At 66.7% G+C, this 114142-nt stretch carries 103 protein-coding genes (2 of these 103 cut by a window edge); 64 read left to right on the forward strand and 39 right to left on the reverse strand.

Translation table 11 applies throughout. The features are described from left to right. From LDO22_RS15485 to LDO22_RS15505, 5 genes are all read left to right on the forward strand, one after another. On the forward strand, positions 1-1027 hold the final stretch of the coding sequence (locus LDO22_RS15485) for a dipeptide/oligopeptide/nickel ABC transporter permease/ATP-binding protein (protein ID WP_224024357.1). It extends 1088 nt beyond the left edge of the window; 1027 of the gene's 2115 nt are visible here — the last part of the coding sequence; its start codon lies off the left edge, out of view; its stop codon occupies positions 1025-1027. Beyond that, a complete protein-coding gene (locus LDO22_RS15490; RefSeq protein WP_224024359.1) occupies positions 1024-2031 on the forward strand; it encodes an ABC transporter ATP-binding protein in 1008 nt (335 codons plus the stop codon). The genes LDO22_RS15485 and LDO22_RS15490 overlap by 4 nt, the downstream gene beginning before the upstream one ends. Before the next feature lie 34 nt (positions 2032-2065). Then, entirely contained in the window at positions 2066-4342 is a 2277-nt protein-coding gene (locus tag LDO22_RS15495) for a family 78 glycoside hydrolase catalytic domain (protein WP_224024361.1), read from the forward strand. 80 nt (positions 4343-4422) lie between these two features. Further along, positions 4423-4887: a phage tail protein gene (locus LDO22_RS15500; protein ID WP_224024363.1), complete on the forward strand. Its 465-nt coding sequence runs from the start codon at positions 4423-4425 to the stop codon at positions 4885-4887. A gap of 90 nt (positions 4888-4977) precedes the next feature. Continuing rightward, positions 4978-6465, forward strand: a complete 1488-nt coding sequence (locus LDO22_RS15505) for a glycoside hydrolase family 43 protein (RefSeq protein WP_224024365.1) — start codon at positions 4978-4980, stop codon at positions 6463-6465. Positions 6466-6469: 4 nt separating this feature from the next. Here the strand turns inward: LDO22_RS15505 and LDO22_RS15510 are convergent, their stop codons facing one another. Beyond that, a complete protein-coding gene (locus LDO22_RS15510; RefSeq protein ID WP_224024367.1) occupies positions 6470-6853 on the reverse strand; it encodes a hypothetical protein in 384 nt (127 codons plus the stop codon). 101 nt (positions 6854-6954) lie between these two features. On the opposite strand from LDO22_RS15510, the gene LDO22_RS15515 reads away from it, so the two are divergent. Continuing rightward, the gene (locus LDO22_RS15515; protein ID WP_224024369.1) at positions 6955-7878 is read left to right on the forward strand and encodes a LysR family transcriptional regulator; all 924 of its coding nucleotides are present in this window, start codon (positions 6955-6957) and stop codon (positions 7876-7878) included. 142 nt (positions 7879-8020) lie between these two features. Further along, complete coding sequence (locus LDO22_RS15520; protein ID WP_159634090.1) at positions 8021-9169, forward strand: cation:proton antiporter; 1149 nt, start codon at positions 8021-8023, stop codon at positions 9167-9169. Between the two features lie 6 nt (positions 9170-9175). On the opposite strand, the gene LDO22_RS15525 is transcribed toward LDO22_RS15520, so the two are convergent. Then, entirely contained in the window at positions 9176-10006 is an 831-nt protein-coding gene (locus LDO22_RS15525) for an IclR family transcriptional regulator (RefSeq protein ID WP_159634087.1), read from the reverse strand. A gap of 160 nt (positions 10007-10166) precedes the next feature. On the opposite strand from LDO22_RS15525, the gene LDO22_RS15530 reads away from it, so the two are divergent. From LDO22_RS15530 to LDO22_RS15540, 3 genes are read left to right on the forward strand one after another with little or no spacing between them, the layout of a single operon-like run. Beyond that, positions 10167-12911, forward strand: coding sequence for an alpha-L-rhamnosidase (locus LDO22_RS15530; protein ID WP_224024370.1), 2745 nt, complete (start codon positions 10167-10169; stop codon positions 12909-12911). Further along, a complete protein-coding gene (locus tag LDO22_RS15535) occupies positions 12908-13897 on the forward strand; it encodes an alpha/beta hydrolase (RefSeq protein ID WP_224024372.1) in 990 nt (329 codons plus the stop codon). Before LDO22_RS15530 ends, LDO22_RS15535 begins: the two co-directional genes overlap by 4 nt. After that, on the forward strand, positions 13894-14859 hold the full coding sequence (locus LDO22_RS15540) for an alpha/beta hydrolase (protein WP_224024374.1): 966 nt from the start codon (positions 13894-13896) through the stop codon (positions 14857-14859). Before LDO22_RS15535 ends, LDO22_RS15540 begins: the two co-directional genes overlap by 4 nt. A 13-nt stretch (positions 14860-14872) precedes the next feature. Here LDO22_RS15540 and LDO22_RS15545 read toward each other — a convergent pair whose 3' ends face one another. Further along, positions 14873-15622, reverse strand: coding sequence for an FCD domain-containing protein (locus LDO22_RS15545; RefSeq protein ID WP_159634075.1), 750 nt, complete (start codon positions 15620-15622; stop codon positions 14873-14875). A 137-nt stretch (positions 15623-15759) separates the two neighbouring features. Here LDO22_RS15545 and LDO22_RS15550 point away from each other — a divergent pair, with 137 nt between their 5' ends. The 7 genes from LDO22_RS15550 to manD all read left to right on the forward strand — a co-directional run bounded on the left by LDO22_RS15550 (position 15760) and on the right by manD (position 23072). Further along, positions 15760-17058 carry a sugar ABC transporter substrate-binding protein gene (locus tag LDO22_RS15550; protein WP_159634072.1) on the forward strand — a complete coding sequence of 433 codons (1299 nt, stop codon included), beginning with the start codon at positions 15760-15762 and terminating at the stop codon, positions 17056-17058. 106 nt (positions 17059-17164) lie between these two features. Next, on the forward strand, positions 17165-18109 hold the full coding sequence (locus tag LDO22_RS15555) for a sugar ABC transporter permease (protein WP_224024376.1): 945 nt from the start codon (positions 17165-17167) through the stop codon (positions 18107-18109). Beyond that, entirely contained in the window at positions 18106-18981 is an 876-nt protein-coding gene (locus LDO22_RS15560) for a carbohydrate ABC transporter permease (protein WP_224024378.1), read from the forward strand. The genes LDO22_RS15555 and LDO22_RS15560 overlap by 4 nt, the downstream gene beginning before the upstream one ends. 10 nt (positions 18982-18991) lie before the next feature. Then, on the forward strand, positions 18992-20140 hold the full coding sequence (dgoD, locus tag LDO22_RS15565; protein ID WP_159634063.1) for a galactonate dehydratase: 1149 nt from the start codon (positions 18992-18994) through the stop codon (positions 20138-20140). Between the two features lie 5 nt (positions 20141-20145). Then, complete coding sequence (locus LDO22_RS15570; RefSeq protein ID WP_224024381.1) at positions 20146-20823, forward strand: bifunctional 4-hydroxy-2-oxoglutarate aldolase/2-dehydro-3-deoxy-phosphogluconate aldolase; 678 nt, start codon at positions 20146-20148, stop codon at positions 20821-20823. Next, positions 20820-21791: a sugar kinase gene (locus LDO22_RS15575; protein ID WP_224024383.1), complete on the forward strand. Its 972-nt coding sequence runs from the start codon at positions 20820-20822 to the stop codon at positions 21789-21791. Before LDO22_RS15570 ends, LDO22_RS15575 begins: the two co-directional genes overlap by 4 nt. Positions 21792-21842: 51 nt before the next feature. Next, a complete protein-coding gene (gene manD, locus LDO22_RS15580; protein WP_159633002.1) occupies positions 21843-23072 on the forward strand; it encodes a D-mannonate dehydratase ManD in 1230 nt (409 codons plus the stop codon). A gap of 44 nt (positions 23073-23116) precedes the next feature. Here the strand turns inward: manD and LDO22_RS15585 are convergent, their stop codons facing one another. After that, positions 23117-24052, reverse strand: coding sequence for a PaaX family transcriptional regulator C-terminal domain-containing protein (locus LDO22_RS15585; RefSeq protein ID WP_224024385.1), 936 nt, complete (start codon positions 24050-24052; stop codon positions 23117-23119). Positions 24053-24222: 170 nt separating this feature from the next. Between LDO22_RS15585 and LDO22_RS15590 the strand changes: the two genes are divergently transcribed. The 4 genes from LDO22_RS15590 (at position 24223) to LDO22_RS15605 (ending at position 28830) form a co-directional block, all read left to right on the forward strand. Then, positions 24223-25590 carry an MFS transporter gene (locus tag LDO22_RS15590; RefSeq protein WP_224024387.1) on the forward strand — a complete coding sequence of 456 codons (1368 nt, stop codon included), beginning with the start codon at positions 24223-24225 and terminating at the stop codon, positions 25588-25590. Positions 25591-25628: 38 nt separating this feature from the next. Next, complete coding sequence (locus LDO22_RS15595; protein ID WP_224024389.1) at positions 25629-27374, forward strand: CocE/NonD family hydrolase; 1746 nt, start codon at positions 25629-25631, stop codon at positions 27372-27374. Beyond that, complete coding sequence (locus tag LDO22_RS15600) at positions 27371-27838, forward strand: DUF3237 domain-containing protein (RefSeq protein ID WP_224024391.1); 468 nt, start codon at positions 27371-27373, stop codon at positions 27836-27838. Before LDO22_RS15595 ends, LDO22_RS15600 begins: the two co-directional genes overlap by 4 nt. Positions 27839-28008: 170 nt before the next feature. Continuing rightward, positions 28009-28830, forward strand: a complete 822-nt coding sequence (locus LDO22_RS15605; RefSeq protein ID WP_224024393.1) for a class I SAM-dependent methyltransferase — start codon at positions 28009-28011, stop codon at positions 28828-28830. A 221-nt stretch (positions 28831-29051) separates the two neighbouring features. On the opposite strand, the gene LDO22_RS15610 is transcribed toward LDO22_RS15605, so the two are convergent. Continuing rightward, on the reverse strand, positions 29052-29615 hold the full coding sequence (locus tag LDO22_RS15610) for a hypothetical protein (protein WP_224024395.1): 564 nt from the start codon (positions 29613-29615) through the stop codon (positions 29052-29054). A gap of 489 nt (positions 29616-30104) precedes the next feature. On the opposite strand from LDO22_RS15610, the gene LDO22_RS15615 reads away from it, so the two are divergent. Next, positions 30105-30338 carry a hypothetical protein gene (locus tag LDO22_RS15615; protein ID WP_224024397.1) on the forward strand — a complete coding sequence of 78 codons (234 nt, stop codon included), beginning with the start codon at positions 30105-30107 and terminating at the stop codon, positions 30336-30338. A 2062-nt stretch (positions 30339-32400) separates the two neighbouring features. On the opposite strand, the gene LDO22_RS15625 is transcribed toward LDO22_RS15615, so the two are convergent. Next, entirely contained in the window at positions 32401-32868 is a 468-nt protein-coding gene (locus LDO22_RS15625; protein ID WP_224027260.1) for a MarR family winged helix-turn-helix transcriptional regulator, read from the reverse strand. A 130-nt stretch (positions 32869-32998) separates the two neighbouring features. Between LDO22_RS15625 and LDO22_RS15630 the strand changes: the two genes are divergently transcribed. The 6 genes from LDO22_RS15630 (at position 32999) to menE (ending at position 39575) form a co-directional block, all read left to right on the forward strand. Beyond that, the gene (locus LDO22_RS15630; RefSeq protein WP_224024400.1) at positions 32999-33940 is read left to right on the forward strand and encodes an SDR family NAD(P)-dependent oxidoreductase; all 942 of its coding nucleotides are present in this window, start codon (positions 32999-33001) and stop codon (positions 33938-33940) included. Between the two features lie 2 nt (positions 33941-33942). Continuing rightward, the gene (locus LDO22_RS15635; protein ID WP_224024402.1) at positions 33943-34833 is read left to right on the forward strand and encodes an amidohydrolase family protein; all 891 of its coding nucleotides are present in this window, start codon (positions 33943-33945) and stop codon (positions 34831-34833) included. A gap of 1 nt (position 34834) precedes the next feature. Beyond that, a complete protein-coding gene (locus LDO22_RS15640; protein ID WP_224024404.1) occupies positions 34835-36064 on the forward strand; it encodes an acyl-CoA dehydrogenase family protein in 1230 nt (409 codons plus the stop codon). A gap of 52 nt (positions 36065-36116) precedes the next feature. Continuing rightward, positions 36117-36572, forward strand: a complete 456-nt coding sequence (locus LDO22_RS15645) for a MaoC family dehydratase (RefSeq protein ID WP_224024406.1) — start codon at positions 36117-36119, stop codon at positions 36570-36572. 107 nt (positions 36573-36679) lie between these two features. Beyond that, a complete protein-coding gene (locus LDO22_RS15650) occupies positions 36680-38005 on the forward strand; it encodes an MFS transporter (RefSeq protein WP_224024408.1) in 1326 nt (441 codons plus the stop codon). Positions 38006-38012: 7 nt separating this feature from the next. Then, positions 38013-39575: an o-succinylbenzoate--CoA ligase gene (gene menE, locus LDO22_RS15655; RefSeq protein ID WP_224024410.1), complete on the forward strand. Its 1563-nt coding sequence runs from the start codon at positions 38013-38015 to the stop codon at positions 39573-39575. 224 nt (positions 39576-39799) lie between these two features. On the opposite strand, the gene LDO22_RS15660 is transcribed toward menE, so the two are convergent. After that, the gene (locus LDO22_RS15660) at positions 39800-40825 is read right to left on the reverse strand and encodes a LacI family DNA-binding transcriptional regulator (RefSeq protein ID WP_224024412.1); all 1026 of its coding nucleotides are present in this window, start codon (positions 40823-40825) and stop codon (positions 39800-39802) included. A gap of 166 nt (positions 40826-40991) precedes the next feature. Here LDO22_RS15660 and LDO22_RS15665 point away from each other — a divergent pair, with 166 nt between their 5' ends. The 5 genes from LDO22_RS15665 to LDO22_RS15685 all read left to right on the forward strand — a co-directional run bounded on the left by LDO22_RS15665 (position 40992) and on the right by LDO22_RS15685 (position 47737). Further along, positions 40992-41927, forward strand: coding sequence for a dihydrodipicolinate synthase family protein (locus LDO22_RS15665; protein ID WP_159634005.1), 936 nt, complete (start codon positions 40992-40994; stop codon positions 41925-41927). Positions 41928-42043: 116 nt separating this feature from the next. Next, positions 42044-43441 (forward strand): MFS transporter, encoded by a 1398-nt coding sequence (locus tag LDO22_RS15670; protein ID WP_224024414.1) that lies wholly within the window; start codon positions 42044-42046, stop codon positions 43439-43441. Positions 43442-43698: 257 nt separating this feature from the next. After that, positions 43699-44697, forward strand: coding sequence for a bile acid:sodium symporter family protein (locus LDO22_RS15675; protein WP_224024416.1), 999 nt, complete (start codon positions 43699-43701; stop codon positions 44695-44697). Between the two features lie 95 nt (positions 44698-44792). Beyond that, the gene (locus LDO22_RS15680) at positions 44793-47258 is read left to right on the forward strand and encodes a nitrate reductase (protein ID WP_224024418.1); all 2466 of its coding nucleotides are present in this window, start codon (positions 44793-44795) and stop codon (positions 47256-47258) included. After that, positions 47255-47737 carry a hypothetical protein gene (locus tag LDO22_RS15685; RefSeq protein ID WP_224024420.1) on the forward strand — a complete coding sequence of 161 codons (483 nt, stop codon included), beginning with the start codon at positions 47255-47257 and terminating at the stop codon, positions 47735-47737. Before LDO22_RS15680 ends, LDO22_RS15685 begins: the two co-directional genes overlap by 4 nt. A gap of 21 nt (positions 47738-47758) precedes the next feature. Here the strand turns inward: LDO22_RS15685 and LDO22_RS15690 are convergent, their stop codons facing one another. Beyond that, entirely contained in the window at positions 47759-48514 is a 756-nt protein-coding gene (locus tag LDO22_RS15690) for a MerR family transcriptional regulator (RefSeq protein ID WP_224024422.1), read from the reverse strand. A gap of 244 nt (positions 48515-48758) precedes the next feature. Here LDO22_RS15690 and LDO22_RS15695 point away from each other — a divergent pair, with 244 nt between their 5' ends. The 4 genes from LDO22_RS15695 to LDO22_RS15710 are packed head-to-tail and all read left to right on the forward strand — an operon-like array spanning position 48759 to position 53547. After that, positions 48759-49628: an alpha/beta hydrolase gene (locus LDO22_RS15695; RefSeq protein ID WP_224024425.1), complete on the forward strand. Its 870-nt coding sequence runs from the start codon at positions 48759-48761 to the stop codon at positions 49626-49628. A 58-nt stretch (positions 49629-49686) separates the two neighbouring features. After that, positions 49687-50568: a fumarylacetoacetate hydrolase family protein gene (locus LDO22_RS15700; RefSeq protein ID WP_224024427.1), complete on the forward strand. Its 882-nt coding sequence runs from the start codon at positions 49687-49689 to the stop codon at positions 50566-50568. Then, positions 50568-52334, forward strand: a complete 1767-nt coding sequence (locus tag LDO22_RS15705) for an FAD-dependent monooxygenase (protein ID WP_224024429.1) — start codon at positions 50568-50570, stop codon at positions 52332-52334. The genes LDO22_RS15700 and LDO22_RS15705 overlap by 1 nt, the downstream gene beginning before the upstream one ends. After that, positions 52312-53547, forward strand: a complete 1236-nt coding sequence (locus tag LDO22_RS15710) for a DUF3500 domain-containing protein (RefSeq protein ID WP_224024431.1) — start codon at positions 52312-52314, stop codon at positions 53545-53547. Before LDO22_RS15705 ends, LDO22_RS15710 begins: the two co-directional genes overlap by 23 nt. 155 nt (positions 53548-53702) lie before the next feature. Here the strand turns inward: LDO22_RS15710 and LDO22_RS15715 are convergent, their stop codons facing one another. From LDO22_RS15715 to LDO22_RS15730, 4 genes are all read right to left on the reverse strand, one after another. After that, entirely contained in the window at positions 53703-54773 is a 1071-nt protein-coding gene (locus tag LDO22_RS15715; protein ID WP_224024433.1) for a quercetin 2,3-dioxygenase, read from the reverse strand. A gap of 127 nt (positions 54774-54900) precedes the next feature. Beyond that, positions 54901-55200, reverse strand: coding sequence for a DUF4193 domain-containing protein (locus tag LDO22_RS15720; protein ID WP_018772148.1), 300 nt, complete (start codon positions 55198-55200; stop codon positions 54901-54903). Between the two features lie 238 nt (positions 55201-55438). Then, positions 55439-56818: an MFS transporter gene (locus LDO22_RS15725; RefSeq protein ID WP_159633976.1), complete on the reverse strand. Its 1380-nt coding sequence runs from the start codon at positions 56816-56818 to the stop codon at positions 55439-55441. 244 nt (positions 56819-57062) lie between these two features. Continuing rightward, the gene (locus LDO22_RS15730; protein WP_224024435.1) at positions 57063-57626 is read right to left on the reverse strand and encodes a hypothetical protein; all 564 of its coding nucleotides are present in this window, start codon (positions 57624-57626) and stop codon (positions 57063-57065) included. Positions 57627-57953: 327 nt separating this feature from the next. Between LDO22_RS15730 and LDO22_RS15735 the strand changes: the two genes are divergently transcribed. After that, positions 57954-59162, forward strand: a complete 1209-nt coding sequence (locus tag LDO22_RS15735; protein WP_224024437.1) for an aspartate transaminase — start codon at positions 57954-57956, stop codon at positions 59160-59162. A gap of 46 nt (positions 59163-59208) precedes the next feature. Then, a complete protein-coding gene (locus LDO22_RS15740; protein ID WP_224024439.1) occupies positions 59209-59904 on the forward strand; it encodes a 4-carboxy-4-hydroxy-2-oxoadipate aldolase/oxaloacetate decarboxylase in 696 nt (231 codons plus the stop codon). A gap of 150 nt (positions 59905-60054) precedes the next feature. On the opposite strand, the gene LDO22_RS15745 is transcribed toward LDO22_RS15740, so the two are convergent. Together LDO22_RS15745 and nac are read right to left on the reverse strand one after the other, a co-directional pair. Beyond that, positions 60055-60297 carry a hypothetical protein gene (locus LDO22_RS15745; protein ID WP_159633967.1) on the reverse strand — a complete coding sequence of 81 codons (243 nt, stop codon included), beginning with the start codon at positions 60295-60297 and terminating at the stop codon, positions 60055-60057. A gap of 122 nt (positions 60298-60419) precedes the next feature. Beyond that, entirely contained in the window at positions 60420-61370 is a 951-nt protein-coding gene (gene nac / locus LDO22_RS15750; RefSeq protein WP_224024440.1) for a nitrogen assimilation transcriptional regulator NAC, read from the reverse strand. 392 nt (positions 61371-61762) lie between these two features. Here nac and LDO22_RS15755 point away from each other — a divergent pair, with 392 nt between their 5' ends. The 10 genes from LDO22_RS15755 to LDO22_RS15800 all read left to right on the forward strand — a co-directional run bounded on the left by LDO22_RS15755 (position 61763) and on the right by LDO22_RS15800 (position 70387). Further along, complete coding sequence (locus LDO22_RS15755; RefSeq protein ID WP_224024442.1) at positions 61763-62548, forward strand: 5-oxoprolinase subunit PxpA; 786 nt, start codon at positions 61763-61765, stop codon at positions 62546-62548. A gap of 2 nt (positions 62549-62550) precedes the next feature. Next, complete coding sequence (locus tag LDO22_RS15760) at positions 62551-63282, forward strand: carboxyltransferase domain-containing protein (protein WP_224024444.1); 732 nt, start codon at positions 62551-62553, stop codon at positions 63280-63282. Next, positions 63279-64292: a biotin-dependent carboxyltransferase family protein gene (locus LDO22_RS15765; RefSeq protein WP_224024446.1), complete on the forward strand. Its 1014-nt coding sequence runs from the start codon at positions 63279-63281 to the stop codon at positions 64290-64292. The genes LDO22_RS15760 and LDO22_RS15765 overlap by 4 nt, the downstream gene beginning before the upstream one ends. Positions 64293-64435: 143 nt before the next feature. Continuing rightward, positions 64436-65197: an SDR family oxidoreductase gene (locus LDO22_RS15770; protein ID WP_159633952.1), complete on the forward strand. Its 762-nt coding sequence runs from the start codon at positions 64436-64438 to the stop codon at positions 65195-65197. A gap of 45 nt (positions 65198-65242) precedes the next feature. Continuing rightward, positions 65243-66184, forward strand: a complete 942-nt coding sequence (locus LDO22_RS15775; protein WP_224024448.1) for a 2-hydroxyacid dehydrogenase — start codon at positions 65243-65245, stop codon at positions 66182-66184. Continuing rightward, positions 66181-66951, forward strand: a complete 771-nt coding sequence (locus LDO22_RS15780) for an SDR family oxidoreductase (protein WP_224024450.1) — start codon at positions 66181-66183, stop codon at positions 66949-66951. The genes LDO22_RS15775 and LDO22_RS15780 overlap by 4 nt, the downstream gene beginning before the upstream one ends. Further along, a complete protein-coding gene (locus LDO22_RS15785; RefSeq protein WP_224024452.1) occupies positions 66951-68027 on the forward strand; it encodes an L-idonate 5-dehydrogenase in 1077 nt (358 codons plus the stop codon). The genes LDO22_RS15780 and LDO22_RS15785 overlap by 1 nt, the downstream gene beginning before the upstream one ends. Continuing rightward, positions 68024-68638, forward strand: a complete 615-nt coding sequence (locus tag LDO22_RS15790; RefSeq protein WP_224024454.1) for a gluconokinase — start codon at positions 68024-68026, stop codon at positions 68636-68638. The genes LDO22_RS15785 and LDO22_RS15790 overlap by 4 nt, the downstream gene beginning before the upstream one ends. A 64-nt stretch (positions 68639-68702) precedes the next feature. Further along, positions 68703-69314, forward strand: coding sequence for a TetR/AcrR family transcriptional regulator (locus LDO22_RS15795; protein ID WP_224024457.1), 612 nt, complete (start codon positions 68703-68705; stop codon positions 69312-69314). Between the two features lie 41 nt (positions 69315-69355). Beyond that, positions 69356-70387: a DMT family transporter gene (locus LDO22_RS15800; RefSeq protein ID WP_224027261.1), complete on the forward strand. Its 1032-nt coding sequence runs from the start codon at positions 69356-69358 to the stop codon at positions 70385-70387. Here the strand turns inward: LDO22_RS15800 and LDO22_RS15805 are convergent. From LDO22_RS15805 to LDO22_RS15815, 3 genes are all read right to left on the reverse strand, one after another. Further along, positions 70307-70603, reverse strand: coding sequence for a DUF3040 domain-containing protein (locus LDO22_RS15805; protein ID WP_224024459.1), 297 nt, complete (start codon positions 70601-70603; stop codon positions 70307-70309). The two genes, LDO22_RS15800 and LDO22_RS15805, sit on opposite strands and share 81 nt — an antisense overlap. Before the next feature lie 94 nt (positions 70604-70697). Then, the gene (locus tag LDO22_RS15810; RefSeq protein WP_224024461.1) at positions 70698-71222 is read right to left on the reverse strand and encodes a DUF488 domain-containing protein; all 525 of its coding nucleotides are present in this window, start codon (positions 71220-71222) and stop codon (positions 70698-70700) included. A gap of 45 nt (positions 71223-71267) precedes the next feature. Then, a complete protein-coding gene (locus tag LDO22_RS15815) occupies positions 71268-72314 on the reverse strand; it encodes an aldo/keto reductase (protein WP_224024463.1) in 1047 nt (348 codons plus the stop codon). A 178-nt stretch (positions 72315-72492) separates the two neighbouring features. On the opposite strand from LDO22_RS15815, the gene LDO22_RS15820 reads away from it, so the two are divergent. Beyond that, positions 72493-73227 carry a GAF and ANTAR domain-containing protein gene (locus LDO22_RS15820; protein WP_159633931.1) on the forward strand — a complete coding sequence of 245 codons (735 nt, stop codon included), beginning with the start codon at positions 72493-72495 and terminating at the stop codon, positions 73225-73227. Between the two features lie 171 nt (positions 73228-73398). Then, positions 73399-75621 carry a 4-alpha-glucanotransferase gene (gene malQ / locus LDO22_RS15825; protein ID WP_224024465.1) on the forward strand — a complete coding sequence of 741 codons (2223 nt, stop codon included), beginning with the start codon at positions 73399-73401 and terminating at the stop codon, positions 75619-75621. A gap of 69 nt (positions 75622-75690) precedes the next feature. Here the strand turns inward: malQ and LDO22_RS15830 are convergent, their stop codons facing one another. Together LDO22_RS15830 and LDO22_RS15835 are read right to left on the reverse strand one after the other, a co-directional pair. After that, positions 75691-78852, reverse strand: a complete 3162-nt coding sequence (locus LDO22_RS15830; protein WP_224024467.1) for an alpha-amylase family glycosyl hydrolase — start codon at positions 78850-78852, stop codon at positions 75691-75693. Between the two features lie 187 nt (positions 78853-79039). After that, positions 79040-80101 (reverse strand): beta-propeller fold lactonase family protein, encoded by a 1062-nt coding sequence (locus tag LDO22_RS15835; protein ID WP_224024469.1) that lies wholly within the window; start codon positions 80099-80101, stop codon positions 79040-79042. 210 nt (positions 80102-80311) lie between these two features. Between LDO22_RS15835 and LDO22_RS15840 the strand changes: the two genes are divergently transcribed. Together LDO22_RS15840 and LDO22_RS15845 are read left to right on the forward strand one after the other, a co-directional pair. Continuing rightward, positions 80312-81169: a putative protein N(5)-glutamine methyltransferase gene (locus tag LDO22_RS15840; protein WP_224024471.1), complete on the forward strand. Its 858-nt coding sequence runs from the start codon at positions 80312-80314 to the stop codon at positions 81167-81169. A gap of 387 nt (positions 81170-81556) precedes the next feature. Further along, positions 81557-82957 (forward strand): recombinase family protein, encoded by a 1401-nt coding sequence (locus LDO22_RS15845; RefSeq protein ID WP_224024473.1) that lies wholly within the window; start codon positions 81557-81559, stop codon positions 82955-82957. A gap of 164 nt (positions 82958-83121) precedes the next feature. Here LDO22_RS15845 and LDO22_RS15850 read toward each other — a convergent pair whose 3' ends face one another. From LDO22_RS15850 to LDO22_RS15910, 14 genes are all read right to left on the reverse strand, one after another. After that, entirely contained in the window at positions 83122-84021 is a 900-nt protein-coding gene (locus tag LDO22_RS15850; RefSeq protein ID WP_224024475.1) for a hypothetical protein, read from the reverse strand. Between the two features lie 324 nt (positions 84022-84345). Further along, positions 84346-85143: a hypothetical protein gene (locus tag LDO22_RS15855; RefSeq protein ID WP_224024477.1), complete on the reverse strand. Its 798-nt coding sequence runs from the start codon at positions 85141-85143 to the stop codon at positions 84346-84348. 122 nt (positions 85144-85265) lie between these two features. Continuing rightward, positions 85266-85553 (reverse strand): DUF222 domain-containing protein, encoded by a 288-nt coding sequence (locus LDO22_RS21790; protein WP_263422184.1) that lies wholly within the window; start codon positions 85551-85553, stop codon positions 85266-85268. After that, positions 85550-86773 (reverse strand): 13E12 repeat family protein, encoded by a 1224-nt coding sequence (locus LDO22_RS15860; protein ID WP_263422185.1) that lies wholly within the window; start codon positions 86771-86773, stop codon positions 85550-85552. The genes LDO22_RS21790 and LDO22_RS15860 overlap by 4 nt, the downstream gene beginning before the upstream one ends. 217 nt (positions 86774-86990) lie before the next feature. Further along, positions 86991-87413 (reverse strand): YtxH domain-containing protein, encoded by a 423-nt coding sequence (locus LDO22_RS15865; protein WP_224024478.1) that lies wholly within the window; start codon positions 87411-87413, stop codon positions 86991-86993. 126 nt (positions 87414-87539) lie between these two features. Further along, positions 87540-87806, reverse strand: coding sequence for a GlsB/YeaQ/YmgE family stress response membrane protein (locus tag LDO22_RS15870; RefSeq protein ID WP_043451908.1), 267 nt, complete (start codon positions 87804-87806; stop codon positions 87540-87542). 132 nt (positions 87807-87938) lie between these two features. After that, positions 87939-88772: an aldo/keto reductase gene (locus LDO22_RS15875; protein ID WP_224024480.1), complete on the reverse strand. Its 834-nt coding sequence runs from the start codon at positions 88770-88772 to the stop codon at positions 87939-87941. 80 nt (positions 88773-88852) lie between these two features. Continuing rightward, complete coding sequence (locus LDO22_RS15880; protein WP_224024481.1) at positions 88853-90409, reverse strand: long-chain fatty acid--CoA ligase; 1557 nt, start codon at positions 90407-90409, stop codon at positions 88853-88855. Between the two features lie 24 nt (positions 90410-90433). Continuing rightward, on the reverse strand, positions 90434-91630 hold the full coding sequence (locus LDO22_RS15885; RefSeq protein WP_224024483.1) for an acetyl-CoA C-acetyltransferase: 1197 nt from the start codon (positions 91628-91630) through the stop codon (positions 90434-90436). Between the two features lie 49 nt (positions 91631-91679). Continuing rightward, positions 91680-92936: an acyl-CoA dehydrogenase family protein gene (locus LDO22_RS15890; protein WP_224024485.1), complete on the reverse strand. Its 1257-nt coding sequence runs from the start codon at positions 92934-92936 to the stop codon at positions 91680-91682. Between the two features lie 135 nt (positions 92937-93071). Continuing rightward, positions 93072-93809, reverse strand: a complete 738-nt coding sequence (locus tag LDO22_RS15895; RefSeq protein WP_224024487.1) for a TetR/AcrR family transcriptional regulator — start codon at positions 93807-93809, stop codon at positions 93072-93074. A 76-nt stretch (positions 93810-93885) separates the two neighbouring features. Next, a complete protein-coding gene (locus LDO22_RS15900; protein WP_224024489.1) occupies positions 93886-94908 on the reverse strand; it encodes an NAD-dependent epimerase/dehydratase family protein in 1023 nt (340 codons plus the stop codon). Continuing rightward, positions 94902-95873 carry an aldo/keto reductase gene (locus LDO22_RS15905; protein WP_224024491.1) on the reverse strand — a complete coding sequence of 324 codons (972 nt, stop codon included), beginning with the start codon at positions 95871-95873 and terminating at the stop codon, positions 94902-94904. The genes LDO22_RS15900 and LDO22_RS15905 overlap by 7 nt, the downstream gene beginning before the upstream one ends. Positions 95874-95927: 54 nt before the next feature. Next, complete coding sequence (locus LDO22_RS15910; protein ID WP_224024493.1) at positions 95928-96749, reverse strand: aldo/keto reductase; 822 nt, start codon at positions 96747-96749, stop codon at positions 95928-95930. 214 nt (positions 96750-96963) lie between these two features. On the opposite strand from LDO22_RS15910, the gene LDO22_RS15915 reads away from it, so the two are divergent. Both LDO22_RS15915 and LDO22_RS15920 read left to right on the forward strand, forming a co-directional pair. Then, positions 96964-97863, forward strand: coding sequence for a helix-turn-helix transcriptional regulator (locus LDO22_RS15915; protein WP_224024495.1), 900 nt, complete (start codon positions 96964-96966; stop codon positions 97861-97863). A gap of 152 nt (positions 97864-98015) precedes the next feature. After that, positions 98016-98222, forward strand: a complete 207-nt coding sequence (locus tag LDO22_RS15920) for a hypothetical protein (RefSeq protein WP_159633882.1) — start codon at positions 98016-98018, stop codon at positions 98220-98222. A gap of 76 nt (positions 98223-98298) precedes the next feature. On the opposite strand, the gene LDO22_RS15925 is transcribed toward LDO22_RS15920, so the two are convergent. Beyond that, positions 98299-98511 carry a dodecin gene (locus tag LDO22_RS15925; RefSeq protein ID WP_159633879.1) on the reverse strand — a complete coding sequence of 71 codons (213 nt, stop codon included), beginning with the start codon at positions 98509-98511 and terminating at the stop codon, positions 98299-98301. Positions 98512-98624: 113 nt separating this feature from the next. Next, entirely contained in the window at positions 98625-99329 is a 705-nt protein-coding gene (locus tag LDO22_RS15930) for a FadR/GntR family transcriptional regulator (protein ID WP_159633876.1), read from the reverse strand. Positions 99330-99502: 173 nt separating this feature from the next. Here LDO22_RS15930 and LDO22_RS15935 point away from each other — a divergent pair, with 173 nt between their 5' ends. The 7 genes from LDO22_RS15935 (at position 99503) to LDO22_RS15965 (ending at position 106770) form a co-directional block, all read left to right on the forward strand. Beyond that, a complete protein-coding gene (locus LDO22_RS15935; RefSeq protein ID WP_224024497.1) occupies positions 99503-100999 on the forward strand; it encodes a four-carbon acid sugar kinase family protein in 1497 nt (498 codons plus the stop codon). 80 nt (positions 101000-101079) lie between these two features. After that, on the forward strand, positions 101080-101979 hold the full coding sequence (locus LDO22_RS15940; RefSeq protein ID WP_224024499.1) for an NAD(P)-dependent oxidoreductase: 900 nt from the start codon (positions 101080-101082) through the stop codon (positions 101977-101979). A 170-nt stretch (positions 101980-102149) separates the two neighbouring features. Beyond that, positions 102150-103616 carry a GntP family transporter gene (locus tag LDO22_RS15945; protein ID WP_224024501.1) on the forward strand — a complete coding sequence of 489 codons (1467 nt, stop codon included), beginning with the start codon at positions 102150-102152 and terminating at the stop codon, positions 103614-103616. Further along, the gene (locus tag LDO22_RS15950; RefSeq protein WP_224024503.1) at positions 103616-104491 is read left to right on the forward strand and encodes a class II fructose-bisphosphate aldolase; all 876 of its coding nucleotides are present in this window, start codon (positions 103616-103618) and stop codon (positions 104489-104491) included. Before LDO22_RS15945 ends, LDO22_RS15950 begins: the two co-directional genes overlap by 1 nt. Before the next feature lie 123 nt (positions 104492-104614). After that, on the forward strand, positions 104615-105019 hold the full coding sequence (locus tag LDO22_RS15955) for a DUF1304 domain-containing protein (protein ID WP_224024505.1): 405 nt from the start codon (positions 104615-104617) through the stop codon (positions 105017-105019). A gap of 86 nt (positions 105020-105105) precedes the next feature. Next, a complete protein-coding gene (locus LDO22_RS15960; protein ID WP_224024507.1) occupies positions 105106-106425 on the forward strand; it encodes an acyltransferase in 1320 nt (439 codons plus the stop codon). A gap of 15 nt (positions 106426-106440) precedes the next feature. Then, positions 106441-106770, forward strand: a complete 330-nt coding sequence (locus tag LDO22_RS15965; RefSeq protein ID WP_159633855.1) for a GNAT family N-acetyltransferase — start codon at positions 106441-106443, stop codon at positions 106768-106770. Positions 106771-106803: 33 nt separating this feature from the next. On the opposite strand, the gene LDO22_RS15970 is transcribed toward LDO22_RS15965, so the two are convergent. Then, positions 106804-107127: a hypothetical protein gene (locus LDO22_RS15970; RefSeq protein WP_224024509.1), complete on the reverse strand. Its 324-nt coding sequence runs from the start codon at positions 107125-107127 to the stop codon at positions 106804-106806. Positions 107128-107317: 190 nt separating this feature from the next. On the opposite strand from LDO22_RS15970, the gene LDO22_RS15975 reads away from it, so the two are divergent. Further along, a complete protein-coding gene (locus LDO22_RS15975) occupies positions 107318-108091 on the forward strand; it encodes an SDR family oxidoreductase (RefSeq protein WP_224024511.1) in 774 nt (257 codons plus the stop codon). Here the strand turns inward: LDO22_RS15975 and LDO22_RS15980 are convergent. Further along, positions 108059-109195: an FUSC family protein gene (locus LDO22_RS15980; RefSeq protein ID WP_224024513.1), complete on the reverse strand. Its 1137-nt coding sequence runs from the start codon at positions 109193-109195 to the stop codon at positions 108059-108061. The two genes, LDO22_RS15975 and LDO22_RS15980, sit on opposite strands and share 33 nt — an antisense overlap. A 205-nt stretch (positions 109196-109400) precedes the next feature. Then, the gene (locus LDO22_RS15985) at positions 109401-110990 is read right to left on the reverse strand and encodes an MFS transporter (RefSeq protein ID WP_224024515.1); all 1590 of its coding nucleotides are present in this window, start codon (positions 110988-110990) and stop codon (positions 109401-109403) included. 431 nt (positions 110991-111421) lie between these two features. Here LDO22_RS15985 and LDO22_RS15990 point away from each other — a divergent pair, with 431 nt between their 5' ends. Continuing rightward, positions 111422-111679, forward strand: a complete 258-nt coding sequence (locus LDO22_RS15990) for a hypothetical protein (protein WP_224024517.1) — start codon at positions 111422-111424, stop codon at positions 111677-111679. A 163-nt stretch (positions 111680-111842) separates the two neighbouring features. Here LDO22_RS15990 and LDO22_RS15995 read toward each other — a convergent pair whose 3' ends face one another. Beyond that, positions 111843-114142, reverse strand: the 3' portion of a protein-coding gene (locus LDO22_RS15995) for an ATP-dependent DNA ligase (protein ID WP_224024519.1). It continues 205 nt past the right edge of the window; the window shows 2300 of its 2505 coding nt (coding positions 206-2505); its start codon lies off the right edge, out of view; its stop codon occupies positions 111843-111845.

A 114142-nucleotide genomic window follows, 5' to 3' on the forward strand; every position in this document is an offset into this window, starting at 1 on the left:
CGTCCGGCTGGTCACCGACGTCTCCTTCGACGTCGAACAGGGCACCGTCCTGGGACTGGTGGGCGAATCCGGCTGCGGCAAGACCATGACGGCGCTGTCCCTCCTGGGCTTGCTCCCGTCCGGCGTCTCGGTAACCGGGGGCCAGATCCTCTGGAACGGGAAGAACCTTGCGGCCGCCACGGACAAGGAGATGGAAGGCATCCGGGGCCGTGACATCGCCCTGATCAGCCAGGAGCCCATGCGGGCACTGGATCCGATGTTCACGGTGGGCTACCAGCTCACGGCAACCATCCGGCGGCTCCGCGGCCTGGGCAAGGCCGAAGCCCGGAAGGAGGCCCTGGCCCTGCTGGAGAAGGTGGGCATCGTGGATGCCGCCCGGATCCTGAAGACCTATCCGCACCAGATCAGCGGTGGCATGGCCCAGCGCGTGGCCATCGCCCTGGCCCTTTCCGGCCAGCCCAAACTGCTGGTGGCGGACGAGCCCACCACAGCCCTGGATGTTACGGTCCAGGCCGAGATCCTGTCCCTGCTGCGGGCCCTGGTGAAGGACACCGGCATGTCCGTGGTGATGGTCACCCACGACCTCGGCGTGGTGGCGGACATCTGCGACCAGGTGGCCGTCATGTACGCCGGGCAGGTGGTGGAGAACGGAAAGACCCAGGCCATCCTGGACAACCCGCGCCACCCCTACACCCTGGCCCTGCTCGCCGCCGACCCGCACGCCAACCACGGGGACGCCATGCCGGAGCGGCTTGCCACGATTCAAGGCCAGGTGCCGCAGCCCAAGGACTGGCCCTCCGGCTGCCGCTTCGCCGCCCGCTGCCAGTTCGCCGGCTCCGCGTGCACGGAACCGGTCCCGCTGCTGGCGTCCGGCACCGGCGACGGCCTGGTCCGTTGCGTCAAGGCGGACCAGCTGGCTGTTGAGGGCATGGACTGGCTGGCCACGGACGTCCCCGCTGCCCGGCTCCTTCCGGTCACCCCGGTCAGCCCAACGAACACCACCATCGTCGAAAAGGACCTGGCATGAGCACCGCAGTCACGGAACGCCGCGATTCACCAGCACCTGCAGCCGGCACCCCCGTCCTGGAGGTCAAGGACCTGGTGGTCCGCTACGGCCGCGGGCGCAAGGCAGCCGCCGCACCCGCCGCCGTCGACCACGTCAGCTTTTCGATTGCGCCCGGCGAGACCGTGGGCCTGGTGGGGGAGTCCGGCTCCGGGAAGTCCACCATCGGCAAGGCCATCCTGGGCCTGCAGAAGGTCTCCGGCGGCTCCATCAGCTACCAGGGCAGGGACATCACGTCCGCCAATGCCGCACAGCGGCGGGCACTGGGCGGGGAACTGCGCGCCGTCTTCCAGGACCCCAACTCCTCGCTGAACCCGCGCAACACCATCGGCACCTCCCTTGCCGAACCGCTCCGGCTGCGCGGCGTTTCACCCACTGAAGCCAGGGCTAAAGCGGAGGACATGCTGGAACGCGTCGGGTTGCCGCGGGAGGCCGTGGACCGGTACCCCAGCCAGTTCTCCGGCGGGCAGCGGCAGCGGATCTCCGTGGCCCGCGCCCTGATCTGCGACGCCCAGCTGGTGGTCTGCGATGAGGCCGTCAGCGCCCTGGATCTATCCACCCAGGCGCAGGTCCTCAACCTGCTGGCCGATCTCCGCGACGAACGCGGCCTGAGCTACCTGTTCATTGCGCACGACATCGCCGTGGTCCAGTTCCTGGCCGAACGGGTGGTGGTGCTCTACCGCGGCCAGGTGATGGAAACCGGGCCGGCCGCCGCCGTCACGGAAAACCCGAAACACCCCTTCACCCAGGCCCTGGTGGCCGCGTCCCCGGTGCCCCGGCCTGCCGAGCAGGCCGCCCGGCGGGAAGCCCGCGAATCGCTGGGTGTCCGCACCGGCGCCGCCGCCGTTCCCGGGCCCGGCGGCTGCCCGTTCCGGCTCCGCTGCCCGCTCGCCACCGAGCTGTGTGCCACGGAACGGCCGGCCCTGCGCCGCGTGGGTGCCGCCGACGTCGCCTGCCACTACGCCTGAATTTGCTGCCCTACTTCAGAACGGACCATCCCGCATGACATCCATCTGGCACGCCGCCATGATCACCCCCGAGCAGGATTTCGACGGCGCCCCGCGCCTCCGCAAGGCGTTCCGGCTCGACGAGGGCCACGGCGGCGTGGTGAAGGCAACGCTGCGGGCCACCGCCCTGGGCGTCTATGAGGCGTTCATCAACGGCACCCCGGTGGGTGACGACGTGCTGAGCCCGGGCTGGAGCTCCTATGAGTGGCGCGTGCGCTACCGCACCTATGACGTCACCGCGCTGGTTGGCCCGTCCACCGTGCTCGGCATCGAGCTGGGCAACGGCTGGTACCGTGGCCGGCTGGCCTGGCACGGCCTGTCCAACCTGTATGGCAGCGAGCTGGGCTTCGCTGGGCAGCTGGACATCGAGTTCGCGGACGGTCATGTGCAGTCGGTCGCCTCGGACACTTCCTGGCAGGCCGGACCTTCCGCCACCACCTTCAACGACCTCTACGACGGGCAGACCATCGACGCCAGACGCGCCCAGCCGGGCTGGGCGGAGCCCGGCTTCGCGCCCGGGACTGACTGGACGGGCGTGCGGGAGCTGGAGTTCGATGCCGGCCGGCTGGCTGAGCCGGTGGGCCCGCCCGTGGTGCGTGCCGGCGTCGTCCGTCCCGTGGAAATCCTCGCCTCACCCGCAGGGAAGACCCTGGTGGACTTCGGCCAGAACCTGGTGGGATGGCTACGTTTCAGCCTGCAGGGGGAGGCCGGACACGTGATCACCGTCCGGCACGCGGAAGTGCTGGAAAACGGGGAACTGGGCGTCCGGCCGCTGCGCTCTGCAAAGGCCGAGGATATGTTCATCCTCTCCGGCGGCAAGGACCTTTTCGAGCCCACCAAGACCTTCCACGGCTTCCGGTATGCCGAGGTCACCGGCTGGCCCGGAACCCTCACCGCAGATGATCTCGAGGCCGTGGTGGTCCACTCCGACCTGGAGCGGACCGGCACCTTCGAGTGCTCCAACGACCTCGTCAACCAGCTGCACCGCAACGTCGTCTGGGGCCTGCGCGGCAACTTCCTGGACCTTCCCACCGACTGCCCGCAGCGCGACGAACGGCTCGGCTGGACCGGCGACATCGCCGTCTTCGCACCCACCGCCGCCTACCTGTACGACGTCAAGGGCTTCCTGCAGGACTGGCTGCTGGACCTCGCCGTGGAGCAGAAGGCACAGGACGGCCTGGTCCCCATCGTGGTCCCGGATGTCCTGAAGTACTGCCCGCAGCCGCCGGAATTCCCGTCGCCCGAGTCCTCCGCGCTGTGGAGCGAAGCCTCGGTGTGGGTGCCTTGGGCGCTGTGGGAGGCGTACGGTGACCTCGGCGTGCTGCGGAACCAGTACGAATCCATGGCTGCGCACACCCGCCGCGTGGAGGGCCTGCTCTCGCCGTCCGGGCTGTGGGATTCCGGCTTCCAGTTCGGCGACTGGCTGGACCCTGATGCCGCGCCGGACCAGCCGTGGGCAGCCAAGGCGGACACCGCCGTCGTGGCCACCGCCTGCATGTACCGCACCGCCCGGCTCACCGCCCAGGCCGCCGGGCTGCTGGGAAAGCACGACGACGAGGCCCACTTCAACGCGCTCGCGGACCGGGTGCGGAACGCCTTCGCCGAGCACTACGTGGCGCCCGGCGGCACCATCCGCAGCGACTGCACCACGGTCTACGCGCTGGCCATCGCCTTCGACATCCTGGCCACCCCCGAGCTGCGGGAGTTTGCCGGGAACCGCCTGGCCGAGCTGGTCCGGGACAATGGCTACCGGGTGTCCACCGGGTTCGCGGGAACGCCGTTCATCACCCACGCCCTCACGGACACCGGCCACGTGGATGAGGCCTACCGGCTCCTGCTGGAAGAAGGCTGCCCGTCCTGGCTGTACCCGGTCACCATGGATGCCACCACCGTCTGGGAACGCTGGGACTCCATGCTCCCGGACGGCACCATCAACCCCGGGCAGATGACCAGCTTCAACCACTACGCCCTGGGCGCCGTGGCGGACTGGATGCACAAGGCCATCGGCGGCATCCGCCCGCAGGAGCCCGGTTACGCGCGCGTCCTCATCCAGCCGCAGCCGGGGGAGGGGATCAGTTGGGCCAGGACGTCCCTGAAGACCCCGCACGGTGAGGTCCGCGTGGCATGGACGTCCGACGACGGGGAGTTCCGGCTCGAGGCGACCGTTCCCGCCGGGGTGGCGGCCGACGTCGTCCTTCCGGACGGCGCCCGGCACACGGTTGAGGGCGGGGAGTACTCCTTCGCGGCAGGGCTGGGCCTGGCGGTGCGGTAGCCGGGGGAAAAGCCGGGGAGTAGTGCAGGCACGGCGCTGATCTGCAACGATGTGCCACAGGACCAAACCCAGGAGGACTCATGCCGTACACCGTGGATTTCAAGAACGTCTCCACCACCGGCCTGGAATCGTCACCGGTGGCGGAGGCGCTGGCGGGGCTGCGCGCGAACGAGGCGCGCTATTACAAGAACAAATACGACCACGACTTCACCGTCACCCCGGCCGAAGACGACCCGGAGACGCTGCAGTACATCACCAACATCCTGTCCACGGAGCGGAACCTGGTGATCGCGTCCAAGCCCCTTGAGGTGTCCTCCTTTGAGGTGGACGGGCTGCGGATGGCGTACGTGTTCTACGAGTCCGGGCTGTCCATCAACGTCATGTACAGCCTTGAAGAGGGCGGCAAGCGGGCCGTGGGCTTCAAGCTGTCCGACGGCATGGAGGTCCCGGAGGAACTGGCATCCAGCTTCAAGTTCGCCCGGCAGAAGTCCAAGCTCGCGGGCACCATCCGCGGCTCCTACTTTGTGATCAAGGGCCAGTACTAGGGTCAGCACAAGGCCGCAGGGCCGAAGAATGCCTTCCAACGATTGGAACCGGGCCCTGCCTGGGGCGCCGCTGGGCGGCACGATAGCGGGATGACCTCCAATCCCATCCTTGCCGGCTTCAACCCCGACCCGAGCATCGCCAGCGCCCCGGACGGTTTCTACCTGGTCACGTCGTCCTTCGAATACCTGCCGGGCCTGCCGGTCTACCACAGCGAGGACCTGGAACGCTGGGAACTGGTAGGCCATGTGGCTACAAGGGAGGAGCAGGTCCGGATTGCCCAGGTCCCCACGCCGGGCGGCGTCTGGGCGCCCACCCTGCGCTACCGGGACGGTGTGTTCTACCTGATCGTCTCCGTGTTCCTCGGTGGCCGCGGTTGCGTCCTGTTCACGGCCGCCGATCCCGCGGGCCCATGGAGCGACGGGACGGTCATCGAGGCGGTGGACGGCATCGACCCGGACCTCGCCTGGGACGACGACGGAGCTGCGTTCGTGACGTTTGCCCGCCACCCCGACGCCCTCCAGCAGGTGCGGGTGGACCTCGCAACCGGGGAAGCCCTCGAGAAGCCGCGACCGCTGTGGTCCGGCAGCGGGCTGTATTCGCCGGAAGGCCCGCACCTTTACCGGCGCGGTGACTGGTGGTACCTGCTGGCGGCCGAGGGCGGCACGGACAGGGGCCATGCTGTGACCGTGGCACGGTCGCGGCGGCCGGACGGGCCGTTCGAATCCGCTCCGCACAATCCCCTCCTCACCGCCGCGGGAACCGGCTCGCCCGTCCAGAACACCGGGCACGCAGACCTCGTTGAGCTTCCCGACGGCGGAACAGCCATGGTCCTTCTGGGTGTCCGCCCGGTGGGGCTGGCGAAGTCGTTCTCACCGCTGGGCCGTGAGACGTTCCTGACCACCGTGGACTGGATTGACGGCTGGCCGCACGCCCGGATGCCGCAGCCCGGCGTGACGCCGCCGGAGCAGCTTGAGTACGACTTCAGCAACGGTGCCGGACTGGAGGATCCGCGATGGATCGGTGTCCGCAGGACGCCCGCTGAGTTCTCGGCACCCACGTCCAAAGGGCTTCTGCTCAGGGGCGAAGGCAGCACCATGGGGTCGCCCAGGCCTTGTTTCGTCGCCCAACGCCAGCGACACCTCGCGATGGAATTCAGGGCCGTGCTGGACGTCGGCTCCGGCGCGGGCGGCATCGCCGTGCGGAACGCCGAGGACAACTGGTTCGGCATCGAGGCCCGCCAGGACGGCGACGCCGTCAGGATCACGGCGCGTGCCGTTGTCGCGGGCTTTGACCGCATCTGGGAAGCAACTGTTCCGTCCGGGGATGTTGAGCTGGCAGTCGAGGCCAGCCCGCCGCCGTCGGACTTCCGCGCCGGCGCCGTGGGCGGCGACAGGATCCGCCTGCTGGTCCGTGACGCCGGGGCGGGCGGCAGCGCTGAAGGCGAGCTGCTCACCGAACTGGACGGACGACACTGGGCCTTCGAAACTGCCAAGGCCTTCACCGGCAGGGCTTTTGGCGTCTTCGCGGTGGACGGCGAGGTCCTGGTCCGCCGGCTGTCCTACCGCGGCGGGGACTGACCCGCTAAGCCACCACCGCTCCGGGCCGTGCGGCGGGTCCGGCCGGCGCCGTGCATGCGGCCCTCGCCGGATCTACCACGGCAAGCTGGCCGGTCGTGTCCGGGACGCCGGGAAGGTGTATGGCAGGGGCCTCGGCGCCGGCCTCCGTACCGCGGGCGCCGCGCAGGCGGAGGAGCGAAACGGCGGAAATGAGGAGCCACGCGGCGTTGGTGGCTACTGAGGGCCACGCCTCGTGGAAGGCGCCGTTGAGGATAAAGGCAGCGGCGCCGAGGAGGTTGGCGCCTTGGAACGCCCGGCCGGCCTTCACCCACCCCATGGAGACCGACAGAAACGCGGTCAGAATCAAGGCGGCGCCGGCCCAACCGGAAATTTCCCAAACGAGTTCCATTGGTGTCCTTTCGTAAATCGTTACCTAATGGCAATTCTGGGGGCCCGTAGACGTGTAGTTCAATTGCATTCTTCTGCACTCCTGGTTTAGAAATGCTTAACATGGACATGGATCCCCGCCGGCTGCTCGTGCTGCTGGCTGTCGCCCGGACCGGCGGCGTGCTCGCAGCCGCCGATGAACTGCACCTCACGCCCTCCGCGGTGTCCCAGCAAATCACCAAGCTGGAGCGGGAAACCGGGCATGCGCTGATGGTCCGCACCCCGAAGGGGTCTGTGCTGACTCCTGCGGGCCTTGCCATGGCTGAAGCCGGCGAGGAGATTGAACGCGCCCTCAGTGTTGCCCGGATCCGGATGGAGAGCGGGGCCAACATTTCAGGTGTGGTGCGGCTGGGCGGCTTCACCAGTTTCATCCGCACCGTGGTGATCCCCCGGCTGCCTGAGTGGCGGAGCAAATATCCGCAGCTCCAGATCCGCATCGTGGAGGACGATTTTCCAGCCCTGCTGCGGCTTCTCCGGCAACGCCAGCTCGACGCCGTGGTGGTGGAACACGACTCCACCACCGCCGGCCAGCTTTCACTCGGGGCAGGAATGATCGAGGAACCTCTGCTGGATGAACCGTGGAGGCTGGCGGTGCCCACCGGAGCGCTGCTTAGCACTGAAAGCGTGGACCTTGCCCGGCTGCCGCTTCCCTGGCTCGGGGTGGATTCCGCAGCCGCGAACTCCGCAGTATTGGGGCGGCTGCGCCATTCAACGGGCGCCAGTATGGAGACTTCGCACCAGTACCAGGAGACGCTGACGGCGCTGGCACTGGTCGCTGCCGGCGAAGGGGTTGCCATCGTGCCCACGCTGGCCCTGGCTGGCGTGGCCCATGAAGGGGTGGACATCCTTGACGTTCCCGGGCTGGGGACACGGCGCATCGTCCTGCGGCGGTTCGACGGGCGCCGGCGTTCCAGCACCCCGGTGGACACCGTGGCGCGGCTCCTGCGCGAATCAGCGGCGGCGTTCGATACGCGGTCGGCGTCCTGACCGGCCCTGATGTGCAGTCCGCGGTGCCGTTGACCCCCTGCAGGGGCATGGGTACTGTGGGCGCACAATCCGTCCGCGGCGCCGGCAGGCTGCGGATGCCTGCGGCGGGTAACGGTCCGGGCGCGCCGGCAAAAGGAGGCAGGTGTCGTTCTTCCAGCTTTCGCTGATCGCCGCCGTCGCGCTCCTCGGACCCTTGCTGGCATTTCCCCGGACATGGCACCTTCCCATGGTGCTCGGGCAACTGCTGGCCGGAATCGCCATCGGACGCACCGGACTGGGGCTCGTGGATTCCACAGATCCGACGTTCACGTTCGTTGCCGATGTGGGATTCGCCCTCATCATGTTCGTCGCCGGAACGCACGTGCCGGTACGGGACCAGGCCATCCGTCCCGCCCTGGGCGGCGGCGCGCTGCGGGCTGCCATCGCTGCGGCCCTCGCGGCTGCCGTAGGAACCGTCATTGCGTTCGCCTTCGGCACCGGACATGCGCCGCTCTACATCGTGCTGCTCGCTTCCTCGTCAGCCGCCCTTGTGCTGCCCATTGTCGATTCCCTGCGGCTGGCGGGACCGAAGGTCCTGACGACGACGGCGCAGGTGGCGGTGGCGGATATCGCCTGCATTGTGGCGCTTCCGCTGGCCGTCGATCCGCCCAACGCGCCGAGGGCAGCCATCGGGGCGACCGCCGTCGCGGCGTGTTCGGTGGTGTTGTTCTTCGTGCTTCGCTGGCTGGAGCTCAGCGGCACCCGCGGTCGGGTGCATGACGTGTCCGAGGAACGGAAGTTCGCCCTGGAACTGCGGATCCAGCTTGCCTTGCTCTTCGCGCTGTCCGGGCTTGCCGTGGCGGGCCACGTGTCCGTCATGCTCGCCGGATTCTCCTTCGGACTGGTGGTGGCGGCAGTGGGTGAACCCCGCCGGCTGGCGCACCAGCTCTTCGCAGTCAGCGACGGCTTCCTGGGGCCGGTGTTCTTCGTCTGGCTGGGCGCGTCGCTGGACCTGCGCGCGCTCGCCGGCACCCCGGCCATGGTTCTCCTCGGGGTCTGCCTTGGAGCGGGGACCCTCCTGGTGCACGGCAGCCTGCGCCTGCTGGGCCAGCCGCTGCCGCTCGCCGTCCTGTCGGCATCCCAGCTGGGCGTGCCGGTTGCCGCGGCCACCATCGGCTCCCAGCTGTCCCTGCTGGAACCGGGGGAAGCCTCGGCGTTGATCCTGGGCGCCCTCATCACCATCGGGGCCAGCGCCGCGGCGGGTTCACGGGCTGCCCGCACCTTCGCACGGAACGCCGAGGCGCCGGCGTAGCCGGCGCTACCCCCGGGAGTGGGTCCACACCCCGGTGCTCGCCTGCGCCTGGAAGCCCAGGTTGCGGGACACGGCGCGGGCGGCGGCGCGGACCGCCGGGGCAAGGACGTTGGGCGGCGTGGCACCGTCCGGAACCACGATGGACAGCGACGCCACCACGGCGCCCTGCGCATCGAAGATGGGGGAGGCCACGGATACGGTGCGGGACGGGACGGTCCGCCGGATCATCGCGATACCGGTCCGCCGCACGTCGGACAGGGTCCTGCGCAGCTGGCCTTCGGGCATTTCGGGCACGCCGGGTTCGTTTTCCGGCGGGCGCTTCAGGATGGTCTCCTGGAACTGCTGGTCCGCCCCGGCCAGCAACACCAGGCCGATGGCGGTGGACCTCAGCGGCGCACGGCCGCCCACCCGGTAGGCCACCTCTGTGGCGTCCTTCCCGGACAGGCGTTCGATCAGAACCGCCTCCTCGTTGTCCCGGACCGCCAGCAGCACGTGGTGCCGGGTGACCTCAAACAGGTCCTCAAGGTAGGGGAGTGCGATTTCCCGCACGCCGTGCCCGCGCGGAGAGAGGGATGCCACTTCCCACAGCCGGACCCCCACCACGTACCGGCCGTCGTCGAGCCTCTCCAGGGCACCCCACGCCACCAGCCGGGCGATCAGCCGCAGCGCCGTGGGGGCAGGCATATCCGCGTGGCGGGCCAGTTCGGACAGTGTCAGCGCGCGGCGCCGGTCGGAGAAGACGGCGAGCAGGCTCAGTGCCCGGTCGATGACGGGTTCGCCCTGTTTGGGCCGCTTTCCGCGCGCAGGCGGGGTGTCCGTTTCCGGAGTGGCAGTCATGGCAGTGGTTCCTAGCGCCGTTGGCAGTTCCTGTGGCCCACGGGGAAGGCAGTGAGCTGAACCACAATACTATTCCAACCATTGAAAGCTCCCTGTGGAGGGGAAGTCACGGAACGCAAAGCTGGAACTCCCAGCAACCGCACTACAGGAGTCCCGCCGCATGACCGCCCCCACCCGGCTTCGGGCCGAACACCTGCCTGCGGCGCTGGGCCTGACCGTCACCACGCCCCGGCTGGGCTGGACGCCGCCCGCCGGCACCAGCAGCCAGACGGCGTACCGGATCACCGCCAGCAACGGCTGGGACACGGGCCGGCAGGAATCAGCCGCGTGCAGCGGCATCCCGTACACCGGCCCCGCGCTGGACTCCCGCAGCCGGTTCGTGTGGCGCGTCCGCACCTGGAACTCCGGCGAAGACGGCACCGAAACACCAACCGGCTGGTCCCAGCCGATGACGGTGGAACTGGGCCTCCTGCATGACACCGACTGGACAGCGCAGTGGATCGGCGCCGACGAGCCGGAGATCCCGGCGGCGGGGGAACGCCCCGGCTACGCCTTCACCAAAACCTTCACGCTCGACGCAGCCCCGCACAAGGCCCGCGCGTACGCCACCGCCCACGGCATCTACGAACTCTTCATCAACGGCCGCCGCGTGGGCGACCAGCAGCTCGCACCCGGCTCCACCAGCTACAACACCACGCTCCAGGTCCAGGCCTACGACGTCATGGACCTGCTCGTCGAAGGTTCCAACACAGTCCGCGCCGTCCTCACCGACGGCTGGTACCGCGGCACCTTCGGGTACACGCGCGACGCCGGCATGTACGGCACGCGAACAGCTTTCCTTGCGCAGCTCGAGGTGGAGTCCTCGGCCGGCCGGCAGACCATCGGCACCGACGGCTCCTGGCTGGTGTCCGCAACGGAGATCACCAGCGCCGACCTCATGGCGGGCCAGCGGGTTGACTTCCTGATGCACGACGGCGGGAGCACGCCGTCCGCAGGCACGGCACCCGGGGCACGTCCCGCCGTCGTCCGTCCCGGCGGCTTTACGGCACTCACCGGACCCCTCGCCCCTCCCACCCGCGTGACCCGGGAACTGGTGCCGGTGTCCATCACGCGGCTGCCCAACGGCCACCAGGTGGTGGACTTCGGCCAGAACATCCACGGCTGGGTCCGGCTGTCCCAGCTGGGTGCCCCGGGAGAAACCGTCACGCTGGAATACGGCGAGGCGCTTGGGCCGGACGGTGACGTCACCCGGGACCACCTGCGGCCGCACAATTTCCGCGCACCGGGGGCCTTCCTTGATGCCGGCCAGGTGGACACCGTCACCGCCTCCGGCGCCCCGGGCGAGGTCTTCGAGCCCCGGCACACCACGCACGGGTTCCAGTACGTCTCGGTCCAGGGCCTCGCCACGGACCTGCAGCCGGCGGACATCTCCGCCTGCCTGGTCCGGACAGACCTGGAACGGATTGGCACCTTCAGCTGCAGCGACGCCCGGCTGGACAAGCTCCATGACATCGTCGAATGGAGCTTCCTGGACAACTCCTGCGAGGTCCCCACCGACTGTCCGCAGCGCGAGAAGGCCGGCTGGACCGGGGACTGGCAGCTGTTCATCCCCACCGCCGCGTACCTGTTCGACGTCACCGGATTCTCCCGGAAATGGCTCCGCGACGTCCGGGCCGACCAGTGGGAGAACGGCGTCATCGCCAACATTTCGCCCTCGCCCGGACCCGCTGCCACCTCTGCGGAGTTCATGGCATTCACCAATGGGTCCGCCGGCTGGGGCGACGCGATCGTCATGGTGCCGTGGGAGGCCTACCGGGCCACCGGGGACGCATCAATCCTCGCCGAAAACTGGGACGCGATGCAGCGCTGGCTGGGCTTCGTCCGGACCACCGCCGAAACCCAGCGGCACGCAGCCCGCGCAGCCCAGGCGCCCCTCCCGGCCGCCCACGAGCAGTACCTGTGGGACACCGGCTTCCACTTCGGCGAATGGATGGAGCCGGACGGCCCCGAACCTGACCTGTTTGCCGCCCGCACCGCGGACAACGGCATCGTGGCCACGGCCTACTACCGGCACACCACGGACCTGATGGCCCGCATCGCCAGGGTGCTGGGGTTCGCCGGGGAAGCCGCCGCACTGGCGGAACTCTCGGCGAACATCCGGAACGCCTGGGAAACGGAATACCTGGACGCCGCCGGGCAGGTGACCCGACCCAGCCAGGCCAACTGCGTCCGCGCCCTGGCGTTTGACCTGGTCAGCCCGGAACGCCGCGCCACCGTCACCGCGCAGCTCGCAGGACTGATCCGGGACGCCGGCACGCACCTGGGCACGGGCTTCCTGTCCACGCCCTACCTGCTGCCCGTCCTGGCGGACAACGGCGAACTGGACCTCGCCTACGAACTCCTCATGCAGGACACCGAACCGTCCTGGCTCGCCATGGTGGACCGCGGCGCCACCACCGTGTGGGAACTGTGGAACGGCATCGACGCCCGCGGCGCCGCCCGCCAGTCGCTCAACCACTACAGCAAGGGCGCGGTGGTGTCCTTCCTGCACCGGTATACCGCCGGGCTGCGGCAGGCCCACGGCAGTGCGGGCTGGGAACGGCTCGTCATCGAGCTGCGGCCCGGGGCCGGCATCACCTCCGCCACCACTTCCCACCAGGGGCCGCGCGGCCTGATCGAGGTGGCGTGGACCATTTCGGCGGGGACTGCACCGGAAGCGGCAGCGTCTGAAAGCGCACCGGACGACGGCGTGCTGACGCTCACCGCCACAATCCCCTCCGGCACCACTGCCGAGGTGCTGCTGCCCGGCCTGCCGGCCGCCGTCGTCGGCCCCGGACACCATACTTTCCTTGCCGCACCCGGCGGGGACAGCACCCAACCTGAGCTGATGAGGAGCACACTATGACAGTGGACCGCGCTACCGACGTACTTGACGCTTCCCGCGATGCTTCCCGGCCCGGAGGCCGCACCATTCCGCCGTTCCCGGTCTACGACGCCCCCGGCACACCGGAGCAGGCAGGCGGGGTTTCGGTGGTGCACCGCGAAGTGACGTACGCCCGGGCCATCGGTTTCCGGCCGTTGAAAATGGACATCTGGCTGCCCCGCGAGGCCGCCGGACCCACGCCGCTGGTGCTGTGGGTGCACGGCGGTGCGTTCCAGCTGGGCGACCGCCGGGAGCTGCCGCCCACCTTCGCGCCGGACTCCGTGTTCCGGCTGCTCAACCAGGCAGGCATCGCCTGCGCCACGGCGGACTACCGGCACGCCCTGGAAGCCCCCTTCCCGGCGCAACTCCACGATCTCAAAGCCGCCGTCCGGTACCTCCGCGAATTCGCCGCGGAGCTGAACATCGATCCGGAACGGTTCGGCGCCTGGGGCGAATCCGCCGGCGGGCACCTCGTCGCGCTCCTGGGACTCACCGGAAACCGCCAGGACCTGGAGGGCGGCCTCGGCGCGCAGGGGCACCCAAGCAGCGTCAGCGCCGTCGTCGACTTTTACGGTGTCTCCTCCCTGGCGGACATCCCGCCCATGCAGCGGCCGGCCGGGCTGTTCCCCGCCGCACTGACCGCTGCCGTGCCGCCAGGCATGTCCCTGCAGCCGGAATACATGCTGGTGGGCGGCTCGGATGACCGCGACCTGCTCGCCGCGGCCAGCCCCGTCAGCTACGTGACCCCCGGCGCCGCACCGTTCCTGCTGGTCCACGGCGACAGCGACGGCCTGGTCCCGCACTCGCAGACCGAACTCCTGGCCGCCGCCCTCGCCGAAGCCGGCGTCGAGCACGACGTGGTGACCATCGAGGGCGGGGACCACTGTTTCTTCGGCGCGGAGGACCGGATGGAGGCCATCCTGGCAGCCGCCGTCGGCTACTTCTCACGGAAGCTGGGCGCAGCATGACACCCACCAAACCTGCCGCGTCAGCGCCGGCGGCCGGCCCCGGGAACGACGCCCAGGCGCCCGACGCAGGGTTCGCGGAGTACCTGGCCAGGCCGGAAGGCCCGCAGTTCCTCAACCCGGACGCCGTGCGGTCGCCCGGGCCCGACGTCCCCATCCGAACCGTGACGGCGGACGGCCGGCACGGGCCGGTGGCCATCCGGATCTACGGTGAGGCGGCCGCTGCCGGCAGCCCCGCCCTGGTGTGGCTGCACGGCGGCGGCTTCGTCAGCGGGAGCGTTGACATCCCCGAATCGGACTACCTGGCACGGGTGCTCGCGGCCCAGGGGACGCCGGTGCTGTCCGTAGACTACCGCCTGGCGCGCAACGGCGTGTCCTTTCCCGTCCCGCATGATGACGCCCTGGCCGGATGGTTCTGGGCGCGGAAGAACGCCGCATCCCTGGGCCTGGATCCGGACCTGCTCTGCCTGGGCGGGGCCGGTGCCGGCGGCAACCTCGCCGTGGGCGCCGCGCTCTACCTGATCGACGCCGGCAAGCCACTGCCCGCAAAACTGCTGCTGGCCTATCCCTTCCTGGACGCCGAACTCCCGCCGCCGGCCGGAGGGCTGGACGATTCGGTCATGGCCGGACTGCCGCGGCACCTGCGGTTCACGCTGGAGGACTGCATCCGGACGGCGGAGAACTACGTGGGGGGTCCGGTCAGCATGGCACCGTCCTACGCCATGCCCGGCTACGCGGACCCTGCCGGACTTCCGCCCACCGCTTTGCTTGCCTGCGAGTACGACGACGCCCGCGGCTCAACCGAGCAGTTTGCCTCGGCATTGGAGCGGGCGGGGGTTCCGGTGTCCTACTTCCTGGCCGAGGGCGCAGTGCACGGCCATCTCAACCACACCGCAGGGCTGCCGGAGGGGCAGGCGGCACTGGACTTCCTGGCGGGCCAGCTGGCGGCGGCGCGGAGGCCTTAAGCGCGGAGACGGGTCAGGGCTGCCCTGGCGTTTCTTCGGCCGCGTGGCTGCTGGACCAGATGTCCCCCATTTCCTCGGTGGACTGCTCCACGATCCTGCTCATGGCGGCGTGCGCGGCAGCGGCCTCCCCGCGCTGGATCGCGCTGGCCACATCAACATGCAGCTGCAGCGCCTCGTGGTCCGGAAGATGCGGCATCAGGCCGTGCTGGGTCCGCCCGGCCAGCACCTCCGCCACCAGGTTGTGCAGCTGGGAAAACATCAGGTTGCCGGAGGCATTGAGGACTGCGGCGTGGAAGTCGATATCGAGCCGCAGGAATTCCCCCTGGTCCCCGCGCTGCCCCGCGGCCCACAGCCGGGCTGCCATCGAGACAAGGTCGCTGGCCTCATCCAGGGATGCGCGTTCAGCGGCCAGGCGCGCGGCCTGCGGCTCAATGGCGCCACGCAGTTCGTTCAAGGCCCGCAGCTGCTCCAGCCGCTTGGCCGATGCCAGCCGCCACCGGATCACCTGCGGATCGTAGAGGTTCCAGCTCGCCTCGGGCTGGACCACCGTGCCCAGGCGGCGGCGGGACTCGAGCATCCCCATGGACGACAGGACGCGGGTGGCCTCCCGGATCACGGACCGGGACACCTTGTGCTGCGCCTCCAGCTCATCCAGCCGCAGGATGGAGTTCGGTGCCAGCGTTCCCTCGGCAATGGCGAGCCCCAGGTTCTCGACCAGCGATGAATGCAGGTCAGGGGACAACGCCGCCTTTGGGATGGTCATGAATAAATCATATGGGGGCATAGCAAGGTCTTGTATATGTCTGCCTTATTTGTCTATGCTCGCTGAACAGAGCAGACGTAACGAGGCGTTTGTAACCAGCCCGCGCTGATGCGGGCCCAAAGGCAAAGGGAGTCGTAATGAAGCGGCGTTCAATTGTGAAGTACGCGGCCGTGGCCGCGGCGATGTCGCTGGGGCTCACCGCCTGCAGCGGCGGCGGAGGCGGCAGCGACCAGGCGAAGGAGTCCGGCACCGTCCGCGTCACCCTCGCCAACCACGTGTGGACCGAAGGCATCAAGGCCGCCATTCCGGAGTTCGAGAAGTCCAGCGGCCTGAAGGTCGAACTCACCCAGCTGGGCGAAGACCAGCTCTCGGACCAGTACAACGTCAAGCTCAACGCAGGCAGCGACGAAATCGACGTCATGATGTACCGCCCGCTGCAGGAGGGCAAGGCCTTCGCCAAGAACGGCTACCTGGCGGACCTGACCAAGAACGTCTCCTCCGACTCCAACTGGGACTGGAAGGACTACCAGGAGGGCCCGGTCAAGGCCACCACCGTTGACGGCAAGGTGGTCGGCGTGCCGATCATCACCGAGCGCGAGGTCCTGTACTACCGCAAGGACCTGCTGCAGGCCGCGGGACTCCAGGTGCCCAAGACCATGGACGAGCTGGAAGCGGCCGCCAAGGCCATCAAGGCTTCCTCCCCGGAGACCGCAGGGTTCGTGGCCCGCACCGGCAAGTCCGCCGCCGTCACCCAGTTCTCCAGCTTCCTGTACAGCTTCGGCGGCGACTTCATGGACTCCAGCGGCAAGGCCTCGGTCAACACCGATGCAGCCAAGAAGGCCTACGCCTACTACGGCGGCCTGATCAAGAACTACGGCCCCGCCAACGTCAGCACGGACATGAGCTGGCCCGAGGCCATGGCCATCTTCACCCAGGGCGGCGCCGCCTTCTACACCGAGGCTGACTCGCTCTACAAGAACGCCACGGACCCCGCCAAGTCCAAGGTGGCGGACAAGGTCGGGTTCGCACCGCTGCCCGCCGGCCCCGCCGGTTCCAAGCCGTACAACATCCCCTCCTGGGCCCTGGGCGTGAACCAGAACTCCAGCAACCAGGAAAACGCCTGGAAGTTCATCCAGTGGGCCACCAGCAAGGAGCGCACCCTGGCCGCCCAGAAGGCCGGCGTCCCGGGCCCGCGTACCTCCGTCTGGTCCAACCCCGACGGGACCTCCACCTACCCCAAGGACCTGGCTGAGGCGATCTCCGCCAGCGCCAAGAACGGCGTGGGCCACGACCGGCCCGAGGTTGTCACGGTAGGCAAGGCCCGCGAAATCGTGGGCGCCCCGATCGTTGCCACCATCACCGGCGCGGACTCCGCCGCCGCGGCAAACGACGCCCAGACCGCTTTCCAGACCTTCCTGGACAGCGAAAAGAAGTAGGACGCCGGGCGCGGATGCGCCGCACCAGCCCGCCGGGACGGCCCCCAATGCCGTCCCGGCGCGGCCCACTTCACCCCCAAAACTCCTTAGGTGAACCATGTCTGTAATGAACCCACCCCGCAGCGCCCGCACCCGCCGGGCCGGTGGCCCCGCCCGTGCCGGGGGGAGCTTTTCCGCCTGGGCCAACCGGCACCGGAAGTGGCTTTTCGCGGCGCCCGCCATGATCTTCGTCGGCGTCCTGATCATCTTCCCCCTGGCCTGGACCCTGTACCTCAGCCTCACCGACTCCCAGGGCTCCGTCCGGGCCGCCACGGAATTCATCGGGCTGCAGAACTACCTCACGGTCCTCAGTGATTTCGAGCGTTTCTGGCCTGCCGTGGGACGCACGCTTGCCTTCACCGGCGTCGCGCTGGCCTTCGAAGTGGTCCTCGGAATGGGCGTGGCCCTGCTCCTGTGGCGGCCCTTCCGCGGGGAAAAGTGGGTCCGCGTGGCCATCCTGCTGCCGCTGGTGGCCACCCCCGTGGCCGTCGGCATGATGTGGCGGCTGATCTTCGATCCCAACATCGGCTTCGTCAACCAGCTCCTGGGCATGGTGGGCATCCCGCCGCAGCCGTGGCTGTCCGGACAGAACACCGCACTGGGCACCACCATCTTCATGGACGTCTGGCAGTGGACCCCCATGGTGGTCCTGATCCTGCTGGCCGGCCTGACCTCCCTGTCCGATGAACCGGACGAGGCCGCCCGCGTGGACGGCGCCAACGCCTTCCAGCGGTTCTTCTACATCACCCTGCCCCTCATGATGCCCACCGTGATCGTGGCCATCCTGCTGCGCGGCATCGATGCCCTGAAGACCTTCGACATCCTCTACGCCACCAAGGGCAAAGGCGGCGGCTCGTTCCACGAAGTGGAGACGCTGAACGTCTACGCCTACGGGCTGAGCTTCGACTACAACCAGTACGGGCTCTCCTCGGCGGTGCTGATCCTGTTCTTCATGATCATCATCGGCTCCATGTGGCTGCTCACCATGCGCAAGAAAGCGGTAAGCAAATGACCGTCATGACAGATTCCGCCGCCACCGCCACCAACCGGGCCCCGCGCCGGCGCAAGCCGCTGGGCACCCGTGCCTACAAGGTGTTCCGGGTGGTGGCCCTGATTGTGGTGGTGCTGTTCCTGCTGGCACCGCTGTTCTGGATGCTCCTGGCGTCGCTGAAGACCAACGTTGACATCTACGACACCGGCAAGGCGTTCCTGTTCTCGCCCACGTTCGAGAACTACGCCAACGTGCTGCAGCGCAACAACTACTTCGTGTTCATCGTCAACAGCTTCTGGGTGGCCTTCGTCTCCACCGCGCTCTCGATCGTCCTGGGCGTCCCCGCTGCCTACGCCATGAGCCGGTTCAGCATGCACCGTTCCGCACTGGTGGTCCTGATGGCCCGCGTCATCCCGGGCGTTTCCCTGCTGGTGCCCTGGTATTACGTCTTCTCCAACCTGCGCATGGTGGGCAAGTTCGAGGTGCTGATCCTCAGCCACATGTTCGTTGCGCTCCCGCTGATCGTCTACATCATGATGAGCTACTTCGATTCGCTGCCCCTCGAACTGGAGGAATCGGCCGAGGTGGACGGGCTCACGCCGATCGGGGCGTTCCGGCTGATCACGCTTCCGCTGGCGGTGTCCGGTATTGCCACCGCCGGCATCCTGTCCTTCATCTTCTCGTGGAACAACTTCATGTTCGCCCTGGTGCTCTCCGGCGCCAAGACCAAGACCCTGCCTGTGGCGATCTTCGACTTCGTCTCCTACGCCAGCATCGACTGGGGCGGGCTGATGGCCGCGGCCACCGTTGTGACCATCCCCATCATGATCATTGCGCTCTTCACGCAGAAGTACATCGTCTCCGGCCTGACCGCCGGCGCCACCAAGGGTTAGGAACCGCCGCGTGACCGTCATCAGCCGGATCGAAACATTCCTCGTTGCCCCCCGCTGGCTCTTTGTCCGGATCGAAACCGACAGCGGCATTGTGGGGTGGGGCGAGGCCACCTGCGAGGGCCGCAGCGAAACGGTGCGTGCCGCCGTCGGGCAACTCTCGGAGCTGCTCATCGGCAGGGACGCCCTCCGGATCGAAGACCACTGGCAGGTGATGACCAAAGGGTCCTTCTACCGCGGCGGCCCCATCCTGGCCAGCGCCGTGTCCGGTCTGGACCAGGCGCTGTGGGACATCGCCGGCAAGCACTTCAACACTCCAGTGCACCAGCTGCTGGGCGGCCACGTCCGCGACCGGATCCGGATGTACGGCTGGGTGGGAGGCGACGAACCCAACGAGGTGGCTGACCAGATCAGCGCCCAGCTGGAGGTAGGCCTCACCGCCGTCAAAATGAACGCCAGTGGCCGGATGAGCCCGGTGGCGTCAGTCGCCGAGATCGACGGCGTCATCCGCCGTGTCGCGGCGGCCCGTCAGGTGCTGGGCGACCACCGGGACGTCGCCGTCGATTTCCACGGCCGCTTCAGCCTGGCCAACGCCAGGCGGGTGGCGCCCCTGCTGGAGCCGTTCCGGCCCTTCTTCCTCGAGGAGCCGGTGGTCCCGGAAAACACCCACCTGCTGCGCGAATTCACCTCCTCCACCACCACCCCGGTGTCCACGGGGGAGCGGCTCTACAGCCGGCAGGAATTCCTGCCCGCGCTGCAGGCGGGCATCGCGGTGGCGCAGCCGGACCTGTCGCACGCCGGCGGGATCACGGAGGTCCGCAAGATCGCCGCGCTGGCCGAGGTGTACGAGGTCCAGCTGGCGCCGCACTGCCCGCTGGGCCCCCTGGCGCTCGCTGCCTGCCTGCAGGTGGGCTTCGCCACGCCCAACTTCCTCATCCAGGAACAGAGCATCGGGATCCACTACAACCAGGGCGCCGAAGTCCTGGACTACGTGGTGGACAAGACGCCGTTCAAGTTCGTCGATGGCCACATCGAGCGGCTCACCGGGCCCGGACTGGGCGTCGAAATTGATGAGGCCGTGGTGCGGGCAGCGGACAAGCGCGGCCACGCCTGGCGCGGACCGGTGTGGCGCCACCCCGACGGATCCTTCGCAGAATGGTGAACCCCATGACATCGCAAAATGCAGCTGTTACGCCAGCCGAATTGTTGGCCGGCATCCGGCAGGCGCGCCTCGTCGGCATCGTCCGCGGGAACGACGGCGGTGCTGCCGCCAAGGCCGCGCTGGCCGCCATGGAGGAGGGATTCCAGTACGTGGAGATCGCCCTCACCACGCCCAACGCGCTGGAGGCCATCCGGGAAGTCCGCGCGGCTGCCCCGGCCGGCTGCCTGGTGGGCGCCGGCACCGTCCTCAGCCAGGCCGACGTCGAACACGTCACCGCAGCGGGCGGCCAGTTCATCGTCACCCCCTCCCTGGCCCCCTCGATCAGCGAGGCCGCCAACGCCGGCATCCCCGTCCTTGCCGGGGCGCTGACGCCCAGCGAGGCCTATGAGGCGATGGAACGCGGCGCCACCGCCATCAAACTGTTCCCCGCCTCCATCGGCGGTCCCGGCTACCTGAAGGCCGTCCGCGATCCCTTCCCGGACATCCCCTTCATCGCCGTCGGCGGCGTGGGCCTGGACGAAGCCGCCGGGTACTGGGAAGCCGGGGCCATCGCCGTCGGCCTCGGTGGTCCGCTCTTTGGCACGGCGGCCTCGGGCGGCGACCTTTCGGACATGCGGGACCGCGCCCGCCGTTTCCTGGGCCTCGCTTCCGAATTCGCGGCCCGTACCGGGACTCCTTCGTGACGGTGGACCTGCTGACCTTCGGCGAGTCCATGGTCTCGCTCCGGTCCACCGGCCCGCTGGCCTCCGGCGGGACCCTGAACATGCAGGTGGCCGGGGCGGAATCGAACGTCGCCATCGGCGTTGCCCGCCTTGGCCACACGGCGGCCTGGGCCGGGTCCGTGGGGGCGGACCCGCACGGCGAGTTCATCCTGAAGCAGCTCCGGGGCGAGGGTATCCAGTTGCACCACAGCGTCCACCCGGAGCGGAGCACTGGGGTGATGTTCCTGGAGCAGCGCACCGCAGACCTCAGCCGGGCCTTCTACTACCGCGCAGGGTCCGCGGGGTCCACCATCTCGCGTGCGCACGTGTCCGCCGCGCTGGATGGCGGCGCCCGGATCCTGCACCTGACCGGCATCACCGCAGCGCTCAGCACGGAAGCCCGGGACGCCGTGGAATACGCCGCGGAACGGGCGGCCGGTGATGGTGTAGTGGTCAGCCTCGACGTGAACTACCGCAGCAAGCTTTGGTCCCGGGACCAGGCGAGGGCGGTGCTCGGCCCCTTGGCGCGGCACGCCACCATTGTCATCGCGTCCGACGACGAACTGGACCTGATTGCCCCACCCCAAGCGGGGAGCGGGGCGGCAGGGACTGCTACGGACGAAGCTTCCGAGGCGGCCCGGCTGCTCGACGCCGGAGTCAGCGAAGTGGTGGTGAAGCGCGGCGCAGCAGGCGCCGCCGTCTATACCGCTGAAGGACGCCTGGAAGCACCGGCCCTCGCCGTGACCTGCGTGGACACTGTTGGGGCCGGAGACGCCTTCACCGCCGGCTACCTATCCGCGCGGCTCGACGGCGTCGATACCGCCGGCCGCCTGCACCACGGCATCCTGGCAGGCGCCTTCGCCGTCAGCACGCGAGGCGACTGGGAAGGGCTGCCCCGTCGCGAGGAGCTTGCCCTGCTTGATGCCGCCCGGGGCAGCACCGTGCGCTGACTCCAGCCCTTGACATTCCAGACCTTCAGAAACCCGACCCGAAAGCCAGCCATGAAAATCGTTGCCGCCGATGTGTTCGTTACCAGCCCTTCCCGGAACTTTGTGACCCTCCGGATCACCACCGAGGATGGTGTGACAGGTATTGGCGATGCCACGCTGAACGGCCGCGAGCTCGCGGTCGCCGCGTATCTGAAGGAGCACGTCGCGCAGCTGCTGATCGGCAAGGACCCGCACCGGATCGAGGACACCTGGCAGTTCCTGTACCGGTCTTCGTACTGGCGGCGCGGCCCCGTGACCATGGCTGCCATCGCTGCCGTGGACATGGCGTTGTGGGATATCAAGGGCAAGCTCGCCGGGATGCCGGTCTACCAGCTCCTCGGTGGTGCGTCCCGGAACGGGCTGCGGGCGTACGGGCACGCCTCGGGGTCCGATATCGAGTCCCTGTTCGACTCGGTCCGCGAACACCTCGAGCTCGGGTACAAGTCGATCCGCATCCAGACCGCAGTGCCGGGCATCAAGGCAGTTTATGGTGTTGCCGCGCAGGCGCAGGCGTCGGGGGAGCGGTATGACTACGAACCGGCCGGGCGGGGTGCGTTCCCGGTGGAGGAGGACTGGGACACCCGCGCGTACTTACGGCACCTGCCCACCGTCTTTGAAGCGGTGCGGAACGAGTTTGGTCCGGAGATCCCGCTGCTGCATGACGGGCATCACCGGATGACGCCGATCCAGGCCGCGAAGCTGGGCAAGGCGCTGGAGCCGTATGACTTGTTCTGGTTGGAGGACTGCACCCCGGCGGAGAACCAGGAGGGGTTGCGCCTGGTGCGGCAGCACACCACCACGCCGTTGGCGATCGGGGAGATTTTCAATACCGTGTGGGATTACCAGACGCTGATCAAGGAACAGCTGATCGACTACGTCCGGGCCGCGTCCACGCACTTCGGCGGAATATCGCCGCTGAAGAAGGTGATGGATTTCGCCGCGCAGTACCAGATCAAGTCCGGGTTCCACGGACCGACGGACATTTCCCCGGTGGGGTTCGCGGCACAGCTGCACGTGGGCCTGGCGATCCATAACTACGGGATCCAGGAGTACATGCAGCACTCGGATAAGACCAACGAGGTCTTCGAGCAGTCCATGACCTTCGTGGATGGCTACCTGCACCCGGGCGACAAGCCGGGCATCGGCGTCGAATTCAACGAAGAAGCCGCCGCAGCCTACCCCTACCAGCAGGCCTACCTGCCCTACAACCGCCTGGTCGACGGCACTGTCCACGACTGGTAATACCGGTCGTGCCGCGGCGGGTCAGGGGCTCCGGGCCCGGTGTCCTAAGCCTTGACCCGGAACGCCCGGATTTCGCCGGCGAGATCAGGCGCGAGCCGGACGGCGGTTTCCTCCACATACGCGGCGGCAGCGTCCGCCAGTGAGTTGTAGAGGGTGACAAAGATCCGTCGGGCCTCGAACAGCGGAAATTCACGGGGCAGGAGTTCCGGCGGCAATCCGGGGTCCTCCCACGGGAACGCCCGCCAAGCATCGATGACCTCGGTCCGCAGCTTGAACGCCTCGGCGCCGCTCAGCCGTTGCGGGTCGAGGGTCCGGGCCTTCCGGCCGTACCTGTCGATGAACGGCGTGTACTGCCGCCGCAAGTCCTCCAGGTCCCACGCCTCAATCAAAGGCCGGCCGCGCAATTCCGCCTCGGGCGTGCGGAAGATGGCGTAGTTTTCCACTCCCAGGTGCCGGCAGGAGTCCTCCAATTCGTCAGCCGTGTCCCATGCCGAAACCCACACGGCTCCATACAGGGGAGCGAAGCCCAGCCACTTGAGCCGGCTGCGCAGCAGGTCGCGCATTTCCCGGGAGCTCTCCGGAACGGTGAACGCCACCACGGTCCACATCCCGTCCCACCGGCGCTCCTGGGAACCGAAGCCGCCGATTTGGCCCACGCCGATGTCCAGGCGGGCCTTCGCTTCCGGTGTGAACCGGTAGCGGGACGTACGCCCGGCATTCGACTGTTCAAGAACGTCGCGCCCGGCCAGGCGGCTCAACGCAGTTGAGGCTGCAGAGGAACTGAGGCCAAGGGAGCCAGCCAGCGCCACAATCAGCCGGGACGGCAGCCACGCGGCGGAGCCCCGCCAGTAGTCCGCAAGCATTGTCACCACGAGGTGCTGGGACGCGGACCCCTTCAGGGGCCGGGGGAAATTGACCTGTTCGGCGGCAATCCGGGCGTTGGCGGGATGGCCGGGGGAGGTATGGGGCTCTGAGGTCACGGTCCATCTTCTCAGGCCTGCTGCGCAGGACACAGAATGTTTTGCAGTTTTATTGACGGTCGTCTCAAAGTACGCATAGCATTGAATTAGTGATCCGGCCCACAACAGTGCGCCGGCACGACAGTCCCCCAGCAGGCGCCTGCTAACCCATCATTTCCAGGAGATCCGCAATGACCGCAGGTCCCAGTCCGGTGACGCCGTTGTCCCCGGACGCCATATCAGTTCCCGTATCCACCGAACAGGGCACGCAGAATGCCCGCCGGGCAGCAGTCGCCAGCTTCATCGGCAGCACCCTCGAGTACTACGACTTCTTCATCTACGGCTCAGCCTCGGCACTGATCTTCAACAAGATCTTCTTCCCGGGCATCGACCCCGCCCTCGGCATGGTCCTTTCCATGGCCACCATTGGTATCGGCTACGTGGTGCGGCCCCTGGCTGCCGGCGTGATTGGCCACTTCGGCGACCGGATCGGGCGCCGGCAGATGCTGGTCCTGACGCTGGTCCTCATGGGAGTGGCCACGTTCCTGATCGGCTGCCTTCCTCCGGTGTCCGCCATCGGTGCCGCCGCGCCGGTCCTGCTGGTCCTCCTGCGCGCGCTGCAGGGAGCCTCGGCCGCCGGCGAATCAGTCGGTGCCGTCACCATGACCATGGAACACGCCCCCACCCACAAGCGGGCCTTCTACGCCAGCTGGGTCAACACCGGAGCGGTGGCAGGCATCATGCTGGCGTCGCTGGCATTCCTTGGTGTTTCGCTCCTGCCGCAGGACGACCTGCTCGCGTGGGGATGGCGCCTGCCGTTCCTTGCCAGCATCCTGGTGGTCGCGGTGGGTCTGTACATCCGTCTCCGCCTCCCGGAATCGGAAGTGTTCGAGGCCGCCAAGGAGGAGGACCACAAGCACGAACTGCCCATCAAGGTGGTCCTGCGCGACCACTGGGCCACGATCCTGAAGGTGATCCTCTTCGGCCTGTGGAGCGTGGTTTCCTCGGTGTTCGCGGCCTTCGGGCTGGCCTACGCCGGCAAGCTCGGGGTTCCCGCGGCCATCATGCTCACGGTCACCATCGTCACCGCGGCCCTGGGCATCATCGTCCAGCCGTACGCCGGCATCCTGGCGGACCGGATCGGACGCAAGCCGGTGTTCATTACCGGCAACATCGTCTGCGCAGGGGCAGTCTTTGCCTTCTTCTGGTCGATCAGCGCGGGCTCCATCCCGCTGATCTTCGCCACGGCCATCCTCTTCATGACCGTCGGCTACGGCATGGTCAACCCGCTCGGCCCTTCCATGACCGCGGAAATGTTCGAGACCAGGATCCGCTACACCGGAGCAGCCACTGCCTCCCAGCTGGGGCTCGTCGTCACCGGTTTCGCCCCCGCCATTGCCGCCGCCATCGTCCAGCCCGGCCCTGACGGCTGGTTGCCCGTTGCCGTCTTCACGGCCGCCTGCTGCCTGGTCTCCGCCGTCGTGACCGCCGTGTGGGTCAAGGAGACCTACCGGACCAGGACCGAAGACCTCGGCAAGCGGCCCGTCCAGGCCGCCTGAGCGACAACCCAGCCCATACCCAAACGAAAGGCACGCACGTGCGCTACCCGGTCGTCGTCGACGGCGATGTTGAAGCAACCATGACCGACGGAACCATCCTCCGGTCCACCGTTTACCGGCCGGACGCGCCGGGCAGCACCTTCCCGGTGCTGCTCACGCGCACTCCCTATGGGCGGGACCTGGCGGTCAACTCGGCGTACTTCAATCCTGTGACCGTTGCGGCGGCCGGGTATGTGGTGGTGATGCAGGACTGCCGCGGCAGGTTCGGCTCCGATGGCAGGTTTGAGCCTTCGGTCAATGAAGCGTCCGACGGCGCCGCGACAGTGGAGTGGGCCGCCCGCCTTCCATGGTCCAACGGCCGCGTGGGCATGTGGGGCCGGTCCTACTTCGCGGAAACCCAGTGGCGTGCCGCCCGGTACGCCCCGGCCGGGCTGCAGGCCCTGGCTCCGGGTGTCTCGGCGGGCGGCAATGCCAACAACGGCGCCCTGTACCGGGGCGGTGCCCACGAGCTGGGCAGCCGCCTTGCCTGGGGTCACGGCTCGATTTCCCTGAATGAGCTCATGCGTGAACACCGTGACGATCCCGAGCGGCGCGCCAAGGAGCTCCAGGAATGGCTGGCCCTGGACGCCGGCTTTGCCGACGGCTCCTGCTACCGCGTCCTGCCGCTGCGGGACCTGGAACCCCGGCTCGGCACTTTCGTGCGCAACGAGGTGGCGCCGTCCGCGGGCGAGGGCCCCGGAAGTGAGTTCTGCCGGCTGTGGGATTCCGCCTCCGACGTTGCCGTGCCGCTGCCAACCCTGCACATCGGCGGCTGGTTCGACATCTTCGCCCCCAACACCCTGGACCAGTACCGCCGCCAGGCGGCCCTCAGCCGTACCCGCCGCGGCATCGAGCCGCGCCTCATCCTGGGGCCCTGGACGCACACCAACCTCTCCGGCGGCTACGCGGACATCCACTTCGGGGCGGCCGCTTCCGCCGGCATCGTCGATGGCCGCGGAGATCTGTCGTCCCTCCACACCGCGTGGTTCGACGAGGTCCTTAAGGGGGACGGAGAGGCCATTGCCGCGGTCCCCAAGGTGCTGCTGTACTTCCTGGGCGAGAACCGGTGGCGTGGCTTCGATGACCTGCCGGCCCCTTCGCGGCAGAGGTCGTGGTTCCTTGCCGCTGAGGGGGATTTGCTGGACCAGGCGGGCGCGGACGGAACCGTGGGGTACGCCTACGATCCGCTTGATCCGGTACCCACCACCGGCGGTGCCACCATGCTGGCCGGCGCGTTCCCCGCGGGCCCGGCACGGCAGGACGCCGTGGAGGCGCGGGCCGACGTCGCCGTCTTCACCACCGGGCCCTTCACCGAGGCCACGACCATTTTCGGCGCTGTCACCGGCACCCTGTTCGCCTCATCCAGCGCCGTGGACACGGACTGGGTGGTCCGGCTCTGCAGGGTGTCGGCGGACGGGGTCTCTCTGGGCATTGCCGACGGGATTGTCCGGGCGTCCTGGCGCGACGCCTATGCGGAAACCGGGCTGTTCAAGGAGGGGTGCCCGCCGTCCCCCATCGAGCCGGACCGGGTCTACGAGTACACCATCTCCCTCTGGGAGACGGCGCTGACCTTTGCGCCGGGGGAGCGGCTGCGCGTGCAGGTCACCTCCAGCTGCCATCCGCGCTGGGACCGGAACCTCAATACCGGCATGCTGGCCTATGACTCGGGGGCGGCTGTCACCGCCAACCAGCGGATCCACGTGGGCGCCGCCTTCCCCAGCCGCCTGACGGTGGGGATCCTGTGAGGACGCCCGCCCCGCCGCCGCTGGAGTTCCTCGCCCAGCTCAGCGTCAACGTGCAGGCGCCCATCGACGCCGGGCCCGCCCCCACCGGCCACCGCAGGATTGTGCCGATCACCGGGGGTACCGTAACCGGGCCCTCGCTCACCGGCACAGTGCTGCCCGGCGGTGCCGACTTCCAGCTCCTGCACAGCCCGGAACTGACCGAGCTCGACGCCCGCTATATGCTCGAAACCAGTGACGGGGCATTGATCCACGTGCACAACAGCGCCTTGCGGCATGGCTCGGCGGCGGACATCGCCAGGCTCAACCGTGGCGAAGCGGTGGATCCGGCCGCCATCTACTTCCGGTGTTCACTCCGGTTCTCCACGGCGTCCGAAGAATGGTCGTGGCTCAACCACGTGGTTGCCGTCGGTACCGGCGAGCGGTACCAGGACGCAGTGAGGATCGCCGTCTTCATCGTCCGCTGACGCCGTTACGGAAGGGTTGTCGTCCCCGGGCTCCATTCCTGCTCCGCGCCCCACAGCGGTTTCCCGAATGCACCCCGGCGGGGATGGCAGGCAGATGCGTGTGGACTAAACACGCCACCTGGCAACGGCTTCCCGTTGACCCCGCCGTCACCCGGTGTGAGGATGGCGCCATGAATGAGGTTTCGGCCTTTTATACCGGCCCCGGTCAGCTTTTGGCGGCCATCAGTTCTGCCCTGGATGCGGCCGGCGTGGACCGTACGGCGCTGCGGCCGGCCGACCTCGCTGCTGTCGACGAATTCCATATCCGTGGACGCAGGGCGACGCTGGAAATCATCGAAGCGCTCGGCCTTACTGCAGATTCCCAAGTGCTCGATCTCGGCAGCGGATTGGGCGGCCCCGCCCGGACGCTCGCCGAGATGACGGGGTGCACGGTGACCGGGGTGGACCTGACACCCGAGTTCTGCCAGGTAGCGACGGCGCTTTCGGAGTGGACAGGCTTGTCCGGCCGCACCCGCTTCCACGTTGGGGACGCCACAGCCACCGGCCTTCCGGACGAGTCTGTGGATGCCGCAATGACCGTGCATGTGGCGATGAACATCCCGGACAAGCACGCGCTGTATGCCGAGGCCTTCCGGGTCCTGCGGCCCGGCGGCAGGTTCGTGGTTTACGACGTGCTGCAGGGTGAAGGCGGCGAGGTTCACTACCCGGTGCCATGGGCCGCCGACCCCTCAACGAGCTTTCCCGCGACCCTGGAGGACATGCGCCGGCTCCTCCCTGCGGCAGGTTTCGACGTTATCTCTGAGCTCGACTCCTCGGACGAAAGCCTTTTCTGGTTCCAGCACATGCGTGCCAAAATCCAGCGGGAAGGGCCACCACCGGTGACCTTCGCGACCTTCCTTGGCGACAGCTTCGCGCAGATGACAGCAAACCAGGTGACCAACCTCGCCGAGCGGCGCATCCGGACGGTCATGTTCGTGTGCTCGCGGCCGTGATTAAGGGGCCAAGCCCCGCCACCCAGTTGCACAGCTTCCGCCGGCCTTCAGCCTTTACTCGCAGCCGTGTGCTGCGGGGCTCCAGCCTTTGTGCGGTGTCTCAAAACCCTAGGGTTTTGAGGCGCTTGGGTTATGAGACACATGTAGGGCTGCTGTCCTGTAAGGGGATCTCTCATCGGGCGCATCCGACTGCCTCTCACCGCCAACAGAACAACACCAAGTCAGTAATCGGGGCGGATCCAATCCGTAATCGGCAGGAACTCGGGCTTGATCCCTGGATCCAGCTGCACTCCAGTCTTCACTTCAGTCAGAATGGTAATGTCTCCCAGCACGGCCAGTTTCTCGATGATTCCTGTGGACCGATTAACTACAGCCGTGGCCCGAAAAGCTGGGTCTTCAACATGCTCAAATGTGATCAGCAGCGACCGCCGGCCGACCTCCTGAAGGAGCATCGGGTAGAAGCTCTCACTGCGCCGACCCCACATAAGCAGCGATTCCGGATAAAGCATCTGGACCGGCTTCGGCATACCGCGGGGAAATGCAATTTCCATCGACGCCTCCCCATCCTGTAAGAGCCAGGTGCCCGCTGCCGATGACCGCCTGCCGCGGTCGTCAATCAGATGCCACTCTTGCGCATTCGCATCAAGCTCGGCGACAAACTGATAGTTGCTCTGCCCGGACTGCCTGACACCTTGTGCCCGCGCGGACCTGTGCGTTCTCAAGGCCACGATTTCATCGAGCACACTGGGACTATCGCTCCGGCCAAGGACCTTATCAAGGTTCATATCCCATCCTGATCACAGAACAACAGCGAAGAGAAGTACTGACCGACCACGTCGGCAGGCGAACTGTCTGTGACCACTCGATCTAAACGTTCCAGGCATCCGGAAAAGAGACGGCTCGTGGGCGATGCCAGGTACGGTTAGGAATGCCCAATCGCCGTTGCCCAGGGAAGAAAAACGCCGGGCGCTGCCCAACCTTTGGTTACGGTTGTCCACGTTCTGCGCGGCGTCAGAACCAGTGCCAGACGTCCCTCATAAGCCAGACCAAGAACATGGCGAAAAGAGACGGCGGAATCAGGTAGAGCACCCAGTTGTCGTGCCATTTTCGTTTCGCCATTGTTCTTCCTCCCTTCGATGCCACTCTATGAGTGGTCGACATCCTCCGGTAGGTAGAAGGCACCGTGCACGATGACCGATCCCCAACTGGACACCTCTGGGGCATCGCCAACGGGGAAGCTGTGCGCACGACTTCGTCGGTGCAATACTGCGTTGATGAACATCCTGGAGTGGTGGCCTCTAGTCGATGCGGAAACACGCGACTGGCTCATCGAGCACAACGGCGAGCCGTTGCCGCCGAATGTAATTGCCAACATCATGGCGGTTACGGGTGGCACGACCGATTCTGAGTGGTGGGCTGGCGAAGCAGCAGACGGTCCCCAGCTTTCCGACGAGGCTGTGGATTGGATCGAGGCTGTCGCCAACGACGAGGAGCCGACTACCGGCTGAAATCTTCTGCCCCGTCCCGGTGAGGGATCGACCTACGGGACAAGCGTCAGGGTCACGGGGGACGCCGCAAGCGACTCGCGCCCAATATGGTGCATTGCCGTTTAGGCTGCGGGTATGAAACCCCGCGGAATTCTCATTGCTGCTCTCGTCCTGGTAGTAGTCGTGGTTGCCATAATTGTGGCTTGGGCAAGTTTCGGTGGCCGCCCAACACTCATGAGCTCCACGGCGTTCACCACTGCCCGGTGACCGAGACTTCACTGAACGGCTATAGGGACTCCCAGAAAAATCGGGATGTTCAACAATCTAGGTTGAAGCTAGGCTTCAGCAGATGAACGAGCACGCGGTTCCTAGTCCTGCCGACGGGTACTTGTTTGAGTTCAAAGGAAAGCACCCTCTTCGTGAGACAGCCCGCTGGGTATCTGGCGTCGGTTTGGTTTGCGCGGGAGTGGCCATCGCAATCATAGGGACCGCCTTCCATTCCTACTTGTCCATGCCGCTTGGGATTGCCGTAGCGGTTCTCGGTGCCATCATGCTTGTCTTGTACGCGCTGACAAAGGGCCGAACGAAGGCTGCGACTGCTGCTTCTGACCGGGCTGGCAAGCGCCATGTGAAGAATGGAAGCACCGGACCGCACTCCGTCGCAGCGGATCTTGCCCTTCTCGCAGAGCTCTATTCGAGGGGCGCCCTAAGCGCCGAGGAATTTTCCGCAGCCAAACGTCGCATACTCGAAAGCTAAGCATCCACGCTAAAGCCGTCCGGTAGAGGATCCTTCAGTGGAATGCTGACGCACGTTCAGTCCGGAACGCCGGCTGATTCACAGTCGCCTGCCACGACGATCCCACTCTGCTCGCCGCCTTTCTTCATCGTCCCAGAAAATGGCATCGTTCCGACGGACTCGGAGAAGGTAAAGGAAATAGGTCGCGTTGACCAGGACGACTGCAGAGTAGATCCATAGTGCCGCGATGTCCCTATTAGCGGCAGTGGACCTCCAGATTGCCAGGACGGAGAAGCAAAGAACCATCAGGCCTGCTGACCACGCAGAGAGACGCCAACTGCCACGCGTCATTCTCGGCTGAAGACGCTTACCCTCCGGCTCGGACATGGCCGCAGCCTACAGCAGTAACTAGTAACCCGATAGGCCGCCCAATTCACGGCATTCCTCTGGACACAAGCGCCGTCCGTAAGCCGATCCTCTAGCGGGCAGCAGGTCGGTCTCATAAAGCACAAGCACACCAGGGGTCGGCCAGTACTTATCGACCCGGCGAGGATCACAATGGATCTATGGATTTAGCTGGGCACATCGTTCGGGAAATTGATCGCTACTGGGCGAATGAGGTGAATCTTCTCGGTTACTGGGAGGACGGGCCGGCCACAGTCTGCGTTGTGTATCGCCGAACTATTGACCCCGTGGTGGTGCTGGGACGTCGGCTCGCATTTAACTCAAAAGCCGCGGATGGCACTATAGAGGGTTTCGCCCGTGATGTGGCCATAAACATGGCGGAGCCAATTGGTCGTGCCACCAGCCGTCCTGATCAACACGGGGTCGTTTGGGTGGGCGTTCCCATGGACCGCCGGATCCCTGAGCCTCCTAACGAGGTCTTGCAATTTCTGAGGAACGAGGAGCCCAGCTAACTTCCGATTTCTAACGTCCGAGATTTCGAGAGGCTAGTACCTGCATCGGAGCGCTGTCCTCGTGCGTCCACCCTGCCCGTAAGCCGGTCGTTTACCGCGCAGCTGGGCAAGCGTTCTTCTTTCACAACCGCTGCTGGCCCCCATGCACGTTTACCCCGCACGATGAAATGCACGGTCAAGGTGCCTTAACCGCAACGCTCCGGATTGTCTCGTAAGGCTTGAGATGCGAGACGTCTCACCGGCCCCGAATGGGTTTGCGGAGTTGCCCAAGCTCGTGCAGCCAAATGATTCTCGTAACTATGTCGCATAACTACTTGCTTAGCCCGCTGTACGCACCATTAGTTATGAGACAACCTCCGAGCAGCCAATGACGGTCCCCGTCTGGGCCGCCGCACGTCCATTCCCTGGAAACTGAAATCCAGGCCGCCGCCTACTCCGCCGCGCCCCACAGTGCCTTGCGGAGCAGCCGCTTCAATTCCTGCGACTCCTCCCCGGACAGCACGGCCAGCTGGTTCAGCTCGGCGGCGTCCATGGCGGTGCGGGCCTTCGCGTGCATCTTCCGCCCCTCGGCAGTGGAGACGATGATCTTGGCGCGCCGGTCCTGCTTTCCCTGCGCCCGTTCCACCAGGCCGCGACGTTCCAGGTCGTCCACAAGGGTGACCACCTGGCTGGGGTCCAGACTGAGGAAGTCCGCCAGTTCCCGCTGCGTGGGCTCGAGCCCGCTGCACGCCAGCGTCAGGATGGAGAAGGAGCGTTCCCGCAGGCCGAAGTCAGCCAACGCCTTGTTGTTCAGCACCGAGCCGGCGGCGTGCAGCTTGGCGAGCAGCAGGCCCACATCGCTGCCGATCCTGGCCGCCGCAAGGCGGGGTGTCTGAACTTCGGTGCCCAAGGTGGCCATCACAACTCCGGTGTAAAAAACAATCGTTGACTTTTTCAATGATCCGTAATTTCATTGATTTCAACAAGGATCTCACACCGCAGTGGGACCACCCCAACGGCTTCGGCCGGCGCATGCGAAGGAGCAGGCCATGAGCTTGAACGGCAAGGTTGCAATCGTCACCGGCAGCGGGCAGGGCCTCGGCCTTGCCTACGCAAGGGAACTCGCCCGCCAGGGTGCCGCCGTCGTCATCAATGACGTGAACGCCGACACGGCCGCGCAGGCCGTCGCCCAGATCGAGGCCGACGGCGGCCGCGCCACCGCAGTGGTGGTTCCGGTGGGCACCACCGATGCAGCCAAGGCCCTGGTGGCCGGCGCCGTGGACGCCTTCGGCGGCCTGGACATCCTGGTCACCAACGCCGGGATCCTCCGCGACAAGTCCCTGCTGAAAATGACGGACGAGGACTTCGACCTGGTGATCAACGTCCACCTCAAGGGCACGTTCACCTGCGTCCGCGAGGCCTACGCCTACTTCAAGGAACACAACGTCCGGGGCCGCATCATCACCATCGGTTCACCCACCGGCCAGCGCGGCAACTTCGGCCAGACCAACTACGCCGCCGCCAAGGCCGGCATCGTGGGCATGGTCCGCACCTGGGCGCTGGAAATGAAGAAGGCCGGCGTCACGGTCAACAGCGTCATCCCCGTGGCCGCCACTGCCATGACCAAGACCGTGCCCTACTTCCAGAAGGCCGTGGAAGCGGACGAGCGCGGCGACGTCATGCCGTCCTTCTTCCGGCACGACCTTGGCTTTGGAACGGCCGACGACGTCTCCGGACTGGTTGCCTTCCTCGCCTCCGACGAGGCAGCCAACATCACCGGCCAGGCCATCGGCGCCGGCGGTGACCGGCTGCAGGTCTGGACCCACCCGGAAGCGGCCACCACCGAGTACCGCGAAGGCGGCTGGAGCTACGAGGCGCTGCAGGAAAACGCCGGCCACCTGTTCACCGCCGAAACGCTCCAGAGCTACGGCGAGGAATTCCTCCCGCTGCCGGAGGACCTGAAGCCCGCACAGCCCGCCGAGGCCCGCTGACCATGGCCGACCGCTACGAACTGGGCATCGACCCGGCAAAGCTCTATGCCATCGACATGCACGTCCACCTCGAGGTGGACAGCTGCGGCCACGGCTCCCTGCCGGAGGAACTGACCGAAGCCTCGGCCAAGTACTTCAAGGCCGAGGACCGCACCCCGTCCCTGGACCGCATCGCCGAGGTGTACCGCGAACTGAACATGGCCGCCGTCGTCTTCACCGTGGACGCCCGCACCCAGCTCAAGCACGAGCCCAACAGCATCCCCGAACTCATCGCCGGCGCCGCCCGGAACAATGACGTCCTGATCCCGTTCGGCAGCGTGGACCCGCGAACCGGCGAGGACGCCATCGCCGGGGCCAAGCACCAGGCCATCGAACTCGGCGCCCGCGGCTTCAAGTTCCACCCCTCCCTTCAGGGCTTCGACCCCTCCAGCGAGCGGTTCTACCCGCTCTGGGAAACCCTCCAGGAACTGGGCCTGCCCGCCATCTTCCACACCGGACAAAACGGGATGGGCGCGGGCCTTCCCGGCGGCTTCGGCATCAAGCTGGCCTACTCCAACCCCCTGCTGCTGGACGCTGTGGCCGCGGACTTCCCGGGCCTGCAGATCATCATGGCCCACCCGTCCGTGCCCTGGCAGGACGAGGCCAACTCCATCGCCACCCACAAGGCCAACGTGTTCATCGACCTCTCCGGCTGGTCGCCCAAGTACTTCCCGGAATCGCTGGTGAAGGCCTCCAACTCCTACCTCCAGGACAAGGTGCTGTTCGGCACCGACTTCCCGCTGATCACCCCGCAGAAGTGGCTGGGCGCCTTCGCGGACCTCCCGCTGAAGGACGAGGTACGGCCCAAGATCCTCAAGGACAACGCGGTCCGCCTGCTCGGGCTGGGGGCCTGAAATGGACACGCTGACGACGGCGGATGCCGCCTTGGGTGCCCGGCTTTATGAAACAGCGGATTGGTACGACGCCGAGTCCCTCCTCACACCCGAAGAGCGCCAGGTCCTGTCCCGGCTGCGGACTTTCCTCGATTCTGAAGCCAGGCCACTCCTGGCCGAGTACTGGGAACGCGGCGAGTTTCCGGATCAACTTGCCCGGCCGCTGATCGACCTGGACCTCATGGAACCAGCCGAACTCACCGGCGCCGCGGGTGCAGAACACAGCCCGGCCCGCGGCATCTACCAGGGCTTCCGGATCTTCGAACTGGCCCGCACGGACGCGTCCCTGGCCACCTGGTACACCGCCCAGGCCGGCCTGTTCCGCACCGCCATCCGCGTGGGTGCCTCGCCGGAACAGCAGGCCGAATGGATGCCCAAGGTCATCGACTTCTCGCTCAAAGGCGTGTTCTCGCTGACCGAACCAGAGTCCGGGTCGGACATCGCCGGCGGACTCTCCACCACCGCCCGGCGGCAGGCCGACGGCAGCTGGATCCTTGACGGCGCCAAGCGCTGGATCGGCGGCGCAGCCACCGCGGACGTCCTCGCAGTATTCGCCCGGGACACCGCGGACGGGCAGGTCAAGGCCTTCCTCGTGGACCGCACAGCCGGCGGCGTCACCCTGGAGAAAATCCAGGGCAAGACCTCGCTGCGGATGATGCAGAACGCCCACATCACCCTCACCGGTGTCCGCGTCCCCGATGCCATGCGGCTGCACAACGTGAACTCCTTCAAGGACGTAGCCGCGATGCTCCGGGCCATGCGCTCGGACGTCGCCTGGATCGCCACCGGCATCGCCGCCGGCGCCTTCGAAGCCGCCCTCGCCTACGTCAACGAACGCCGTCAGTTCGGACGCACCCTGGGTTCCTTCCAGCTGGTCCAGGAAAAACTGGCCCGCATGCTCGGCAACATCACCGCGAGCCTGTCCCTGGTGGTCAGGCTTACGGAACAGCAGGCCAAAGGCATCTACCGCGACCAGGACTCCGCCCTGGCCAAGATGCAGACGTCCCTGTTCATGCGCGACACCGTAGCCCTGGCCCGCGAAGTGGTGGGCGGCAACGGCATCACCCTGGCAACCGACGTCGCGCGTTTCCACGCCGACGCCGAAGCCGTCTACTCCTACGAAGGCACCCACGAGATCAACGCCCTCATCATCGGCCGCGCCCTCACCGGCGAGAGCGCCTTCACCCGCTAAAGCCCCTTCATCCCCAAATCTCAAAACCCACACACCAGCCCAGGAGGCAACGATGCCCAATCTCGTCGTCGATTTCGACACCCTGCTCACCCTGTCCGGCAAGGACCTCGGCACCACCGACTACCGCCAGATCACCCAGGACCAGATCAACCAGTTCGCGGACGCCACCGACGACCAGCAGTGGATCCACACGGACCCCGAGCGCGCCAAGGACGGCCCGTTCGGCGCCCCGATCGCCCACGGCTTCCTCACGCTGTCCCTGATCATCCCGTTCTGGGGCGAGCTGTTCGACGTCGAAGGCGTCACCACCAAGGTGAACTACGGCCTGGACAAGGTCCGTTTCACCTCTCCCGTGAAGGTGGGCTCCAAGGTCCGCATGCAGGCCACCATCGCCGACGTGGCCGAGGTCAAGGGCGGCGCCCAGATCAAGGTCAACGCCACCATCGAGATCGAAGGCCAGGAACGCCCGGCCGTCGTCGCCGAATTCCTGGCCCGCTTCTACAAGTAGCCCGCTCCTAAAAGGAACAACAGTTCCCACCCCAGGCGGTACGCTCCGGCGCCGCCGCCTCAGGCAACCCCAAAAACCCCCACATTCCTCCGTCATTAGGAACAGCCATGTCCGGACACACCACGCTCGCACCCGCGGGCACGGCCGCCAAGCGCAAGGAAGCGCGTACGGTCATCCTGTCCAGCTATCTGGGCAGCACCATCGAGTTCTACGACTTCCTGCTCTACGCCACAGCGGCAGCAGTGGCCTTCCCCAAGGTCTTCTTCGCCGGCACGGACGAATGGGTGGGCGTCGTCGCCGCCTACGCCACCTTCGCCGCCGGATACGTGGCCAGGCCGCTGGGTGGAGTGATCTTCGGCCACTTCGGTGACAAGGTGGGCCGCAAGGGGATGCTCATCATCTCCATGGCCATGATGGGCATTGCCTCCACCCTCATCGGCGTGATTCCGGGCGCCGGCGTGATCGGACCGTGGGGCGCGGTCATCCTGGTGCTGCTGCGGGTCTGCCAGGGCATCGCCGTCGGCGGTGAGTGGGGCGGCGCCGCGCTCATGGCGCTGGAGCACTCGGACCCGAAACGGCGCGGCTTCGCGGCGTCGTTCGTCAACGCCGGCGCCCCCACCGGCGCCGTGCTGGGCACCCTGGTGATGGGCGCCTTCTCGGCCCTGCCGCAGGACGCCTTCCTGGCCTGGGGCTGGCGCGTGCCGTTCCTGCTGTCTTTCGTGCTCCTGATCGTTGGCATGTTCGTCCGCCTCCGGGTCTCCGAAAGCCCCATCTTCGCCGAGGCCGTGGCCAAGGAAGAAGCACAGGGCGCCAAGCGCATGATCCCGCTGCTGGACGTGCTCCGCCGGCCCAAGGCGCTGATCATGATCATGTTCGCCGGCGCTGCAGGGTTCGGCCTGCAGGTGGTGCTGCCCACGTTCTCGGTCACATACGCCGTGTCCAAGGGCGCACCGCAGCAGGGCGTGCTCTACGCCTTCGCCGGCGCCTCGGCCATCTCCATCGTCTTCGTCCTCCTGGGCGGCCGCCTGTCGGACCGGTTCGGCCGCCGCCCCGTAATGATCGCCGGCCTGGCCCTGTTCATCGCCTACCTCTTCCCGATGTTCGGGATGCTCGGCTCGGGCAATGTGGGCCTGGTGTTCGTGGCCTTCACGGTGGCGCTGATCCTCCACTCCTCCCTCTACGGGCCGCTGGCGGCATTCGTGTCCGAACAGTTCGGCACCACGTCCCGCTACACCGGCGCCGCGGTGGGCTACCAGCTGGCCACGCTCATCGGCGCCGGCTTCACCCCGGGCATCATCGCCGGACTCTACAAGGACTCCGGCCAGAACATCCTCCCGGTAGTGGTGTTCCTGTCCGTCATGGCGCTGGTCTCGATTGTCTTCATCGCCCTGACGCGGGAATCTAAGAACAACGACCTCACCACGGTCCGTTAGGAGAACCATGGACAACAACGGAGTTGGCTCCTGGCTGCAGCGCCGCCGCCGCAAGTCGGGCACCAAGACGGCCCTGCTGTCAGCAGCGGGCACCCTGAGCTACGAGGAGCTTGCCGAGCGGACCGACCGCCTGGCCAACGCGCTCCGGGTCAGGGGAGTGGGCAAAGGGGACCGGGTGGCCTACCTGGGCGATAACCACCCCTCCTTCGTGGAATCCTTCTTCGCCTGCGGCCTCCTCGGTGCCATCTTCGTGCCGCTCAACACCCGGCTCGCACCGCCCGAGCTGCAGTTCCAGCTCCAGGATTCTGGAGCCCGGCTCCTGGTCAGCGCCGACGCCCTGGAGGCGTCTGCATCGGCCGCGGTGGAAAGGACGGCGGTGACCCACCGCCTGGTCGTCGCGGCCGACGGCGGGACGGAACCTTCCGCCGCCACGTCACCCGCCGCCGTCGGACACTCCGTCACGGTAGAACAGTACGGGGAGGCGCTGCAGGCAGCTGCCCCTGAACACCCCGACGTGCCCGTGGGCCATGACGACGGCGCCATGATCCTGTACACCTCCGGGACCACGGGCAAGCCCAAGGGTGCCCTGCTGACGCACGGGAACATCACCTGGAACTGCATCAACACCATCGTGGACATGGACCTGAACCGCAACGACGTGGCGCTGATGATCTCGCCGCTGTTCCACGTGGCGTCCCTGGACATGGGGCTGCTGCCGATGCTCCTCAAGGGTGCCACCGTGGTCCTTGAGGCCAAGTTCGATCCCGCCAGGGTCCTGGACCTGGTCCGGAAGCACAAGGTGACCACCCTCAACGGGGTGCCCACCACGTTCCAGCTGCTCTGCGAAGATCCCGGATGGGCAACTGCGGACCTCAGCTCCCTGGACAAGCTGACCTGCGGCGGCTCCGCCATTCCGCGCCGGGTCCTGGACGCGTACGAGAACCGGGGCATCGGTTTCACCAGCTGCTACGGCATGACCGAAACCGCCCCCGGCGTCACCATGCTGCCCGTCGACCGGTCCAGGGAGAAAGCCGGTTCAGCTGGCCTGCCGCACTTCTTTACCGACCTGCGGATCGCCGATCCCATGGGCGGCACGGTGGCCCCTGGCGAGGTGGGGGAAATCCAGATCTCCGGCCCCAACGTGATCAAGGAGTACTGGAACCGGCCGGAGGCCACCGCCGCCAGCTACGCGGACGGGGCCTGGTTCCGCTCGGGGGACATGGGCTACCGGGACCAGGAAGGCTTCCTGTTCGTCTCGGACCGGCTCAAGGACATGATCATCTCCGGCGGGGAGAACATCTACCCGGCGGAGGTGGAGGCGGTCATTTCCGAGCACGGTGCCGTGGGCAGCGTGGCCGTCATCGGCGTCCCGGATGACAAATGGGGCGAGGTCCCGCAGGCGATCGTGACCCTGCGCGAAGGGGAATCGCTGACCGCGGAGCAGCTGCGCAGCTTCCTCGACGGCAGGCTCGCCCGCTACAAGATCCCCAAGTCATTGGTGGTGGTGGAGGACATGCCGCGCACCGCCAGCGGCAAGATCCGCAAGATGGAGCTCCGCAAGCAGTTCTGACGTCAGGGACATACAGCTGCCCGCCTCGGTTTCCGGGGCGGGCGATTGTCTTAAGAGGCGATGAGCCCTGTCAGGCGGCACGTCCACGGGCGCCCGTTTGGACAGTGACACCGAGACTGCGGTGGAAGGAAGCGCGCCACCTCGATTTCGACAACAGCGGAGCTTCCGTGGATGTCAACGACTTCGCAATCCAGGCAACCCCAGGGGCGGCATAGGGTGCTGTTTCACGTACCGGTGCGCTGGGGCGCTCCGCTGGATTGGCGTGGGATGAGAGTGGGCATGGACCGGCGGATGAGTGGTTCGATGCCTGGGTTGACGATGAGGTCGATGGCGGTGGCTGCTATCTGGTCCAGGGGAACGTGCACCGAGCTTAGGGGCGTCGGCAGCCGGGCGGACAGTGGCGTGTCGTTGTATCCGACCAATGCCAGATGGTCGGGGATGCTGATCCCGTTGCGGTGGGCTGCGGCCATGACACCCATGGCGATGTTGTCATTGGCGGCGAAGATGGCTGTCGGGCGGGATTGCGGTGTTCCTGCGAGGAGCGTTTCGCCGGCCGTGTAGCCATTCTCGATGCCGTACCCGGCAGCGATAAGCCATTCTTCGCGCGGCTGGATGCCTGCCTCATTCAGTGCTCTGCGTGCTCCCGCCAAGCGTGCGGTTCCGGTGGAGGTGAAAGCGGGGCCGGTAACGACAGCAATGTTGCGATGGCCCAGGTCGATAAGGTGACGTGTGGCGAGGTAGCCGCCGACCTCGTCGTCTCCGAGCGCAGAGGGACTGATGCCGTCAGTTCGGAGCACCAGCGCATGCGCTACACGGCGCTCACGCAGCAGTCGGGGGAGCTCGTCATCGAGCCGCGCCGTGGCGAGAATCAACCCATCGACGTTTCTATCGAGGAGTGTTTCGGCCGCGCTGCGTTCATCCACGGGGTCATCTCCGCTGGTGGCGACCATCGCAAAGTAGCCCCGGGATGACGCTGCCTTTTCGAGTTCTTCGAACATCAGTGCCATAACCGTGTCGCTCAAACGCGGGACAAGGACACCAAGGGTGCGGGTCTCACCACGCCGCAAACTTGAAGCAAAAGAGTTCCGGCGGTACCCGAGTTCTTCCGCGATCTTCCGGACATGGGCTGCCGACGCGGATCTGGAGGTGGTGCGTTCATCCAGTGCGCGGCTGGCGGTCGAGATGCTCACGCCACTGGCAGCCGCGACATCCTTGAGCGTGACAATCCCTGCGGGGGCGGGACGTTCCATCGCGGTTCTCCTCTTCAGCAAGGGTGTTACAGCCACTCTATTCCTCCTTCTTGCAAACGTTCTCTTGACAGTGAGCTGCGACACGTGCAAACTTGAAAACGTTCCCGCAAACGTTTTCATCATAGCGGGACTACCGACCATCAAAGAAGACAAGAAGGTAGCTGCAATGGCACTCGATCTCCGCGGACTCAACCCCGCACCTGTCACCCCGTTCACCGAAGATGGCGCCGTCGACTTCGCTGCAATCCAGCGCCTGGGTTCGTGGCTCGGATCGATTGAGGGCGTGAAGAGCCTCGTCGTTCTGGGGCACGCCGGCGAAGGGACGTTCCTCACCGAAGAGGAGCAGCTGGACGTGATCCGCGCGTTCGTAGCATCGACCGACGGCCGGGTACCGGTTGTAGCGGGCATCACGAAGGAGGGCAATAAGACAGCGGCCCTCGAAGCCAGAAAGGCCGTCGATGCCGGGGCGTCAGCTGGTCTCGTCTACCCCTCGCACGGGTGGCTGCGCTTCGGCTACCAGAAGGGCGCACCCCAGTCGCGCTATCAGGAGATTTACGACGAATCCGGTCTGCCGCTGATCCTGTTTCAGTACCCCGACAACACCAAGGCAAGCTACGACCTCGAAACCCAGCTGGAGATCGCCGGCCAGGAGGGAGTCTTCGCCACGAAGAACGGTGTCCGGAACATGCGCCGGTGGTACACCGAGATCCCCGCGCTGCGCGCCGCGTACCCCGAACTGCAGATCCTGTCCTGCCACGACGAATACCTGCTGCCGACCATGTTCGATGTCGACGGCCTGCTCGTGGGCTACGGCAACATCGCCCCCGAACTGCTCGTCGAACTGATCGAAGCCGGCAAGGCGCAGGACTACCCGCGAGCCCACGCAATCCATGAGCGGCTGCTCCCGGTAACGAAGAACGTTTACCACCGCGGCTCCCACATGGAAGGCACGGTCGCCCTGAAGTGGGGCCTCGTGAACCGCGGCATCCTGGACCACGCGACAGTGCGCACCCCGCTCCTGCCCCTCCCCCAGGGCGCCGAAACCGAAATCGCGGAAGCCTTCGCTGCCGCGAACATCGGCAAGGTCACCGTCAACGCCTGATCGACGGATCCTGAGGATGGCGGGAGCAACTCCCGCCATCCTCCCCTAGGCTTTAGCCATCTCCACTCTTGGTCAATGAGGACCCCAGCATCGCTGCTGGAGAAGGAGGACTCGCCATGCGCGAGCCGAACAACACTAAAACTATGGCCGGCGGCGCCAATGCCGCCAGGATCAATGCAGAGCTGGTAGCCCGCCTCGAACGGCTCCCGCTCACGCGACGGCTGACCGTGATCCGCGTGGTCATCGGGTCAGCCACGTTCTTCGACGCCTACACCGTCCTGGCAATCGCCTTCGCGATGCCCCAACTGTCCTCGGAATGGCACCTGAATGCCGGGGAAATCGGCATGATCCTCTCCGCAGGGTACGTCGGCCAGATCTTCGGGTCCCTCTTCTTTGGACACCTCGCCGAAAGAATCGGCCGACTGCCCGTCCTGCTCTTTACGATCCTGCTCTTCGTCTCCATGGACATCGCCTGCCTCTTCGCGTGGGGCGCCACGTCCATGATCATCTTCCGCTTTATCCAGGGCATCGGCACTGGCGGCGAAGTACCGGTCGCCAGTGCCTACATCAACGAATTCGTCGGTGCCAGGAAGCGTGGCAGGTTCTTCCTCCTATACGAGGTAATCTTCCCGGTCGGCCTGATGTTTGCCGGCATCGCCGGATACTTCCTGGTCCCTGTCGTGGGCTGGAAAGCCATGTTCATCGTCGGCATCGTGCCTGCCCTGCTCACAATCCCCATGCGCTGGCTTATGCCTGAATCACCGCGCTGGCTGGCATCCAGGGGTCACGTCCACAAGGCCGAGACTGTCGTCTCAATGCTCGAAAAGGAAGCGGTCAAGGCAGGACATGCACTCTCCGAACCCGTGGTTCGGCCCGTTGACCCCAAGGCCACGGCCCGTACCGACTGGCGTGAACTGTTCTCCGGGATATACAAAAAGCGCACCTTCATGATCTGGATGCTCTGGATCTGCGTATACATGGTCAACAACGGCCTGGTCACCTGGCTGCCGACGCTCTACAAGCAAACCTTCAATCTTCCCCTGCAAACCAGCCTCGCCTACGGCTGGGTCACGTCCGCTGTCGGTGTTGTGGCCTCCGTCCTCTGCGCGCTGCTCATCGACCGCGTAGGCCGTAAACGTTGGTACACATTCGCCTTCCTGGCCGCGACCGTCCCTCTTGTCATCCTCACAGCCCTCGGCGCCGTGTCGGCGACACAGGTCGTAGTATTCGCCAGCATCGCCTACGCCATCCTGCAGACCATCTCCTTCTCGCTCTACCTCTACTCCGCCGAGCTGTACCCGACCCGGCTCCGCGCCATCGGCACGGGCTTCGGCAGCGCCTGGCTCCGGGCAGGCTCCGCCATCGGCCCCATCCTGGTCGGCTGGATCGTGGACAACTACGGAATCAGCCTGGTGTTCACCGTCTTCGCAGCCGTTGCCCTGATAGGCGGCCTGGTGACTATCTTCTTCGCCATCGAAACCAAAGGCCGGGTCCTCGAGGAACTCTCGCCCTAACTCCCCAGCACCCGCCTCAATGGCAGCGCCACGAACCAGCTCCGGTCCGTGGCGCTGCCGTTGCCAGTCAAGGACTACCCTCGGACCATCGCTTCCCGTTCCGCCCAGATCCCAGGTGTGCCGTCGTGAGGACACTCGCTGCGCTTCGGCGGGCAAGGCGTCGACCTCAAAGGCGCATTGCCGTGGGGGCCCCGGCCTTGTTACCGCTCACGGTCATCAATTGGCGGAATCCTATAGGACAGTGCCACCATTATTGGATGCTTGAGGCAACTAAACCCCAGAAGTCCCCGGACGGGACGCCCGTCAACCCCGCGCTCGAAGCGGAAAGCAAAATCGCCCGCATCGCGGTGACGGTGTTCCCCATCCTGGTGGTCGTTGCCGGCATCCTCGGTTTCCTGCTCCCCGGGGTCTTCAAGCCCATGGCCCCCAGCGTGCCCTACCTGCTGGGCATCATCATGTTCTGCATGGGCCTGACCCTCACCCCGCCGGACTTCGCCGCGGTGGCCAAGCGGCCGTGGGCTGTGGCCCTGGGGATCGTGGCGCACTACATCATCATGCCCGGCGCCGGCTGGCTGATCGCGGGCGCCCTGAACCTCCCGCCCGAACTGGCCGTCGGCGTAATCCTGGTGGGCTGCGCACCCTCCGGCACGGCCTCGAACGTCATGGCCTTCCTGGCCAAGGGCGATGTTGCCCTCTCCGTGGCGGTGGCCTCCGTCTCCACCCTGATCGCACCGATCGTCACCCCGCTGCTGGTCCTGTTCCTGGCCGGCTCGTACCTGCAGATCGATGCCGCCGGCATGGTCCTGGACATCGTCAAGACCGTGCTGCTGCCGGTGGTGGCCGGCCTCCTCGCCCGGGTCTTCCTCAAGAAGCTCGTCGCCAAGGTGCTGCCCGCGCTGCCGTGGGCGTCCGCCGTCGTGATCTCCCTGATCGTGGCCATCGTGGTGGCCGGCAGCGCCAACAAGATCATTGAGGCCGGGGCCATCGTGTTCCTCGCCGTGGTGCTGCACAACGGGTTCGGGCTGGGCCTTGGCTACCTGGCCGGCAAGCTGGGCCGCCTGGACGACAAAGCCCGCCGCGCCCTTGCGTTCGAAGTGGGCATGCAGAACTCCGGCCTGGCGGCGACGCTGGCCACCGCCCACTTCACCCCGCTGGCTGCACTGCCGTCCGCGGTCTTCTCGCTGTGGCACAACATCTCCGGCGCCATCGTGGCCGCCTGGCTCGCCCGGCGCCCGCTGCGGGACAAACAAGCCTAAGGGGCCCGTTAGCAGCCAGCCATTCCGGGTACAGGCTCCGGTAAGGACAGCGCCGTTTCGACGCTGTCCGCCAGTTCCTGTAAGGAGATGGACAGATGGCTCGGGTTGACCGGATAGCTGAACCATGGGGGACACGTACGCCGTACGGCACCGGCGGTGACTGGCCCGTCCGGGTGGACACCCACCTGGCCGAAGGAGTGGCTCCGGAGGACGTGGACCGGTGGGTCCAGACGGCCTCGCTCCTGCACTCCAACGGCGACGCCATGGACATCGCCGTCAAGGACCACAGAATCGTCGGCGTGCGGGGACGGGCCGTGGACCGGGTCAACCACGGCCGCCTGGGCCCGAAGGACCTCTACGGCTGGCAGGCGAACGCCTCCCCGGACCGGCTCACCAAGCCCCTCATCCGCGAGAGTGGAAAGCTGGTGGAAACGGACTGGGACACCGCCATGCAGCGCATCGTGGACAAGTCCAAGGCGCTGCTCGCGGAACAGGGCGCCAGCGCCCTTGGCTTCTACACCACCGGCCAGCTCTTCTCCGAGGAGTACTACACCCTGGGCACGCTGGCCCACGGCGGCATCGGCACCAACCACGTGGACGGCAACACCCGGCTGTGCACGGCGACGGCGGGGGAGGCCCTGAAGGAATCCTTTGGCTGTGATGGGCAGCCCGGCTCCTACACGGACGTGGACCACGCCGATGTGATCGCCCTGTACGGGCACAACGTGGCCGAAACCCAGACCGTCCTCTGGACCCGGATGCTGGACCGGCTGGCCGGCCCCAACCCGCCCAAGATCATCTGCGTAGACCCGCGCATGACGCCCGTGGCCAGGGCAGCCACCGTGCACCTGGCGCCGCGGCCCGGCACCAATGTGGCCCTGATGAACGGCATCCTGCACGAGATCATCACCAACGGCTGGGTGGACCGGGAGTACATCGAGGCGCACACCGTGGGGTACCCGGAGCTCGAAAAAGAGGTCAGGAACTACCCGCCGGCCCTCGTGGCGGAAATCTGCGGCGTCCCGGCGGAGCAGATCACCGAGGCGGCCGGCATCGTCGGCCACGCGGAGCGTCTGCTGTCCACGGTGCTGCAGGGCTTCTACCAGTCCAACCAGGCCACTGCGGCTGCCGTCCAGGTGAACAACGTCAACATCATCCGCGGCATGCTGGGCAAGCCCGGCTGCGGCATCCTGCAGATGAACGGCCAGCCCACCGCCGAGAACACCCGCGAATGCGGGGCCGACGGCGACCTTGCCGCCTTCCGGAACTGGTCCAACGATGCGCACATCCAGGACCTGGCCCGGGTCTGGAACATCGATCCCATGTCCATCCCGCACTACTCCCCGCCCACGCACGTCATGCAGATGATGCGGTACGCGGAGGACGGTTCCATCCGGATGCTGTGGGTCAGCGGCACCAACCCTGCCGTCTCGCTGCCCGAGCTGGCACGCATCCGCGGCATCCTGGAACAGGACCGCCTGTTCCTGGTGGTGCAGGACATCTTCCTGTCCGAGACCGCCCAGCTGGCCGACGTGGTGCTTCCCGCCGCCACCTGGGGCGAAAAGACCGGCACCTTCACCAACGCGGACCGTACCGTGCACCTCGCCGAGAGGGCCGTGGACCCGCCGGGCGAGGCCAGGCCGGACCTGGAGATCTTCATCGACTACGCGCACCGCATGGGACTGCAGGACAAGGACGGCCGGCCGCTGATCAAGTGGCACGATCCCGAGTCGGCCTTCGAAGCCTGGAAGGAATGCACCCGCGGCCGGCCCTGCGACTACACCGGCATCACTTACGACAAACTCCGCGGCGGCTCAGGCATCCAATGGCCCTGCAATGAAGAGAACCCGGACGGCACAGAACGGATCTATGCTGACGGGAAGTTCTGGGCGCACCCGGAGTACTGCGAGACCTACGGCCGCGACCTCATCACCGGCGCGCCCGTGGACCCCACGGAGTACAAGGCGCTCAACCCGGAGGGCAAGGCCATCATCAAGGCCGCCGAATACATGCCGCCGCACGAACTGCCCAGCCAGGACTTCCCGTTCCAGCTCATCACCGGCCGCACGCTCTACCAGTTCCACACCCGCACCAAGACGGGGCGGACCCCGGAGCTGCAGGCCGCCGCGCCTGACGTGTGGGTGGAGTTGTCAGCGGACGACGCCGGCGCGTACGGGATTGCCGAAGGCGACCTTGCGGAGGTGGAGACGCCCCGCGGGGCCGTCCGTGCCAGGGTGCGGATCAGCGGCATCCGCAACGGGGTCCTGTTCCTGCCCTTCCATTACGGCTATTGGGACACGAAGGGCGGACACCAGCCGGACGGGCCCGGCAGGGCTGCGAATGAACTGACCATCACCGACTGGGATGCGGCGTCCAAGCAGCCCATCTTCAAGACCGCGGCAGCCCGCATTACCCGTATTTCCGGCGGTGACGGGCCCTCTCCGGCGCCCACCACCACGGCGTCGGCCCCCGCCGGGGAATTCGCCGAAGGGGCCAGGACCAAGGGAATTTTGAGCGCGCTGGCGGATGAATCCATGGACGCGGCAGGAGGGGCACGATGAAATTCGGGCTGGTACTGGAGGAAATGCACCGCTCCGAAAACGACCTGGCGCACCACCTGCTGGTCATCTCCGAGCGGCACAAGGTGGACCACGAGATCTACCACCTGGCCCGGGACCTGGCGCGCTGGTCGCAGCAGCACGTCCGGGACATCGCGGACATCGCCAAGAACTACGGCCAGGACCTGGACCCGGAGCCCCGCGGCGAGGCAGGGCTGATGGAAACCATCCGGGAGAAGGGCAGCGAGATGATGGGCCGGCGCCCCGAAACCGGGATGATGCTGCTGCGCGACCTCCGCGAGCTCTACCTGAAGGCATGCGGCGTCTCCGCCGACTGGGAGCTGCTGGCCCAGGCCGCCCAGGGGATGAAGGACAAGAACCTCCTGGCCCTGGCGGAGAAGTGCCACCCGCAGACCATCCGCCAGATGAAGTGGGCCAACGGCAAGCTCAAGGAATCCGCCACCCAGATCCTGGTCAGCTAAGCGCAGGCGAGCAGGGAACCCTCAGCGCGCCTCCCGGGCCGCCTGGAGGTGCGCCACCAGGGCCCGCATCTGCTCCGCCGTCCACGGCAGGGCTTGGCTCAACTCGTTGCTGTTCTCGTTCCACATGGTGCGGGCGGCTTCCTTGGTGCCCTCGCCGCTGTGGAAACGCGAGCCCAGCTCATCCCAGCGGCGCACCAGCTCCCGGGCCTCGGAGCTGGCGGCGGGGACACCGCCGTCCACCTGCTGCAGTCCCTCCTCCACCAGCCCCGCCCACTCAGTCCGTGACTGGTCCGTTGCCTCCTGCCCCAACCGGGCACGCTGCTCCTCGAGCTCCCGGCGCTGGTCCCCGGTGAAGTAGTTCTCGAACATGGTCATCCTTTCCAAAACAGTCATGAAATCGCCGGGCCCGGCGTGCCCGTGTCCGCTGAGGCGTGCCAGCAGCTCGCGGATGGTCTGCTGGAGCTGTTGCAGCTGCAGGGCCTGCTGGTCCAAGGCATCGAGCTGCCTTAGCAGCAGTCTTTGCAGGGACTCCGCATCCGCGCCCCCCTGGTCCAGCACCGGTGCGATCTCGGCGAGCGGCACGCCCAGGCTGCGCAGGGTCCGGATGCTGTACAGCCGCCGCAGGTCAGGTTCCGTGTAGCGGCGGTGGCCGGCGGCGGTCCGGCCGCTGGCGTGGAGCAGCCCGATGCTGTCGTAGTGGTGCAGCGCCCTGACGGTGACTCCCGTGGCCGAGGCCAGTTCGCCGATGCTCCAGCGGGGTTCTTCCGGTTGCTCCATACCGCCCACCGTAGGACCTGACGCCGCGTCAGGTTCAACCCCGGCGCACGCGACACCGGCCAACATCCTGCGTGGAGCGAACCAGTTTCATTCAGTGAAACTGGGGCGGCGTGCAGGACGGCCCATGGCACAGAGTTGAGTCCAGGAACGAGGGGCCCGTTGCGGGCCCCGCCCAGCCCATTGAGCGGTTCACCAACGCTTCAACACACAGCACAGAAACGGCGCGCTACACATGGAGTCAACGATGACGGGACGGCGGATCCTCAAGGGGATCGAGTTCGCCCGGCCACAGAACGCGGAGCCGCTGCTGCTGGACCTCTACCTGCCCGCGGGAGCAACGCGCCAGGGCGGCCGGCCGGCGGTGGTCCACTTCCACGGCGGCGGCTGGCGGACGGGGGAGCGGTCTTCGCTTGGCCCCGCTGTTGACGGTTTCGGACTCAGCCCCATCGAGCAGCTGGCCGATGCCGGGTTCGTCGTGGCCTCGGCGGACTACCGGCTCAGCACGGTTGCCACGTTCCCGGCCCAGCTGCTGGACGCCAAGGCAGCTGTCCGCTGGCTCCGCACCCACGCGGCCGAATACGGCGTGGACCCGCACCGCATCTACGCCTGGGGCGATTCGGCCGGCGGCCACCTGGCCAGCCTCCTGGGCCTGACCGCGGATTTCCCGGTCCATGCCGGCATCGACGCGCCGGACGACGACCGGGTTGCCGGCGTCGTGGCCTGGTACCCGCCCACGGACCTGCTCAGGATGGGTGGACAGGCACGTCCGGATGCCGTGGCCCGGGCGGATGATCCCGGATCCCGCGAAGCACTGCTGATCGGCGCGCAGCCGGCCGACGCCCCGGACAAGGCCACGGCCGCAAGCCCCCTCAGCTACGTCCACGCAGGCGCCCCGCCTTTCCTCCTCATCCATGGAACCGCGGACCGCTTCGTCCCGGTGGAGCAGTCCGCCTCGCTGGCCGGGGCGCTGGAAGACGCTGGCAACGCCGTCGAACTCCTCCTGCTGGAGGGCGCGGACCACATGTGGGCCAGCCCGGACGGCAACAGCGGTGCCGCGGAACAGGCCGTTGCCGCCACCATCGATTTCCTCCGCCGCCAGTCGGAACAGCACTGATTTCCCACCACCATGCCGGGGCAATACCCGCACCCCGGACCAGACCGAAAGGCCTCCCATGCAGTTCATCGGCATCACTCACCACGGCGGACCCTGGGCAGCGGCGCTCGCCGGCTCCCGTGTCCTCCCGCTCACGCCGGCCGACGATTTCTGGGCCGACGCCGAGGGCTGGCAGGACAAGGCGGCAGCCCTGGTTGCCGGCGCGGCACACGCTGAAGCGTCCGACGGCGAGGGCTGGCTGGAACGCGGCAGCGTCACCGAGGTGCCGCTGGTCCCCGCCTCCGCGCGGGTGATCTGCGTGGGGCTGAACTACAAGGCGCACGTTGCCGAGGGCAGCTTCAAGGACCAGGAACTCCCGCCGTACCCCACGCTGTTCGCCCGGTGGACAGCTTCCCTGTCCGTGGGCAACGTGCCCGTCCCCGTCCCGACGGGTGAGGCAGGGCTGGACTGGGAAGGCGAAGTTGCCGCTTACATCGGCCGCCGGGTGGAGTCCGCCGACGAGGACACCGCCGCGGATGCCGTCTTTGGCTACTCCACATTCAACGACATCACCAGCCGCAGGGCCCAGAAGCTCACTTCGCAGTGGACCCTGGGGAAGAACGGCGATTTCAGCGGCCCCCTGGGTCCAGTGGTGAGCCGCGACGAGGTGGGCGACCTGCGCGACGGGTTGCAGGTCCGCACCCGCGTCAATGGGATCGAAGCCCAGAACGGCAACACCCGGGACATGATTTTCTCTGTCCCGGCCATCATTTCGCTGATCAGCGAAACCTTCACCCTGCACCCGGGTGACGTCATCGCCACCGGCACCCCCGGTGGCGTGGGCTACGCCCGCACCCCGCAGTGGCTGCTGCAGCCCGGCGATACCGTGGAAGTGGAGATTGAGAAGCTGGGCATCCTGACCACGCCGGTGGGCGACATTTCCCTTCGGAGCCGTGCCTGATGAGCGCCTTCCCTACCGCGGCTGACCTCCCGGCGGAGGTTCGGGTCCTGATCGCCGGCGGCGGCCCCAGCGGACTCTTCCTGGCACTGGACCTCGCCTCCCGCGGGGTGCCCAGCACCGTCATCGAACCGCGGACAGCGCTGGACCACACCCGGCCGCGTGCCAAGACCACCAACGCCCGCACCATGACGCACCTGCGCCGGCTGGGCCTCGCCGAGGTTCTCCGGGACGCCGCGCCGCTGCCGGTGGAATACGCCCAGGACGTCATCTTCTGCACCGGCCTCACCGGCCCTTCGGCCCATGAGCTGCGCCGGTTCCGCAATGCTTTCCAGCTGGTTCCCGGCCGGTACGGGCCGCAGCCGGAGTGCGGCCAGCAGGTACCGCAGCCCGTCCTCGAGGAGGTGCTCCGGGCCGCCGTCGACAGCCACCCGCTGGTGACGTTCCTGGCCGGGTGCACCGTCACTGGCGTGAGTGCCCCTGAAGGCGGGGCCGCCACGGCACCCTGCGCCGTCGTCGTTGGGGATCCCGAAGGTGCCGAACGCACCATCGCCGCGGAGTACGTCATCGGGGCCGACGGCGGGTCCTCCGCGGTGCGCCGCAGCCTGGGACTGCGGCTGGAAGGCGGCTCCGCCGAGCTGTCCAACATCAGCATCCTCTTCCGCTCGAAATCGCTGGCGTCCGCTGTCTCTGTGGATCCGGCCGTGCAGTACTGGGTGGTGGGCTCGGAGACCTCCGGCATGGTGGGACCCATGGACCGCGACGGCACGTGGTGGGCCATCGTCCAGGGCGTGGATCCGTCCGTGACGGTCACTGCCGGGGACGCGGCCGCGATGGTCCGCTCCCTGGTGGGCTCGGACGTGGACATCGAGGTGGTGGCCACCGACCCCTGGACGGCACGGATGCTGCTGGCTCCCGAATACAGCCGCGGCAACGTCTTCCTGGTGGGGGACGCGGCGCACCTCAACCCGCCCTGGGGCGGCCACGGTTTCAACACCTGCATCGGCGACGCCGCCAACCTGGCCTGGAAGCTCGCCGCCACGATCAACGGCTGGGCCGGGCCCGGACTCCTCGCCAGCTACGGGGCGGAACGCCGGCCGGTGGCTGCGCGCACCATCCGCGACGCCGCCACCAACGGCAAGGCCCTGGCCTACCACTTCGCAGACCCGGACCTGGTTGCGGCCGGCCGTGCGGGGGATGCCGCCCGCGGGGCTGCGCACCGGGCACTTGCCGTGAAACAGAGCGAGTTCGACTCCCTCGGCTTGGTGCTGGGCTACGCGTACGGCGGCTCGCCCGTGGTGCTGCCGGACGGTTCTGCCCTCCCCGACGAGGACCCCATCCGGTACATTCCGTCCGCTGCTCCGGGGGCCCTGCTGCCGCACGCCTGGCTGGCGGATTCCCGGTCCCTGTACAGCGCCCTTGGTGCGGGTTTCACGTTGCTGGCCGACGCCGGATCGCTGGGCGGGGTGGACCCCGCCGAAGTTTTCGAACCGGTCATGGCCGCCGGTGCCCGGCAGGGCATCCCGGTGACCGTGGCCGCCGTCGGGCCTTCCGACGACGGAACGCACCTTGCGGACCTGTGGGGCGCCACTGCACTGCTGGTCCGTCCCGACCAGCACGTGGCCTGGCGCGGCAACTCCCCGGTGGAGGCCGCCGCCGCGCTGTCCGCCGCCGCGGGCTGGGCGACCGCTTTCCCTCCCGCACGTCCTGAAGAACCTGCACCTTCCATCGAGACCAGGAGCGCCCGTGTCGACGTCATCATTCCGTGATTTCCTCTTTACCCCGGACCACCCCCGCGTGGCGGACATCCGCGGACTGGATGCCCGCGAATACGCCGAGGCCGCCAAGGCCGATGCGTTCGCCGGCCCCATGATCGAGGGCTGGCGGAAGCTCTATCCGCAGCCATTCACGGGCATCACCAGCGACGGCGTCCGCCGGGAGGGCCTCTACCCGCTGGCACCTGCCCGGCCCGGGGAGGAAGCGCCCACCGCGGACATGGTGGCTGCGGCGCGGAAGCTGATGGGCACGGTCACCGCGGACCAGGCCGGGAAGCTCTGCTACGCCGTGGACGTGCCGGAATGGCAGAGCTGGGCCAACCCCGAATTCATGCAGCACGACACGGGGCTCCGCCTGGACGAGGTTGCCGGTCCCGTGCGGGATGCGGTGCTCGGCGTGGTGGAGGCTTCGCTGAGCCCGGCCGGGTTTGAGCTGGTGCGGAACCTGATGCGGATCAACGGCTTCCTGGGTGACCTGGTGGAGCTGCCGCTGCTCATGAACGAGTTCAGCTACAACTTCGCCCTGTATGGGGAGCCTTCCGAGACGCAGCCGTGGGGGTGGCAGCTGTTTGGCCACCACGCGGCGCTGAACTGCCTGGTGGCCGGGACGCAGCTGGTGGTCTCGCCGGTGTTCATGGGCGCCGAGCCGGACATGATCGACGCCGGCCCACATCAGGGCGTCAAAGTGTTCAAGGAGCGCATCGCCCTGGCCCGGCAGCTGATGGCCGCCCTGCCTGCGGACCTGCGGGACCGCGCTGTTGTTTATGCGGAGATGGTGGACCCGGCCATGCCCGAAGGCCGCCTCCACCCGGGCGACGAACGGCACCTGGGCGGCTGCTTCCAGGACAACCGGGTGATCCCGTACGAGGGCATCCCGGTCACCGACATGCCGCCCGGAACCCGGGAACTGCTCGACGCCGTGGTGGAGGACTTCATCGCCTACCTGCCGGACGGTCCCCGTGCCGCCCGCCGCCGGGAAATCCAGGAACACTACGGTGAAACATTCTTCAGCTGGATCGGCGGCTGGGAAGGGGAGGAAGCGTTCTACTTCCGGGTGCAGAGCCCTGTGGTGGTTCTGGAACTGGACCACCACACCGGCGTCTTCCTCAGCAACGACCAGCCCGCCCCGTTCCACATGCACACCGTGGTCCGCACCCCCAACGGCAACGACTACGGCCGCGAACTCGTCAGGCAAGCCACCCGCTGACCCACCCACCCACTCACCCACCCTCCCACCATCGATTGCTGAGTAACTGCCGTTTTGGAGCGCCATAACGGCAGTTACTCAGCAATCGATGGGTTTTAAAAACCAGAAGGCCCGGATTTCCTCTCGGAAGTCCGGGCCTTCTGTGGTGGATTGGTTTAGGGGATGTCCAGCGCTGCGCGGCGCTGCGGCGGCGGGCCGACGACGGTCAGGTCCATCTCAGCCTGGGCGCGCCCGAAGCCCTCCATGTCCATGTAGGGCTCGCCGCCCTCGGTGTACATGTAGTCCTCGGTAGGTTCGTTGAAGTACTCGAAGAAGCCGTTGAACACCGACGGGGTCAGGAAGCCCACCATCTGGGTGTTGTGGGCATCGAGCGCGAACGAGTGGATGGTCCCGGCGGGGGCGTGCACGAAGTCGCCCTTGGTCAGGAGCATCTCGCGGCCGTTGGCGTAGAGCCACATCCGGCCCTCGGTGCAGAGGAAGTTCTCCGTGTGCTGGGAGTGGAAGTGCAGCGGGATGTAGGGGGTTTTGGCGCCTTTGGTGTGCACGGCGAAGTAGTTGGAACCGGTGTTGGCAGGCCGGGACAGGTAGGTGAACATGGTCTGGTAGCTGACCAGGCGCTCACCCTCGCCGGCACTGAGGAAGTAGGGGCTCTGCGTGGGCGGCAGCCCGGCGTCGTGCTTGAACGACGGCGCCACACGCTCAACGTCAGGGAACGTGATGCCAAACTCGGCGCCCACCTCTGCCTGCTCCTGCAGGCTGGCCTTGTGACCGGGGCGCACCGGCGGGACGTGCGAATCGATGGGTGTGCCCACCCGCTCGTAGTAGGCCTCGCCGCCGCCGGGCGTCATCCAGTTCAGGAAGCGGGTGTAGTGGCTGGCCATCCGGTACGCGTGCGGCGTGTTGGGCGGAATGACCACGGAGTCGCCGGGGGTGAGGATGCGGCTCTCGCCCGGCAGCCAGACATGCAGGATCCCGTCGAAAACGTAGAGCGTCTTGTGCTCCACTTTGTGGCTGACGAACGGCGACTCAGCGCCCATGCCGCCGGAGATGTAGGCAGCGCTGAAGATGCCCCCGGTGTCGGCGGCGCGGGCGATGACCGTGACCAGCTGGCCGTTGATCTCGTAGCGTGCGCCTTCGCCCGACGCCATGTAATACGGGACCGCCTCGCCGGGCAGCGCGTTGGCCACCGGGAGCTGCTTGTTCATTTCCTCAACGCTGAGGGACATGGTTTCCTTCTTTCCAGTCGGCCGGCCCTTGCCGGAGCGTGACCTACATCATGGCTGTCCCACGCCCCGGCCACGAGCCCTGATTCCATTAGTTGAAATCAGAACGTGGCTGGCCATCGTCCCCCTGCTACCCCTCACATTCCTTGCAGTACTTCTTGCCGTCCTTCTCACGGGCCAACTGGCTGCGGTGATGCACCAGGAAGCAGGACATGCACGTGAATTCGTCTGCCTGCACCGGGACCACCTGGATGAGGAGTTCCTCGTTGGAGAGGTCGGCGCCGGGCAGCTCGAAGCTGTCCGCGAGGTCCGTTTCGTCCATGTCGGGAGCGGCCTCCCGGCGGCCGGACTTGTCGGACTTCAGCTCCTCCAAGGCGACGTTCGGCTCTTCCTCGGGAGTCACCCGCGGAGCGTCGTAGTCAACTGACATGTGGTGTGTTCTCCTGTCCAGCTGCTGATGTCCAGATTGTTCTGGACAGATCGACAACGCCGGATGGGCGCAACTAATTCCCTGCCCGTGCGCAAAGTGAAGACCTCTTAGTTGTTGGCTGTGTTGCTGCCGTCACTAAGAGGTCTTCACTTGTTCACAACGGAATCAACGTTGTGGCCCGTACAGCTAGTACGCGATCATCTCAGGGGGCGATGACCTGTCACCTCTGCTTTTCGGGCTAACCAGCGAGGCCGCGGGCAGCTGTGCTTGGGGACATGGCCGCGGCCGTGAGGACAGACGTTTCCTGCTCGCTCTGCTGCACCTCGTCGAGCTCCTTGAGGGTGTACTTTTTGGTTTCCTTAGCGGTGAGGGCTGAGATTCCTGCCAGGACCATGAACCCGAGAGCGACCATGGATGGTCCGACCCAATCTTTCAGGTCGGGGCCAGCGAGTGCTGTCGAGAGAACGGGGCCGATGACGCCCGAGATGGCGAAGCCGATCTGGGTGCCAAGGGCGAGCCCGGAGACGCGCAGCCGGCCGGGGAACATCTCCGCGAAGAACGACGGCCAGGACGCGTTCACCATTGAGTAGAAGAGGGAGTAGTTGATGATGCCAAACAGGAAGATCAGCGACCAGTTGCCGGTGGTGATCGACCACAGGTAGGGCACCATAGTGACGCCTACGCCGCCCGTTGCAATAAGGAACATCGTTTTGCGGCCGATCTTGTCCACAAGGAATCCCGCCAGGGGCGTGATTCCGAGGGCGATCACGGCCGAGACTGTGGTCGTCAGGAGCATGGTTGGCTTATCCAGCTTGTACCCGGCGGTCCCGAAGGCTACCGAGAAGGTCTGCATCATGTAGCTGGTGCCCGCGATGAGGGCACAGAATACGATCCGCAGCACTGCACGCCAGTGGAAGCGCAGAAGATGCCGGAGAGGGGCAACGTTCGCTTTGGCGGCCTGGGCCTTTACGAACTCGGGCGGCTCCTGGACGTGGCGGCGGATCAGGTAAGCAGCGACCACCACGAGGGCGGAGGCCCAGAACGGCAGCCGCCAGCCCCAGCTCAGCAACTGATCCGAGGGCATAGCGGCGATCGGGATGAAGACCAGCAGGGTGAGCAGCGTGCCTGAGGAGGAACCCAAGGTGGTGAAGCTCGCGAGGAACCCGCGCCGGCCCTCGGAGGCATGCTCCAGGCTCATGGTGATGGCACTGGGCTGCTCGCCGGAAAGGCACAGTCCCTGGATGACGCGGATCAGCACGAGCAAGATCGGAGCAAGAGGACCGATCTGGGCGTAGGTGGGCAGGCACCCGATCAGGAAGGTGCAGCCGCCGATGCCGAACAGTGTGATCATCATGACGAACTTGCGGCCGCGGCGATCGCCCAGCGGCCCCAGGATGAGGGAGCCGAGCGGGCGTACCGCGTAGCCGACCGCGAAGGTGATCATGGCGAGCAGCACGCTGAGGCCCTGGGGCAGCTCGGGTGAAAAGAAGAGCACGTTCAGAACCAACGCCGACGAGGTGCCATACACCGCGAAGTCGTAGTACTCCAACGTCGTACCGATCCAGGCCGCGATTGCGGCCCTGACCGGGGTCTTCCTGGGAAGTGTGGTTTCTGTCATTTCGTCTCCGTGAATGATGGTGAACACCGGTTGCCGCTATACCTGGGCTCTCGGAAAGAGATCTTGAGTGGAATATCCGGCTGGTCCTGCTGTGAGCTCTCTCGCAAGCCGTGTTTACGGCTTTGCGGACCGGCCCCAGACATCAAGTTAACGTTTGCGGTGTGGGTCACACAAAGTCCTCTTTTATGTACCTACATAGCGATTTGTTATGGCTTAAAGCCGAAGAACCGGAGACCCGGGACGGTCATTGCGTATGGGCCGCACGCAAGCCGACGCCCCTGGTCATTTTGCGGATTTCGTCGGACTTCAGGCCGCTTGCCCCGGCAAGTTGGTAGTCGTCCAGGAGCCGGGATTTCCTGGCCAGGGCCAGTACCTGCGTTCGTTGTTGTTCCGCATCACTCCGGGCGCCTTCGGCTGCCGCCAGCTCCGAAGCCAATCCCGCGATGAGGTGAAGATGACCGCTTCGGGTTTGGCCGGAGGGGTACAGCCCGCCGCGTGCCAGCGTGGCAGACCGGATACTGGCGGCAGGCTGGCCGGCGGCCTTCGCGACGGCGGAAATCTTCACGCCGTCGCACACGGCCTGGGCAAGGCAATCACCCAGCTCGGCGGTGAGGGCACGTACCCTGCTGGACCGAAGTGCGAGGGTCGTCCGCAGCTGGGCCAGCATGGCCAGGGCTTGTTGGGCGCGGGCCGTGGCGGGGTCTGGCTTCGGGACGCCCCGGTACCGGTACGCTGCTACGCCGGCCCCGCCTGTCCCGGTGCCGGCTGTTCGCGGAGGTATCCGTTCCTGAATCTGTCTGCCGGGCACCTCTGCTCCTTGTCTTAGTTGGTGTTTCCATGCCCGCGTGGCTTCCTGCCAGCAGGCGTACCTCTCCCGCGGTTCGGGACGCTGGCATGGAAGGCGTCGCGGCGGCGCTTGGCCTTCAGTAGGCCCGTTATCCACCCTGCAGGTTACGCCGCCGGCAATCCGGTAAGGCAATACCGAAAGTGCGTGGAGCAATAGGCGAAAGTTTTGGCTGCTCCGTCATAAGGGCTGCTTATCTGTCCACGCACTTTAGGTCTTATCCAAGAGGGCGGCTCCTTCCCTAGGCTCGATTGAACAACCCTCATCCGCACCGGAAGCCTGGAAGAGACCATGCCTGAATTCGTGCCCGCATCACGCGTAACCCGTATCAAATCCTCACCCAGCGTTGCCGCGGCGGCCCGTGTCCGGGAGCTCAAGGCCGAGGGCCGCCGGATCCTGGACCTGACGGTCGGCGAGCCGGATTTCGACACGCCCCAGCACATCAAGGACGCTGCCATCGCAGCCATCGGCCGTGGTGAAACCAAGTACACATCGGTCACCGGGACGCCCGAACTGCAAAAGGCCATCCTGCAGACGCTGCATCGCAAAACCGGCCAGCAGTACGCGCCGGGCGAGATCACCATCGGAGGGGGCGGGAAGCAGGTCATCTTCACCGCGTTCATGGCCACACTCGATGCAGGCGACGAGGTTGTCATTCCCGCACCGTACTGGGTCTCCTACCCGGACATGGTGCTCGCCAACGAAGGCACCCCCGTCATCGTTTCCTGTGGTGAGGACGCCGGTTTCAAACTCACCCCTGAGGCGCTGGCAGGGGCACTGACGGAGCGCGCCAAGTGGGTTATTCTCAATACGCCCTCCAACCCCACAGGGGCGGTGTACTCCCGCGAAGAACTGGCAGGCCTGGCCGCCGTCCTCAAGGAGCATCCTGCCGTCTACGTCCTCACTGATGAGATCTACGACGAGATCCACTTCGGCGAAGAGCCCATCACCAGTCTGGTGGCCGTTGCCCCTGAGCTTAAGGACCGTGTGCTGGTCACCAACGGGGTCTCCAAGGCCTACGCGATGACCGGATGGCGGCTGGGTTACGCCGGAGGGCCGGCGCCCCTGGTGGCTGCCATCAACAAGCTGCAGTCCCAGATGTCCTCCTGCCCGTCCTCCATCAGCCAGGCCGCCGCCGCCGAGGCACTCGGCGGAGACCAGGCATTCGTCCGCGACAGCGTGGAGGTGTACCGCGAACGGCGTGATGCGGCAGTCGCCGGGCTGAACGCGGTCAAGGGCCTGGAGTGCGCGACGCCGGATGGCGCCTTTTACGCGTACGTCAACTGCGCCGGGGTCATCGGCAAGACGACGCCAGATGGCAGGAAGATCACCAACGACGAGGATTTCACGCTGTACCTGCTGGAGGCGGCCTCTGTTGCCGTCATCCAGGGGTCGGCGTACGGGCTGAGCCCCTACTTCCGGATTTCCTATGCCACCGGGCTGCCGGTGATCGAGGAATCCATCGCTGCCATCGAAAAGGCCGTCACGGCTCTTGCCTGACCCAACCATTACTTTGCCCACGCTTTCTAAATAACAGGAGCACCTCATGATCCACGTCAAGACAAAATTCGACCGGCCTTCAGAAGACGCCGTTCAGCGGCTTTCCAAGTTCTCCTCCGCCACGGTGCACGAAGCGCAGGGCCGCAAAGGCGCCCTGAGCTCGAAAATAAAGCCGATCGACCGCAGCATGTCCTTCTGCGGCCCCGCCGTCACCGTGGTCTGTGCGCCGCGGGACAATCTGATGCTTCAGGTGGCCATCCATTACGCCCGGAAGGGCGACGTTGTGCTGGTGGCAGCCGGTGAGTACGACGAAGCCGGGACGTTTGGCGACGTGCTGGGCAACGCCATGAAGGCGAAGGGCCTGGCCGGTATGGTCACGGATTCCGGTGTCCGCGACACCAAGGACCTTATTGAACTCGGACTGCCGGTGTTCTCCGGCAGTATCTGCATCAAGGGGACCGTCAAGGAAACCATTGGCCCCATCAACCATCCCCTGGTCTTCGGCGACGAGATTGTCTACCCGGGCGATGTCCTGCTGGGTGATGCCGACGGCGTGGTGGTGGTCCGCAAGGATGAGATCGAGGAAGTCATTAAGCTGTCGCAGGCACGCGTGGACGCTGAGGACGACCTCATCCGCCGCTACAAGGAAGGCGGCACCACCATCGAGTTGTGCAAGCTGACCGATGTGCTGAAGGCTAAGGGGCTGCTGGTGGAGGACGCCGAACTGGAGCCCGCCCTGTAGCCCCACACCCCATCGATTGCTGAGTAATTGCCGTTTTGAGCCCTCATAACGGCAGATACTCAGCAATCGATGGGGTTAAACGACAGAGGCCCGGGGTTCCTTTCGGAACTCCGGGCCTTGCCTGTTGCCGCTTTGAAGCCGATGCGCCGATCAGTTCATGCCGGGCAGCAGGTGGGTAGGCGGTCCTACCTGGGCGTCATCCAGGTACCACATGGTGGAGCCGCGTTTTCCGGGCGGCATCATGCTTCCCTCGAACACGAAGACCGGTTCCGTGGCGGGCGCGTCCTCCGGACGCCAGAAGCCGTTGGTGGGGCAGTGGGAACCGGTGCCGGCTTTGAGCTGGATCCTTCTTTCAGCTGATTTCCGGTACTGCACGCTGGTGATCTTTTTCATGGCTGGGCTCCAGGGAATTTAAATGCCAGGGTTGCGCCTTTGGCGAACCTTTATGACTTTTATCCTAGGACCTGCTGAATTACCTGAATAAGACTAAAGCAGAGTGACCTGATAAGGCGCGCTTATGATGCCGCGAGTGGCGTGGCGGGGGGCGCGGAATATTTACTCCGGAGTATTTCCTGCAGCATTTCCTTGAGTACCAGCAGGACGGCAGACGCGGCTTCGGACAAGGGCTCGTGGTCAGGGGTGCAGAGTGCGATCCTGCACTGCATCGCGGGTTCGACGATCCGCAGCACCCGGAAGTCCTCCTCGTGGAACAGTGCGTCCGCAGCCGACTTGGGCAGGATAGTGGCTCCGAGGTCCGTGCGGAGCAGCCGGGTGAGGGAGGGGACTGATTCCACCTCGCCCACCAGCTTCAACTTCAGGCCACTGCTGTCGATGCCCGCCTGAACCACCTGCCGCAGCGTGTGGATCTGTTCCGGCAGGAAGAGCCCGACGTCAGCCACCTCGTCCAGGGTGATCGTGTCAGCGTCCGCCGCTACCGGGAGCTCCCGCCGGGAGTTCACGATCAGGTACAGGTCCTCGACGATGAGGGTGGTGAACTGCACCCCGCGAATTGGCCCCGGCTCGTAGATGAGTGCCATGTCCAGCCGCCCGTTCTTGATGGCCTCACTGAGCACGCCGCCGTAAATCTCGGTCAAGTGCAGCACGATGTCGGGGTAGCGCCGCCCCACCTCACTGATAATCCGCGGGGTCAAGCTGGACGCCATGCTGTAGGGGGCGATTGCTATGGAGACGCGGCCGGAAGGCGCCGCCCCTGAAGCTGCCACATCGATCCTGGCCTGGTCCACGAGCCGCAGGATGGTCTGCGCGTGCCGGTACAGGGTATGGCCGGCCGCCGTGGGCTCCACGCCCTGCTTGCTGCGGATCAGGAGCCGCTGCTTCAGCTCCGTTTCCAGGGCCGACACCTGCTGGCTCAGCGCCGGCTGGGCCACGTGGAGGGCGGCGGCCGCCTTCGTGATGCTTCCTGAGTCGACGATCTTCACGAAGTACGCCAGTTTCCGGGTGTCCATAGCGCTCCTCTTTTCCAGCCGGGGACGGCTCAGCATGCGGGGTCATACGTTGGCGCTATGGCGGGACAGGCATTACGTCTTTGTGTGATCCGAGTCTCGGGCATAGGTTAATTGCAGATGACTTTCCAATGACCAGAACATTCTATCCCCGCCCCGGCCATCACCGGTTTTGATGATGGCATATGTTTTGCGCATAAGCAGGGAAATAGTTTATTGGAAGCACCATTCTTATAGTCACGAAATAAGGACCCTGTACATTTTTTGCGCCGTCAATAGCGCCGGCCAAGGTCATAACTGTTCCCTATAGCGTGATACCGCATTCGTCTTTGTGTGGCTCCTATCCCGCTGCCACACTGATTTACACCCGCAGTACCAGCAGAGGAAGGCCCGTAATGCCCACAGTCGATCTCGTAGCGGATCTTGGTGAAGGTTTTGGCGCCTACTCGATCGGTGACGACAAAGCCCTGCTGGAAATCGTGTCCAGCGCCAATATCGCCTGCGGCTTCCATGCCGGGGACCCTGACATTATGGACGCCACCGTGGCTGAATGTGTCAGGACGGGAGTCGGCATTGGTGCGCATCCGAGCTTCCCGGATCTCCGCGGCTTCGGCCGCCGGGCGATGGACCTCACAGCTGACGAAGTCCGCACCGACGTCATCTACCAGCTGGGAGCCCTGTCGGCGTTTACGGCCTACCACGGCGCTTCCGTCTCCCATCTGGCACCGCACGGCCGCCTGGGCAACCTCGTGGCCACCCGGGCGGACTATGCCGGAGCCGTAGCTGATGCCGCCGCCCGGGTGGACCCGAAGCTGATCATCCTGGCGCAGGACGGTGAACTCGCCACTGCTGCGGTAGAGCGCGGCCTGCGGGTGGCCATCGTTGGCATCGCGGACCGCGCCTACCAGGATGACGGCACACTGGTGCCGCGCAGCGAGCCGGGCGCCGTGATCCACAGCCCCTCCGTCATCGTCCAGCGCACCGTTCGGATGGTCACTGAAGGCCTCATCGAGACTGCCTCCGGCAGGGACATCGCCATCCAGGCAGACACGGTGCTGCTCCACGGCGACAACCCGGGCGCCGTCGAACTTGCCCGCCTGATCCGCAGCGAACTGATCGCCGCAGGCGTCACCATCGCCCCGCTGGCAGAGGTCCTTTCGGCAAAGCAAAAGGTTTCCTGACCATGTCCGCCACAACGACGACCAGCCAGACAACGCTGGACATCTACGAGTCCGGCGACGCCGCCCTGCGCGTGGTGGCACGGTCCGGTGACGCAGAAACCAACTGGGCCACCGTCCATTCCCTGGCAGGCTGGCTGGCAGCCGCCGGCGTCGACGGCATCCACGGCGCCGTTCCCACCTACGACTCCGTCCTGGTGGAATTCGACCCCTACCTCACCTCCGCCCGCCAGGTCCGGGCCTTCGTGCTCCTGGGCATGCGGCAGCTGGACTTCACCGGCACCGCCCTGCGGGAGCCGCGCCGCTTCGAAGTCCCCGTGGTGTACGGCGGCAGCTACGGGCCAGACCTGGACCGCGTGGCGGATCACCAAGGCCTGGACGTTGAGGACGTCATCGCCCGGCACACGGCCAAGACCTACGTCATCCGCTGCCTCGGAGCGCCGGCAGGATCTCCCATGATGGACGGACCTGACTTCCCGGTCCCCGTCCCCCGGCTCAAGGACCCGCGGCTGTCCGTGCCCGCCGGTGCCGTATCCGTCGCCGGACGCCAAGCGGTGATCGCGCCCGCAGTCGCACCAGGAGGCTGGTGCGTCATCGGCCAGACCCCCCTGACGGTCCTGGACGCAGCACGCGAACCCCTGGTGCCCTACGTCCCCGGCGATGAACTGCGCTTCTACCGCATTCCCGCCGAGGACTTCGGAAACTACCAGGGGCAGTTCCTGGAGGCACGGCCATGACCGGGTCACTTGTCATCCTGCAGCCCGGCCACTCCGTAGTCACCGACCTCGGCCGGACGAAGGGCCCTGCATTCGGACTTCCCGTCAACGGGGCCCTGGACCAGTTTTCGGCCAAGGCCGCCAACATCCTGGCCGGCAACGGGGACAATGATCCGCTGCTGGAACTCACCGCCCTGGACTTCAGGATGCGCGCCACCACGGACCTGCTGATCGCCGTGACCGGCACGCCCCTGGACCTCACGGTGGGCGGCCGCGACTGCCCCCAGTGGGAGCCCGTCTCCGTCCGGGCCGGCGAAACAGTGACGGTCCGCGGAATCCGCACCGGCCTCCGAGCCTACATCGCCGTCCACGGATCCTTCACCGTCCCCACGCTGCTGGGCAGTTGCGCACCGGACACGGTGGTGGGCTTCGGACTGAAACTCGTCGAGGGCACCCGGCTCGCAACGCAAAAGACCACCGCACCCATCACGCAGCCACACTTCGGCCTGCCCCTGTTCAGGCTGGGACTGGCAAAGCCGGAATTCACCACCCACCCGGTCATCGACGTCACCGACGGGCCGGACGTGGCCGAATTCGGCGACACCGCAGACCTGCTTTTCACCACGGAATACACCGTGAGCCCCCGAAGCAACCACATCGGACTCCGGCTCGGCGGCGCACTGCCCGAACGCCAGCTCACCTCCGAGGTCCTCTCCCGCGGTGTCCCGGTGGGGGCCATCGAGGTTCCGTCCCGGGACGAACTGCTGGTCCTGCACCGGGGACGCGGCGTCACGGCGGGCTATCCGGTCCTGGGAGTGGTCACAAGCCGCTCCCTGGACGTCCTGGCGCAGTCCAGGCCTGGACACACCGTCACCTTCAGAAAGACATCCGTGGCTGAAGCAACAGCCATGCACCGCACAGCCTGCCTGGAACTGGACAAACTCCGGAACACCATGACCACAGTCTTCGGACTCCTCGGGATCGGCGCCGGCCAGCGCTGGTACGAACTCAGCCCGGCGTCAGGAGCCTGAACATCGTGAATGCCCTTCCCGCCGCCCAGGACCGCACCCACAAACCGCTACGCAATCCCTAACCCCCTGCCAACCGGGGACACCTGCGCCCGGCCCCGCGCCGGACGCAGGAGCCCGTCACTTCCCACTTTCTGGAGTACCAAATGCCTTTTTCCGACTACACCACAGCCCTCGTCACCGGAGCCTCCACCGGCATGGGCGCAGCCATCGCCGAACGGCTGGCCAAGCGCGGCCTGACCGTCCACGCGGTGGCCCGCAACGAGGAACGCCTCGCTGAACTGGCGGACCGCACGGGAGCAGTCCCGCACGTGGTGGACCTGACCGACACGGCCGCGCTCACCGCCGTCGTCCGCGACCTCAAGGTGGACGTCCTGGTGAACTGTGCCGGCGTGTCCCGGCCCGGCAACATCCTGGACTCCTCCGAGCAGGACATCGACGAACTGGTGGACGTGAACCTCCGCGGGCTGCTGCAGCTCACCCGGCTGGTGCTGCCCGGCATGGTGGAGCGGGACCGGGGCCACGTGGTGAACATCAGCTCGATCGCCGGCCTGTACAACTTCTATGGCCACACCGTGTACCACGCAACCAAGGCCGCGGTGCACCAGATCTCCCGCCAGCTCCGCAACGACACCGTGGGCAAGCGCATCCGCGTCACCGAAATCTGCCCCGGCCGGGTGGAAACCGAAATCTTCGGCCGCAACCTGGGTGGCAGCCCCGAGGCCATGGAAGAAGCCTGGAATACGTACTACGAGGGCTACGAATCGCTCACTACCGATGACATTGTCAACGCCCTTGATTACGCCATTGAGACGCCGCGGCACGTGAATGTTGGCATGCTTGAACTCATGCCCACCTTCCAGGTCCCGGGCGGCCTGACCTTCGACCGCCGCGAGCCCACCGCCTGACGTCCGCCCGCACTTCAACCACCACCAACCGATAGGTCCCCACCCATGCAGCATGTGCACACCGTCAGCTTTCCCGATTCCCGGCTCCTGGCCGACCTGTCGCCGCTTCCCGGCAGCCTGCGCGGGGTGGTGTGGGACATGAAGGAGGCCCCCGGTGGGGACCTGGGCAGCATCGACGGCGTCATCCTGCCCTACCTCAACGCCGGGGAAGTGCTGGGTTCCCTGGGCAAGGTCCCGGACCTCAAGTTCGTGCAGACGCAGTCAACAGGGTACGACGGCGTCTGCGAGGCCGCCGGTCCGGGCGCCGCAGTGGCAAACGCCTCGGGCGTCCATGCAGCTGCCACCGCGGAGCTGGCCGTTGGCCTCATCCTCGCCAAGCTGCGCGGCATCGACCAGGCCGTCAAGGACCAGCAGGTTGAAAGCTGGAAGCCGCAGCGCCGCCAGTCCCTGGCCGACCGCAAGGTGCTGCTGCTGGGCATCGGCGGGATCGGCAAGGAACTGGCCCGCCGCCTGGAACCCTTCGAGGTGACCATCACCCGGGTGGGAAGCACGGCCCGCACGGACGCGGGCGGGCAGGTCCACGGCCCGGATGAACTGGTGGCCCTCGCCGCGGACCACGACATCCTGGTCTCCGTCCTGCCCCTGATCGACAACACCCACCACCTGGTGGGCCGGGACGTCCTGGCCGCCCTGCCCGACGGAGCCCTGGTGGTGAACGTGGGCCGCGGCGCCGTCATCAGCACCGAGGCCCTGACCCGCGAAGTGGTCTCCGGCCGCCTCCAGTGCGCCATCGACGTTGTCGACCCCGAGCCGCTTCCCGCCGGCCACCCGCTGTGGTCCGCCGAGAACGCCCTCATCACCCCGCACGTGGGCGGCAACGCCTCGGCCTTTGAGCCCCGGATCCTTAAACTCCTGAAGCAGCAGCTCGAGGCGCTGGCCGCCGGCCGAACCCCGGCCAACCTGGTGCAGGAAGGACCCTTCGCATGAGCGCGTTGTTTGATCTCACGGGGCGCGTAGCCCTGGTAACCGGTTCAAGCAGGGGCATCGGTTCTGCCCTTGCCAAGGCGCTGGCCGACGCCGGCGCAACAGTAGTGTTGAACGGCGTCAACCCGGAGCGGCTCAAGGACGCCGAGGCGGCCATGGCGGCAGACTTCCCGCCCGGCCGGATCCACAGCGTGGCCTTCGACGTCACCGACGACGCCGCCGCCGCCCGCAGCATTCGCTGGATCGAAGACAACGTAGGCCCGCTGGAAATCCTGGTGAACAATGCCGGCATCCAGCACCGCGTCCCCATGCTGGATCTCGATGTGGCGGACTGGGAACGCGTCCTCTCCACGGACCTCACCAGCGCCTTCCTGGTGGGCCGCGAGGCCGCCCGGCACATGATCACCCGGGGCCGGGGCAAGATCATCAACATCTGTTCTGTCCAGACCGACCTGGCCCGGCCCACCATCGCCCCGTACATCGCGGCCAAGGGTGGACTGCGGAACCTCACCCGCGCCATGACCGCCGAATGGGCGGCCTCCGGGCTGCAGATCAACGCCGTGGCACCTGGCTACATCCACACCGAAATGACCCAGAACCTGGTGGACGACGAGGAGTTCAACTCGTGGATCCTCGGCCGGACACCGGCCCACCGCTGGGGCACCGTGGAGGACCTGGCCGGTCCGGTGGTTTGGCTGGCCTCGGACGGCTCCAACTTTGTGAACGGACAGACCATCTTCATTGATGGCGGAATGACGGTGGTGGTCTGATGGCAACGCCCCTTGATGTCGCATTGCCCGCCACCGGCCCGGCGCTGGTGGCGCACGCCGCCGGCGACCTGCGGATCGACGAGGTCCCGCTGCCCCGGCCCGCAGCCGACGAAGCAGTGGTCGAGGTCCTCTACGGCGGCATCTGCGGTTCCGACCTGCACTACTGGCTGCACGGCGCGGCCGGGGAGTCCATTCTCAAGGCGCCGCTGGTCCTGGGCCACGAGATCTCCGGCACGGTGGTGCGCCAAGCGGCGGATGGCTCCGGGCCGCAGGCCGGGACCGCCGTCGCCGTCCACCCCGCAACGCCCGGTCCAGGCGCCGCGCGCTATCCGGCGGACCGGCCCAACCTGTCACCTGGCTGCACCTACCTTGGCAGCGCCGCCCGCTACCCGCACAAGGATGGCGCCTTCAGCCGCTACGTCACGCTGCCCGTCCGGATGCTCCGCCCGCTGCCGGACAGCATCGACCTGCGCACAGCGGCACTGATCGAACCCGCGTCCGTCGCCTGGCATGCCGTGTCCAGGGCCGGGGATGTCCGTGGGAAGACCGCGCTGGTCATCGGCTCCGGCCCCATCGGTGCCCTCGCCGTCGCCGTCCTCAAACGCGCCGGCGCAGCGCATATCACCGCCGTCGACCTTCATCCCAAGCCGCTGGAAATCGCCACGGCCGTGGGCGCGGACCACGTCATCAACGCGGCGGACACCGAAGCCATCGCCGCCGTGGAGGCCGACGTCGTGATCGAATCCTCCGGCAACCACCACGGGCTGGCCTCGGCCATCCGCGGCGCGGTGCGTGGCGGCACCGTGGTGATGGTGGGGCTGCTGCCCACCGGCATGCAGCCGGTGCCCATCTCGCTGGCCATCACCCGCGAACTGCAACTGCTCGGCTCGTTCCGCTTCAACGACGAGATCGATGGCGTGATCGCGGCCCTCGCCGACGGGTCCCTGCACATCGAGCCCGTCGTCACGCACGAATTCCCGCTGGCCGACGCCCTCCACGCCTTCGAGGTAGCCAAGGACTCCACCAGCTCCGGCAAGGTGCTCCTCTCCTTCGGCGACGCGGGGCAGGCCCGATGAGCGGGCACCTGCCACCGCTGGTGGTCATGGGAGTCTCGGGCTGCGGGAAGTCCACCGTCGGCGCCCTCCTGGGCCGCCGGCTGGGCAAGCCGTTCCTCGACGGCGACGACTTCCACCCCGCCGCCAACAAGGAAAAGATGGGCGCCGGGATTCCGCTGACCGACAGCGACCGCGAACCATGGCTCGCCGTCCTGGGCGGCCTGCTGGCGGGGCGGGACGGCTTGCCTGGAGCGGCGCCCGGGTTGTCTGAAGGAACGGCCGACGGCGGGCCAACAGTGCCGCCGATCGTCGCCTGCTCCGCGCTCAAGCGCCGGTACCGCGACCTGCTGCGCAGTTACGCGCCGGACCTGGTGTTCGTCCACCTCGCCGGCAGCGCGGAAACCATCGGCGCGCGGATGGATGCCCGGGCCCACGAATTCATGCCGCGCACGCTGCTGGAGTCCCAGTTCGCCGCGCTGGAGGAGTTGGCAGCGGACGAGGCCCACGTTCTCGGCGACATTACCCAGCCCCTCGATGTCCTTGTGGAAGCGGTGGCCCGGCACCTCGAGGCAGGCGCTCCCTGGGCCCCGGCTGCCCCCGGGTCTGTCCCGGAGGCTGTCCACTCGGCCTGAGGACTTCTCCTGGCTCAGGTGGTAGGTAGACTGGTCTACCTACCACCTGAGCGAGGAGTGAACCATGGCTGCTGCCGGCCTCTCATCACCTGTCAGCCCGACCCCTGCGCGCCGCCCCGCCCGGGAACTGCTGCTGGAAGCTGCGGCGCGGCTTTTCTATGCCAACGGCGTCGCGGCCACCGGGATCGACACCATCACGGCCGAAGCCGGAGTGGCCAAAAAGAGCCTCTACAACAACTTCAGCTCCAAGGCGGATCTGGTGGCCGCATACCTTGAGGCGAGGCACGGGGAATGGCTCGGCCTGTACCGCAAGCGGCTGGCAACGGCGCCGACACCGCGCAGCCAGGTCCTGGCCGTCTTCGATGCCTACCTGGACCACGCCAACTTCGCCTACCAGTACGGCTTCCGGGGATGTGGCCTGCTCAACGCCGCGGCTGAACTGCCGGCCGGCCATCCCGGCCGGGACGCTGTGCGCCGCCACAAGGAGGAAGTCCAGGAACTCCTGGCCCGGCACGTATCGCCGTTGCTGCAGGGCCGGGAAGAACAGGTCTCCGCCGTCGCCGCGCATCTGGCGTTCCTCCTCGAAGGCGCCATGGCCCGCGCCGGGCTGGAAGGCAATGACGGTCCGCTGAAGGACGCCAGGCGCATGGCCGGTCAGTTGCTGGACGCCCTGTGAACATCGAGCGCCACCACCCGAAGGCCCAACGCTGGGGAGCGATGTCCGTCGTGGCTGCCTCCGTCCTCTGGGGCACCACAGGGACCGCAGCCACCTTCGCCCCGGGCGTGAGCCCGCTGGCCATTGGCGCCGTGGCAATGGGACTGGGCGGCCTGCTGCAGGCACTCTTCGCAGCGCGGCACATCGGCCGCCAGGCGGGCAGCCTGCTCGCACGGTGGCGCCTGGTCTTGCTCGGTGCCGCGGCCGTTGCCACCTACCCCCTGGCCTTCTACAGCTCCATGCATCTCTCCGGCGTAGCCGTGGGAACCGTCGTCTCCATCGGCTCGGCCCCCGTGGCGGCAGCCCTCATCGAACGCTTCGCGGACAGGAAACCGCTGAGCAGGCGATGGATTCTTGGGGCCCTGCTGGGAGTCGGCGGCGCCGCCATGCTCTCCTTTGCAGGGCATGCCGCCGCAGGGTCACCACCGGTCCCGGCTGCGCCGGCTGCTACGGGGGAGGCCACGGCTTGGAGTCCGACGGCGGGAATCCTCCTTGGGCTGCTGGCCGGCGCCACCTATGCCCTGTATTCCTGGGCTGCGCACCGCCTGGCGGGCACCGGGGTCACGGCCAGGGCCGCCATGGGCAGCATCTTCGGGCTGGGCGGACTCCTCCTGATGCCTGTCCTCGCGGTGACGGGCGGCCCGCTGCTGGAGTCCTGGGGCAACGCGGGCGTGGGGGCCTACATGGCTGTGGTGCCGATGTTCGCCGGGTATGTCCTATTCGGCTGGGGCCTGGCCCGCGTGGGGGCAAGCACCGCCACCAGCATCTCCCTGCTGGAAACCGTGGTGGCTGCTGTCCTGGCCGTTCTGGTGGTGGGCGAAAGGCTCCCGGCACTCGGCTGGCTTGGCGCCGCCGTCGTCCTGGCCAGCCTGTTCATCCTGACCCCACGCACCCGTCCGGCATCATCACCTGCAGCGGCACAGCCGGGGGCGAAAGAACAGCCTGCCGCAGGATCAGCCGGTGTGCTGCCGCCCCGCGCTCCGGGCCAGCACCGTGGGACCCAGGAGCAGGCAGGCGCCCAGGCCCAGCAGTAAAATCCCCAGCACCACCGCACCCGGTGCAGGGACTCCGGCCCCTGCCAGGATGAGCACCACGCCGATCAGGGCCGCCAGCATCCCCGGGAACAGGCCTGCGGGGAAACGCCGCGCCGGATAGCCGGACAACAGTTCCATGGCCAGGTGGGGATCGTCCGCGATCAGCCCCAGTTCGAGCTCCTTGAGCAGGCGTCGCTCCTCATCGGACATTGGCATGGCGGGCCCCTGTTTTCCCTGGGAGGCGGTAACGGTATCGACCGTAGGAGCCTTCTACCGGTTAGTCAATAGGTCCAGTGGCGCTGCACGGCCGTCACTCCAGGACGTCATAGCGCAGCTCATTTTCCGTTACCCGTACGCCTTTGGTGGGAACATGCGGAACTGCCTTGGCCGGCGGCATCAGGTGTTCAACGGGCAGGCCCGCCAGCAGGACGCAGTGGTCCGCGATGAGGCGGCGGTGGCAGCGCCACCACAGGGTTTCGCTGCACATGATGGCGGTGGTTGTTGCCTGGGAGCCTGCCACCAGTTCTGCGGCTGCCGCCAGGAAGTCTTCACTGCGCATATAGCCTGCGTAGGCGCGGAACGACTCGTTGCGGAGGGCCGTATCCGGAGAATCCGGGAGCAGCTTGCGGAACCCGCCCAGCCGCTTCTCCCAGCGGTAGCCGATACCCGCCTCCGGAAGCCACAGGGCCAAACGGTCCTTGCCGAAATGCGGGTACTTGCGGCTGCCCGGCCCGATCCGGACATCCACCAGGGACGTCACCCCGGCGCTGCGGAGCAACCCGGCGAAGTCCTCCTGGGAAGCGGTGCCGTGACCTACGGTGAACAGGTCCTTCATCGAAGCCATGATAGGCGCGGGGGCGGGGTGGCCCGCAGAAGCCGGCTACCGTCGTCGTAATTCGGCGAACTCGATGGACGGCACAATGGCGCCTGCATCCCGTTCCACGAAGTTGGTGCCCGGGGGCACCAGGTCGTCAATGGCGTCCAGCACTGCCTCGCCCAGCTGGACGTCGGCCGCGCGGAGGTACACCTGAAGGTGTTCTTCGCTGCGGGGGCCGATGATCACGCTGCTGATGGCGGGGTGGGTCAGGGCGAATCCCACGGCCAGGTCCACCAGGGACAGCTCCAGCTTGTCCGCCAGGCGGGCCAATGAGTCTGCGGCGAGCAGCTTCCGCTCACTGGACGGTCCGGACAGGTCGTACCGGCCGGGAAGCGTATGGACGCGGGTGGGCGGCTTGCCCGATTCCAGCACGAAGCTGCCGGAAAGCCAGCCGCCCGCCAGGGGGCCGTAGGCAAGGACACCCAGGCCGTACTGCTGGGCAATCGGCAGCACGTCGCGTTCATTGCCGCGGACCAGCATGGAATACGGAACCTGGTTTCCCAGCGGCGGGATCAGGTGGTTGGTGGTGGCCAGCCACTGTGCCTCCACCAGCTGCGCCGGCGTGAACACGGAGGTGCCGTAGTACAGGATCTTGCCCTGGCGGATGAGGTCGTTCAGGGTGGTGATAGTTTCCAGGACGTCGGTGTTGTAGTCCGGCCGGTGCGCCTGGTAGAGGTCGATCCGGTCCGTCTGCAGCCGGCGCAGGCTGCCCTCCACCGCCTGCGTGATCCAGCGCCGGGAGTTCCCGGAATGCGCGGGGTTGGGGCTCATCTGGCCGTGGAACTTGGTGGCCAGGAAGACGTCGTCCCGGCGTCCCCGGAGTGCGCGGCCCACCACCTGCTCCGATTCGCCCTGCGAGTAGACGTCGGCGGTATCAACCGCTGTGATGCCGGCGTCCAGTGCCGCGTGGATGATGCGGATGCTCTCGTCAGCGCCGGTGGGTGCACCCTGGCCGTTGCCGGTCCCCTCGCCGAAGTTCATGGTCCCCAGGGTGAGGGGACTGATGGGGGTTCCCGACCGTCCGAACACCCGCAGTTCGCTCAGGCTCATCTCCGGTCTCCTCCATTCAGTTGCCGTGCCCTGGATTGTCACGACGCTACACAGATCAGGCAGGCGGCCGCAGATTTCCGTTGCAGTCCTTCTCTTTTCGTCGCATGGAGTAACCGGCGCAGCGGGGATGACGTTTTGTGGCGCGCAAAGAGGAGCGAATTACGCCTATATTGAGGGCATGGGCATCCTCAGCAGCGATGAACAGTTCGTCCAGTTGCACGACCTCATCATCGGCAGCAGCAACGTCGCTGACTTCCTGTCCGAGCTTTCCGTTGTGGCCGCGTCAACGCTCAGCGATGCGGCGGGTGTCTTCATCGAATGCGGGGTCACGCTCCGCCGCCGCAAGCGCAGCGCGACCATTGCCGGCAGCAGCGAACGGGCCGCCGTGCTGGACAAGCTGGAACAGGTCCTCGGGGAGGGGCCGTGCATCGCATCCCTGGACGCAATGCAGCCCATGGTCCTCTCCGACGTCCACACCGATACCCGCTGGCCCGACTACCAGAAGGTGCTGGCAGAAAACGGCTGCCGCAGCGTGCTGGGCGTGCCCTTGGCACTGGACCGGAACCAGGCAGCCGCGCTGAACTTCTTCGCCGCGGAGCCTGATGTCTTTGCCCCCAACGTCATCCGCACGGCGGAGGGATTTGCGGACCTTGCCGGCCGGGCGCTGAGGCTGGCCCTGCGGATCGCGGACGCACAGAACCTGGCGGATGACCTGAAGGCCGCCATGGCGAACCGCACCACGATCGACCTTGCCTGCGGGGTGATCATGGCGCAGAACCGGTGTACCCAGGATGAAGCCATGGCCTTGCTCACGAAAGCGTCCAGCCACCGGAACCAGAAGCTGCGGGACCTGGCCGCTGAAGTCCTTGGCCGGGTCAGCGACGGGCCGGTGACCACGCACTTCGATCCGTAGCCGGCCGGATCCACCCTCCAACTTTTCCCCGCCCGGCTGCATGTCGCCTGGGTTTCGCCTCTGCGCCGCCCTGCAATAATCTGAACCAACGGTTGTGCACGGGGGTGTGAGCGCCCGGCACGACAGGCAGCACTGCAAGTTCCGGGACCATCACAGACGAGGCGGACACCCATGACGGCTTCAGACCAGCAGCACGCAGCACGGCCAACGAGGCCGGCAGACCCTCCTGCCGCTGCCCCGGGGCCGGTGGATCCGCACCTGCTGCAGCGGCTGGCCGACGCGCATGGCGTGGGCACGTCCTTCCAGGGCTGGGACGGGCTTCCGCATTCCGTTGCCGAAGCAACCCTGATCAAGGTGCTGGCAGCGCTCGGAGTCGAGGCGCACACCAACCAGCACATCGAGGCAGCCCTCGCGGAGGTGGAACTGGCGCCCTGGCGACGGATGCTGCCGGCCGCCGTCGTCATCAAACAGGGTGAACCGGCGCAGGTGCCGGTCCATGTGCGGGACGGTGCCACCGCGAGCCTCACCATCGCCCTTGAAGGGGGAGCCGGATCCCGGGAGGCGGTCCAGCAGGACATCTGGATCCAGCCCCGGGAGGTGGACGGCGTCTCCACCGGACGTGCCACGTTCTCCCTTCCCGAGGACCTGCCGTTGGGCTGGCACACCCTGCATGCGGAGTCGGAAGGCGCCACGGCCAGCGCTGTCCTGGTGGTCACACCGGCCCGGCTGGCCACGGCAAAGCCGCTGGAGGAGCGCCGCGGCTGGGGGCTGGCCACGCAACTGTATTCGGTCCGGTCCAAGCGGTCATGGGGCATCGGCGACTTCGCGGACCTGGCGGACCTGGCGGCCATCAGCGGTGCACGCGGGGCCGACTATGTGCTGGTCAACCCGCTGCACGCGGCGGAGCCGGTCCCGCCCGTCCAGCCCTCGCCCTACTCGCCGTCCACCCGCCGGTTCTTCAACCCCCTGTACATCCGCATCGAGGCCATCCCCGAGCTGGCGTACCTCCGGCCCCGGAAACGGGCGGCGCTGGAAAAGCTGCACGAGGAAGTGGCCGGCCTGAACAGGGACGGTGTGCGGCTGGACCGGGACGCCGTCTACGCGGCCAAGCTGCAGGCACTGGAGATGCTCTACCACACGCGGCGTTCACCTTCCCGGCAAGCCGCCTTCGAGGAGTTCTGCCGCATCTCCGGCAGCGGCCTGGACGATTTTGCGCTCTGGTCCGCCATCCGCGAGGACCTGGCCCCCGGTGATCCGTTGTGGGTGGATCCGGCGTGCGCCATCGGAACCCCGGAGGCGGAGGCGCTGCGGGAGAAGCTGGCGGACCGGATCGGGTTCCACCGCTGGCTGCAGTGGATCTGCGATGAGCAGCTGGAAAACGCCCAGCAGGCGGCCCTCCGCTCCGGGATGCGGTTGGGCGTGGTGCACGACCTCGCGGTCGGCGTAGACCACAACAGTGCCGACGCGTGGACCCTGGGCCGTGTGCTGGCGCCGGATACCAGCGTGGGCGCGCCGCCGGACATGTACAACCAGCAGGGCCAGGACTGGGGCCAGCCGCCATGGCATCCCGCCCGCCTGGCCGAAGCCGGCTACCAACCGTTCCGCAACATGCTGGCCAACGTGCTGCGACACGCCGGCGGCATCCGCGTGGACCACATCCTGGGCCTGTTCCGGCTGTGGTGGATCCCCATGGGAAATGCGCCCGGGGACGGTGCCTACGTCCGGTACGACCACGAGGCCCTGATCGGCATCCTGGCCCTTGAGGCGCACCGGGCCGGTGCCGTGGTGATCGGAGAGGACCTGGGTACCTTCGAGCCCTGGGTGCGTGACTACCTCGCGGCCCGCGGCATCCTGGGCACGTCAATCCTGTGGTTTGAGTACGACGGCGATTCGCCCCTTGCACCGGAAAAGTACCGTACACAGGCGCTCGCCAGCGTGAACACCCACGACCTTCCGCCCACGGCCGGGTACCTTGCCGGCGACCATGTGGGGCTGCGGAGCCGGCTGGGGCTGCTGGAGCGGTCTGAGGAGGAAGAACGAGCCGAGCACAACGCGTCGCTGGAGAAGATGTTTGCCCTGCTGCGCGAACGCGGGTACCTCTCCGAGGGGGCAGCCGGCGGAGCCGGCGCGCAGTCGGCGGAGGAGCACACCATCGAGGCGCTGCACCTCCTGCTGGCCCAGGCACCGTCTGTACTGCTCGGTGTGGCACTGGTGGACGCGGTGGGGGAGCGGCGGGTGCAGAACCAGCCCGGAACAACGGAAGCCCTGTATCCAAACTGGCAGGTTCCGCTGGGCGGGCCGGACGGCAGGCCGGTTTACCTGGACGACCTCCCCGGCAATAGGCGCTTCAACGCACTGCTCGCTGCCGTGGAGGGATCCCTGCACGGGTCCTGACTGGCTGGTTAACCACCATGGCCCCGCCGCTTCCGTAAGCGGCGGGGCCATGGTGGTTGTTCCGCTGAACTAGCCTGCGGTGATCACGTGGGTGAAGTGGTCGTAGCGGAAGGTGACCGGGCCGCCGTCGTGCTCAAACACGATGTTGGCTCCGGGTGTTGCCCCGCCGGCCCCGTAGCTGATGTCCCATGACTTGTTGAGGGCCGCCTTGAACTCGTAGCTCCCTGCCGCCAGGTCAGGCACGGTGAGCTTCCAGACGAGGTCTGCCGGGTCCAGGACCAGCTGGGCCTGCTGGCAGGCGGGCTCCCAGTCGGTGGCGCAGCCCAGCTCGCTGTCCATGCTTCCGGCCGCCGCCACGGCGGACGGCTGCTGCGACGCGTAGACGGCGCTGAGCAGGTGCGTGCTGTTGTCGTAGCGGAACGTGACCGGTCCGCCGGGGTGGTCCAGCACGATGTTCTGGCCATTCAGCTGGCCGTCGGAACCGTAGTTTTCGTCCCAGCCGCCGTTGAGCGCTGCCTTGTACTCGTACTTCCCGGCCGGCAGGTCGGCGGTCAGCCGCCAGATGCGGTCCGCCGGGTCCAGGACCATTTTGGCCTGCTGGCACGTGGGATCCCACTGCGCGGTGCAGCCCATGGCCTGGTTCAGTGATCCGGCCACCGTCACCGAGTCCGGCTGCGGCGCCTGGCCTATCGTGACGGTCCTGGTGCCGCTGGTGACGCTGAAGCCCGTGCCGGCCATGACGGCCCGGTACTGGACTTTCGTGCCGTCGGCCAGCGTGGAGACATCATCGGTTGCCGAGTACACGGGCGACGACGAATCCGTGCCCACCGCCGTCCAGTCTCCGCCGTTCACGCTGCGCTCAAAGGTCACTACGTAGCTGGCCTTCTCCGGATCGGCGGTGGCGCTAAGTTCCACCTTTCCTTCCACGCTGCTGCCTTCGGCCGGCTTCTGCAGGGTCAGGACGGGCGCGGGGACGCTGGCTTGGCGGCTCTGGCTGGTGGCGGTGTGGCCGCCGTTGTCCAGCACCGTGGCGCGGTACTCCAGGGGCGTCCCTGCGTCCAGGGCCGCGACGTCATGGAACACCTGGTAGGGGGCGGTGTCGTCCGTGCCGATCGGCTGCCACTGGCCGCCTGCCGTGCGGGCCTCGAAGGTGACCTCGTAGAACGAAGAACCGTCGACGTCGGCCGTCACGTTGATGCGCCCGTTGTCACTGGGGGCTGCGGCCGGCTGCTGGAGGGCGACGGCGGGTGCAGCCTTTGAGTGCGGGATCCGCCCCGAGGATTCGTAGACGACGGCGGAGAGCGGCGGCACAGTGACCGTCAGCTTGGCGTCCTCCGAGGTTTTGGCTTCGTCGGCCCCTTCGCCGTAGATGCGCGTGTAGCTGCGCTTGGCAATGTAGGTGGGGACTTCGGCCGTCTGTGGCTGGGCGCTGTTGTTCAGGGCCACCACGTATTCGCGCTGGTCCTGGGCGTCCGTGCGGGAGAAGGCGTAGATGCCGGGGCCGTCCGAGGCGTAGCGGTGCTGGTGGGCGCCGTTCCGCAGCGCCGGGTGCTCTTTGGTCAGGGCAGCCAGCTCCTTGATCTTGGCGTACAGGGGGTGGCCCGGGTTGAAGTTGTCCGTGGCGTGCGTGGCATCGGTGCCCAGCAGGTCATCGTCAAGGTACTCCGGCACCTTGCTGGCGAAGAGCGTCTGGCGGGCGTCCTGGTCGCCGCCGGGGCCGGTGAAGCCCTGCTCGTCGCCGTAGTAGACCACCGGGTTGCCGCGGGAGAAGTACATCAGCTCGTGGGCCAGCTCGCCCCGGGCCACCTTCTCGGCGTCGCCGGCAGCCGGGTTGTCCTGGGCAATGAAGCTGCCGATGCGGCCCATGTCGTGGTTGCCCAGGAAGGTGGGGAGCTCGTAGACGTTGGAGTCGGCGTCGGTGTACCAGTCGTCGCCGGCGAAGAAGGTTTGCAGCGCCTTGGCGTCCTGGCTCCTGGACGCGAAGTTGCGGGCCGCATCCTGGAAGGGGAAGTCCAGGACTGCCTGCATCTTGTTGCGGGTGGTGAACTGGGACGTGAAGCTCTTGGTGGTGTCGAAGACCTCGCCGAACATGAAGAACTCGTCCTTGCCGTGCTCTTTGGCGTAGCTGAGCACGTTGGGGCCGAATTCCTGCCAGAATTCGTTGTTGACATGCTTCATGGTGTCGATCCGGAAGCCGTCCACGCCGAAGTCGCCGATCCAGGACTTGTAGATGTCCTCCATGCCGTGCACTACTTTGGGGTTTTCGGTGAACAGGTCATCGAGGCCGAAGAAGTCCCCGTACATGGAGTCCTCGCCGGTAAAGGTGGTGTCGCCCCGGTTGTGGTACAGGGTGGAGTCGTTCAGCCAGGCCGGCACTTTGAGGTTTTCTTCGCCGGGTGCCAGGACGGGCTTGTAAGGGAATGAGGTGTTCGCGTCCAACTGGGGGAAGGTCCCGGTGCCGGCGTAGTCGCGGTCATCGAAGGGTTCGCCGGAGGCCGTCTTGTATGGGGCGGCGTCCTTGGACACGTAGCCCTTGCGGTCGCCCTCCTGGTAGCCGATGACGTCAGCGGTGTGGTTGGTGATGATGTCGAAGTAGACCTTCATGCCGCGTGCGTGGGCCTCGTCGATCAGGGCCTTGAGTTCGTCATTGGTTCCCAGGTGCGGATCGATTTGGGTGAAGTCGGTGACCCAGTAGCCGTGGTAGCCGGCTGACTTGTCCTCCGGTTGGACTGCCTTGTTCTTGAAGCTGGGGGTCAGCCAGATCGACGTGGTGCCCAGGCCCTGGATGTAGTCGATCTTGTTCCGGAGGCCTGCCAGATCGCCGCCGTTGTAGAAGCCTTTTTTCGTGGGGTCGAAGCCGGAGACCATGGGATCGGGGCCAAGGCCGCCCTGGTCGTTGGCGGTACTGCCGTTGCTGAACCGGTCCGCCATGACGAAGTAGAAGTTTTCATCCGTCACGGGACCACGCAGCGAATGCAGGGCGGGCGCGGCTCCCTGGTTCCTGCTGGCGGGGCCGTTGGAACCGGGACCGTTGGAGCCGGGACCGTTGGGGGCGGCCTGGGCCGGGAGGATTGCTGCGGAGACGGCCACGGCGGCCGCCAGGAGGCCGGCGGCGGACCGGACAGCAAAGCGTTTCCGGGGTGGCTGGGTGGCTGGGGGATGCGGTGTCCCCGCCGGACCTGCCGGCAGGTGGGCGCGTGGGGGCGCGCCGGGAGGGGTGCGGAATAACAAGGGTGAGACCTTCCTGGGAAGCAGCGCTGCTGTACAGGCTTGCCGTTGACATGGGGATGCGGCAGGAGGGTTCGAAGGACAGCATGCTGTCTTGTGAACCAAGTCACAACTGTAAGCGCTTGCACTGAATTACTCCAGTGTTTAGGGAGCGCGCTGGCGCGGTAACTTTCCGCCCGGACCTGCAGTGCTAGCCGGCGGCTACCAGCGCGGTGGGCGAGGCTGCATGCAGGGTGTGCAGCACCCGTCCGGGAAGGCCGGTGATGGGATCCAGTTCAAAGGTCGCGATGTTGTGTGATCGTTCGTGCGCCACATGGAGCCAGTTTCCGCGGACCACGTGGTGGCGCGGCCAGTTCCCGCCGCTGTCAAAGTCCTTGACGGGGACCAGTTCGGTGCCATCCCCGGCAACCTCCAGGACGCTGATGAGGTTGGAGCCGCGGACGCCGGCATAGGCGAAGTTCCCCCGCGGGCCCAGGCAGATCTCGGCGGCGGAGTCGCCTTGCTGGCTTCCTCCCGCTGTTGCAGGTCCCCGGAATACCAGCTCGTAGGTGCCGGCCTCGGGACGGACCACGAAGACTTCCACGGAGTACTCCGACACGATGAAGACGTTCCCGTTCGGGTGCTCCACCAGGTGCCGCGGGCCGCAGCCGAAGGGGAGGACCACCTCGTGGTCCGCCACCAGCCCGGCGCCCGGCTGGTAGGTCCAGATGCGGAGGGTGTCATGGCCCAGGTCTGTGGTCATCACGCGGCCGTCCTGGAGCATCAGGCTGGCGTGGGCGCGGCTTTGCCGCGGGCTGCCGGGAGAAAGGGCCGCGTGGGGATCAACCGACGGTGCGGCGGGGAACCGCCCGGCCATGCCGCCGTCGGAATCCAGCTCGTAGAGGAGGACCTGCCCGTCGCCCCAGCACGCGGCCGTGACAAAGCGGCCGTGCGGGTCAACGGCAACATGGCAGGTGGCCTCACCGGCCGGCTGCGGTTCCCCGTAGGGTTCCAGGGCGGCCTCGCCGTGCCGGCGGTAGGCCCGGACCTTCCTGCGCTGCTCAGCCGCCGCGTACACCACAGGAAGGGTCGGGTGTACAGCAACGAACGACGGCGATTGAGCCTCGACAGCCGTTCCCAACCATTCCAGGCTGCCGTCCTGGTGCGCGCGGACAGCGCCGATGCCGTCCGCACGGCCGCCGCCGTCGGGGGTATACGTGCCGATCCACAGGATGTTGCTGGCCCGATTGTTGGTGGCTGCGCCGTTGGTCATGGTCCAATCCTGCCAAGCTTTCGCCCCTATTCCCGTACCCCGGGCCGCCGATTAGCATGGGATTTCCGGCAGTGGCAGAAGGGAGGCGGGCGCGGTTATGGCTGCAGCTACGTCGATTTTCCCCACCCGGGGCCCTTCGGAGACCTGGGCCTAGCCCGCGTGGAGGTGTCCGTGGGCTGGCGGGAGGGCGGCGTTCAGCCTCCTCGTGGGTTGCCGGCTGCTCACGGCCAATCCCCGCAGCTGGGCTACGACCAGATCGTCTCCCAGTTGCGTTCCGCAGGCTGTGTTTTCGCCGAAGATGAGGCCCGGCTCCTCCTCGCTGAGGGCGCCGGCCCCGCGGAACTGTCACGCAATATCCAGCAGCGGGTGGAAGGCGTCCCCCTCGAGCACATCCTGGGCTGGGCTGAATTTGCCGGCGGCCGCGTGGTGGTTGAGCCCGGCGTTTTCGTGCCGCGGCGACGCACGGAACTCCTGGTCAACGCGGCCCTGGACCTGCTGGCGGAGGACGCCCTGGCCCTCCCGGCGGATGCCGCACTGCCGGCACCCCCGGTGGTGGTGGATCTCTGCTGCGGATCCGGGGCCGTGGGAACCGCCATCCTTCGCCATGCCCCGCAGGTGGAGCTGCATGCAGCGGATATCGAGCCTGCTGCCGTAAGGTGTGCCCGGCGGAACCTGGAACCCCTGGGCGGCCATGTCCATGCGGGTGACCTGTTCGCAGCCCTCCCCGCCGCGCTGCCCGGCCGGGTCCGGGTGCTCGCGGTCAACGCTCCGTACGTCCCTACGCGTGCAATTCGCACCATGCCGCCGGAAGCCCGCCTGTACGAACCCGCTGCCTCGCTCGACGGAGGCCCGGATGGCCTGGACTTCCACCGACGGGTCGCCGCCGAAGGCGTTCACTGGCTGGCTCCCCACGGTCATCTGCTGATCGAGACCAGTGAGCAGCAGGCAGCCGGGACCTCCGGCATCTTGGCCGCAGCCGGGTTCGCGGTTCGTACTGTGCGGTCGGAAGAACTGGACGGGACGGTGGTCGTCGGACGCCTGCCGGCCCAAGGTGTGGGCGCGGCGTAAGGCAGTGGCTTTCCGTGTGCCGCGCCCACCTATCGCTGCCGTTTGTGAAACCTGCTAGCGGCCGTTCCTGCTACCCCTCCAGCTGCCGTTCCTGAAAGTGCGCGTGTTAGCAGATCTTGCCAGGCCTCAAAGTGCGCACCGAATGGCCGAAGCAATGCCTCAAGCAACGTCTTTCCAGCCAGCCTTCATTATTGCCGAGGGTGGGGTGGCGGGGGTGGTTTGAAGTAGTGGTTTTGTTGGGGTGTTTGGGTGGGGTCGATGTGGGGTGGGGGGATGAAGGCTGGAGTGCCGGGGGTGGTGGTGATGGTCCATTGTTCTTTGTGGACGAGGTGGTGGTGGTGGCTGCAGAGCAGGACGCCGTTACTGACGCTTTGTTAGTCCGACCCCATGCAAAAGCCCCGCTCGGCCGCGATCTACGCCCGCATCTCCTCAGACCAGACGGGGGAGGCCCTGGGCGTGACACGCCAGCTGGAGGACTGCCGGAAACTCGCCGCCGATCATGGCTGGACCGTGGGTGAGGAGTACGTGGACAACGACATCAGCGCCTTCAAAGGAAAGCCGCGGCCGCAGTACCAGCGGATGCTCGATGATCTTGCCGGAGGCTACCGTGACGCCGTAATCGTCTACAACATGGACCGGTTGACCCGGCAGCCGATGGAGCTGGAACAGTTCACCAAGCTGTGTGAACTGGCTGGGGTGACACAGGTCAAATCCGTGACAGCGGACATCGATCTTGGCAATGATGACGGCCTGTTCATGGCCCGCATCCTGGCAGCGATTGCCTCCAAAGAATCCGGCCGGAAGTCCCAGCGCCTCCAGCGCAAGGCGCGTCAAACCGCAGAACAAGGACTACCGAACGGCGGACACCACCGCCCCTTCGGATATGAGCAGGACCGCATGATGGTCAACGAGGCCGAGGCGGAAATTCTTCGGCAGGCCGTGGCCCGGTTCCTCGCCGGGGAATCATCACGTTCCATCTGTGTGTGGCTGAACGAGGAAGGCGTACAGACCACTGCTGGTGGTCAGTGGCAGACGATGACGCTGAACGCGATACTCAAATCCGGGCGAATCGCAGGACTGCGGGAACACAAGGGAATCGTCGTTGCGGACGCCCAGTGGCCCGCTATCATCACACGTGAACAGCGACAGCAGATTCTTGGCCATTTCGAAACCAAGAGGCGCACGAACGCCCGCGCCCCGCGCCGCTACGTCCTCTCCGGGCTCCTTCGCTGCGGCAAATGCGGAAACAAACTATTCTCCGCCATTCGCGTCGACACCCGCCGCTACGTCTGCCTGTCTGGGCCCGACCACGGCGGTTGCGGTGGCATCGCGATCGTCGCCGCCCCACTGGAAGAGTTTCTTGCCGCAGGCGTTCTTATGCGCCTGGACACCATCGAGTTGTCCGAAACGCTGAAAGGCCGCCGCGCAGCCGACGACCGACAAAGCACCTTGCTTGAGTCGCTGGAAGATGACCGGAACCAGATGAAGGAGCTTTCTGAACTATGGGCAGCGAAAGACATCTCGAGCGCGGAGTGGAAGGCCGCCCGCGGTCCCATCGAAGCCAGAATCAAAGCCACCGAACGGCAGCTGGTGCAGGCATCCAACTCAACAGCACTTGATGGCCTGATCGGCACCGGCAGCCAGCTGAAGGAACAGTGGGAAACGCTGAACCTTGACCGGCAGGCCGCGATCATCAAGGCCGTTTTGGACTATGCGACCATCCTGCCCGGAACACCTGGGGCACGGTCACTGGACCCGGCCCGGATTCAGCCCGTGTGGCAGCTATGACGCCGCGGCGGTACTCCGGCCGCTGCCGCGTCCGTCCGTTCCCTGCGCGGCACCCATAAGCACGCCAACCCGGGCAAGAACACCGGGATCAGTCACGCGAACCGGAACACCCTGGGCAGCGCACGTGGCCTCCACCCACTCAGCCAGCACCCGCTGATCGACCATCACGCACCCCACTGCGCCCAGATAGCAGGGGCACCTGCCCAGTCCTCAACGGAAGCCGAAGACCACTGCGTGACAGGTGGGCCGTTCAGGTAATCGGAAGCCTGGGCGAGAACGTCACCGGGGGAGTCGCCGCTGAGAGCAAGTCTGACCGGTTGGAAGCCCTGCGCCACGTCGTAACGGTGCAGCCCGAATACCCGCGACTCTGGATCAGTGAACGTCTTGGTCACGTACTTGGACAGATATCCGGCTGCCTTGCGGGCCTCGGACAAAGCCCCGGAGCCGACCGGCAAGTCACCCAGCAGCTTGATATGGACGTGCCCGCGGCCCCACACTTCTCTGATCAGGCGCTGCCGGATGTATTGGCCGACGGCGAAGTGGGCATGTAGGCCGTGATCTGTCTTGTGCCACTCCGGAACCCAGGCGTATGGCAGTGGAGAGCCACCAAGTCCTGACCGGAGGTCCCGGAAAAATGCGCCAAGATGGGAGCGCAGTTCCTGCGGATCATGGCAGGGCTTTGCGTATGTGAGGGTGCCGAGACGGTTGAGCCGGTTTGCTGCACAGTAGCGGCGAAGTTTCGACCGTGCCCGCTTCCCGGCCTCCGCAGCCGCACGCTCTGGATCGGCAGCAGAGCCTTTTGCCACGAACGCGCGGTTTGGTTTGTACGACGACCGGAACCCACCGCCGCCCTCGCCGGCATCCGGAAACAGCGAGAAGAACCAGCCGGCATCGGCGGCGATGAGCCGGCCAAGAGAAGTGCTGACAGGTGACGTAGACATAGGACCCCAAGAGAACGAAACCGACAAGGAATCGCCAAGGTCCACTGAGAAAAGAAAACAGAAGTTGATTTTCGACAGGGGCCTCAGCATCCGGTCTCGCTCCGGCGGGCCCAACTCTGTCATTTAACCGTGAGCATTCCGTATGGACGCGGGCCTACCACGCTGCTCAGCCCCTCAGGAAGGCCACCTGCTAAGAATCCATACCGGCCCTGAGTTGGTCCTGCCGGGTACTGCAATGCGCCCATCTTGCCACACGAATTACACGGCTGTCACTACCTGCCGCGGGACCGTTCGTCCTCGGACGCTGAGCGTCCTCCGGGCGCTGCGTCCCTTGCCATCTGTCCCTGTGGTTTGGGTTCTCGGTCTGCTGGGACACTTCCGAGTTATGTTGCTATTTCAAGTAAAGGCGGTTGTGCCGCCTGCGGCGTCACAACCGCTTCGAGGCAGTTACGGCGTCTTCGCGTTCGCCACTTGAATGTCACGGATCATTCGGTTAGTCACGTCAAGGCTGAGTGACAAAAGATCCTGCGCTTCGTCGAGGTCGTACACTTTGTCGGGATGCTGAGTCGGATTGCGATAATTACGGCGGATGCTATCAAGTGCATCCAAGAGGCCCGCCGGAACCTTTTTCTCTTTGAGGTGGGTCACCATCGGGCCCCACATAAGCGGCTGCTTGATTCGATTCCGCCGTACCTTGCAGCAGTAGTAATGCCGGAGTACCGCTTCGGTTCCACGCATAAGATGGAACGCTGCAGATGTCGGTAGTTCGTATGCGATGCACCGTCCGGCCTCGCGCATATCTACCTGGGCGATTTCCGGGAGCTCAGCAAAGACTCCCGACGCCATCAAAGTAGAAAACTCGTCGGTGAGCTTCTGGATCGTATAACGCTTATCTGACGCGGCATAGTTAATCTTCCCGGATGCCTCGGCCAGAAGGGCCTCGCGAAGAATCTCAGCTCGCCTCCACAGTTTTTCCGTTTCTTCCTGCGTCAGTGCACGTGGGCTTGTTGCCGTGGCTCCAGAAATGGATTTGTCTCCGTCTTCCATCTTTAGGAGGTCTAACTCTGCCGGCTTGGCAGGGTCCACTCCAGCTTCCCTTTCCCAAGCCTTGATCATCTCGAGTAGGGGGTGGAGCAATCTGTGCGTGACATGGAATTCGTACCGCTGCAGAAGCAGGTCGAGCTGCTGGATATTTTCCGCAACGGCACCTTCGGAAAATATCAGCGACCCGGAATTCGCGTCCATGAGATACCGAACAGCGGTACCGATGTATATATATCCGGCCGTAGACCTTTTTTCCATGCTTCTTTTCGCTTTCCCCTTGATCCCCGGCTAGCCTACAGCCCGAGAAGAGGACGTATTAACAATTAGCGCCGTTGTTGGTGGTGGTGGGCCCGCCGTGGGACCAGTAGGTGATGTGGTGGGCTTCGCACCAGGGTGCGGGGGGTGGTGCAGTTGGGGAAGGCGCAGCCTTGGTCGCGGGTGGTGAGGGCGGTGCGTTGGGCGGGGGTGAAGAGGCGGGTTTTGCGGCCGAGGTCGAGGATTTCGCCGGTGGTGCCCAGGAGGGCGGGGATGATGTCGGCGTCGCAGGCGACTTTGCGGAGCGTGGCGGCGGGGACGGGTCCGGTGAAGGCGAAGGTCCCCGTACCTGTCACTGTTTCTGCGCTGTGGTCTTTGCTTGTGGGTGTGGCGGGGTTGGGGGGAAGAGGTCTTGGTAGTTGATAGTGGCGATGATGTGGGGTCGGTTGCCGCCGGTTGTGGGCAGGGTGTTGGTGGTGAGGGCTGTTTTTGCGGCGGTAATGAGGCCGTCGAGTTGTTTCTGGGCGCGGGTGCGCCGGTCCAGGTCAATCCCGCCGGGTTGGCATGCTGCTGCCTTGTCCCCGGCGGTGCGGGGGTTGGTGGCGGTGTTCATGACGGTGAGGAGGTGTTCGTATTGGTCGGTGGTGGCGAAAATCTCGAGGTGGTGGAGGCCGTGGCGGGGCTTGCGGATGAAGGCGCCCTGGGTGTGGCGGAGGGCTTCTTCGGTGGGTTCGCTCCCGTCGGCGTCGATGGTGTCGGTCCAGCGTTGGGCGACGCGGGTCAGGAAGTCAGGGTCGGTGGTGGTGGCGGCTGTGGTGAGGTGGTGTTCGATCGTGTCCAGGGTCTCGGCGGTGGTGTGGTGCTGGAGCCGGTCCAGGGTTGCCGTGATGAGGGTGGCGGCGTGCGAGGACACGGCAGGTCCGTACCCGGCCGGGGACGTGATCCCGGTCTCCGTGGCCCCTGTGGTGGTGGGGGTGATTGCGGCGGCGAGGTGGGGCCGGGCTGGTGGGAGTGGTTCGCCGGTGAGGCTGGTGGCCGGGAGGACCTGGTGGGCGAGGGTGAGGCGGCGGCGGGCTTCGCGGATGGGGATCCGCAAGCGCAGGCGGAGGAACTCCGCAGTGTTCCGGCACCCGTCATCGGCCGGTGACACCACCGGGCGGCCAGGACCGGCGGGCGGATTGGGCCAGGTCGCGTCGGTCTCAACCACGGCGGCGGACCGGGCGGCACGGGTCGTGGCTGCGGCGTCGGTGATGGCCTGGGCGCGGGTCCGGTCCACCGCCCCGGCGCCCAGGAGCTGCAGGTACTCCACGCTCCGGGCGAGGTCCTCGGCGCGGGCGGCGAACTCGGCGGCCTCGAGATAAGAGGCAGACGCCAGAACATCCGGGGCGGCCACGGCAACGGCCGCGATCCGGACCGCCAACCCAGCCAGGAGGTCCTGGTGGCCAGGACCTGTGGCCCGGTGCTGTGAAGCCTCCCCTGGGACCGCATGAAGGTGGGCCGGGCGCGGCAGCCAGCTGCCGGCGTCGTACGCTTTCCGGCCGTACGCCGCACCAAGATGCTCCCCAATGGCCTCCATAACCACACTCTGCCAGCCACCACTGACAACGAAGAGACCCAAAGACCCCTATGTGGAAAACGCGCGAACCGTAGTGGATCCACCCTTAAACACTGCCGGCCGCCGCGTCCCCCAAGGATCGCGACGGCCGGCAAGGCGATTCACTTGTAGCACAACGGCTGGTCATTCCCATGTCATGCGGCGGGACCCGCGTCATGAATGACCGGTGAAGAGTCAACTAGGACTTCGTGCCGTTCCCATCGGAGGTACCAAGGTTGGTGGTCTCCGGGTGGGTGCTGTGGGCTGGGATGTGGTCCCCGCCCAGGGCGCCGGCGTCGCCGGTCCCGGAAGTGCCGGTCGAAGTACCAGGGGCAGCAGTAGAGGGTCCTGAGGCCTGGCCGCCACCGGATGCGCCGTCACGGTGCATCGCAGAGCCAATCACAGTGCCTGCCCTGCGTGCGGCTTCCCCAAGCTGGTCTGCCACTTCAGGCGCCTTTTCCTTGATGGTTTCCGTCGCCACGGACACTTTGTCCTGCACCGGCTTGCTGTCCCAGATGCCGGCCGCGCGGGCCTTCAGCTTGTCGTAAGCAGCGCGGCCTGACCGCGAACCGAGGACGTATCCCACGGCAACGCCTACACCCAAAAGAAGCTTGTTTTTCACGATGATCTCCTGCTCTGCGAGAAGGTTGTCAGTCCCGGCCGGGGCAGCGGGCGCCGGTTGCCGGGGAAAATGAAAGCCGGCCCGGGGATGATGTCCCCAGGCCGGCTTCCTGGCTTGCCCGTGCAGTTATCCGCGGGCGCTGCGCTTGGTGACCATGCCGTAAATGGCAAGGACGATCAGCGAGCCGACGATCGCCAGCAGCCACGTCTGGATCGAGAAGAACTCCTGCAGTCCACTGCCGAAGATCATCCCGCCCAGCCAGCCACCGAGCAATGCGCCAACGACGCCCAGGATCAGAGTGATGACCCAGCCGCCACCCTGCCTGCCCGGGAGGATCGCCTTAGCGATCGCACCAGCAATAAGTCCGAGAATCAGAAATGCAATAAATCCCATTTGAAGCTCTCTTCCTAAGTAAAGGAGGCCTCCAGGTTCCGGAGGCACTTCATCCTTCTGGCTCAATAGTAATCATGCTTACTATCTTTTTGCCAACCCCGTTTTTGGAAAAAAGTGCAGTTCAGGCTGGTTTCAGTGTCCCGTTTGGTCCGAGTCGTTGCCCGCTCCGGGACCCTCGTCAAGGATGGACAATTCCGCTAGATCCTGCGGATCCAGGGCGAAATCGAACACGTCCAGGTTCTCTGCCATCCGCTCCGGCGAAGCGGTCTTCGGAATCGTTACCAATCCGTTTTGTATGTGCCACCGAAGGACGAGTTGGCCAGGGGTTTTCCCATGCTTTTCCGCCAGTTGGGAAAGGATGGGAGCCCCCAACAAACCCGCCCCCGAGCCGCCCAACGGACTATAAGACTCAGTAATAATGCCATGCCGTCTATGGAATTCCCGCTCGGCGGACCGCGTGATGGCCGGACTGAGCTGGATTTGGTTTACCGCAGGCACCACGTCAGTCTCCGCCATCAGCCGCTCGAGGTGCGCCGGCTTGAAATTGGACACTCCGATGGACCGGACTTTTCCCTCGGCCTGCAGCCGTTCAAAGGTCTGCCAGGTGGAGATGTACTGATCCCTGCCGGGCAGAGGCCAGTGGATCAGCAGCAGGTCCACGTAATCCAGCCCAAGACGCGCCAGCGACCCCTCCAGGCCTGCTACGGCGCGGTCGTGGCCTTGGAATTCCCCGTCCAGCTTGGTGGTGATAAAGAGCTCGCTGCGGTCCACGCCGCTGGCCCTGATGCCGTTGCCCACACCGCGTTCGTTGCCGTACTTCACGGCGGTGTCGATATGCCGGTACCCGGCTTCCACGGCCTGTGCGACGGCGGCGGCCGCTTGTTCGTCGTCCAGGGGCCAGGTGCCAAGCCCCAGCTGCGGAATCCTGTTGCCGTCATTGAGGTCGATGAGCGGTGCAAGTGTCATGCGATCAGTCTGCCCCCTCCTGGCCGTCCCGGCTCCCGGTGCCCGCGATTCGGGACGGCCCGGAGGATACTGCCGGCGGCCTAGGCCAGTTCCTCTGCCAGTTTCCGCTTCAGGATCTTTCCACTGGGTCCCAGCGGGAGCTCGGACAGTATCCTGACCACGCGCGGATACTTGTAGGCCGCGAGCTGGGCGCTGGCGAAGTCCATCAGCTCGGTCTCGGTGACACTGGCCCCCGCGTCCAGCACGATGGCGGCCGCGATTTCCTGGCCGTGGACATCGTGCGGGATGCCGTAAACGGCGGCGCTGACAACTGCAGGGTGTGTCAGCAGGACTTCCTCCACCTCCCGCGGATACACGTTGTAGCCGTTGCGGATGATCATGTCCTTCTTGCGGTCCACGATGGTGAGGTAGCCGTCGTCGTCCTTGGTGCCAAGGTCCCCGCTGCGGAACCAGCCGTCCACCACGGCCTCGGCGGTGGCCTCAGGCCGGTTGAGGTAGCCCTTCATCAGCAGGTGGCCGCGGATCACCAGCTCGCCGAGTTCCCCGTTGGGCAGCAGTTCGATCCGCTCCGTCACCTCAGGGCGGGCGATTTCGATATCAACGCCCCAGATCGGGATACCGATGGTGCCGGGCCGTGGCTGCATGCCCACGTGGTTGAAGGCCGCAACGGGGGACGTCTCGGTGAGGCCGTAGCCCTCATGGATCTCCACGCCGAAGACGTCACGGAACCGGTCCATCACTGCCAGTGGAAGTGAGGCTCCACCGGAGATGCCGTAGCGCAGGGCCGCCGGCCGGTCCGGCACGGTCTTGGCGGCCTCCAGGAGTGCCACGTACATGGTGGGGACGCCCAGGAAGATGTTCACGTCGTGCTTCGCCAGCAGCTTCAAGGCGTCCGGGCCGGTGAACCGGGGCATGAGGACGATGGTGGCCCCGGCGCGAAGGCCCGTGTTCAGCACCACCGTCTGGCCGAAGGTGTGGAAGAGCGGCAGGCCGCCGAACAGGACGTCGCCGGGCCGGAAGTCCATCACGCTGGTCAGCAGGACGCTGGTTTGTTCCACCAGGGCGAAGTGGCTGCCCGGTGCGCCTTTGGGCTTGCCGGTGGTGCCTGAGGTGTACAGGATGGTGGCCGTGTCCGATGGGCGGCAGGGTTCGTACGTCCGGATCGGCTCCACGGCGGCCGCCTCCGCTTCCAGCCGCGGAAGCCCGCCGTCGTCGGGAGCCATGACCGTCAGCACATCGACCCCGCTGGCTGAAGCACCGGCGGCGCCCTCCGTGAGCAGGGGAGCGGCGCAGATGAGCAGCCTGGCGCCGCTGTCCTGCAGGACGTACTCGATCTCGCGGGCCTTGAGCAGGGCGTGGACCGGGACAACGATGGCGCCCAGCGACAGGATGGCGTAGTACACCCGCGCGAAGTCCGGCACGTTGGGGATCAGGACGGCGACGGCGTCTCCCGGGCCGATTCCCCGCGCCCGCAGTGCACCGGCATAGGCGCGGGTTTGGCTCCACAGGTCGGCGTAGCTGACCTGGTCCTCGCCCACAACGAGGGCGATGCTGTCAGGATTCCTCTTGGCTGATTCTGCCAGGACGGCAGCGACGGAGATGGTGGCGAAGCCGTCAGCGGAGTTGGTGTTGGTCATGGCCTGCTTCTTTGTTGGGATGGGTCACGCTGTGAGGATCAGGGCGTCGCCCTGGCCGCCGCCCCCGCAGAGGGCCACGACCCCGGTGCCTCCGCCGCGGCGTTTCAAGGCCAGCGCCTGGTGCAGCACCAGGCGTGCACCTGAGGCGCCCACGGGGTGGCCCAGTGCGATGGCGCCGCCTTCGGCGTTGACAGTTTCGGTGTCGATGCCGAGATCGTTGGCGGACTGGATGAGGACCGAGGCGAAGGCCTCGTTGATTTCCACCAGGTCCAGCTCCTGCACCGTGAGTCCCTGGTCCTTGAGCGCGCGCTCGATGGCGCGGGCGGGCTGGGAATGCAGGGATCCGTCGGGGCCTGCGGTCTGGCCGTGGGCGCCGATCTCGGCAATCCACTCCAGGCCTGCTGCTTCCGCGGCCGCCTTGCTGGCAATGACCAGCGCCGCTGCGCCGTCGGAAAGGGGCGACGACGACCCTGCCGTGATGGTGGCGGTCCCCGCCTTGGAGAACGCCGGGCGGAGCTGCGCCAGGGATTCGGCGGTGGTGTCCGGACGGATGCCTTCGTCGTGTTCGAGGGTCATGGCAGGTCCCTTGCGCTGCGGTATCTCGATCGGCGCGATTTCCTCCGCCATGATCCCGGCGGCGCGGGCGGCTTCGGCACGCTGGTGGGAGCGGGCCGCGACGGCGTCCTGCTCTTCGCGCGTGATGCCGCGTTCGGCGTTGCCGGCGTCGGTGGCCTCACCCATGAGCTTCTTGCTCACCGGGTCCTGCAGCCCGTCATGGTTCAGGGAGTCCAGCATGGGGGCATCTCCGATGACGACGCCGGCCCGCAGCCCGGGGACCAGGTGCGGCGCGTTGGTCATCGATTCCTGGCCGGCGGCCACGATGAAGTCGGCTTCCCCCGTGCGGATCATCCGGGCAGCGTCGATCACGGCCGTCAGGCCGGACAGGCAGAGCTTGTTGATGGTGATGGTGGGAACGTCCCAGCCGATTCCGGCGGCCAGGCTGGCCTGGCGTGCGGGGCCCTGGCCCGCGCCGGCCTGGATGACCTGGCCGACAATGACGGCGCCGATCTGCTCCGGTGCCACGCCGGTGCGTTCCAGCGCGGCGCGGATGGCGTGGGCGCCCAGTTCGCTGGAGGAAAAGGGCGTGAGTCCGCCGCGGAACCTGCCAAACGGGGTGCGGGCGCCGCCCAGGATGACGGGGATGTTGGCGTTCTGGTTCAAGAACAGTCCTTTCAGGGGATGATGGGCAGCCAAAGCCGAACGGCAGGGCTTAGGCGAAGGCGGAGGTGCCGGTGATGCCGCGTCCGATGATGAGCGCCTGCATGGTTTCGGTGCCTTCGTAGGTGTGGATGGCTTCGATGTCGGCAAGGTGCCTGGCGACGCGGTTTTCCAGCAGGATGCCGTTGCCGCCCAGCAGGTCACGGGCGTTGGAGGCGATGCCGCGTGCGGTCCGGGTGCAGGTGTACTTCACGAGCGATGCCTGCTCGGGTGTGAGGGTTCCGGCTTCATCGAGCCGCGTCATCTGCACCACCATCAGCTGCATGGTGGCCAGTTCACTGAGCATCCGGGCCAGCCGCTCCTGGACGATCTGGGACGCGGCCAGCGGCCGGCCGAACTGCTTGCGCTGCCTGGCATACTGGACGGCCGTTTCGTAGCAGGCGGTGGCATGGCCGACGGCGGACCAGGCCACGCCCAGCCGGGTCGCCAGCAGCACCCGGGCCGTGTCTTTGAAGCTGCGCGCACCCGGCAGGACGTTCTCTTCGGGGACGAAGACGTCCTCCAGGCGGATGTGGGCCTGCCAGATGGCGCGGAGGGCAAGCTTGCCTTCGATTTTGGCGGCGGTGTAGCCGGGGGAGTCCTGCGGAACCAAGTAGCCGTGGACCTGGCCGTCGTCGCCCCGGGCCCAGACGATGCTGACGCCGCCCACGGAGCCGTTGCCGATCCACTTCTTCTCGCCGTTGAGCAGGAACCCGCCGTCCGTGCGGGTTGCCGTGGTTTCCAGGGCCACCGAGTCGGAGCCATGGGTAGGCTCGGTGAGGGCGAACGCCGCGTATTCCGTGCCCCTGGCAATCGCCGGCAGCCAGCGCTCCTTCTGCGCCGCGGATCCGCATTCAGCCACGGAGCGCAGGGCCAGGCCGCCCTGGACGGCAATCATCGTGGCCACGGAACCATCGCCCCGGCTGATTTCCATGTTCACCAGGCCGGCGGCCATGCTGCTCATGGGTGCGAAGCCCTCCACGGTGATGCCGTCGCGGAGCAGGTCCAGTTCGCCCAGGCGCTGGAGGAGGTGCAGCGGGTACTCGCCGCGTTCCCAGTAGCCGTCAATGACGGGCAGGACCTCGTCCTGGACAAAGCTGCGGGCGCGCTCCCAGTAGGCGCGGTCCTCGTCTCCGACGCCGGCCAGGATGGACGCCGGGTCCGTCCCGAGGGCCTCGGTCAGGACATATTCCGGCTCCACTGTTCCGGCGGGGAAGCCGGCGGGATCCCCGGTGCGGGTGGGCGCGAGGGCGGGCGACGTCGTCGTCATTGCATGCATCCTTTGAATCAGCGGCGGCGGGAGGGCCGGGACCTTGTGGCCTGGACCACACCAATCAAGGATGCAATGAAACGGAGTTCCACGTCAAGAAACTGGGTACCAGGGCTGGAGGTGGCGCCGCTGGGGCTAGGGGAGCGCGTCCCGCACCGCCTGGGCGATCGCATCCTTGTCGGCAGGGCCGGGAAAAACGGTGACGACGACGGTTGGGGAGGGTTGGGCGGGCGCGGCGGCGTCCGCCGGGCTGCCCAGGAGTGCAGGCCGGAAGGTTTCCGCCAAGGCCTGGAGTTCGGCGGCCAGGGCGGTGGCCCTTTCCCGGTCGCCTGCAGTGGTGTCCCCGGCGCCAGGCGCGGCCCGCAGCCACTCCCGCAGGAAGGCGTTGTGCACGGCCACCACCGCTGCAGCGAAGGCGACGGCTTTGTATTCGCGCCGGTCGTTCCGGGGCAGCTTGTCATTCAGGTAGTGCAGGAACGCCCGCTCGTACCGGTGCGAGGTCACCAGTTCCCGGTCGCGGAGGGCCGGCACTGCCTGCAACAGCCCGTACCGGGCGCGTGAGGTCTGGGGGTTCCGCAGGTGGTGGTCGAAAACCAGCAGCGCCGCGTCCGCCACCGCGGCCAGCGGCCCGAGCCTGGATCCGGCGAGCCGTTCATTGACCTGGTGCAGGATCTGCTCGTGGTCGGCGAAGACAACGTCCTCCTTGGACCCGAACCTGCGGAAGAACGTGCTGCGGCTCATGCCTGAGGCTTCTGCGAGTTCCTCAACGGATGTTGCGTCGAATCCCTGCTTCGCCAGGAGGCCAATGGCTGCCGCGACGGGCCCATCGGCAGGGTGCCCCTCGACGGGACGGTGGGAAGGGGGCGAAGTCATGCGCCGAAATCTAGCACAGCAGCCCTCCGGCAGGCTGGCCTGCCGCCGGCTGCGGAAGGCCAGCCTGTGGCCGCTTTCAGGCGCCCTGCCGTGCCCAGCCGGTCAGCTTGTCCGAAAGCTGCATGTAGGCCTCGTTGACCTGCTGCAGCTCCGGGTGGTTGTCATACCAGGCCACGATTTCCCGTGCTCCGTCCGCGAACGGGATGGTGGCGGTGTAGTCCGGGACCAAGGCCTTGATCTTGGTGTCGTCGAAGACCACGGAATGCGACCGGTCCCCCAGGAGGTTGGAACCCAGTTCCTGGTCGTGGGCGGCGATGGTTTCGGAGGCCACATGCACCAGTTCCGGTTCCCGGACGCCCGCGGCGCGGGCGAAGAGTCCGTAGATCTGGTTCCACGGCAAGTACTCGTCGGAGGTGATGGTGTAGCTTTCGCCCACCGCCTGCGGCCGGCCAAGCAGGCCGACGAACGCCTTGGCAAAGTCCTTGCTGTGCGTCAACGTCCACAGCGAGGTGCCGTCACCGTGGACCATGACCGGGAGGCCGCTGCGCATGCGGTGGATGTCCGTCCAGCCGCCCACCATCGCAATCTTGGTGCGGTCATAGGTGTGCGAGGGCCGGACCACCGTCAATGGGAAGTCGTCCTCCCGGTAGGCCCTGAACAGCAGCTCCTCGCACGCGATCTTGTCCCGGGAGTACTGCCAGAACGGATTCTTCAACGGCGTGGACTCTCGGATGGGCAGCCTGGTGGGCGGCTTCTGGTACGCGGAGGCCGAGCTGATGAAGACGTACTGACCCGTCCGCTCCCGGAACAACTCCATGCTGGTTTGGGCCTGGTCCGGAGTGTAGGAAATGAAGTCCGCCACGGCGTCGAACTCCCTTCCGCCCAGCACCTCCCTGACGGAGGCCGCATCGCGGACGTCGGCGTGCAGCACTTCGGTGCCGTCGGGGACAGGCCTGCCGGACTGCCCCCGGTTCAGGATGGTCAGCCGGTGGCCCAGCGCGGCGGCACGTTCTGCCGCCGCCGCGCTGATGACCCCGGTCCCGCCGATGAAAAGGATGCTCCTCGGCGCCACCGTATCTGCGGCGATTGTGCCTACCACGCGTAGTCTTCCGGTGCCGGGCGGTGTCCCGGGAAAATGTCGTCCAGCCTCTTGAGTGCGTCCCCATCCAGGGAGACATCCAGGGCGCGGATTGCGGCGTCCAGCTGTTCCTGGGTCCGGGGGCCCACGATCGGTGCGGTCACGGCAGGCTGGTGGAGGAGCCACGCCAGGGCCACGTCGCCGGGTTCGTGGCCCAGTTCGTCGGCGAAGTCCTCGTACTGGCGGATCTGGTCCTCGTGCTTCTTCAGCGTTTCCGCTGCCCGCCCCTCCGTGCGGCGGACTCCCTGGCGTTCCTTCTTCAGCACGCCGCCCAGCAGCCCGCCCTGCAGCGGCGACCAGGGAATGAGGCCCAGCCCGTACTGCTGTGCTGCCGGGATGACTTCCAGTTCCACCTGCCGCATGAACAGGTTGTAGATGGACTGCTCGCTGACCAGGCCCGTGTAGTTCCGGCGGCGTGCTGCCTCCTGCGCCTGGGCGATGTGCCAGCCGGCGAAGTTGCTGCTGCCCGAGTACAGGATCTTGCCCTGCTGTACGGCCACTTCGATGGCCTGCCAGATCTCGTCCCACGGAGTGTCGCGGTCGATGTGGTGGAACTGGTACACATCGATGTAGTCCGTCTGCAGGCGCTTGAGGCTGGCGTCCAGCGCACGGCGGATGTTCAGGGCCGAGAGCTTGGACTCGTTGGGCCGGTCCGTCATGGTGCCGTAGAGCTTGGTGGCCAGGACGGTGTGCTCCCGGCGCTCGCCGCCCCTGGCGAACCAGCGCCCGATGATTTCCTCGGTCCAGCCGCGGTGGTCGGCGCCGCCGTATACGTTGGCGGTGTCGAAGAAGTTGATGCCGGCTTCGTGCGCGGAATCCATGATGCTGTGGGCGTCCGCCTCCTCCGTCTGCGGCCCAAAGTTCATGGTGCCGAGGCAGAGGCGGGAGACTTTCAGGCCGGAGCGGCCCAGATGGGTGTACTGCATGGAAGATCCTTTCAAGGGTAGGCCTGCCAAACCGGTGGGTGGGCCGGCTGGAACCTACATCTGGGTGAAGGAGGCGACGGCGGGATCGGAGCCAATGCGCGCGCCGGACTCCAGTGCGGTGATGGCGGACAGTTCGTCTTCGGACAGCTTGAGGGACGAAGCCGCGAAGTTTTCCCGGATGCGGCCCGGATTCGCGGATTTGGGAATGACGATGTTGCCGTTGGCGAGGTGCCAGGCGAGCACTACCTGGGCGGTGGTGGCGCCGTGGGCGTCGGCGATCGTGGTGACGGCGTTCCCGTTAAGGTCACCGCCCTGGCCCAGTGGGCTGTACGCCTCCACGGCGATGCCCAGGCTGCGGCACTTGGCCGCAAGGTCCGCCTGCTGGTAGCTGGGGTGAAGCTCGATCTGGTTGACGGCGGGCACTGTTTCCGCGGATTCCAGCAGGGCGTCCAGATGGTCGGAGAGGAAGTTGGAGACGCCGATGGCGCGGATCTCCTTGTTTTCGTACAGCCGCTCCATCTCCTTCCATGCCTGGACGAAGAGGCCCTGCGAAGGAACCGGCCAGTGGATGAGGTAGAGGTCGATGAAGTCCAGGCCCAGGGCCTTGCGGCTGTTCTGGAACGCCTCCTGCGCCCGGCCCTGCTCGCCATTGCGGAGCTTGGTGGTCACGAAAATTTCCCCGCGGGGGATCCCTGTGGCTGCGAGGGCCGCCCCTACCCCTGCCTCGTTGCGGTACGCCGCAGCGGTGTCGATGTGGCGGTAGCCCGCTTCCAGCGCGTCCTCCACGGTTCGCTGTGTGTCCTCCGGCGGGACCTGGAAAACGCCGAAGCCAAGCTGCGGAATGGTGACGCCGTTGTTGAGTGTCAGCTCTGACATGGGTGTACTCCTTGGACGTATGGTGCTGGGAACGATGCCGGTTGCTCGACGAGTGGGGAAACACAGTGAGAAATCGGTTTCCACCGGCTCACTCCTGAGCCTATGCACTTTCCGCCATCAAGTCAGCAGCCAAGGCTGATCCTGTTTTTCCTAGGACCGCCAGTCCTACCTTCGTTGTAGAGCAGGCCACGCCAACGCAGGCACAATGGTCTGCATGGGTCAAAGCGCCGAGTTCGGAAAATTCCTCAAAGCCATGCGGTCCCGGCTGAGCCCGGAAGTCGCAGGGACGGGCCCCAGTACGGGCGCCCGCAGGGTTCCGGGCCTGCGGCGTGAGGAAGTGGCGCGCCTGGCCGGGGTCAGCACCGACTACTACGTGCGGCTGGAACAGGGCCGCAATATCCACCCGTCACGCACGGTCCTGGACGCCGTTGCCAGGGCCCTGCGGCTGGACAGCAGCGAGCACGCGCACATGCTGGACCTGCTCGAGAACTGCGCGGGCGCTCCCCGCGAACCGGGTGCCAATGCAGCCCAGGGCGTCCGGCCGGCGCTGCGCCAACTCCTGGACGCGGTGGGGGAGGTGCCCGCGCTGGTGCTGGGCCGCCGCAACGACGTGCTGGCCGGCAACAGGATGGCGTTCCTCTTGTTCGCCGATTTCCCCGCGCTGCCGCCCGCGGAGCGGAACCTCACACGCTGGACCATCCTTGACCCGGCTGCGCGGGAACTGTTCAGGGACTGGAAAACCGTGGCGGCAGAAGCCGCGGGCTCCCTCCGCCTGGACGTGGGCCGGCACCCCAACGACCCCCAGGCGAACCACCTGGTGGGGGAGCTGGCGGTCCACAGCGAACACTTCCGCCAGTGGTGGGCGGGGCACCGGGTTGCCACCCGCGCTGCAGGCACCGTCCGGCTGCACCATCCCGCGGTGGGGGACCTGGAACTGAACTTTGAAAACCTGGTCCTGCCGGAGGACCCCGACCAGACGCTCCGGGTGTACTCCGCCCGGCCGGGATCGCCGTCGTCGGACGCCCTGGCACTGCTGGGAAGCCTCGGGGCAGCCCCGGATGCCGGCCTGGAACGGGACCCTGCCGCGATGGCCGAAAGCGGCGACGCGGGCTGACCGGCCATGCGCGCGCCCACGCCACTGTACATTCGTCCAGCGAAGTGGGGTGATTCTGGCCAGCCGCCCATTGGTGGCGGGCCGGCCCTTTCCTAGGGTGGGAGTACCAGCTTTCCCTGCCCAGTTCTTATCACCCCAGGATGGTCTCAACGATGAAACGCATCGCCCTGCTGAAGGAGCGCCAGGCCTCTGCCGGCGCCGCCTCCACCGCCACCGGTTCCCACTGCCCGGCTTCCGGCCTCTGGAGCCCCGACATCGATCCCCACACGGTCCTGTCCTTCTTCGAGGGCCACGTGTTCCCGGCATTCGACGGCGTGCCCACCGTCTGGCGGCGGCGCAGCCCCGGCACGGCAAACTAGGTCCTGCCTTAAGCGCAACTGACCCGCAGCTAACACCGTCAGGAACGTGTTGGCTGCGGGTCAGCTGTGTTTGGCGTTAGTGATCTTCCAGTCGGAAGCCAATCTTGATGGTGACCTGCCAGTCTGCGACCTTTCCGTCCTCCAGGTGGCCGCGGACCTCCTTGACCTCAAACCAGTCGAGGTTCCGCAGGGTCTGGGATGCCTTGGCAATGCCGTTGCGGACAGCGTCGTCCACGCCCTCGGTGGAGGTGCCGACAATTTCAGAAATGCTGTACGTGTGGTTGGACAACTTCGCTCCTCGTGATCGTCGATGCTCCCGGTTGCGGGCCGTTCCTGAAGCCTAGTAGGACTGCGGGAGCGTTGAACAGGGGCCCGGGGTAATCAGGACCGCGGCACGGGAGGCTACTTGGCGTCCAGCACCAGCTGCTTCAAGTCATCGAGCGTCTGCTGCATGTGCGCGTCCATGGCCTGGCGCGACCGGTCAGGATCACGGGACTCCAGGGCCTCGGCAATGTTCTGGTGATGGCCGATTGCGTGCTCCTGGATCGCAGGGACGGCGGAGGTCTCGGTCCTGCGCTTTTCCAGCACGCGGTGCAGCGGCTCAAACAGGACCGACACGAACACATTCCCGGATGCCCGCAGGATGACGTCGTGGAACGCAAGGTCTGCTTCCACGAAAGCGGCAACATCGTTGATGCTGTGGGCGGCCTTCATCGCGGAAATGTAGTTGAAAAGGGACGTGATGTCTTCCTCGACGATCCGTCCTGCGGCAAGTTCACAGGCGCCCGTTTCGAGCATCCTGCGCAGCTCGATGAGCTGGATGGAGGCATCGGCGTCGTTCTTGCCCTCGGATGCGGCGCGCAGCACGGCTTCGAGGGAGGCCCAGCGGCTCAAGGGATTAACGAAGGTGCCCCGGCCGCGCTCCACGCTGAGGATGCGCTGGGCCTGCAGCGTCTTCATCGCCTCGCGGACCGTCATGCGGCTGACCTCGTGGCGAGCGCTCAGTTCGTGTTCGCCGGGAACGGTGGAGCCGGGCGGAAACTCGCCTTCGATGATGCGGTCCAGCAGCTCATCGGCCACCACGCCCACCAGTGACTTCCTTGCCATGTTGCCCCCGATCGCTCTCTCCGGCCGACGCCTGGCGGATATGTCAGACAAGTGTACTTGCGCGTCCGTATGCTGTGTGCCACACTAATTTTCAAATGCAAGATGTCAGACATCTTACAGTTACCTTTACATCTGGATCCGCGAGCCCGGATCGCTACACAACGGAGTGCACTGTGACGCATGAAGCAGACGTTCTGGCCGCCTATCCGGCAGACCTCGAAATTCCCGCCGGGCTGGTTGCCGGCGCGCTGGCCGCTTCCAACGCGGCGGTTCCCCGCGTCCTGGTAGTGCTCGACGACGACCCCACCGGCACGCAGTCCGTGGCAGACCTGCCCGTGCTCACCCGCTGGGAAGTGGAAGACTTCACCTGGGCCTTCGGCCAGGGCAAGCCCGCCGTGTACGTCCTCACCAACACCCGCAGCCTTGACCCGGCCGAGGCGGCAGCCCGCAACGAGGAAGTGGTCCGCAACGCCCTGGCCGCAGCAGGATCGCAGGACTCCGCCGGCTCCAGTCTTCGACTGGGCTTCGTCAGCCGCAGCGATTCCACCCTCCGCGGCCACTTCCCCCTGGAACCGGACGTCATCGCAGCCACGGTTGCCGATGTCAGCGGTGAGAAGACCGACGGCGTCGTCCTGGTCCCCGCCTTCCCCGACGCCGGCAGGCTCACCATCGGCGGTGTCCACTACATGCGCGGCACCGGCGACGCCAAGGGAACCCTGGTCCCCGTCTCCGAGACCGAGTTCGCCAAGGACGCCTCCTTCGGCTTCAGCACCTCCGTCATGGCGGACTACGTCGCGGAAAAGTCGCAGGGCAGGTTCCCGGCAGACTCCGTGATTGTCCTGGACCTGAACATCATCCGTGCCGGCTCCGCCGCCCAGGACCCGGCCATCTCGGCCAAGGCCATCGCCGACGCCATCGAACCGGCCTCCGATTCCACGCCCATCGTCGCGGATATCGTCACCGAGAACGACTTCCGCGCGCTGGCTTTGGGCCTGGAAGAAGCCGAGCGCCGCGGCAAGAAGCTGCTGTACCGCGTCGGGCCGCCGTTCGTCCGCGGCCGCATCGGCCAGGACATCCGCACCGCGCTGACCTCGGAGGAGGCCTACGCGGGCAACACGCCGTCGGAGGCCGGCGGCCTGATCGTGGTGGGCTCGCACGTGGGCGTCACCACGCGCCAGCTCAACGTCCTCACCGCGGAACACAGCTCCGCCCGGATCATCGAGATCGACGTCGAGAAACTCCTCGGCGAGGAAAATGAAGCCAAGGCGCACCTGGACCAGACCGTGGACGCAGTCGTCGAAGCCCTCCACACCGGCGACGTCATCGTGCACACCAGCCGGCTCCTCATCAAGACCGACGACCCCGCCGAAAGCCTGCGGATCGCACGGACCGTTTCCGCCGCCGTCGTGGATGTGGTCAACCGGACCCTGAAGACCTTCCCGCCGCGGTTCGTCATCGCCAAGGGCGGAATCACGTCCTCGGACGTGGCAGCCCACGGCCTGGAAATCAGGCATGCCATTGTCCGCGGCCCCATGCTCCCGGGCATCGTTTCCCTCTGGGAACCAGTGGACGGTCCCGCCAAGGGCATCCCGTACATCGTTTTCGCCGGCAACGTGGGCGATGACGACTCGCTGGCCCAGGTCACCCGCAAGCTCAGCAGCACTTTCTAAACCCCACCGGCTCCCAACCCTCGCAGGCTCGGGCCGGGGCCCTCGTCGGCGTGGGCCCAGTAAATTTCAAGGAGAACACCATGACCAGCAATTACACCGTCACCGTCCTGGGCCTCGGCGCCATGGGCCTGCCCATGGCCACCCGCCTGGCCTCGCAGCTGACCGTCCACGGCTTCGACATCGCCGAACCCCGCCTGGAACTCGCCCGGGAAGCCGGGATCGCCACCTTCAGCACGGCCCGCGAAGCCGCCAAGGGTGCCGACGCCGTCCTCCTGGCCGTCCGCAACGGTGAACAGCTCAACGACGTCCTCTTCGGCGAAAACGGCGTGGCCTCCGTCCTGGAGCCGGGCGCCGTCGTCATCCTCGGCTCCACCGTGGGCACCGACGCCATCCCCGCCACGGTCGCCAAGCTGGCCGAATACGGCGTGGACCTGGTGGACGCGCCGCTGTCCGGCGGCCCCAAGCGCGCCGGCGAAGGCGACCTGCTGATCGTCGTCGGCGCTTCCCCTGAAGCCCGCGAAAAGGCCGCCCCCGCCCTGGACCTGCTCGCCTCCACCCTCACCGTGGTGGGCGACAACCCCGGTGACGGCCAGGCCCTGAAAACGGTCAACCAGCTCCTGTGCGGCGTCCACATCGCCGCCGCCGCCGAGGCCCTGGCCCTGGCCGACGCCCTGGGGCTGGACCAGGCCAAGACCCTCGCTGCCCTGGAAGCAGGCGCGGCAGGTTCCTTCATGCTCTCCAACCGCGGCCCCCGCATCCTGGAGGCCTACAACGAGGAAGGTGCCGAGGTGCTGTCCCGCCTGGACATCTTCGTCAAGGACATGGGCATCGTGGGCAAGGCGACCCGCGCCGCCGGCCTGGCAGCCCCCGTTGCCGCCGCCGCCGAACAGCTCTACCTCCTGGGCCAGGCCCAGGGCCTCGCCGCCGCCGATGACTCCGCCGTCATCAAGGTGGTCGCGCCCGCCAAGCGCACCAAGTAAGCCACCCCTCCTGCCCTTGCGGCACAAGACGTACGACGACGGCGGTCCCCCCTCCGCCGTCGTCGTACCTCCCAGCGTTGCCGGCGCAGTCCCGCAACGTTTATCCCCACACCACCATTCCCTGATGCCGCCCTGCCCCGGGACCGGCACGTCAAAGGAGACATCCCCCCGTGAACCACCTGATGAGCCCGCTGATACAGCGGGCGGCCGATGCCCCGGCCATCAAGCCCGCCGTTGAGCTGGGCACCCCGGTACTGCTCACCATCGCAGGGGTGGGCATCGCCATCCTGCTGGTGATGATCATCCGCTTCAAGATCCAGGCCTTCGTGGCCCTGCTCACCGTCAGTATCCTGGTGGCCGTGGCGGCCACCATCCCGCTGCAGGACATCTTCACCGTGGTCTCCAGCGGTGTGGGCAGCACCATGGGCAAAGTCGCCATCCTGATCGCGCTCGGCGCAGTGCTGGGCCGCATGATCGAGGTGTCCGGCGGCGTCCAGTCGCTCGCGGACCACTTCACCCGCAAGCTGGGAGCCAAGCGCGTTGCCGTGGCGCTGACCGCCGTCGGCTTCCTCGTGGCCATCCCCGTCTTCTTCGAGGTGGGCATCATCGTGCTGGTGCCCATCGTGTACGCCTTCGCCAAGATCGCCAAGGTCCACCCCGTGAAGTTCGGCCTCCCCATGGCCGGCATCATGCTCGCCATCCACGTCGCGGTACCGCCGCACCCCGGAATCGTGGCCGGCGCCGGCGTGCTCGGTGCCGACATCGGGCTCATCGCCCTGATCTCACTGCTGATCTGCGTGCCCCTGGGCTTCCTGTCCTACTGGGTTGCGTCCATCATGAACCGCAAGGACTACGAGCTGCTGCCGGCCGTGAAGGCCCAGGTGGAGGAGTTCGGCTCCAAATCATTGGTCAAGGTGGGCCACGACGGTCCCGGAGCCGCCGCCGTCGCACCCCCGCGCCCGGGCCTGATCATCTTCCTGATCGCAGCGCCCATCGTGCAGATCCTGCTCGGTACCGTTGGCACCCTGGTGCTTCCCAAGTCCGATCCGCTGTACGGCCTCGCTGCCTTCATCGGCAACCCCTTCCTGGCCCTGCTGGTGGCCGTGGCGCTGTCCTTCTTCCTGCTGGCTGTCCGCCGCGGCTGGTCCTTCAAGGAAACCGGCGAGATCTTCGAAGGCTCCCTGCCGCCCATCGCCTCCATCCTGATGGTGGTGGCCGCCGGCGGCGTGTTCGGCAACGTACTGCAGGTTTCCGGCATCGGATCGGCGCTGTCCAAGACCCTGGACACCCTCGGCGTGCCGCTGCTGCTGCTCGGCTTCATCATCTCGCTGGCCCTCCGCGCCGCCCAGGGTTCGGCCACCGTGGCCATCGTGACCACCACCGGCCTGCTGTCCGCAGCAGTCAGCGGCGGCGGCTACAGCCCGGCACAGATCGCCGTGATCGTCATTGCCATCGGCTTCGGCGCCCTGGGACTGTCCCACGTAACAGACGCCGGCTTCTGGGTGGTAGTGCGCTACTACGGCCTCACCGTCTCCGACGGCCTGAAGACCTGGACCGTCCTGACCACCATCCTGGGCGTGGCCGGCTTCCTGCTGACCTTCGTCGCCTGGATCCTGGTGGGAGGCCTGGGCGCCTGATGCAGACCCGTCTGGACCACCTGGTCACCTCCGCCCTGCAGCAGGGTTCCGCAGTGCCGGCCTTCACCTGCTACGACTTCACCACCGCGCTGGCCGTGGTGGGCGCCGCCGAGGAATCCGGCAGGGGCGTGATCCTGCTGGTGGCACCCAAGACCGCCGCCACCGCGAACGGCCTCCGGCTGATCTCGGCGCTGCGTGGGCTGGCTGACGCCGCCGTCGTCCCCGTCGCTGTGCAGCTTGACCACGCCTCCGACCTCCAGGTGATGGCCGACGCCGTCACGGCAGGGGCGGATTCCGTCCTCGCCGACGGTTCGTCCCTTCCGTACGAGGACAACATTGCGCTGGTCCAGGCAGCCCGTGCCCTGCTGGGCTCCGACGTGGTGCTTGAGGCGGAACTCGGCGGCCTGGCAGGAGACGAGGACCGTGCCTTCGGCGTGGACCCACTGGATGCCGCGGGGGCCGGTCAGTCCGGCGCCGACGTGGCAGGCCTGACCGACTCAGCGCAGGTGGAGGACTTCGTGTCCCGCACCGGGGCGGAACTGCTGGCCGTCGCAGTGGGCAACGTCCACGGCAAGTACAAGGGCGAGCCGCGGCTGCGCTGGGACGTGCTGCAGGACATCGCGGCGCGGATCCATATTCCGCTGGTGCTGCACGGTGCGTCCGGCATTCCCGCTGAAGAGCTGGTCAAGGCCGCGGCCATGAACGTTGGCAAGGTTAACTTCAACACCGAACTGCGGACCGGCGTCCTGGCCACCCTCCAGGAGCAGCTTCCCGCACACCGTGCCGACGGTGAGAACCTGCAGGGCCTGCTGGCTTTGTGGAACACGTCGGCGAAGGGCTTCGCTGCCACCACGCTGGCCACGCTGGCACGGTAACGGGAACGGAATCTTCCACGAACGGGAGGCCAGGATCAAGCAGCCGGTCCTGGCCTCCTCCTTTCGCTTTCATCCCGCCTGCCAGGCGGGCGGAAGGTCTCGTCGGGAGGCTAGGCTCAAGCAATGATCCTGGCCTCCCTTCTCTTTGCCTTCCTTGCCGCCGCACTGCACGTCTTCATCTTCACCATGGAGTCGCTCACCTGGACCCGGCCCGCCACCTGGAAGCGCTTTGGGGTTGCCTCCCAACAGGACGCTGAGACCACCAAATCCCTTGCGTACAACCAGGGCTTCTACAACCTGTTCCTGGCCGTCGGAGCGTTCATTGGAGTGGGGCTCGTGGCGCTTGGCGGGTCGGGATCCGTGCAGGACGTGGCAGGCTGGACCCTGATCTTCAGCTGCTGCGGTTCCATGCTGCTGGCGGCCGCCGTCCTGGCGTTCACCGGACGCAAGTACCTCCGCGCCGCGGCAACCCAGGGCACCACGCCGCTGCTCGCCGTCGTGCTCGGACTGCTTGCAGTGCTGCAATAGGGGCAGAAGGGGCGTAAGTCCTTAAACCCGCGCAGGCAACGGGGGCACAATAGTGCCGTGGGCAGCGTCGAGCCGTTGTAGGTCCCATGCGCAGCACCGTGGGGCGGGGGACAGGAACCGGGGCGGACACGGTGGACCGTGATCCGGCCATCGACCTTGTCCGGTTCATCTGCCTGGCGCTGGTGGTGGTGGGGCACTCCATGATGGTCAGCCCGGTCCTGCACCCGGACGGAACCGTGACCACCGAGAACACCCTGGCCCAGCAGGACTGGTTCGAGCCCATCATCTGGATCTTCATGGTCATGCCCCTGTTCTTCGTCACCGGCGGCGTGACCGGACTGCAGTCCTGGCGCCGGCTCAAGGCAAGCGGAGGCACCGCGGCCCAGTTCATCCGCGCCCGGCTCCTGCGCCTCCTCCGCCCGGCCACCCCTTTGCTGGCAACGATGGTGGTGGGTTTGTCCGTGGCGGCGGCGCTCGGCGTGGACCGGCAGGCGGTCCAGCTCATGGCAGCCGGGGCGGGCATGCCCCTGTGGTTCCTGGCCGCCTACCTCGCGGCGCAGCTGAACATCCCGGCCCTGGCGGCACTGCATGCGCGGGCGCCCTGGCTTGGCTTCTGCCTGCTCACCGGGCTCGTGGTTGCCGTGGACTGCCTGCGGGGCGTCCTGCCGGACCTCGCCAACGCCAACCTGGTGTTCGTGTGGTGCGCGGTCCAGCAACTGGGTTTCCTGGCCGCCGACGGCCACTTTTCCCGTCTGTCCCGTTCCGAGCTGCTGGGCATTGCCGTGGCCGGACACCTGCTGCTGGGACTCGTGACCGGGCTGGGGCTGTACCGCGGAAACATGTTGGTGAACCTCAACCCGCCCAACCTGACCCTGGTGATCCTGGCCGTCCCGCAGCTGGCCACGATGGAACTGGCGCGTCCGGTCCTGGCGCCGCTGGCCGGGGTGGGCTGGATCGGCCGGCTGCTGGTGCTGGTTGGCGGCAGATCCCTTACCGTGTACCTGTGGCACCTGCCGCTGCTGGTGGGCATGTCCGGGCTGCTGCTCCTGGCGCCGATCCCCAAGCCCGGCGCCGGCACCGCTGCATGGTGGTGGTCGCGGCCCCTGGTGGTCCTGGCGCTGCTCATCCTGCTCCTGCCGGTGGCCGCCGCGTTTGGCCATCTGGAGGAACGGACGACGACGGCCGTCACCCTGCGCTGCCGGCCCGCCACGGCGGGGGCCGCCGTCGTCGTGGTCTTCATCCCCGTGGCGGACGCCGCGCTCAGCGGACTGTCACTGGGACTGCTGGCCGCCGGCACGGTGTGTTTCTCGGTGGCGATCGTTTTGCTGGGCGGTTTTCCGCTGCGGCGCCGGCAACCATACCGGCGCCGCCATGGCCGAAGGACCATTGCCAGCGGACTGAAGTAGTGCCAGTGTCGAACCATGACCGAGAACACCACGTCCGCTGAGGACAAGTTCACCGCAAATGTCTCGCTGCGGCGCAATGACGCACAGCACCGGTACGAACTCCTGGTGGACGGCAGGCTGGCTGTCCAGGCCTTTTTCCACGATCTTCCCGGGCACATCGATTTCACCCACACCGAGACCGGCGAGGATTTCGAGGGACAAGGCCTGGGCAAGGTCCTTGCACACTTTGCCCTGGATGACGTGGTGGCCACCGGCAAGCGGATCATTCCGCACTGCCCGTTCATTTCCAGCTACCTGCGAAAGCACGAAGGCTACGAACAATTCGTCGATTGGCCGGAACGCTGATCCCGGGCCGCCGGCATTAGTGCCGGCGGCGGTTCAGCTGGCCAGCGCCTGGCCGGTGACCGCCATGGCGGTGCCCGGATCATCGATGGTGAAGCCGCAGGCGCAGCGGTAAGTGACGATGCTGTCCGGGACGGACCCGGGACGCAGTGAAACTACGGTGTCCCCGTCAACATAGACGGGCTGCCGGACCGGAAGCTCATCATGGTCGACGCGCTGCATTGGCGTGCGGCAGTGCGTGCGCGAATTCAGGGTCATCAGCAAACCTGCGTCCACGGGTACGGTTGTGGACAAGAGCTGCCCAGCTGCCTCGGTGCGCGCCCCAAACGCCGTCAGCTGGTGTTCCATTGCGGTGGTCATTATGTTCTTCCTTGGGCTTCTTCACGGAACCGCCGGCATTGGCAGCCCCGCCGCGAACTGCTTGCGGAGGTTCATCTATCACCGTAAGCAAAGCATGCTTACTATTTGTTGCACAAGTTACGGCTGGGAATCGGCCCCTCAGCCAGCAGCCACAACAGCCCACACAGCCGTCTCTGGCTAGGCTTGCATCATGACGCCAACCAGCAACCGAACCACAGCACTTGTTACTGGCGCCAGCGCCGGCCTGGGCCACGAATTTGCCGAGCAGCTCGCCGCCCAGGGGCATGACCTGGTCCTGGTGGCGCGCAACGCGTCCCGGCTCGCAGAAACAGCGGAAGACTTCCGGCGGCGGTACGGCGTCACGGCTGAGGTGCTGCCCGCCGACCTGACGCAGGACGACGACGTCGCGGCCGTCGTCGAACGCCTTGAGGACGCCACGCGGCCGGTGGGGATCCTGGTGAACAACGCCGGGATCGGCCTGCTGCACAACTTTGAGGACAACCACGCAGCGGAGGAGAGGCGCCACCTGAAGCTGCACGCGGAAACGTCCATGGTGCTCACCCATGCGGCACTCAGGGGGATGCTGGAGCGCGGGGAGGGCCGGATCATCAATGTGGCCAGCGTGGCTGCGTTCCTGCCGCGCGGCACTTACTCGGCGGCGAAGGCGTGGCTGGTGAGCTTCAGCCGGTGGGCAAACCTGGCCTATCGCAAGCGGGGCATCAAGGTCACAGCCGTCTGCCCGGGCTTCACCCATACGGAGTTCCACGACCGGATGGGGATGGACAAGTCGGTGGCCCCGTCCTGGACGTGGCTGCGCGCGGAGCGGGTGGTCAGGGAAGGCCTGGCGGACAATGAACGCGGCAAGGCGGTGTCCATCCCCTCCAAGAGGTACAAAGTGGTTGCCGCCGTGGCCAAGGTGGCGCCGGCGCGGCTAATGGCCGGGCCGGCGCGGAAGCCGAAGTAGGCCGGGGCGCCTGGCCGGCAGCCCGGGAAGGGCCTTCCGCGGCCGGGCACCGGACCTGCGGACGGCCAGCACCACCAGGATCCCCAGCAGCGCGCCCACCAGCGTCTCCACGGCCCGCTCAAGGATCAGGACCCGGGGTTCGGTGGGGGAGGCCAGCTGGGTTATCAGCAGGATGACCGGGGTGAACCAGACCATGGCCAGGCCATAGTGCCTGGTCATGAACAGTTCCGTGGCGAACTGGAAGAGGATCACCAGCAGCGCCAGCACCACCGCCCGGTGTACCGGCTCCTGAAGCGCCGGGTACAGCGCCGCCAGGGTCCAGGGTCCCGGGATGATGACGACGGCGGTGACCGCCAGTCCCAGGAACGTCCCGACGATGCGGTGGACGCCCCGCCGGACGCTGCTGGGCAGGTCTGCTCCGGCAAGGGGTACGGCGGCCGCGGCCATGGCCCAGTGCGGGTGGCCGCTGCCGCTGATGACGCCCACGGTCCCGGCGGCACCCACCGCCAGGACGTACCGGGCGGCGTGGACTGACAACTCCCGGCGCCCCGCCGCCGAACGGCGCGGGACGCTCCGGGTGGCTCCTGGCTCCCAGGACCGCCGCCGAACCCAGCCGCTGAAGCCAATCAGGATGGAGAATACCGACGACGCCACCGCGATGAGCATGGCGGTGTACCAGGGGACTGCGGTGGGAACGGAAGCGCAGGCGCCCAGGGCGAGGATTCCAAAGAAGGGCCCGTTGGGTTTCAGCCGTACCCTGTCCGCGTATACCGACCCCACTCCGGCCAGGGTCGCTTCCACTGCCACGAGCCCCCAAGAGTGGATGTGGTTGATGGAGAGCGTTACTCCCACCACCACGCCGGTGAGCAGCACAAGGGCGCCCTGGCCCTGGTGGCGGAGCCGGAGCTGGTGCGGTTCCGAGCGGCCGTACATGCCGGTGAGCGCGCCGAACACGGCGTAGATGATGAGGTCGGTACGGCCGGCGGCCAGCAGGAGCAGCGACGGTACCGCCACGCTGAGGGCCACGCGGAGCGCGGCAAGGTGGTCGCCGTTGGCAGGTTCCAACCGGTGGAGCGCGCGTACCTGCTCCACAACGCGCTTCATGTCCCGACCTGTCCTGTTTCTATAGATCTACTGCAGCCCGAGGGCCCTTGCGACCGTATCACCGCGCCCCATGCAGAGCCACATGCCGGCAGTCACGGGAGGACATCGGGCAAGCACGCAAAGGCCCGCCCAGCGTGCTTCCCCCAAGGAAGCACGCGGGACGGGCCTGTGAGCGTGGGCTACAAGAGTGCCCGGGAGGCTGGGCCTATGCCCCGGCCGGAACCCCGCGCTGTGCGTGGGTGTCGGTGCCGTCCTCGGTGTCGAACGGCAGTTCGTCCAGGTTGATCAGCGGGTTCTCGTCCTGGGTCGCCACCAGTTCCTTGGCCTCTGCCTGGGTGTCAACGCTGGGCATCGATCCCGGGAGCGGCCGGTTGGCGGATTCCTTCAGGAAGTAGATGGCCACGGCGCCCACCAGGGAGGTGGCCATCAGGTAGTACGCCGGCATCATGTCGTTGCCGGTGGCCCCGATCAGCGCGGCCACGATGAACGGCGTGGTCCCGCCGAAGATGGCTACGGCGAAGTTGTAGGCAATGCCCATCGCTCCGTACCGGCTGGAGGTGGGGAACTGGGCCGGGAGTGCCGAAGCCAGGTTGGCCACGTAGAAGGTCACGGGGAAAGCGATCAGGGCCAGGCCGGCGAGGGTGGACCAGATCTGCCCAATGCCAATCAGCATGAAGGCCGGGATGGCCAGGACGATAGTACTGACAGCGCCGATCCAGAGCACAGGACGGCGGCCAATCCGGTCGGAGAGCTTGCCGGTCAGCGGGATGCAGAGGCTCATGACCACCAGGACGGGAATCGTCAGCAGCGTGCCGTGCACCTCGTCGTAGCCCTTGGACTCGGTCAGGTACGTGGGCATGTAGGACGTCAGCGCGTAGCCGGCAGTGTTGGCAGCGGCCACAACAACCATGGCCACAATGATGGGGCGCCAGTAGGCCTTGACGATACCGACGGGTCCCTTGGCCGTGGCGGTGTCCCCGGCGGAGGCGTTCTTGGCGTTTTCTTCCTGGGCGTCAAGGGTGGCCTGGAACTGCGGCGATTCCTCGATCTTGCTCCGGAAGTACACGGCGATCAGGCCCAGCGGCCCGGCAACCAGGAACGGGATGCGCCAGCCCCAGTCCTCCATGGTGCCCTGGCCCAGGGTCAGCTGCAGGACAGAGACCAAGGCAGCGCCGATGGCGAAGCCGAGGTAGCTGCCCAGGTCCAGGAAGCTGGCGAAGAAGCCGCGGCGCTTGTCAGCGGCGTACTCGCTGACGAACGTGGTGGCGCCGGCGTACTCGCCGCCGGTGGAGAAGCCCTGGATGACCTTGAGAAGCACCAGGAGCGCTGCAGCCCAGAGGCCGATCTGGGCGTATCCGGGCAGGAGGCCGACGGCGAACGTGCTGGCCGCCATGATCATCAGCGTGGTGGCCAGGATCTTCTGGCGGCCCATCTTGTCGCCCAGCCAGCCGAAGATCACGCCGCCCAGAGGACGGGCGATGAAGGTGGCGGCAAAGGTTCCCAGCAGGAACAGCGTTTGGGTGGTGGGATCGGATTCAGGGAGGAACACCGGGCCCATGGTGGTGATGAGGTAGCCGAAAACGCCTACGTCGTACCACTCCATGGTGTTGCCAACGATCGTGCCGCCCAGTGCTTTTTTGAGCATGGGCTGGTCCACCACGTTGACATCGGATTCCTTGAGCCGGCGGCGTGGCAGCAGCCTGGGCTTCTTGGCAGCCGTGGGGGCTGCAGGGTCGGTTCCGCGGGCGCTCCTGGCGCCTGCTGAAGAGTCGGTCATGCTTCGGTCTGTGGGCATTTGGGCAACTCCTGTGGAGGTCATTTGCTTGCGACTTGTAGCTGCCCCGCTCCGGGCAGGCCTTCAATTTTACGGGATTCCTCTAGCGTCCGGGCAGTTTGATGGCGTAGCATGCTCCCTTTTGGGCCCGATATGGGGCCGGTTCCGGAAATTTTTCCCCCGGCTTTTCCCGCGTGATCACTGGGAAGCAGGCTGATGAACGGCGCCGTTACCAAAATTTTTCCAAGTTGCTCCGTTTCAAGCCCGCTCCCGCGGGAAACCGGCCGCAAAAAGTGACCGCTGCCACGGTCCCCGGAGGGGTTCCCAGCAGCCGCGGACGTGCCTATGGTAGAGCGATGAACACACTTCTTTCCGGGCAGTAGTCCGCGCGCCCGGACGCTTTCGTCGGCATTCGTTTCAAGGAAGAACGAAGGAAAGAAGGGAAGAACCACATGGGTGAAGAATCCAACCAGTTCCACATCAGGCCTGAGGTGGCAGACCACCTTGCCGCAGCCATGGATGCGCCTGTTACGCCCGGCCCCGCGGCAACGGGTGCCGTTCCGCTGGCAGGGCAGGGCGGGTGGCCGGACGGCATGGGAAAGCGCAGGCACCCGAAGGACCGCGGCGCCGGCCACGGCCGGATGGGGCACGAGGCCGCCGTGGTGGCGGTCCACCGCACCGGCCGGCCGCAGATGCCGCACTCCTCATAGCTGCCTGCAGCGCGCGGATCCAGCATGGCGACGCGCGCTGTCCACATCGACACGGAAGTTACCTGGCGCCCCCGACATATGGGGGACGCCAGGTAATTTGCGCGCCGCGGACCCGCAAGCGCGCCGACAAGCGTGCGCCCCGCCAGGAGTCATCGCGCCGGGCTCACCCTTCGCGGACCACGTCCGACGGGTCCTTGTCCAGGCGCCAGCCCCGCCACCGTGGATGCCTGAGCCTGCCCGGCCCCGTCCACTCGCTGTAGGTCACCTCGCCTACAAGCTCCGGTGACACCCAGTGGGCGTCGGCGGAATCCGGCCGGGGGACGTCGTGGAAGGGTGAGGTCTTCCGGCCCAGGCGTTCCACCGTCTGGCGGAGTTCCGTGAGCTCCCGGCTGCTGAAACCGGACCCGACCCGGCCCACGTACTGCAGCTTGCCGCCGTCGGGAATGCCCACCAGCAGCGATCCCACGGTGTCCTGCCGCCCGCCCTTCCCCGGCCGCCAGCCGCCCACCACCACTTCCTGCGTCTGCTCCGTCTTGAGTTTGATCCAGGTCCTGGTCCGCTGCCCGCTCACGTAGCGGCTGTCGGTCCTCTTGGCCATCACGCCTTCAAGGCCGAGCTCCCGGGCGCTGTCGAGGAGGAGGTCCACGGATTCCTCAAGCACCATGGACAGGTCCACCGGGCAGCCGGAGGGACGGAAGAATTCCTCCAGCCGCTGCCGCCGTGTGCTGAGCGGCAGGCGCCGGAGGTCCTTGCCGTCGTCGAAGAGCAGGTCGAACAGCATCAGCTGGACCGGGATCGAGGTGCGGGCTTTGGCGACGTCGGCGGCCCGGGTGAGTTTCATCCGCCCCTGCAGCAGGCCAAAGTCAGGCCTTCCACCGGGCCCGACGGCGATGATCTCACCATCCGCCACGAACGGCTGCTCCGGCCAGCAGGCCCGGTCCGTGAACTCGGGGTAGGTCTTGGTGACATCATTGCCGTTGCGGGAGAAGATCCGGACCTTTTCGCTGTCCGCCACCAGCAGCGCCCGGACGCCGTCCCACTTGAGCTCGTACTGCCACGTGCTGCCGTGCAGGTCGGCGGTGCTTCCTGAGGTTGCCATCATGGGCGCGTACTCCAGCGGGTCGGCGGGAGCGCTGTGCGTTGCTGCGGGAGCCTCGGACGCCTCTTCGCCGCCGGCGTCCTGCGAAGGTTCCGGCACTGCCCGGGCCGGCTGCCGTCGTCGTCCGCCTTGCTGCTCCTGGTCCATCAGGTGGATGAGCCATTGGTTTTCGGCGTCCTTGCCTTGCCCGCGTCCGGTGTGGATGAGGGCCACCTTCCTGCTGCCGCCCAGGCCGCCGCTTTCCGAGCCCGTCAGGGTGACAATGACTTCCTTGCCGTTGATCCACTTGTGCAGTTCGTAGGTGCCGGTGTCCCAAATCGTCATCTCGCCCGCGCCGTACTGCCCCTTGGGGATGGTGCCGTGGAAGGTGAGGTAGTCCATGGGATGGTCCTCGGTCTGGACTGCCAGATGGTTCCTGCCACCGGATTCCGGGACGCCCTTGGGCAGGGCCCATGACGCCAGGACCCCCTCGTGTTCCAGCCGCAGGTCCCAGTGCAGGCGGCTGGCGTGGTGCTCCTGGATGACAAAACTGTTGCCGCCGGCCGGGATGCCAGCGAACGGTTCGGGGGTCGCCTTGGGGTCGCGCATGGAACGGTACCTGCCCAGCCGGGCGTCGGCGTCGTGGTGTGCGTCCCCCTGGTCCGGGCTGTCGGTTGTCCCACCCGCCGCCGCGCCTGCCGCGGCGTTGACGACGGCGGCGAACGGGTCCTTGCCGTCCCGCACCCGGCGCAGCACCTCCTGGTAGTCCAGGTGCTTCAGCGTGGGAGACTGGATTTCCCGCCATGTCCGCGGGGCGGCCACCATGGGCGTGGGCCTGCCGCGCAGCGAGTAGGGGACCACCGTGGTTTTTGCCGCGTTGTTCTGGCTCCAGTCCACCAGCACCTTGCCCGTGCGCAGGGATTTCTTCATGTCGCTGACGGCAAGGTCCGGGTGGTCGGCCTCGAGTGCCCGGGCCAGTTCACGGGCGAAAGCGGAGATCTGTTCCGAGGTCTGGCTGCCGTCCAGCGACGCGTACAGGTGGATGCCCTTGCTGCCGCTGGTCACCGGGACCGGGTCCAGGCCCACGTCCTGCAGGATGGTCCGGGCCAGGAGGGCCACCTCCCGGCATTCCGGCAGCCCGGCACCGTCGCCCGGGTCCAGGTCCAGCACCAGCCGGTCCGGATTGAGCTGGTGGCCGTGCGAATCCACCCGCCACTGCGGCACGTGGATTTCGAGGGAGTTGATCTGGCCGAACCAGGCCAGCGTGGCGGCGTCGTTGACCAGGGGGTAGTGGATGGTCCGGTCCTTGTGGGTGATCGCGGCCCGGGGCAGCCAGCCGGGGGCTGAGTCCTCCAGGTCCTTCTGGAAAAACACCTCTCCCGGTT

Origin of the sequence: Arthrobacter sp. NicSoilC5, assembly GCF_019977395.1 — a bacterium.
Taxonomy (GTDB): Bacteria; Actinomycetota; Actinomycetes; order Actinomycetales; family Micrococcaceae; genus Arthrobacter.

Excerpts from the sequence above, each read along its gene's own strand:
- LDO22_RS15490 (WP_224024359.1), top strand. The coding sequence starts at position 1,024 with ATGAGCACCGCAGTCACGGAACGCCGCGATTCACCAGCACCTGCAGCC.
- LDO22_RS15495 (WP_224024361.1), top strand. The coding sequence starts at position 2,066 with ATGACATCCATCTGGCACGCCGCCATGATCACCCCCGAGCAGGATTTC.
- LDO22_RS15500 (WP_224024363.1), top strand. The coding sequence starts at position 4,423 with ATGCCGTACACCGTGGATTTCAAGAACGTCTCCACCACCGGCCTGGAA.
- LDO22_RS15505 (WP_224024365.1), top strand. The coding sequence starts at position 4,978 with ATGACCTCCAATCCCATCCTTGCCGGCTTCAACCCCGACCCGAGCATC.
- LDO22_RS15510 (WP_224024367.1), bottom strand. The coding sequence starts at position 6,853 with ATGGAACTCGTTTGGGAAATTTCCGGTTGGGCCGGCGCCGCCTTGATT.
- LDO22_RS15515 (WP_224024369.1), top strand. The coding sequence starts at position 6,955 with ATGGACATGGATCCCCGCCGGCTGCTCGTGCTGCTGGCTGTCGCCCGG.
- LDO22_RS15525 (WP_159634087.1), bottom strand. The coding sequence starts at position 10,006 with ATGACTGCCACTCCGGAAACGGACACCCCGCCTGCGCGCGGAAAGCGG.
- LDO22_RS15530 (WP_224024370.1), top strand. The coding sequence starts at position 10,167 with ATGACCGCCCCCACCCGGCTTCGGGCCGAACACCTGCCTGCGGCGCTG.
- LDO22_RS15535 (WP_224024372.1), top strand. The coding sequence starts at position 12,908 with ATGACAGTGGACCGCGCTACCGACGTACTTGACGCTTCCCGCGATGCT.
- LDO22_RS15540 (WP_224024374.1), top strand. The coding sequence starts at position 13,894 with ATGACACCCACCAAACCTGCCGCGTCAGCGCCGGCGGCCGGCCCCGGG.
- LDO22_RS15545 (WP_159634075.1), bottom strand. The coding sequence starts at position 15,622 with ATGACCATCCCAAAGGCGGCGTTGTCCCCTGACCTGCATTCATCGCTG.
- LDO22_RS15550 (WP_159634072.1), top strand. The coding sequence starts at position 15,760 with ATGAAGCGGCGTTCAATTGTGAAGTACGCGGCCGTGGCCGCGGCGATG.
- LDO22_RS15555 (WP_224024376.1), top strand. The coding sequence starts at position 17,165 with ATGAACCCACCCCGCAGCGCCCGCACCCGCCGGGCCGGTGGCCCCGCC.
- LDO22_RS15560 (WP_224024378.1), top strand. The coding sequence starts at position 18,106 with ATGACCGTCATGACAGATTCCGCCGCCACCGCCACCAACCGGGCCCCG.
- LDO22_RS15570 (WP_224024381.1), top strand. The coding sequence starts at position 20,146 with ATGACATCGCAAAATGCAGCTGTTACGCCAGCCGAATTGTTGGCCGGC.
- manD (WP_159633002.1), top strand. The coding sequence starts at position 21,843 with ATGAAAATCGTTGCCGCCGATGTGTTCGTTACCAGCCCTTCCCGGAAC.
- LDO22_RS15590 (WP_224024387.1), top strand. The coding sequence starts at position 24,223 with ATGACCGCAGGTCCCAGTCCGGTGACGCCGTTGTCCCCGGACGCCATA.
- LDO22_RS15605 (WP_224024393.1), top strand. The coding sequence starts at position 28,009 with ATGAATGAGGTTTCGGCCTTTTATACCGGCCCCGGTCAGCTTTTGGCG.
- LDO22_RS15610 (WP_224024395.1), bottom strand. The coding sequence starts at position 29,615 with ATGAACCTTGATAAGGTCCTTGGCCGGAGCGATAGTCCCAGTGTGCTC.
- LDO22_RS15615 (WP_224024397.1), top strand. The coding sequence starts at position 30,105 with ATGAACATCCTGGAGTGGTGGCCTCTAGTCGATGCGGAAACACGCGAC.
- LDO22_RS15625 (WP_224027260.1), bottom strand. The coding sequence starts at position 32,868 with ATGGCCACCTTGGGCACCGAAGTTCAGACACCCCGCCTTGCGGCGGCC.
- LDO22_RS15630 (WP_224024400.1), top strand. The coding sequence starts at position 32,999 with ATGAGCTTGAACGGCAAGGTTGCAATCGTCACCGGCAGCGGGCAGGGC.
- LDO22_RS15635 (WP_224024402.1), top strand. The coding sequence starts at position 33,943 with ATGGCCGACCGCTACGAACTGGGCATCGACCCGGCAAAGCTCTATGCC.
- LDO22_RS15640 (WP_224024404.1), top strand. The coding sequence starts at position 34,835 with ATGGACACGCTGACGACGGCGGATGCCGCCTTGGGTGCCCGGCTTTAT.
- LDO22_RS15645 (WP_224024406.1), top strand. The coding sequence starts at position 36,117 with ATGCCCAATCTCGTCGTCGATTTCGACACCCTGCTCACCCTGTCCGGC.
- LDO22_RS15650 (WP_224024408.1), top strand. The coding sequence starts at position 36,680 with ATGTCCGGACACACCACGCTCGCACCCGCGGGCACGGCCGCCAAGCGC.
- menE (WP_224024410.1), top strand. The coding sequence starts at position 38,013 with ATGGACAACAACGGAGTTGGCTCCTGGCTGCAGCGCCGCCGCCGCAAG.
- LDO22_RS15660 (WP_224024412.1), bottom strand. The coding sequence starts at position 40,825 with ATGGAACGTCCCGCCCCCGCAGGGATTGTCACGCTCAAGGATGTCGCG.
- LDO22_RS15665 (WP_159634005.1), top strand. The coding sequence starts at position 40,992 with ATGGCACTCGATCTCCGCGGACTCAACCCCGCACCTGTCACCCCGTTC.
- LDO22_RS15670 (WP_224024414.1), top strand. The coding sequence starts at position 42,044 with ATGCGCGAGCCGAACAACACTAAAACTATGGCCGGCGGCGCCAATGCC.
- LDO22_RS15675 (WP_224024416.1), top strand. The coding sequence starts at position 43,699 with ATGCTTGAGGCAACTAAACCCCAGAAGTCCCCGGACGGGACGCCCGTC.
- LDO22_RS15680 (WP_224024418.1), top strand. The coding sequence starts at position 44,793 with ATGGCTCGGGTTGACCGGATAGCTGAACCATGGGGGACACGTACGCCG.
- LDO22_RS15685 (WP_224024420.1), top strand. The coding sequence starts at position 47,255 with ATGAAATTCGGGCTGGTACTGGAGGAAATGCACCGCTCCGAAAACGAC.
- LDO22_RS15690 (WP_224024422.1), bottom strand. The coding sequence starts at position 48,514 with ATGGAGCAACCGGAAGAACCCCGCTGGAGCATCGGCGAACTGGCCTCG.
- LDO22_RS15695 (WP_224024425.1), top strand. The coding sequence starts at position 48,759 with ATGACGGGACGGCGGATCCTCAAGGGGATCGAGTTCGCCCGGCCACAG.
- LDO22_RS15700 (WP_224024427.1), top strand. The coding sequence starts at position 49,687 with ATGCAGTTCATCGGCATCACTCACCACGGCGGACCCTGGGCAGCGGCG.
- LDO22_RS15705 (WP_224024429.1), top strand. The coding sequence starts at position 50,568 with ATGAGCGCCTTCCCTACCGCGGCTGACCTCCCGGCGGAGGTTCGGGTC.
- LDO22_RS15715 (WP_224024433.1), bottom strand. The coding sequence starts at position 54,773 with ATGTCCCTCAGCGTTGAGGAAATGAACAAGCAGCTCCCGGTGGCCAAC.
- LDO22_RS15720 (WP_018772148.1), bottom strand. The coding sequence starts at position 55,200 with ATGTCAGTTGACTACGACGCTCCGCGGGTGACTCCCGAGGAAGAGCCG.
- LDO22_RS15725 (WP_159633976.1), bottom strand. The coding sequence starts at position 56,818 with ATGACAGAAACCACACTTCCCAGGAAGACCCCGGTCAGGGCCGCAATC.
- LDO22_RS15735 (WP_224024437.1), top strand. The coding sequence starts at position 57,954 with ATGCCTGAATTCGTGCCCGCATCACGCGTAACCCGTATCAAATCCTCA.
- LDO22_RS15740 (WP_224024439.1), top strand. The coding sequence starts at position 59,209 with ATGATCCACGTCAAGACAAAATTCGACCGGCCTTCAGAAGACGCCGTT.
- LDO22_RS15745 (WP_159633967.1), bottom strand. The coding sequence starts at position 60,297 with ATGAAAAAGATCACCAGCGTGCAGTACCGGAAATCAGCTGAAAGAAGG.
- nac (WP_224024440.1), bottom strand. The coding sequence starts at position 61,370 with ATGGACACCCGGAAACTGGCGTACTTCGTGAAGATCGTCGACTCAGGA.
- LDO22_RS15755 (WP_224024442.1), top strand. The coding sequence starts at position 61,763 with ATGCCCACAGTCGATCTCGTAGCGGATCTTGGTGAAGGTTTTGGCGCC.
- LDO22_RS15760 (WP_224024444.1), top strand. The coding sequence starts at position 62,551 with ATGTCCGCCACAACGACGACCAGCCAGACAACGCTGGACATCTACGAG.
- LDO22_RS15765 (WP_224024446.1), top strand. The coding sequence starts at position 63,279 with ATGACCGGGTCACTTGTCATCCTGCAGCCCGGCCACTCCGTAGTCACC.
- LDO22_RS15770 (WP_159633952.1), top strand. The coding sequence starts at position 64,436 with ATGCCTTTTTCCGACTACACCACAGCCCTCGTCACCGGAGCCTCCACC.
- LDO22_RS15775 (WP_224024448.1), top strand. The coding sequence starts at position 65,243 with ATGCAGCATGTGCACACCGTCAGCTTTCCCGATTCCCGGCTCCTGGCC.
- LDO22_RS15780 (WP_224024450.1), top strand. The coding sequence starts at position 66,181 with ATGAGCGCGTTGTTTGATCTCACGGGGCGCGTAGCCCTGGTAACCGGT.
- LDO22_RS15785 (WP_224024452.1), top strand. The coding sequence starts at position 66,951 with ATGGCAACGCCCCTTGATGTCGCATTGCCCGCCACCGGCCCGGCGCTG.
- LDO22_RS15790 (WP_224024454.1), top strand. The coding sequence starts at position 68,024 with ATGAGCGGGCACCTGCCACCGCTGGTGGTCATGGGAGTCTCGGGCTGC.
- LDO22_RS15795 (WP_224024457.1), top strand. The coding sequence starts at position 68,703 with ATGGCTGCTGCCGGCCTCTCATCACCTGTCAGCCCGACCCCTGCGCGC.
- LDO22_RS15800 (WP_224027261.1), top strand. The coding sequence starts at position 69,356 with ATGTCCGTCGTGGCTGCCTCCGTCCTCTGGGGCACCACAGGGACCGCA.
- LDO22_RS15805 (WP_224024459.1), bottom strand. The coding sequence starts at position 70,603 with ATGCCAATGTCCGATGAGGAGCGACGCCTGCTCAAGGAGCTCGAACTG.
- LDO22_RS15810 (WP_224024461.1), bottom strand. The coding sequence starts at position 71,222 with ATGAAGGACCTGTTCACCGTAGGTCACGGCACCGCTTCCCAGGAGGAC.
- LDO22_RS15815 (WP_224024463.1), bottom strand. The coding sequence starts at position 72,314 with ATGAGCCTGAGCGAACTGCGGGTGTTCGGACGGTCGGGAACCCCCATC.
- LDO22_RS15820 (WP_159633931.1), top strand. The coding sequence starts at position 72,493 with ATGGGCATCCTCAGCAGCGATGAACAGTTCGTCCAGTTGCACGACCTC.
- malQ (WP_224024465.1), top strand. The coding sequence starts at position 73,399 with ATGACGGCTTCAGACCAGCAGCACGCAGCACGGCCAACGAGGCCGGCA.
- LDO22_RS15835 (WP_224024469.1), bottom strand. The coding sequence starts at position 80,101 with ATGACCAACGGCGCAGCCACCAACAATCGGGCCAGCAACATCCTGTGG.
- LDO22_RS15845 (WP_224024473.1), top strand. The coding sequence starts at position 81,557 with ATGCAAAAGCCCCGCTCGGCCGCGATCTACGCCCGCATCTCCTCAGAC.
- LDO22_RS15850 (WP_224024475.1), bottom strand. The coding sequence starts at position 84,021 with ATGACAGAGTTGGGCCCGCCGGAGCGAGACCGGATGCTGAGGCCCCTG.
- LDO22_RS15855 (WP_224024477.1), bottom strand. The coding sequence starts at position 85,143 with ATGGACGCGAATTCCGGGTCGCTGATATTTTCCGAAGGTGCCGTTGCG.
- LDO22_RS15860 (WP_263422185.1), bottom strand. The coding sequence starts at position 86,773 with ATGGAGGCCATTGGGGAGCATCTTGGTGCGGCGTACGGCCGGAAAGCG.
- LDO22_RS15870 (WP_043451908.1), bottom strand. The coding sequence starts at position 87,806 with ATGGGATTTATTGCATTTCTGATTCTCGGACTTATTGCTGGTGCGATC.
- LDO22_RS15875 (WP_224024480.1), bottom strand. The coding sequence starts at position 88,772 with ATGACACTTGCACCGCTCATCGACCTCAATGACGGCAACAGGATTCCG.
- LDO22_RS15880 (WP_224024481.1), bottom strand. The coding sequence starts at position 90,409 with ATGACCAACACCAACTCCGCTGACGGCTTCGCCACCATCTCCGTCGCT.
- LDO22_RS15890 (WP_224024485.1), bottom strand. The coding sequence starts at position 92,936 with ATGACGACGACGTCGCCCGCCCTCGCGCCCACCCGCACCGGGGATCCC.
- LDO22_RS15895 (WP_224024487.1), bottom strand. The coding sequence starts at position 93,809 with ATGACTTCGCCCCCTTCCCACCGTCCCGTCGAGGGGCACCCTGCCGAT.
- LDO22_RS15905 (WP_224024491.1), bottom strand. The coding sequence starts at position 95,873 with ATGCAGTACACCCATCTGGGCCGCTCCGGCCTGAAAGTCTCCCGCCTC.
- LDO22_RS15910 (WP_224024493.1), bottom strand. The coding sequence starts at position 96,749 with ATGTCAGAGCTGACACTCAACAACGGCGTCACCATTCCGCAGCTTGGC.
- LDO22_RS15915 (WP_224024495.1), top strand. The coding sequence starts at position 96,964 with ATGGGTCAAAGCGCCGAGTTCGGAAAATTCCTCAAAGCCATGCGGTCC.
- LDO22_RS15920 (WP_159633882.1), top strand. The coding sequence starts at position 98,016 with ATGAAACGCATCGCCCTGCTGAAGGAGCGCCAGGCCTCTGCCGGCGCC.
- LDO22_RS15930 (WP_159633876.1), bottom strand. The coding sequence starts at position 99,329 with ATGGCAAGGAAGTCACTGGTGGGCGTGGTGGCCGATGAGCTGCTGGAC.
- LDO22_RS15940 (WP_224024499.1), top strand. The coding sequence starts at position 101,080 with ATGACCAGCAATTACACCGTCACCGTCCTGGGCCTCGGCGCCATGGGC.
- LDO22_RS15950 (WP_224024503.1), top strand. The coding sequence starts at position 103,616 with ATGCAGACCCGTCTGGACCACCTGGTCACCTCCGCCCTGCAGCAGGGT.
- LDO22_RS15955 (WP_224024505.1), top strand. The coding sequence starts at position 104,615 with ATGATCCTGGCCTCCCTTCTCTTTGCCTTCCTTGCCGCCGCACTGCAC.
- LDO22_RS15960 (WP_224024507.1), top strand. The coding sequence starts at position 105,106 with ATGCGCAGCACCGTGGGGCGGGGGACAGGAACCGGGGCGGACACGGTG.
- LDO22_RS15965 (WP_159633855.1), top strand. The coding sequence starts at position 106,441 with ATGACCGAGAACACCACGTCCGCTGAGGACAAGTTCACCGCAAATGTC.
- LDO22_RS15970 (WP_224024509.1), bottom strand. The coding sequence starts at position 107,127 with ATGACCACCGCAATGGAACACCAGCTGACGGCGTTTGGGGCGCGCACC.
- LDO22_RS15975 (WP_224024511.1), top strand. The coding sequence starts at position 107,318 with ATGACGCCAACCAGCAACCGAACCACAGCACTTGTTACTGGCGCCAGC.
- LDO22_RS15980 (WP_224024513.1), bottom strand. The coding sequence starts at position 109,195 with ATGAAGCGCGTTGTGGAGCAGGTACGCGCGCTCCACCGGTTGGAACCT.
- LDO22_RS15985 (WP_224024515.1), bottom strand. The coding sequence starts at position 110,990 with ATGCCCACAGACCGAAGCATGACCGACTCTTCAGCAGGCGCCAGGAGC.
- LDO22_RS15990 (WP_224024517.1), top strand. The coding sequence starts at position 111,422 with ATGGGTGAAGAATCCAACCAGTTCCACATCAGGCCTGAGGTGGCAGAC.